The organism is Burkholderia sp. 4M9327F10 (assembly GCF_005503145.1).
Taxonomy (GTDB): Bacteria; Pseudomonadota; Gammaproteobacteria; order Burkholderiales; family Burkholderiaceae; genus Paraburkholderia.
In genome coordinates this window covers 1-101,414 of the sequence record NZ_SCNV01000031.1, presented here as the reverse complement: position 1 = coordinate 101,414, position 101,414 = coordinate 1, and the positions used below count along the sequence as shown (strand labels likewise).

81 protein-coding genes are annotated in these 101,414 nt (G+C 64.5%); 52 read left to right on the top strand and 29 right to left on the bottom strand.

Annotated features, from left to right (window positions below):
• Positions 1–941 precede the first annotated feature (941 nt).
• Positions 942–1,295, bottom strand: a complete 354-nt coding sequence (locus tag FFS45_RS25000) for a DUF4148 domain-containing protein (protein WP_137957304.1) — start codon at positions 1,293–1,295, stop codon at positions 942–944.
• Between the two features lie 394 nt (positions 1,296–1,689).
• Here FFS45_RS25000 and FFS45_RS24995 point away from each other — a divergent pair, with 394 nt between their 5' ends.
• The 5 genes from FFS45_RS24995 (at position 1,690) to FFS45_RS24975 (ending at position 6,935) form a co-directional block, all read left to right on the top strand.
• Positions 1,690–2,367 carry a response regulator transcription factor gene (locus FFS45_RS24995; protein ID WP_137957317.1) on the top strand — a complete coding sequence of 226 codons (678 nt, stop codon included), beginning with the start codon at positions 1,690–1,692 and terminating at the stop codon, positions 2,365–2,367.
• Positions 2,368–2,377: 10 nt separating this feature from the next.
• Positions 2,378–3,778: a HAMP domain-containing sensor histidine kinase gene (locus tag FFS45_RS24990; RefSeq protein ID WP_249362915.1), complete on the top strand. Its 1,401-nt coding sequence runs from the start codon at positions 2,378–2,380 to the stop codon at positions 3,776–3,778.
• Between the two features lie 50 nt (positions 3,779–3,828).
• Positions 3,829–4,539 (top strand): response regulator transcription factor, encoded by a 711-nt coding sequence (locus FFS45_RS24985; RefSeq protein WP_137957303.1) that lies wholly within the window; start codon positions 3,829–3,831, stop codon positions 4,537–4,539.
• Positions 4,540–4,687: 148 nt separating this feature from the next.
• Positions 4,688–5,683 carry a ferritin-like domain-containing protein gene (locus FFS45_RS24980; protein ID WP_137957302.1) on the top strand — a complete coding sequence of 332 codons (996 nt, stop codon included), beginning with the start codon at positions 4,688–4,690 and terminating at the stop codon, positions 5,681–5,683.
• Between the two features lie 73 nt (positions 5,684–5,756).
• Positions 5,757–6,935, top strand: coding sequence for an SGNH/GDSL hydrolase family protein (locus FFS45_RS24975; RefSeq protein WP_137957301.1), 1,179 nt, complete (start codon positions 5,757–5,759; stop codon positions 6,933–6,935).
• A 52-nt stretch (positions 6,936–6,987) separates the two neighbouring features.
• On the opposite strand, the gene FFS45_RS24970 is transcribed toward FFS45_RS24975, so the two are convergent.
• Together FFS45_RS24970 and FFS45_RS24965 are read right to left on the bottom strand one after the other, a co-directional pair.
• Positions 6,988–7,389: a DUF302 domain-containing protein gene (locus tag FFS45_RS24970; RefSeq protein WP_137957300.1), complete on the bottom strand. Its 402-nt coding sequence runs from the start codon at positions 7,387–7,389 to the stop codon at positions 6,988–6,990.
• A gap of 248 nt (positions 7,390–7,637) precedes the next feature.
• A complete protein-coding gene (locus FFS45_RS24965) occupies positions 7,638–7,910 on the bottom strand; it encodes a DUF4148 domain-containing protein (RefSeq protein WP_137957299.1) in 273 nt (90 codons plus the stop codon).
• 417 nt (positions 7,911–8,327) lie between these two features.
• Between FFS45_RS24965 and FFS45_RS24960 the strand changes: the two genes are divergently transcribed.
• Positions 8,328–9,506, top strand: coding sequence for a porin (locus tag FFS45_RS24960; protein WP_137957298.1), 1,179 nt, complete (start codon positions 8,328–8,330; stop codon positions 9,504–9,506).
• A gap of 164 nt (positions 9,507–9,670) precedes the next feature.
• Here the strand turns inward: FFS45_RS24960 and FFS45_RS24955 are convergent, their stop codons facing one another.
• The 6 genes from FFS45_RS24955 to FFS45_RS24930 form a co-directional block, all read right to left on the bottom strand.
• Entirely contained in the window at positions 9,671–11,179 is a 1,509-nt protein-coding gene (locus FFS45_RS24955) for an efflux transporter outer membrane subunit (RefSeq protein WP_137957297.1), read from the bottom strand.
• On the bottom strand, positions 11,172–12,389 hold the full coding sequence (locus FFS45_RS24950) for an efflux RND transporter periplasmic adaptor subunit (protein WP_137957296.1): 1,218 nt from the start codon (positions 12,387–12,389) through the stop codon (positions 11,172–11,174). The genes FFS45_RS24955 and FFS45_RS24950 overlap by 8 nt, the downstream gene beginning before the upstream one ends.
• On the bottom strand, positions 12,379–15,630 hold the full coding sequence (locus tag FFS45_RS24945; RefSeq protein ID WP_137957295.1) for an efflux RND transporter permease subunit: 3,252 nt from the start codon (positions 15,628–15,630) through the stop codon (positions 12,379–12,381). Before FFS45_RS24945 ends, FFS45_RS24950 begins: the two co-directional genes overlap by 11 nt.
• Positions 15,631–15,866: 236 nt before the next feature.
• Positions 15,867–16,541, bottom strand: coding sequence for a response regulator transcription factor (locus tag FFS45_RS24940; protein ID WP_137957294.1), 675 nt, complete (start codon positions 16,539–16,541; stop codon positions 15,867–15,869).
• Positions 16,542–16,569: 28 nt separating this feature from the next.
• Positions 16,570–17,493, bottom strand: coding sequence for a LysR family transcriptional regulator (locus tag FFS45_RS24935; RefSeq protein WP_137957293.1), 924 nt, complete (start codon positions 17,491–17,493; stop codon positions 16,570–16,572).
• A gap of 429 nt (positions 17,494–17,922) precedes the next feature.
• The gene (locus FFS45_RS24930) at positions 17,923–18,297 is read right to left on the bottom strand and encodes a hypothetical protein (RefSeq protein ID WP_137957292.1); all 375 of its coding nucleotides are present in this window, start codon (positions 18,295–18,297) and stop codon (positions 17,923–17,925) included.
• 284 nt (positions 18,298–18,581) lie between these two features.
• On the opposite strand from FFS45_RS24930, the gene galU reads away from it, so the two are divergent.
• On the top strand, positions 18,582–19,475 hold the full coding sequence (galU, locus tag FFS45_RS24925) for a UTP--glucose-1-phosphate uridylyltransferase GalU (RefSeq protein ID WP_137957291.1): 894 nt from the start codon (positions 18,582–18,584) through the stop codon (positions 19,473–19,475).
• 39 nt (positions 19,476–19,514) lie between these two features.
• Here the strand turns inward: galU and FFS45_RS24920 are convergent, their stop codons facing one another.
• The 3 genes from FFS45_RS24920 to FFS45_RS24915 all read right to left on the bottom strand — a co-directional run bounded on the left by FFS45_RS24920 (position 19,515) and on the right by FFS45_RS24915 (position 22,602).
• Positions 19,515–19,967, bottom strand: a complete 453-nt coding sequence (locus FFS45_RS24920) for a GDP-mannose mannosyl hydrolase (protein ID WP_137957315.1) — start codon at positions 19,965–19,967, stop codon at positions 19,515–19,517.
• A 16-nt stretch (positions 19,968–19,983) separates the two neighbouring features.
• Positions 19,984–20,124, bottom strand: coding sequence for a hypothetical protein (locus FFS45_RS41845; RefSeq protein WP_171029742.1), 141 nt, complete (start codon positions 20,122–20,124; stop codon positions 19,984–19,986).
• A 213-nt stretch (positions 20,125–20,337) separates the two neighbouring features.
• On the bottom strand, positions 20,338–22,602 hold the full coding sequence (locus FFS45_RS24915) for a hypothetical protein (RefSeq protein ID WP_249362914.1): 2,265 nt from the start codon (positions 22,600–22,602) through the stop codon (positions 20,338–20,340).
• 1,041 nt (positions 22,603–23,643) lie between these two features.
• Between FFS45_RS24915 and FFS45_RS24910 the strand changes: the two genes are divergently transcribed.
• From FFS45_RS24910 to FFS45_RS24870, 9 genes are all read left to right on the top strand, one after another.
• Positions 23,644–24,642, top strand: coding sequence for a helix-turn-helix domain-containing protein (locus FFS45_RS24910; protein ID WP_137957290.1), 999 nt, complete (start codon positions 23,644–23,646; stop codon positions 24,640–24,642).
• Between the two features lie 77 nt (positions 24,643–24,719).
• Positions 24,720–26,264: a mannose-1-phosphate guanylyltransferase/mannose-6-phosphate isomerase gene (locus tag FFS45_RS24905; protein WP_137957289.1), complete on the top strand. Its 1,545-nt coding sequence runs from the start codon at positions 24,720–24,722 to the stop codon at positions 26,262–26,264.
• Positions 26,265–26,412: 148 nt separating this feature from the next.
• Positions 26,413–27,801: an undecaprenyl-phosphate glucose phosphotransferase gene (locus tag FFS45_RS24900; protein WP_137957288.1), complete on the top strand. Its 1,389-nt coding sequence runs from the start codon at positions 26,413–26,415 to the stop codon at positions 27,799–27,801.
• Between the two features lie 97 nt (positions 27,802–27,898).
• Positions 27,899–28,993, top strand: a complete 1,095-nt coding sequence (locus FFS45_RS24895; protein WP_137957313.1) for a polysaccharide biosynthesis/export family protein — start codon at positions 27,899–27,901, stop codon at positions 28,991–28,993.
• Positions 28,994–29,076: 83 nt separating this feature from the next.
• Positions 29,077–31,308 (top strand): polysaccharide biosynthesis tyrosine autokinase, encoded by a 2,232-nt coding sequence (locus FFS45_RS24890; RefSeq protein WP_137957287.1) that lies wholly within the window; start codon positions 29,077–29,079, stop codon positions 31,306–31,308.
• 90 nt (positions 31,309–31,398) lie between these two features.
• Positions 31,399–32,517 carry a GDP-mannose 4,6-dehydratase gene (gene gmd, locus FFS45_RS24885; protein WP_137957286.1) on the top strand — a complete coding sequence of 373 codons (1,119 nt, stop codon included), beginning with the start codon at positions 31,399–31,401 and terminating at the stop codon, positions 32,515–32,517.
• 31 nt (positions 32,518–32,548) lie between these two features.
• Positions 32,549–33,505 (top strand): GDP-L-fucose synthase, encoded by a 957-nt coding sequence (locus FFS45_RS24880; RefSeq protein WP_137957285.1) that lies wholly within the window; start codon positions 32,549–32,551, stop codon positions 33,503–33,505.
• Between the two features lie 13 nt (positions 33,506–33,518).
• Positions 33,519–34,661: a glycosyltransferase family 4 protein gene (locus FFS45_RS24875; protein WP_137957312.1), complete on the top strand. Its 1,143-nt coding sequence runs from the start codon at positions 33,519–33,521 to the stop codon at positions 34,659–34,661.
• 104 nt (positions 34,662–34,765) lie between these two features.
• Complete coding sequence (locus FFS45_RS24870; RefSeq protein ID WP_137957284.1) at positions 34,766–36,115, top strand: glycosyltransferase WbuB; 1,350 nt, start codon at positions 34,766–34,768, stop codon at positions 36,113–36,115.
• A gap of 138 nt (positions 36,116–36,253) precedes the next feature.
• Here FFS45_RS24870 and FFS45_RS24865 read toward each other — a convergent pair whose 3' ends face one another.
• Positions 36,254–36,775 (bottom strand): hypothetical protein, encoded by a 522-nt coding sequence (locus FFS45_RS24865; protein ID WP_137957283.1) that lies wholly within the window; start codon positions 36,773–36,775, stop codon positions 36,254–36,256.
• 274 nt (positions 36,776–37,049) lie between these two features.
• On the opposite strand from FFS45_RS24865, the gene FFS45_RS24860 reads away from it, so the two are divergent.
• Complete coding sequence (locus FFS45_RS24860) at positions 37,050–37,691, top strand: DapH/DapD/GlmU-related protein (RefSeq protein ID WP_171029741.1); 642 nt, start codon at positions 37,050–37,052, stop codon at positions 37,689–37,691.
• A 298-nt stretch (positions 37,692–37,989) separates the two neighbouring features.
• The gene (locus FFS45_RS24855; protein WP_137957282.1) at positions 37,990–39,738 is read left to right on the top strand and encodes a GMC family oxidoreductase; all 1,749 of its coding nucleotides are present in this window, start codon (positions 37,990–37,992) and stop codon (positions 39,736–39,738) included.
• Between the two features lie 97 nt (positions 39,739–39,835).
• On the opposite strand, the gene FFS45_RS24850 is transcribed toward FFS45_RS24855, so the two are convergent.
• Positions 39,836–41,032: a glycosyltransferase gene (locus tag FFS45_RS24850; RefSeq protein WP_137957281.1), complete on the bottom strand. Its 1,197-nt coding sequence runs from the start codon at positions 41,030–41,032 to the stop codon at positions 39,836–39,838.
• Between the two features lie 8 nt (positions 41,033–41,040).
• Complete coding sequence (locus FFS45_RS24845) at positions 41,041–42,468, bottom strand: hypothetical protein (RefSeq protein ID WP_137957280.1); 1,428 nt, start codon at positions 42,466–42,468, stop codon at positions 41,041–41,043.
• Between the two features lie 603 nt (positions 42,469–43,071).
• Between FFS45_RS24845 and FFS45_RS24840 the strand changes: the two genes are divergently transcribed.
• Positions 43,072–44,238: an acyltransferase gene (locus tag FFS45_RS24840; protein WP_137957279.1), complete on the top strand. Its 1,167-nt coding sequence runs from the start codon at positions 43,072–43,074 to the stop codon at positions 44,236–44,238.
• A gap of 12 nt (positions 44,239–44,250) precedes the next feature.
• Positions 44,251–45,414, top strand: a complete 1,164-nt coding sequence (locus FFS45_RS24835) for an acyltransferase (protein ID WP_137957278.1) — start codon at positions 44,251–44,253, stop codon at positions 45,412–45,414.
• A gap of 73 nt (positions 45,415–45,487) precedes the next feature.
• Here FFS45_RS24835 and FFS45_RS24830 read toward each other — a convergent pair whose 3' ends face one another.
• A complete protein-coding gene (locus FFS45_RS24830; protein ID WP_137957277.1) occupies positions 45,488–46,750 on the bottom strand; it encodes a glycosyltransferase in 1,263 nt (420 codons plus the stop codon).
• 135 nt (positions 46,751–46,885) lie between these two features.
• Here FFS45_RS24830 and FFS45_RS24825 point away from each other — a divergent pair, with 135 nt between their 5' ends.
• The 3 genes from FFS45_RS24825 (at position 46,886) to rfbC (ending at position 49,886) form a co-directional block, all read left to right on the top strand.
• Positions 46,886–48,133: an oligosaccharide flippase family protein gene (locus FFS45_RS24825; RefSeq protein WP_137957276.1), complete on the top strand. Its 1,248-nt coding sequence runs from the start codon at positions 46,886–46,888 to the stop codon at positions 48,131–48,133.
• Entirely contained in the window at positions 48,133–49,206 is a 1,074-nt protein-coding gene (locus FFS45_RS24820; RefSeq protein ID WP_137957310.1) for a glycosyltransferase family 4 protein, read from the top strand. Before FFS45_RS24825 ends, FFS45_RS24820 begins: the two co-directional genes overlap by 1 nt.
• 128 nt (positions 49,207–49,334) lie before the next feature.
• Entirely contained in the window at positions 49,335–49,886 is a 552-nt protein-coding gene (gene rfbC / locus FFS45_RS24815) for a dTDP-4-dehydrorhamnose 3,5-epimerase (RefSeq protein WP_137957309.1), read from the top strand.
• Between the two features lie 31 nt (positions 49,887–49,917).
• On the opposite strand, the gene FFS45_RS24810 is transcribed toward rfbC, so the two are convergent.
• On the bottom strand, positions 49,918–50,814 hold the full coding sequence (locus tag FFS45_RS24810) for a LysR family transcriptional regulator (protein WP_137957275.1): 897 nt from the start codon (positions 50,812–50,814) through the stop codon (positions 49,918–49,920).
• Positions 50,815–50,905: 91 nt separating this feature from the next.
• Between FFS45_RS24810 and FFS45_RS24805 the strand changes: the two genes are divergently transcribed.
• From FFS45_RS24805 to FFS45_RS24790, 4 genes are all read left to right on the top strand, one after another.
• Positions 50,906–51,790, top strand: a complete 885-nt coding sequence (locus FFS45_RS24805; RefSeq protein ID WP_137957274.1) for an alpha/beta hydrolase — start codon at positions 50,906–50,908, stop codon at positions 51,788–51,790.
• A 46-nt stretch (positions 51,791–51,836) separates the two neighbouring features.
• Positions 51,837–53,255 carry a 3-isopropylmalate dehydratase large subunit gene (gene leuC / locus FFS45_RS24800; RefSeq protein ID WP_137957273.1) on the top strand — a complete coding sequence of 473 codons (1,419 nt, stop codon included), beginning with the start codon at positions 51,837–51,839 and terminating at the stop codon, positions 53,253–53,255.
• Complete coding sequence (gene leuD, locus FFS45_RS24795; protein WP_137957272.1) at positions 53,248–53,868, top strand: 3-isopropylmalate dehydratase small subunit; 621 nt, start codon at positions 53,248–53,250, stop codon at positions 53,866–53,868. The genes leuC and leuD overlap by 8 nt, the downstream gene beginning before the upstream one ends.
• A gap of 106 nt (positions 53,869–53,974) precedes the next feature.
• A complete protein-coding gene (locus FFS45_RS24790) occupies positions 53,975–55,333 on the top strand; it encodes a dicarboxylate/amino acid:cation symporter (protein ID WP_137957271.1) in 1,359 nt (452 codons plus the stop codon).
• Here the strand turns inward: FFS45_RS24790 and FFS45_RS24785 are convergent.
• Positions 55,296–56,279: an EamA family transporter gene (locus FFS45_RS24785; RefSeq protein WP_137957270.1), complete on the bottom strand. Its 984-nt coding sequence runs from the start codon at positions 56,277–56,279 to the stop codon at positions 55,296–55,298. The genes FFS45_RS24790 and FFS45_RS24785 overlap by 38 nt on opposite strands.
• 70 nt (positions 56,280–56,349) lie before the next feature.
• On the opposite strand from FFS45_RS24785, the gene FFS45_RS24780 reads away from it, so the two are divergent.
• The 3 genes from FFS45_RS24780 (at position 56,350) to FFS45_RS24770 (ending at position 58,406) form a co-directional block, all read left to right on the top strand.
• Positions 56,350–57,258 carry a LysR substrate-binding domain-containing protein gene (locus FFS45_RS24780; RefSeq protein ID WP_171029740.1) on the top strand — a complete coding sequence of 303 codons (909 nt, stop codon included), beginning with the start codon at positions 56,350–56,352 and terminating at the stop codon, positions 57,256–57,258.
• A 106-nt stretch (positions 57,259–57,364) separates the two neighbouring features.
• The gene (locus tag FFS45_RS24775) at positions 57,365–58,000 is read left to right on the top strand and encodes a GNAT family N-acetyltransferase (protein WP_137957268.1); all 636 of its coding nucleotides are present in this window, start codon (positions 57,365–57,367) and stop codon (positions 57,998–58,000) included.
• A 97-nt stretch (positions 58,001–58,097) separates the two neighbouring features.
• Positions 58,098–58,406 (top strand): hypothetical protein, encoded by a 309-nt coding sequence (locus tag FFS45_RS24770; protein ID WP_249362913.1) that lies wholly within the window; start codon positions 58,098–58,100, stop codon positions 58,404–58,406.
• A gap of 52 nt (positions 58,407–58,458) precedes the next feature.
• Here FFS45_RS24770 and FFS45_RS24765 read toward each other — a convergent pair whose 3' ends face one another.
• Positions 58,459–59,895, bottom strand: coding sequence for a sensor domain-containing diguanylate cyclase (locus FFS45_RS24765; RefSeq protein WP_137957266.1), 1,437 nt, complete (start codon positions 59,893–59,895; stop codon positions 58,459–58,461).
• A 960-nt stretch (positions 59,896–60,855) separates the two neighbouring features.
• On the opposite strand from FFS45_RS24765, the gene FFS45_RS24760 reads away from it, so the two are divergent.
• The 8 genes from FFS45_RS24760 (at position 60,856) to FFS45_RS24725 (ending at position 75,015) form a co-directional block, all read left to right on the top strand.
• Positions 60,856–63,579 carry a sugar ABC transporter gene (locus FFS45_RS24760; RefSeq protein WP_249362916.1) on the top strand — a complete coding sequence of 908 codons (2,724 nt, stop codon included), beginning with the start codon at positions 60,856–60,858 and terminating at the stop codon, positions 63,577–63,579.
• Positions 63,569–67,600, top strand: coding sequence for a tetratricopeptide repeat protein (locus tag FFS45_RS24755; protein ID WP_171029739.1), 4,032 nt, complete (start codon positions 63,569–63,571; stop codon positions 67,598–67,600). Before FFS45_RS24760 ends, FFS45_RS24755 begins: the two co-directional genes overlap by 11 nt.
• Positions 67,601–67,718: 118 nt before the next feature.
• On the top strand, positions 67,719–68,291 hold the full coding sequence (locus FFS45_RS24750; protein WP_137957264.1) for a penicillin-binding protein activator LpoB: 573 nt from the start codon (positions 67,719–67,721) through the stop codon (positions 68,289–68,291).
• Between the two features lie 221 nt (positions 68,292–68,512).
• Complete coding sequence (locus FFS45_RS24745) at positions 68,513–70,003, top strand: PelD GGDEF domain-containing protein (RefSeq protein WP_171029738.1); 1,491 nt, start codon at positions 68,513–68,515, stop codon at positions 70,001–70,003.
• Positions 69,996–71,069, top strand: a complete 1,074-nt coding sequence (locus FFS45_RS24740) for a hypothetical protein (RefSeq protein ID WP_249362912.1) — start codon at positions 69,996–69,998, stop codon at positions 71,067–71,069. Before FFS45_RS24745 ends, FFS45_RS24740 begins: the two co-directional genes overlap by 8 nt.
• On the top strand, positions 71,066–72,694 hold the full coding sequence (gene pelF / locus FFS45_RS24735; protein ID WP_137957263.1) for a GT4 family glycosyltransferase PelF: 1,629 nt from the start codon (positions 71,066–71,068) through the stop codon (positions 72,692–72,694). The genes FFS45_RS24740 and pelF overlap by 4 nt, the downstream gene beginning before the upstream one ends.
• A complete protein-coding gene (pelG, locus tag FFS45_RS24730; RefSeq protein WP_137957262.1) occupies positions 72,694–74,067 on the top strand; it encodes an exopolysaccharide Pel transporter PelG in 1,374 nt (457 codons plus the stop codon). The genes pelF and pelG overlap by 1 nt, the downstream gene beginning before the upstream one ends.
• 9 nt (positions 74,068–74,076) lie before the next feature.
• A complete protein-coding gene (locus FFS45_RS24725) occupies positions 74,077–75,015 on the top strand; it encodes an endo alpha-1,4 polygalactosaminidase (protein ID WP_137957261.1) in 939 nt (312 codons plus the stop codon).
• A 72-nt stretch (positions 75,016–75,087) separates the two neighbouring features.
• Here the strand turns inward: FFS45_RS24725 and FFS45_RS24720 are convergent, their stop codons facing one another.
• The 4 genes from FFS45_RS24720 to FFS45_RS24705 form a co-directional block, all read right to left on the bottom strand.
• Positions 75,088–76,038, bottom strand: coding sequence for a hydroxymethylglutaryl-CoA lyase (locus FFS45_RS24720; protein ID WP_137957260.1), 951 nt, complete (start codon positions 76,036–76,038; stop codon positions 75,088–75,090).
• 25 nt (positions 76,039–76,063) lie between these two features.
• A complete protein-coding gene (locus FFS45_RS24715) occupies positions 76,064–77,254 on the bottom strand; it encodes a CoA transferase (RefSeq protein ID WP_137957259.1) in 1,191 nt (396 codons plus the stop codon).
• 171 nt (positions 77,255–77,425) lie between these two features.
• Complete coding sequence (locus tag FFS45_RS24710; protein ID WP_137957258.1) at positions 77,426–78,334, bottom strand: LysR family transcriptional regulator; 909 nt, start codon at positions 78,332–78,334, stop codon at positions 77,426–77,428.
• A gap of 114 nt (positions 78,335–78,448) precedes the next feature.
• Positions 78,449–79,105, bottom strand: a complete 657-nt coding sequence (locus FFS45_RS24705; RefSeq protein WP_137957257.1) for a LysE/ArgO family amino acid transporter — start codon at positions 79,103–79,105, stop codon at positions 78,449–78,451.
• Positions 79,106–79,203: 98 nt separating this feature from the next.
• Between FFS45_RS24705 and FFS45_RS24700 the strand changes: the two genes are divergently transcribed.
• The gene (locus tag FFS45_RS24700) at positions 79,204–80,097 is read left to right on the top strand and encodes a LysR family transcriptional regulator ArgP (RefSeq protein ID WP_137957256.1); all 894 of its coding nucleotides are present in this window, start codon (positions 79,204–79,206) and stop codon (positions 80,095–80,097) included.
• A 99-nt stretch (positions 80,098–80,196) separates the two neighbouring features.
• On the opposite strand, the gene FFS45_RS24695 is transcribed toward FFS45_RS24700, so the two are convergent.
• A complete protein-coding gene (locus FFS45_RS24695; protein WP_137957255.1) occupies positions 80,197–81,147 on the bottom strand; it encodes a LysR substrate-binding domain-containing protein in 951 nt (316 codons plus the stop codon).
• Between the two features lie 119 nt (positions 81,148–81,266).
• On the opposite strand from FFS45_RS24695, the gene FFS45_RS24690 reads away from it, so the two are divergent.
• Complete coding sequence (locus FFS45_RS24690) at positions 81,267–82,439, top strand: M20 aminoacylase family protein (RefSeq protein WP_137957254.1); 1,173 nt, start codon at positions 81,267–81,269, stop codon at positions 82,437–82,439.
• A 73-nt stretch (positions 82,440–82,512) separates the two neighbouring features.
• Entirely contained in the window at positions 82,513–83,895 is a 1,383-nt protein-coding gene (locus tag FFS45_RS24685) for an MFS transporter (protein WP_137957253.1), read from the top strand.
• Positions 83,896–83,971: 76 nt separating this feature from the next.
• Here FFS45_RS24685 and FFS45_RS24680 read toward each other — a convergent pair whose 3' ends face one another.
• Positions 83,972–85,216: an MFS transporter gene (locus FFS45_RS24680; RefSeq protein WP_137957252.1), complete on the bottom strand. Its 1,245-nt coding sequence runs from the start codon at positions 85,214–85,216 to the stop codon at positions 83,972–83,974.
• On the bottom strand, positions 85,213–86,208 hold the full coding sequence (locus tag FFS45_RS24675; protein ID WP_137957251.1) for a PRC-barrel domain-containing protein: 996 nt from the start codon (positions 86,206–86,208) through the stop codon (positions 85,213–85,215). The genes FFS45_RS24680 and FFS45_RS24675 overlap by 4 nt, the downstream gene beginning before the upstream one ends.
• Positions 86,209–86,788: 580 nt before the next feature.
• Here FFS45_RS24675 and FFS45_RS24670 point away from each other — a divergent pair.
• The gene (locus tag FFS45_RS24670) at positions 86,789–88,171 is read left to right on the top strand and encodes an NCS2 family permease (protein WP_137957250.1); all 1,383 of its coding nucleotides are present in this window, start codon (positions 86,789–86,791) and stop codon (positions 88,169–88,171) included.
• 283 nt (positions 88,172–88,454) lie between these two features.
• Positions 88,455–89,186 carry a thioredoxin family protein gene (locus FFS45_RS24665; protein WP_212745756.1) on the top strand — a complete coding sequence of 244 codons (732 nt, stop codon included), beginning with the start codon at positions 88,455–88,457 and terminating at the stop codon, positions 89,184–89,186.
• Between the two features lie 19 nt (positions 89,187–89,205).
• Here the strand turns inward: FFS45_RS24665 and FFS45_RS24660 are convergent, their stop codons facing one another.
• The gene (locus FFS45_RS24660; RefSeq protein ID WP_137957248.1) at positions 89,206–90,081 is read right to left on the bottom strand and encodes a helix-turn-helix transcriptional regulator; all 876 of its coding nucleotides are present in this window, start codon (positions 90,079–90,081) and stop codon (positions 89,206–89,208) included.
• A gap of 197 nt (positions 90,082–90,278) precedes the next feature.
• Here FFS45_RS24660 and FFS45_RS24655 point away from each other — a divergent pair, with 197 nt between their 5' ends.
• Positions 90,279–91,097, top strand: a complete 819-nt coding sequence (locus FFS45_RS24655) for a carbon-nitrogen hydrolase family protein (RefSeq protein WP_137957247.1) — start codon at positions 90,279–90,281, stop codon at positions 91,095–91,097.
• Between the two features lie 202 nt (positions 91,098–91,299).
• Positions 91,300–92,661 carry an APC family permease gene (locus tag FFS45_RS24650; protein WP_137957246.1) on the top strand — a complete coding sequence of 454 codons (1,362 nt, stop codon included), beginning with the start codon at positions 91,300–91,302 and terminating at the stop codon, positions 92,659–92,661.
• Between the two features lie 86 nt (positions 92,662–92,747).
• On the opposite strand, the gene FFS45_RS24645 is transcribed toward FFS45_RS24650, so the two are convergent.
• The gene (locus tag FFS45_RS24645; RefSeq protein ID WP_137957245.1) at positions 92,748–92,930 is read right to left on the bottom strand and encodes a hypothetical protein; all 183 of its coding nucleotides are present in this window, start codon (positions 92,928–92,930) and stop codon (positions 92,748–92,750) included.
• A 241-nt stretch (positions 92,931–93,171) separates the two neighbouring features.
• Positions 93,172–94,074, bottom strand: coding sequence for an NAD-dependent epimerase/dehydratase family protein (locus FFS45_RS24640; RefSeq protein ID WP_137957244.1), 903 nt, complete (start codon positions 94,072–94,074; stop codon positions 93,172–93,174).
• Between the two features lie 153 nt (positions 94,075–94,227).
• On the opposite strand from FFS45_RS24640, the gene FFS45_RS24635 reads away from it, so the two are divergent.
• The 7 genes from FFS45_RS24635 to hutU all read left to right on the top strand — a co-directional run.
• Complete coding sequence (locus FFS45_RS24635) at positions 94,228–95,115, top strand: LysR family transcriptional regulator (RefSeq protein WP_137957243.1); 888 nt, start codon at positions 94,228–94,230, stop codon at positions 95,113–95,115.
• 382 nt (positions 95,116–95,497) lie between these two features.
• On the top strand, positions 95,498–96,340 hold the full coding sequence (locus FFS45_RS24630; RefSeq protein WP_137957242.1) for a hypothetical protein: 843 nt from the start codon (positions 95,498–95,500) through the stop codon (positions 96,338–96,340).
• A 3-nt stretch (positions 96,341–96,343) separates the two neighbouring features.
• Positions 96,344–96,715 (top strand): hypothetical protein, encoded by a 372-nt coding sequence (locus FFS45_RS24625; protein ID WP_249362911.1) that lies wholly within the window; start codon positions 96,344–96,346, stop codon positions 96,713–96,715.
• Between the two features lie 94 nt (positions 96,716–96,809).
• Complete coding sequence (locus tag FFS45_RS24620) at positions 96,810–97,295, top strand: hypothetical protein (RefSeq protein WP_137957241.1); 486 nt, start codon at positions 96,810–96,812, stop codon at positions 97,293–97,295.
• 331 nt (positions 97,296–97,626) lie between these two features.
• The gene (gene hutH, locus FFS45_RS24615) at positions 97,627–99,150 is read left to right on the top strand and encodes a histidine ammonia-lyase (protein ID WP_171029736.1); all 1,524 of its coding nucleotides are present in this window, start codon (positions 97,627–97,629) and stop codon (positions 99,148–99,150) included.
• Between the two features lie 31 nt (positions 99,151–99,181).
• Positions 99,182–99,877, top strand: coding sequence for a histidine utilization repressor (gene hutC, locus FFS45_RS24610; RefSeq protein WP_137957240.1), 696 nt, complete (start codon positions 99,182–99,184; stop codon positions 99,875–99,877).
• Positions 99,878–99,942: 65 nt separating this feature from the next.
• Positions 99,943–101,414, top strand: a 1,472-nt coding sequence (gene hutU / locus FFS45_RS24605) for a urocanate hydratase (RefSeq protein ID WP_137957239.1), incomplete at its 3' end; no start/stop codon positions are given.

Sequence of the window (101,414 nt, the reverse complement as noted above, 5' to 3'; positions counted from 1 at the left end):
TCTGAACCGCGGACGCGCCCGCCGGAAACTGCCCTTCTACTTTCATGACCACCTTCGTTCCTCCCGGCGTGAACCGCCCATTTCCGTGACTGCAGCGTTCTTGCTACGTCGAAACATTGTTTACTTCAGCCCAATTTGAGCACGCAACATTCTTTTTGGACTCCAGATGGGGCACACCGTACCACTCGACTCGAGCCTTGAGGCCTGCGCCTGAACTCCGATCCCGGGTTTCGACGGCGTCTCGCCGACTGTGTGCAAGGCGCGTGCCCGCATCGGACAGATTCTGAGTGGACCGCGGGGATGAGCGGAAGCAGCCAGTAATCTATCTGCGTAGAAGTACTAATAGACGGTATTTGACACATCCCCTTCGGTTTGGCACAGGCTGCGACGGCCGAAAAGATGCCCGAACGTCACACGTATTTCACAGGCCCGCATTAGTCGCGGCTGTGATTCCTGCGACGGAACGATATCAGTTCAAAATCAGGCGTCAAACTTTTTTTGATGGGGGCATACTGTGTTTAGAGGTGGCACTCTAATCGTGTGAAGTACATGGGAACCCTTTGCTTACAATATTGCAGGGTTCAGCCAAAAAAATCCTTTGTCTTCAACGATATGCGGAATGATGTTGTAAGCTTATCGAGCCTCGCGTTAATACTTATATACGGCGTGATGAAAAGCGGTATTGAGATTCGACGCTGCTTTAGGCGATTCTAAAGCAGGTGAGCGGTTGACTCCACCAGGAAAAAAACGTAGCGCGATGCGGGGGATTCGTGAGGGGCGCGGCGGGCTCGACTTCGGGGGAGAGGTCTGGGCAGAAGCCGGGACAGAGGCAGGGTAGAAGCAGAGGTATAAGCAGGGCAGAGGCAGAGGTAAAAGCCGGGATAAAAGCGGGGCCGACGCGAGACCCCGCCAGTGCAGTCTCGCGTCTCGCGGCCCATCGGCTAGCCCGCCGGATTCGCCGGGGCCGCGCCGGCCGGCGCCGTGGTGTTGCCGGCGTCCTGCGCATGGCTCATCGGCGCGCAGTCGCTGCGATACTCGGCCTGCAGCTTTTTCTCGGCCGCTTCCAGATCAGCGGGGTAGAGGTTGTCGTCGTCGGCGGGGTTGTAGCCCACGGCCTCCAGTTCGCCCAACTCGGTCATCAGTTGACGGTGCGTGACCTCGCCCTTGAGTTGCTTGAACGGATAATCGTTGCACTCCTGCGGCGTGAGATGCGGGGCTGCCATGGCCGATGCGCTGGCTGCGAGCAGCAGGGCCGTCAAGACGGTTCGAGTGGTGGTTTTCGTGGTGAGCTTCATGTCTGCATTTCTCCGGGTAAGGTCACACCGGCGAGAGCCACGACGGGCCGCCGGATGCAGACAGGCTAGGGGATGAGCGCTGGCGGACCGGCCTCGTAAGAATGAAAGTTGTTTCATTCTTACGCTGCGGCCGGCCGGGCCGGGAGCGAGCGTGCCGGCCGCAAACGCCCGCCTGTGGTGAGGCGGGGCGCCAACCTAAATATTTTTTAATGAAACCGATGTTTGACCGTTAAAAGCGAACGGGTAGCCTTTGCACATCGCTGTCCCCACGCCGTGGCGCCGCCCGGTCCCGAACTCAACCCGCAAGCCGAATATGGCATCATGTCCTTCTGCTGATAACCAGTCGCGCACGCCGCTCACCATGGCTGAGTTCGCTGCGGCGCGCGAAATCATCATGTCGCGAGTGCTGACAATCGAAGATGACGAGATCACCGCGAACGAAATTGTCGGTGAGTTGAAAAGCCGCGGCTTCACCGTGGATTGGGTGGCGAACGGCCGCGACGGCATGGCGCGCGCCATCAGCGACGAATACGACGTGATCACGCTCGACCGTATGCTGCCGGGCGTGGACGGCCTGACCATCCTCACCACCATGCGCAGCATCGGCATCCAGACGCCGGTGCTGATGCTCAGCGCGCTCGGCGACGTCGACGAACGCGTGCGTGGGCTGCGCGCAGGCGGCGACGACTACCTGACCAAACCCTTCGATCCCGAGGAAATGACCGCGCGCCTCGAAGTGCTGCTGCGCCGCAGTCAAACCCCGGCCACCCCGTTCGAGACGACGCTGCGCGTCGGCCCGCTCGAACTCGATCTGATCTCGCGCAAGGTCCAGCGCGACGGCGAAGAGATCGTGCTGCTGCCGACCGAATACCGCGTGCTCGAATTCATGATGCGCCATGCCGGTCAGACCATCACCCGCACCATGCTGTTCGAAGCGGTATGGGGCTATCACTTCGATCCGGGCACCAACCTGATCGACGTGCATATGGGCCGCCTGCGCAAGAAGATCGACCCGCCCGGGGTCAAACAGATGATCCAGACCGTGCGGGGCTCGGGCTATATCCTCGCGTGAGCAGACGACCTTGACGGACAATTCTTTCCCCGCGCAATCCGCCCTGGGGCGCCGCTGGCATTCCACCACCTTCCGCCTGATCACGGTCTATGCCCTGATCTTTTCCATTTCGGTCATGTCGCTGCTCGGCTTTATCGGCTGGGCGGTGACGGGCGACATGGAGCGCGAGACCGACGTCGTGATGGAGTGGCAGTTTATCTACTTCGATTCGATGCCGCACACCGATCTGGCCGCCGCGATCCAGCGCCGGCTCGAACATGAACGGATGCATGCGAACTATTACGGCCTGTTCACGGCGGACGGCCAGCATATCTCCGGCGATGTGATGAAACTGCCGCCCGATCTGCCGGTCGACCGGCGCGGCGTGACGCTCGAGCACACCTTGCAGGTGATGAGCGGGCAGCCGGCGCCGGTGGTGCGCGCCATGGCCGAGCGTCGCAAGGACGGCGAGATTCTCGTGCTGGCGCGCGATCTCACCCACATCCTGCGGATTCGCGAGACCATCATCAATGCGTTGATCGGCGGCGGAATTCTCTGCCTCGTGGCCGGCGTGGTCGGCGGCCTTGCGCTCAGCGTGCGGCAGATGCGCCGCCTGAAAGCGATTCGCCGTGTCACCCTGCGCATCGCCCAGGGCGACCTCGGCCAGCGCCTGCCGATCGGCGGACGCGACGAGATCGACATGCTGGCGCATCTCGTCAATCACATGCTCGAAGAAGTGGAGCGGCTGATGAACGAGGTCAAGGGCGCCTGCGACGGCATCGCCCACGACCTGCGCACGCCGCTCGCACATGTGCGGACCTTGCTCGTGCACGTCGCCGAGCGCGCCGAGCGTGTCGACGACGCAGCGCTCGCCGGTCTGGTGGAGCGCGCCCGCACTGAAACCGATGCGCTGCTCGACCGCTTTCGCGCCATGCTGCGGATCTCCGAGATCGGCACGCTGCAGCGGCGCGGCGGCTTTGCCGAGGTCGAGCTGAAGGCGCTCGTCGACGAAGTCGGCGAACTGTACGAGCCGCTCGCCGAAATCCGCTCGCTCGAGTTTGCGGTGGAGTCGGTTGCGGTCGAGGCGATTTACGGCGATCGCGCGCTGCTGTTCGAAGCGTTCAGCAACCTGCTCGACAATGCCTTCAAGTTCACGCAGCCGGGCGGAACCGTGCGGATGTCGCTCAGCCAGACGCCGGCCGGCCCGCTGGTGGAGATTGTCGATAACGGCCCGGGCATTCCGCTCGAAGAACGCGACGCGGTGCTGCAACGCTTCTATCGCGGCGAGCGCACGCGCCATCTCGCAGGCTCGGGGCTGGGGCTTTCCATCGTCTCGGCGGTCATGCGCGTGCATGACTTCACGATGCGCCTCGGCAACGCCGATCCTGGCACGCGGGTGCGCATCGAATGCTGGTCGAGGACGCTCGCATGACCGTTGCGTCTTTTCTTTCTGCTTGCTTGCCTGCTTCGATGGGAGGCTGAATGCGCATCCTGTTCGTCGCCGCGCAGCATCCCGAATCCGCGTGGCTATACAAAGCCTTGCAGGAGAGTGCCCATAGCCTGCAACGCGCCGACGACCTGCGCGACGGTGCGTTTCTCGCCACTCAGGAGCCGTTCGACGCAATCGTCCTCGTGTCGCTCGAAGCGGCCTCGTATGACGGCCTGATCGCGGCGCTGCCGGAATTCGTCGAGGTTGCGACGGGCGCCGCGATCGTCGTGGTGCTCGGCCAGTCGAGCGCCCAGGACCGTACCCGTACGTTGCGGGCCGGCGCGGACGCCTGCTTCGGGCAACCGTATTCGTTCATTGAAATGCACGAGCGCATGCAGGCGCTGCGGCGCAACGCCGTCTCGCGGGCGGCGCACGATCTGCCGCCCGCGGCCGCCGCCGCGAGCACGGCACTGACGCTCGACCCGCTCACGCGCGAACTGGTGGATGGGCAAGGGCGCCTCGTGGTGACGCGCCGCGAGTACCTGCTGCTCGAGTGCCTGATGCGTCAGCTCAATGCGCCGGTGCCGCGCGATCAACTGATTCGCTACGCGTGGCCGGAGAAGGACGATGTTGACCCGTCAAGCGTGAATCTGGTGGTATCGCGGCTGCGGCGCAAGCTCGCGCAGCATCTGCCGCAGGTGCACATCGAGACCGTGAGCCGCTACGGTTATCAGATCAGAACCGGGCCGCGCGAGGCGATCTGAAGGGCGCTTGACGGCGTCCGTTGCACTGCTGCGAAATACAGACAGCATGCGTCTGCGCTTGCACCGGATGCGATGTGCCCGCTTCAGTGCAAGCCCGCTCGAACAATGTCAGAATTCGTCGTCATGCATTCAGCTGGGAGTCTCCAGAATGAGTGATTCGATCTCTGACACCTTTGCAGTGGAGCGGCTGATCCAAGGCTTTGCCGCCCCTGTGTTGCCGCAGCACAGACCGGACCCCGCGACCGTCGACGTCGCGGACCGCAACGCCCGGCAGTGGACCAGCAGCGTGACTGGCCCACTCAAACCGGGCTCCGACGCGCATCGGCGCGAGATGTGCCGGATGTTTCGCGAGACCTTCAATCCTTACCGTCCATCGGTCATCGAATGGCCCGTGCTCGAGCCCGGTGCGCTCGAGCGGATTGTTTCCCTGCCCATCTGGGATATCGCCGTGCAGACCGAGGGCAAGGCACGGCTGCGTATGGCGGCGTATGCCGCCACCATTGACGAGCCAGACGTCCGCAACGCGCTTGCACTCAATGCATGGGAAGAAAACCGCCATAAGGAGGTGCTCTCGCGGATGGTGGCCGCGTACGGCATTTCGCTCGCGAGCGAAGCGCCTTATGTGTATCCCAGAGACGCCGAGTGGGCCTACCTGGTGACAGGTTATAGCGAATGCATCGACAGCTTCTTCGCCTTCGGCCTGTTCGAAGTCGCGCAACGCTCGGGGCTGTTTCCGCCTGAACTGATCGATACCTTCGAGCCGGTCATGCAGGAAGAGTGCCGTCATATCCTGCTGTTTGCAAACTGGGTGGCATGGCATCGCGCCCAACTGTCCTGGTGGCAACGTATCCGCTTCGAACTGAAAGTGGCCGCCGTGTGGGCCTTTCTCGGCTGGGAACGGATGAGCCTTGCACGCACGCTCGACGCTGACGGCAACGAGCACAAGCACGATAACAACTTCACCGTGAGCGGCGCGCAAGCGGTGTCTTCGGTCGATATCGGCGTACGCGAGCTGATGATGCTGTGCCTCGCGCAAAGCGAGCGGCGCTTTGCCGGCTACGATCGCCGTCTGCTGCGCCCCGGGACAATGCCCAGGCTCGTACGATTTGCGCTGCGTTTCATGCGTGCGGACAAGACAAAGTAGCGGCTTCAATTCGATGCAAGGTCCCGCGCTGGAGCCTGGTAAGATCGCATGCTCTTAACTGGACAGAGATCACATGCCGAACCATCAGCATCAATGGCTCACGACACCCATCAGCCGGGAGCTCTTGCGCGGCGCCCTCGAGATCGAACAAACCGGACGGGGGCTGATGCCGCACCGTCTGCCCGCTCGCGCACGCGCTCAATGCACGGACTCTCAACTGGCGATGGTCGAGTCGCAACCCTCGGGCGTGCGGCTCGCGTTCCGCACTCAGGCGACCGACATCGAAGTCGACGTCCTGCCGACCCGCTACGTCTATGCCGGTGCTCCGTCGCGGCCCGCCGGCGTGTATGACCTGCTGATCGACGGCCGCCTCGTTTGCCAGACGAGCGCGGACGGCGGAGACATTGTAACCGTCGACATGGCCGCCGGCACGGCTTCGAAACGCTCGGGCGCGCTCGACACGCTCCGGTTCAGCGGCCTGGGTGGCCACGACAAGAGAGTCGAGATATGGCTGCCGCACAACGAAACTACGGAGCTTGTCGCGCTACGGACCAACGCCCGCGTCGAGCCTGTTGCCGGCGACGGTCGAAAAGTCTGGCTGCATCACGGCAGTTCCATCAGCCACGGGTCCAATGGCGACAGTCCCACCTCGATCTGGCCAGCGCTTGCCGCCGCCCTTGGAGACGTGGAACTGGTCAATCTTGGCTTCGGGGGGAGCGCCTTACTCGACCCGTTCACGGCTCGAACGATGCGGGACGTCCCCGCCGACCTGATCAGCCTCAAGATCGGCATCAACCTGGTCAACACCGATGTGATGCGGCTACGTGCGTTTACTTCGGCGGTGCACGGCTTTCTCGACACCATTCGGGACGGCCACCCGGTCACGCCGCTGCTGGTTATCTCGCCGCTCTATTGTCCGATTCATGAAGACACGCCTGGCCCCGGGGCATTCGATATGAGTGCGCTGGCCGCAGGGAAAATATCGTTTCGGGCGACGGGTGACCCAGCGGAGCGTAAGGCCGGGAAACTGACATTGACCGTCATCCGGGAGGAATTGCGACGGATCGTTCAGCAGCGCGAGGCCGACGATCCCCATCTGCGCTATCTCGACGGCCTTGAACTCTATGGAGAAAGGGATTTCACCGAGTTGCCGCTTCCCGATCAACTGCATCCGGACGGACGTGCGCACCGTCGCATTGGTGAGCGGTTCGCGAGGCTTGCGTTCGGCCACGACGGACTGTTCTCCGTCTAGTGCCCCAAACCATGAGGCTCGCTAACGCTAAGCCAGCGGCCGCTCGCCCGGTTCAGCCGAGCGCCGCGGACTGCACGAGCGCGCCGATACCGTCGATTGCTTTTACCAGCTCTGCAGGCACGTCGTGCCGTGCCTGCAGATAGTCCGTTGCGTTGTACGAGAACCAGACGCGGCCGTCGCTGTCCTGCCACACCAACACCTTGAGCGGCAGATCGAGCGCCAGCGTGGGTGCGGCTTGCATCAGCGGTGTCCCGGCGCGCGGATTGCCGAACACGAGCAATTGCGACGGCAGCATCTCCAGTCCCGCGCGCTGCGCGTCCGCCGCGAAGTTAATGCGGGCGAACAGGATGATCTGCTTTGTTTCGATCAGTGAAGCGAGCCTGTCGGCAGCCCGCTCGACGGAGTGATTCGTCGGCACGGTGACGATGCCGTTATCGGCGGGGTGAGGGGACATGGGTTTCTCCTAAGATTGCCACAGCAAAGGGGAATGCGAGCGCAATGCGCGTCATCGATTGCCTTTCTACAAACGTTCGAGGCGCGATGGCCCGTTCGCGTCTTGAGTTTAGCTGCTGATTGAATAATGCGCTTCGGGGAATCAGGATGTCGGTAAGGTGGGGACGTTTTATCGCGATGTGCTGCGACCAAGGGGAGGCTACAGGGCGCAGCCTCGAAAGCTGCCCCCTTGGCGATCGTTCACGACCCTCAGTGCGAATAGATGGTCGAGTTGAGATAGTTGAGCTCACCGTCCTGCTCGGCATGCACCAGTTCCTGATAAACCTGGGCCCGCGTCTTTCCCGTATTGGCCTGAGCGTCCGGCGGCACCCATTGACCGTCCTGCTGCACGTCCGCGGATGAGTTCTGCGCCATTTGTGTGGCCGCAGCGGGTTGCTGCGGGGCCGGCGGGCTGGATTGTGCGAAGGCAGAAGCGGTAGCCGTAGTGCCCACCAAAGCGATGGCGATCATCAGTGATTTCATGTTAGTTATCCTTAACGTAAGCAGATTGACGGACTTCAGATTGATTGACCGAAGCGCGAGGCAAGAGAGAGGTGGGGAGTCCTTCGCTGCTTGGTTGATGAACAGGATAGTCAACCGGGTGTAGCGAATTGATGGTGTGCACGTGAAAAGAAATTCATCCGCCAGCACACAAGCGTCGCGCCGCTGCCGTGAACGCGCCATCGGCGGCGCGCCGTTGCCGGCACGTCGCCGCAAAGTTATCCGGATCGTGTCATTAACTTAAAAAAGCTTTCATTAAACGAGCAGATTTGATCACGGCTGTGTCACCCGCTGATCATAAATTCCCGGTACCCGCACGCTACGCGGGATGACGGTGCATCGTCGGCCTGCTTATGCGCGGCGATGCACGATCAACGGCTTCTCTCACCGGAATCAGATATGAATAAAGTAATGCTAACGACACTGGTCGCGTTGGCGGGAACGTGCACCACGGCCGCTTATGCGCAGAGCAGCGTGACGTTGTACGGCACGCTCGACACCGGGATCGACTATGTCAGCAACCAGAAGGCGACCGGCGGCGGCCACAACAACTGGATGATGGAAAGCGGCAACCTCAGCACTGACCGCTGGGGCCTGCGTGGCAAGGAAGATCTGGGCGGTGGCCTGAGCGCGGTGTTCGATCTCGAGAACGGCTTTAACGTCGACAACGGCAAGCTCGGCAACGGCGGCGATCTGTTCGGCCGGCAAGCGTGGGTGGGTCTGTCGAGCAACCAGTACGGCACGATGACCTTGGGGCGCCAGTACGACTTCCTGGTCGATTTCGTGGCGCCGCTGTCGGCAACGGGCTCGGGCTTCGGCGGCAACATTGCCGACCATCCGTTCGACAACGACAACCTGAACAACGACTTCCGCATGAACAATGCGGTCAAGTATCGCAGCGCGACGTATGACGGCGTGACGTTCGGCGGCGCATACGCGTTCAGCAACGCAGCGGGCGGTTTCAGCAACAACAATGCATACAGCCTGGGTGCGCAGTGGGCGGGCGGTCCGTTCAACCTGGCGGTGGCGTATTTGCAGGCGAACCAGCCGGGCGGCGTCAACGATCCGAGCAACACGGGCGGTGCGCTGAGCAGCAGCGACAATGACGCCACGCTGACCGGTGCGCGCCAGCGTATCTTTGGTGCGGCAGGCCGTTATGTGTTTGGTCCGGCCACGGTTGGCCTCGTCTTCACGCGCACGATGCTCGACGATCCGCACCAGATCCAGCAGGGCGGTTCATATGCAACGCTGAACGGCGAATTCCTGACCTTCAACAACTATGAACTGAACGCACGCTACGCGCTTACGCCGGCTTTCTCGCTGGGCGGTTCGTATACGTACACGGATGGCCATTTCAGCACGGCGGGCAGCGCCATTTCGCCGAAGTGGAACCAGTTCATGCTGCAGGCTGACTATGCACTGTCGCATCGCACGGACGTGTACCTGGAAGGCGTGTATCAGCATGTGACGGGTGCTGACGGCGTGGCGGTGCTGGGTAATGCTTCGGTGTATTCGCTGGCGGCTTCGGCCAGCAATAGTCAGACGGTGGTGGCGGTGGGGCTGCGTCACAAGTTCTAAGTGCATACGTTGCGCAACCAGTGCAAGCGCAGGGCTGAATGAAAGACGTCGCCGGAGCGATCCGGCGACGTCTTTTTGTTCGACCAGGCATAGTCAGAGCGATGCGCGGAGTGGGACGCCGAATTGCAGGGTGCCTGCGAGGCGCCCCGCAATTCACACAAACGCTAACCCGCATCCGCCAGCTTGCTCTCCCCCACCGGTTGCGCCCGCACCTGAACAGGCACAGCAGGCGCTGCCGCCGCCACCGCAGGCTGATCACCTGACCACCCCCCACCCAGCGCCTCGATCAACCCCACCGAAGCCAGCAAGCGCCGCGTATTCACGTTCAACGCAAGAATCTGCGTATTCAGCTCCGTGGTCTGCGCCGTCACTACATCCAGATAGCTGACCACTCCATCACGATAGCGCGACATCGAAAGATCCAGGGTGCGTTGCGCGTCGGTGAGCGCTTCGTTTTCCTGAGTCGCCTCATCGCCCAGATGATGCAACTGGGCCAGGTTGTCCTCGACCTGCTGGAACGCCAGCAGCACCGTCGCCTTATACTTCGCGCCGTTTTCCGCCAGCTTGGCGCGCGCCTCCTGCGTGATCGCCTCGCGACGGCCGCCGTCGAACAGCGTCATCACGAGACTCGGACCGATTGACCAGATCTCATTGGGCGCCATGATCCATGGCGACAGCGTATCGCTCTGGAAGCCGCCATCGAGTCCCAGCGAGACGTCCGGGAAGAACGCCGCCTTGGCGACGCCGATCTTCGCGTTTGCCTCAGCCACGCGCCGCTCCGCCGCGGCGATGTCGGGGCGCCGCTGCAGCAGTTCGGACGGCAGCCCGGTTGGAACGGACGGCAGATACGCGAGACCAATCGACGGCGCCAAACCGAACGACGAGGCCGGCACGCCCGTGAGCGAAGCGATTGCATGCTCATACAACGCGCGGCGCGCCTTGACGTCCTCGGCCGCCGCGCGCGCCGAAGCGAGCTGCGTCTGGGCGCGCGACACATCGAGATCCGAGGCGATGCCGCCGGCGTGACGGCTCATCGTCAGCTTCAAGGCGCGCTCGTACGTGCTGATGGTGTCGGCGAGAAGCTGCTGTTGCTCGTCGAGCCCTCGCAGGTTGAAGTACGCGTCGGCCAGACTCGCCTGCAGGCTAAGACGCACCGACGCGAGATCCGCCGCGCTCGCCTCGGCAGCAGCGCGGCCTGCGCTGACCTCATTGCGTACCTTGCCCCAGAGATCGAGGTCGTAGCTGATTCCCACGTCCACGGTGTTCGAGCCGTAGACGTTGGGTTGATTCGAGCCGCGCAAGGGACGGTTGTCGGATTGCCGGTTGCTGGATACGTCGGCTTCAGCGCCGATGGTCGGGAACAGCCCCGAGCGCGCCTGGGCGAGATACGCGTTGGCTTCGTCATGACGCGCAACCGCAGCGGCGACATCGGGGTTGGCCGCGGCCACCTGCACTTCGAGCCTGTCGAGCACCGGATCACGATACACCTTCCACCAGCCGTCGCGCGGCACCTGATCGGCAGGCCTGGCCAGTTGCCACGCACCGCTTTCCTTGAACGCCGTCGGAATCGCGGTGGGCGGCACCTGATAGGTCGGCGCGAACGAGCAGCCGCTAAACAGGGCGGCAACCGCCAGCGCCACGCAAACGGTGCGCTTGAACTTGAGCTCAACCATGAGCGCGCTCCGCCTCTCGATGATCGGCAAGCGAGGTGGCCGGCGCATTCGCGGCATGCGGGGTGGCGAGCCGCACCGCGTCGCCGTTTGCGATCGAGTCGGGCGGGTTGTCGATCACCCGGTCGCTGGCCTCGAGTCCCGAGCCGATCTCGACCTGGGTGCCCAGATCGGTGGCGATGGTGACGGGCTTGAGAACGGCGTGATCGTCCTTGCCGACCACCGCCACTTGCAGGCCGCTCTGGCGGAAGATCAGCGAGCTGGCCGGAATCAGCAGCGAGTGCGGATTGGTCGGCATTGAGAAGTGCACTTCGGTGTACTCGCCGGGAATCAGCAGGCCGTTCTGATTGTCGACCTCCAGTTGCACGAGCAGGGTGCCCGAAGACGGCGTGATCGAATCGTCGGTGTCGACAAGCTTCGCGTCGAACTTCATCCCGGGACGCTCCGGCACGGTCAGCGTCGCCGTCATGCCGGGCTTGATGGCCGCGGCGTCGCTTTGCGGCACGCTGACGTAGACGCGCAACTGGCGCGCGTCCGACACCGTGAAGAGTTCATGACCGTCACCGCCGCCCGCGTCGATCAGCGCGCCGATATCGGTCTTGCGCGCGGTCACGATGCCGTCGAACGGCGCAGTGATCCGCTTGAACGATTCGAGCGCTTCGAGGCGGTTCACGTTCGCCTGGGCGGCTGCCACGGTGGCCTCTTTGGCGGCGAGGTCGCTGGTCTTTTCATCGGTGTCCTGTTGCGAGACGGAGTCCTGCTTGAGCATCTCGGTCCAGCGTTTTGCGGTGGACGCCGCGAGCTTTTCGTTCGCCTGCGCATTCTGCAGATCGGCCTTGGCCTGCAGCAGCTGCTGATCGAGATCGGGCGTGTCGATCAGGCCGAGCAGCTGGCCGGCTTTCACATGCGTGCCGATATCGGCGTACCACGCGTGCAGATAGCCGGGCACGCGTGCATAGATCGGCGCGTTGACGAAGGCCGACAGGTGTCCCGGCAGGATCAGCGCTTGCGTCGCGCCCTGGCGGCTCGGCGTGTAAGCGACCACGGTCGGCACGGCCTGTGCGGCGGACCATGCGGTCATTTCCTGCTTGGCGTGCACGCGGGTGAAGATGCCGGTTGTCACGACCCCCGCGGCGGCGAGCAGCACGACGATACCGACCAGCTTCAGATGGCGCAGCCGCTTCGGCGAATTGATCTCGATCTCAGTGGACATGAAGGACTCCGGTTTCGGAAGTAGGGTGATCTTTGTCTTTGGCAGGGGGGTGCTTCGCCGCATCGCGACGGTGCACGAGGCTGAACACAACCGGTACGAACAGCAGGGTGGCGAAGGTCGCGCAGATCAGGCCGCCAATGACCGCGCGGCCGAGCGGTGCGTTCTGTTCTCCGCCGTCACCGAGACCGAGCGCCATCGGCGCCATGCCGATGATCATCGCCAGTGCGGTCATCAGCACCGGACGAAAGCGCGTGAAGCCGGCCTCCATCGCCGCGACAAGCGCATTGCCGGTGACCGCGAGCCGTTCGCGGGCGAAGCTCACCACCAGAATACTGTTGGCGGTGGCCACGCCCATGCAGAGAATCGCGCCAGTCAGCGCCGGCACCGAGAGCGGCGTATGGGTGGTGAACAGCATCCAGACGATCCCGGCGAGCGCCGCGGGCAAGGCGGTGACAATCACGAACGCGTCGGACCACGAGTGGAAGTTGACAACGATCAGCATGTAGATCAGCACGATGGCGCCGACCAGACCCAGCGAGAGTCCGAGGAATGCGCTGTTCATCGTTTCCACCTGACCGCGCAAGGTGACGATGGAACCCTTCGGCACGTCTTTGGCCGTTGCGTGCAGGATGTGCTGGATATCCGAGGCCACCGCGCCGAGGTCGCGCCCCTGGGTGGTCGCAAACACGTCGTAGAGCGGTTCGATGTTGTAGTGCGAGACGACCGCATCGCCCACGCCGCGCTCGATCGTCGCGATTCCGCCGAGAATCTGCGACTGGCCGTTCTTGCCGGTGACCGGCAGGTTGTTCAGCGCCGAGAGCGATTCCATCCGGTATTGCGGCGTCTGCGCGACGATGGGGTACGACACGCCGTTATGGGGATTGAGCCAGTAAGTCGGCGACACCTGACTCGTGCCGGACAGGCTCGCCACCACCGAATTGGTGACGTCCTGTTCGGTGATGCCCAGTTCGTCCGCCCGCGAGCGATCCACCGAGACAGTGAACTGCGGATAGGTCGAGGCCTGCTGGATGCGCGTATCGGCAATGCCCGGAATCAGGCGCATGCGGCGCATCACTTCATTGGCGTAGCGATGGTTGGCGTCCTGGTTCGGGCCGGCCACCTGCAGGTCGATCGGCGCAGGCGAGCCGAAGTTCAGAATCTGGCTGACGATATCGGCGGGCAGGAAAGAGAAGGTCGTGCCGGGGAATTCGCGCGGCAGCAGCTTGCGCAACGTCTTGACGTAGCCGGCGGTGGGCGCATGATTTTCGTTTAGCGAAATCATGATGTCGCCGTCTTCCGGACCGGTCGTGCCGCTATTGTTGTAGGTCAGGTTGATACCGCTGTTGGGCAGGCCGATATTGTCGATGATGCTGCCCAGTTGATCGGGCGGCACGACTTTGCGCACGGCGTTCTCGATATGGTCGAATTCGGCGGCGGTGTCTTCGATGCGCGTGCCGATCGGCGCACGGACATGAATGGCGATTTCGCCCGAGTCGATGTTCGGAAAGAAATTGCGGCCAAGCCACGGCGCGAGCAGGAACGAGGCTCCCACCACGATCAGAAAGCCGGTCACAAAGCGTTTGCGGTTCGTCAGCGCGAGACCGAGCACGATGCGATAGACGCCGCGCACGCGTTCGAAGCGATGCTCGAAGCCGCGCTGAAACCGTACCAGCGGATTGCGCGAAGGCGGCGCGTGGTGATGGCTGTCGTGCGGCTCCATCATGGCAGCCAGCTCGCCGGAGGCATGGCCGCCTGAGGCGTGCGGGCGCAGCAGGTACTGCGCGAGCATCGGCACGAAGGTGCGCGACAGCACGAACGAGGCGACCATCGCGAAGATCACCGCCTCGGCCATCGGCACGAACAGGAAGCGGGCGATGCCGTTGAGCAGCAGCATCGGCACGAACACAATACAGATACACAGCAGCGAGACGAAGGCCGGTCCGACGATCTGTGCGGCGCCGTCCATGATCGCGCTTCTCACGTCCTTGCCTTGCTCGAGGTGCCAGTTGATGTTTTCGATCGTGACCGTGGCGTCGTCCACCAGAATCCCGACCGCCAGCGCGAGGCCGCCGAGCGTCATCACGTTGAGCGTTTCGCCCATCGCCGAGAGGCCGGCAATCGCCGCCAGCACGGCAAGCGGAATCGACGCCGCGATGATCAGCGTCGAGCGCCAGCTACCGAGGAACAGCAGGATCATCAGCGAGGTCAGCGCCGCGGCGATGATGCCTTCGCGGGCCACGCCGCTGACGGCGCCTTTCACGAAGGTCGACTGGTCGCCCATCGTGACGAGCTTGAGCCCCGGCGGCAGCGTCTCCTCGATGCGCGGCAGTTGCGCCTTCACACCCGCGATGATGTCGAGCGTCGAGGCCGAGCCGTTCTTCAGGATGCTCATCAGCACCGCGCGGTGACCGTCCACGCGCACGATATTGGTCTGCGGCGGATAGCCGTCGCGCACGTGAGCGACGTCGCGAATATAGATGGTTGCGCCGTCCACCGTCTTGATCGGCAGGTTGTTCAGCTCCTGCAGCGCGAGCGGGCTGTTGTTCAGCTTGATGTTGTATTCGAAGCGGCCGATTTTTTCGGTGCCGGCCGGAATGATCTGATTCTGTTGCGCGAGTGCGTCAGCCACGTCCTGCGCGGAGAGCTTCTTCGCCTGCAGCGCTTGCGGGTCGAGGTCGATCTGCACTTCGCGGGTCTTGCCGCCGTACGCGGTTGGAATCGCCACACCCGGCACGCTCAGCAATTGCGGGCGAATGAAGTTGGTCGCGTAGTCGGCGAGCTTCTGCTCGTCGAGCGTATTGCTGGTGAGCGCGAGTTGCAGCACCGGCACGGTCGAAGCGTTGTAGTTCAGGATCTGCGGCGGCGTCGTGCCGGGCGGCATCTGCTTCAACACGGTTTGCGAAACCGACGTCACCTGGGCCGTGGCGGTGCGAATATCGACAGTCGGCTGGAAGAAGATCTTGACGATGCCGTAGCCGCGAAACGATTGCGACTCGATGTGCTGTACGTCGTTGACGGTAGTGCCCAGCGTGCGCTCATAGTAAGTGACGATGCGCCCGGCCATGTCGTCCGGTTGCAGGCCCGCATAGTTCCACACCACGCTGATGACAGGAATGCGGATGTCGGGAAAGATATCGGTCGGCGTGCGCAGTGCGGATAGCGGGCCAATCAACAGGATCAGCAACGCAAGCACGATAAACGTGTAGGGCCGCGTTAGGGCTAGCCGGACAATTTTTAACATCGAAAGCTGCTCCGTTCGTGCGTCAATCGCTAGGGCAAGTCCGGATGGTGGATCGCCTGATGCCGGTATTCTGGAGAGCAGGCCCTAACAGGCAGCCTCTAAAAGAATGAAACAAGTTTTAGCTGGACGACATAACGAACGAGGCGCGGCTTTAGCGCCTGAAGCGCCGCGTCCTGCATGCAGAACGGGCGCTTGAACGCGGGGGAGGAAGCGGCGCCGGCGGGTGCGCCGGTGCGTCAACCGAACAGGTAGCCGGAGCCGCGGATCGTGCGGATCAGCGGGCGCTCGCCCGGCACGTCGACCTTCTTGCGCAAACGGCCCACGTGCACGTCGATCAGGTTGGTGCCCGGATCGAAGCGGCAACCCCATACGGCCTCGAAAATCATCGTGCGGGTCAGCACCTGGCCGGCGTGGCGCATCATGAATTCGAGCACGCGGAATTCGGTGGGCTGCAATTCGAGCTCACGCTTGCCGTGGGTGACGCGGCGGCGCACGAGGTCCAGTTCCAGCGCGCCGGTGCGCAGGAAGGTCTCGGCTTTGGCGTTGCGCGGACGGCGGCGCAACAGCACCTCGACCCGCGCGAACATCTCGTCTGCCGAGAACGGCTTGGTGAGATAGTCGTCGCCGCCGGCACGCAGCCCCTGAATGCGGTGGTCCACGTCGGACATCGCGCTCATCACCAGCACCGGGGTTTCCATGCCGACGCCGCGCATGGTGGCGACTATCGTCAGGCCGTCGAGATCGGGCAGCATGCGGTCGAGCGTCACGACGTCGTATTCGCCTGCCATCACCTTGGCCATGCCTTCACGGCCGGTGCGCGCCACGTCGACCGAGAAGCCGCTTGACGTAAGCGTGCGCACGATGTCGTCCGCGATCAGTTCATCGTCTTCGATCGTGAGTATCTTCGGCATAGTTCGCGATTGATATTCTTGCGGTCCATCAGGCTACGACGCGCAACGCAACAGGTTTGTCGGGGGCGCGGTACTGGCTCACCGCGAAGTCGATAAAACTGCGCACCTTCATCGACAGATAGTTGCGGCCGGAGTAGAGGATGGACACATGACGCGGGCCACCGTTCACTTCGTACTGTTCGAGCACGGGCACGAGCGTGCCGTGCGCCAGGTCGTCGCTGACGAGCGGCAGCGGCAGCAGGGCGATGCCCATATGGTTGAGCGCGGCGACGCGCACCATTGCGCTGCTGGTAGCCGTCAGCGCGCTGCCTGTGTTGACGCGGTAGACACCGTCGGCGTCGGCGAATTCCCAGGTGCGCGAGCTGCCGTCCGAAACGGTCAGCAGTCCGTGCCGGTTCAACGCGGCGGGGTCGCGCGGCGTGCCGTGGCGTGCCAGATAGGAAGGCGAAGCCACCGTGACTTCCTCGATGCTGGTGAGCGTGCGGCTCACGAGCGTGGAGCTGGCAAGACGCCGGTCGTCGGAGAAGCACACGTCGAAGCCGCCTTCGACCATGTCGATATGCATGTCGTAGGTGGTGACATCGAAGTCGACACGCGGATGCAGCGTGCGATACGAGGCCAGCAGGGTGCCGAGACCGGAGGTGGCGAAAGTCATCGGCGTGGCGATACGCAGCGTGCCGCGCGGGTCGCGCGTGGTCTGCACGAGGTTCGACTCCATTTCGTCGAGCTTCTCGATGATGGTGCGGCAGCCGTCCAGATACTCCTTGCCCACCTCGGTGAGCGACAGGCTGCGTGTGGTGCGGTTGAGCAGGCGCATGTTCAGATGTGCTTCGAGCATGCTGACACTGCGCGTGACGGCGGCGGCCGACATGCCCAGTTGTCTCGCGGCCAGATTGAAGCTGGCGAGATCGACTACACGTGTGAAGACACGCATCGCTTGTAGCTGGTTCATGTTCTGACACTAGGAAAGGACGATGCGTGCATCATGGACGCTTGCGGATAACACGGCACTGCCAGCTTGATTAAGTCTTTTTTAATTTTATGCAATGTTCATGAACCGCGTGGGGCATCGAGCGCGGATCCGGCGCGCTGCGCAGGCCGTCATGCAAAAACGACAGGCAAAAACGACAGGCAAAAAAAGAGCGCGGCCGAAGCCGCGCTGCTAAGGAGATCTTGAAAAAGACCGCAGTTACGCGGACAACCCAGTATAGAGCGCTACCCGCAGGCGGTGAGTACGAACTTTGAAAGACATTGCTGCATGAAATTGAATAAACCGGTGCGACGATATGGCTCTGCCTCGAACGCGCAAGAGTCTATTGCCAAACACAGCGTGAATCGAGCGGGGACAGGGGGGCCTTAAAACGTCGCGACTGCATGCCACTCAATTCATCAATGCGTGCACTTCTTCCGCTTGCAGAACATCGAGATGTTGCGACAGCGCTTCGTGGAGTTTCGCGAGACTGGATGTGGGCAGCGCAAAACCGGCCCAGCCGAGACCGGTGTGACGCATGAACAGGACAGCGCCGTCATAGAGCGGATGTTTTTCGGTGTGCCAGCAGGGGTCCATCTCGATCACGTACTGATGGGTGCGCGACGGTTCTTTCGGTACTTCGGGACGCATGGCGGCGCGGATCAGGCTCAGGCGCTCGATCACCGCGTCGACTTCGTCCGCGCCGAGCAGTACGGTGTTTTGACCGACCGCAACCCGGACAGCGTGGTCACCGTACTCGTTCACCATCTCGATGGTCATCGTCATGTCGCGACTCCTCATACATAGTTCGATGGGGAAATTATGGAGCGCGGCAGCGCTGCAAAGTTTGAAAGAGGGCAATCGTTTGATGAAACTTTGTTTAAGGAGCGGCCGCGCGCAGGTGGCGCAACGTCGGCACTGAGGGGGAAGCGCAATCAAGGGCGGTAAAGGGCGAACTGTTGGCAGGTGGCTCCGGTGTCCGGAGAATAGGCTTGAACCCACATAGCAGGAAATCCGCCTTCAGCTTGCATGCAGTTGAGACGATTCGTTACTAAAGGGAGCGAAGAAAAATGCGCAACGTTCATAAGGCGGTGTTTCCGGTAGGCGGACTAGGCACACGCTTCCTCCCCGCCACCAAGGCGAGTCCGAAAGAGATGCTGCCGGTGGTCGACAAGCCGCTGATCCAGTATGCAGTCGAAGAGGCGATCGCCGCGGGCATGACCGAAATGATCTTCGTCACCGGCCGCGGCAAGCGGGCTATCGAAGATCACTTCGACAAGTCGTACGAGATCGAAGCCGAACTGATGGCGCGCGGCAAGCAGACGCTGCTCGATCTGGTGCGCGGCATCAAGCCGAGCCACGTCGACTGCTTCTATGTGCGTCAATCGGAACCACGCGGTCTGGGGCACGCCGTGCTGTGCGCGGAAAAGCTGATCGGCGACGAGCCGTTTGCCGTGATGCTGGCCGACGATCTGATCGACGGCCGCCCGCCCGTGCTGACGCAGATGATCGGCGTGTTCGATCATTACCACTGCTCGGTGATCGGCGTGGAAGAGATCGAACCGCAGGACACGCGTTCGTATGGCGTGATCGAAGGCAAGGCGTGGGACGAGCGCATCTTCCGCATGTCCGGCGTGGTGGAAAAACCGGAACCCGTTTTTGCACCCTCGAATCTCGGTGTCGTGGGGCGCTATGTGCTCACGCCGGGCATCTTCGACCATTTGCGCAAAACCCGGCCAGGGGCGGGCGGCGAGATTCAGCTTACCGATGCGATCCAGTCGCTGCTTGCGGACGAACAGGTGCTTGCCTATCGTTATCGCGGCAAGCGCTTCGATTGCGGCAGCAAGATCGGCTATCTGAAAGCGACCGTGGAATTCGCGCTCAGGCATCCGGAGGTGAAAACCAGCTTCGAAGCGTATCTGAACGCGAAGCTGGCGGCGGACCACCCGGAGGTGGCGCTGTGAGGCGAGAGTGCGGCGGGTGCTGTGGAGTGTAGAGACCGCTCAGCGAAAATATGCTTTGGTGTTTTCATGCACGTCGGGGCAAGCCAGCAGCTCCGACGGCGCCATCCACGCATAGTCGCTATGCTGTTCGAACCGCCCGATCGGCGCAGTATCGCGCAGCAGCAGCATATAGCCGAGCACCACATAATGGGTTGAGATATCGGCTGCGCCGGCAAAATTGTCGTCGTAGTGGTGTTCGAATACACCACGAAAACAGGCGCTATTCTGCGACACGTTCTCCAGCCCGAGTTCCTCGCATACGATGCGGCTAAACGCGCCGTTCAGCGATTCGTCCTTGCGGATCCGTCCACCCGGCACGAACCAGGTGCCACGCGCCGGCCGGTTGACGCGCCGCCCCAGCAGCACGCGGCCACGCGTGTCGACGACGATCAGGTCGATCGAGATGAGCGGCGTAAGGCGGACGACGTCGAGAAATTCAGGTCGCGCAAGCATGGTCTCGTTCATCTCCTCATTCGTCTCTTTCCACCCGCGCGATGCGGGCCGATATGCCCCAGAGCAGCAGGGCGAGCGCGGCCACCACGAGCAACAGCACGACGAGCGAGCTCAGCATGGCGCCAAGCAAGAGCCAGTACCACGGCAAGTCATGCATGACGTCTCCGCAAGCTGGACCGTACGAGACTGCAAGTAGAAGGAAAGGGCCGCTACCGCGGGTGAAACAGGCGCGCGCAACCGCTTCGCGGCGCTTGCCGGTGCTCGTCAGCGCGGTCAATGCCGCGGTGCTTTCAGTCTAGCGTTTCGCGGCGGCGTGTCCGTGCGCCATACCCTGGCCAATTGCGCCGAACTCTCTGCGCCGCAGGACAACTCACTGGGCGACGTAGCCCGCCGGAGTCGTGACGTTGGCTTTCGCCACGCTTGCGTTGGCCGAGATGACATAGATCGGCGCTTCGGTGAGGGTGAGCGCGGCCATGCCGTTGCTATAAGGAAGGCTCGACGGATTGCCCATCATGTCGATGACGCTCACCTGGCCCGAGGTGCCGGGCGCGTCGACCTGCAGGCGGTACGGTATCTGGTAGGTCGAACTGAAACCCTTGCTCGCGTTCCAGACGGCATTGTTGTGGGTCCACAGCGCGGTGATCACCGCACCGCCATTCAGTTGCTGGAACGCATAGACGTACACGCCCGCCGGTACGCCATTCACCGGTCCGAGCGTGTTGGTGCCGTCGATGATGCGCGTCAGCGCGGCGGTGGCCATGGCCGCGGGCTTCGGACTGATCGCCGAAGGGCCGAAACCGCCTTGCGGGTCGCTCAGATCGAAGAACAGGCCGTAGCCGATCTGCCCCGGAAAATCCGTCGCATAGAACAGATAGGTCACGTCGGCGCCTTCGCCGAGCAGGATCAGGTGTGTGCGGGCCACCAGCGCGCCTTGCGCATACAACACATTGGGCGTGGGCGAATTCGGACCGTATTTCGAGCCGATGTCGTAGCTGATGCCCGTTTCGGTGACGAACAGGCGCGCGCCTGGCTTGAGGGTGCCTGCAATCTGCTGGCGCAGCGCGCGCATGCTGGCCGGCAGCGACTGCGCCGCCTTCGCCGGGTCGCTGTCGCCAGCCTGCCGCTCCGGTGGATGCGAAGGCGAGGTGCCGACATCGTAATAGCCGTGGATCGACACGCCGTCGAGATAACGGGCAATGCCGAGTGGCGCGAGCCGTTGCAGCCATTGCGTGTTGGTGGCGACCGAGGCGTTGGTGGTGCCCATGATCACCGCGTCGGGATCGGTTGCGTGGATCGCTTCCCAGGTGGCCTGGTAGAGCGCGACCAGATTGGCGTCGGTGTCGCGCCAGGGCAGGCCGCTGTTGTAATCGGGCTCCCATGTCACCTGATAGTAATTGCGTGACTGGTGCGGAAACCGTTGTGCGCGCACCTGGTTCGATTCCTGTCCGACCCGGTTCATGAAGCTCTGATAGGCCGGCAGCGAGACCGGCAGATAACTATGAGTGGCCGCGTGGGTGGGGCTTGCCCACGCCGGGATGCCGTCGAGCTGGATCAGGCGCATCAGGTCGCCGGCCCGGAACACCGGCGCGAGCGGATATGCGCTGGCGTTGAAGGTGTTCGGCCCGTTCGGCTCCATCATGTACCAGTTGCGATTGTCATTGACCCAGCGCAGCCCGAGGTCGGGATAGAGCGGCCGGTAGCCGTCGCCCGAGCAGCAGTGCTGGCCGGGTGCCACGAAGGCCGCGCCCTGGCCGCCGAAGCGGTGCAGGTCCTCGCGGGGGTAGGAGGGGGGCGCCAGCACGCTCGCGAGATCCGGCAGCACGCCGAAGGTCGCGATGCCCGCCGGCCGCGTGCCGCGCGTCGGCAAACCGGCGCCGCTCGCACTGAGGCTCGCAGATACTGCAAAGTAACCGGCCAGCGTCGAAACGCAATTCAGCGACACGACTTGCGGGCCGCTCGCCACCTCGAACTGGCCGGCGGCGCGCACGTTGCTCCATGCGTCGAGAATCTGCCAGTCGAGCGTGTCGCCATGATTCGCGCGGGTGGTGAAATTCACCATAAAAGGATGGCCGTTGGTAAACATGCGGGTACCGTCGCTGCCGGGCGTATCGGCCTCGATCGTTGGGCCGTCGGGCGTGGCATTGACGGGTTCGGAAGGCGCACTGCAGGTCAGCGCATTGCCGTGAGGCGTGGCGGTGAGCGACGGTGTGCTGGGCGCCGTTGCGATTCCGCTGTCGTACCAGCAGCGCTTTTCCGTGCCGGGGGAGGGATCGCCGAACACGCCGTTGTCGCAAGCCGTGCCGCCGCTAAAGGTCAGGATCACGTATTGCGTATCGCTGCCGTATTTGACCTGATGCGTGCCTGTAAAGGCGCATACGCCATGCTCGGCGGCGCAGGCGGTCCAGGTGATCGCGGCATGCGAGGTTGCCGCCCCCGGCATCGCGGTAGCCGGAGCCGGGTTCGACTGTGCCGACGCAGCGGTGGCGCTGGCGGCGCTCACCGCGTCGTTGCGCGGGCTGCAGGCCGCCAGCACGAACGCGACCAGCCATTGCAGCACGGCCGGCGCGCTTCGCGCACCCCGGCCAGGGCGCACGGATCGTGCGGCATCAGACTCCGAGGCCGGCGGGTGTCTCATGATGTGTGGACGAGTGACTGAAGACAGCGTCAGGCCCCAGCATAGTGGATATGCTCCTGGCATGCCACGACAAAGGCCAGGCCGTGAAAGCAGCAAGTCTCGCATGTCGTGCGCACTCGCTGCCTGACGCGCAACCATGCTGACACCGGATGCAATGCTGCGATCGTACGATCTTTGCACAGTAAGAGATACACATATGCTCAGACATAATTAATATGAAGTGCGAACTATCGTACAGAAATGTCAACTGATGTCCGATAGTGCCAGGCTTGCTCCGCCACGCATACATATCTCCGCACGCATGCGCGGCGCCGCGGAAATGCACAAAAGCGGATAAATCAGACGGATTGAGTTAACGTGCCGTTTCAGAACTGAAACATTTTCGCCAGCCGCGGGCTTTTTCCGGGCTTTGTATGGTTTTGAAACAACTTTGTTCATCGGCTGTAAATGGGCTATTTCAGACGATTCGTTAAAATAACCAATCGCGGATATCTTTACGGGTGCCGCGAAAACCGGCCCGCGGCCCGCCGTCTGATTTCACGTTTGAAACATTTTTGCCAGCCCGGGACGCCGCCGGAACCGTCCGGTGCCCGCAATCCCGCATCACATCAAGGATGGTACGGGGCATGCTTGTTGCGACGCGTCATAAAGCTCTACACAGGCCATCGTACGAGGATTCCCCCAAGGACTCCTGCCACACGCAGCGCAACATCTCCGCTTGCCGGGGATTTCGCCTGCCGTACCGGCTTCGCTCGTCCAGTAGACCGTGGATTCGTCCGATCTTCAGTGCGCCTTTGAAATAAAAGGCGCTAGTGGATTTCAAACGGATCAAAGTCGCGATTAGCCAAGCTGTTGTACGTTCGCAGCAAATTTCCAATTTGCGAATTTATATATAGCGACGCAATCCGCCAACATCGCGCGCATTTCGGTCACTGCCATCAATGGCGATTTTCGGCGTGGATATGATGCAGTGCAATGCTATTAAAAGCTTAGAAAACCACAAGATTCGGCCCGCAACGCATGACATGATAGGGGAAGATCATGCCGCATATGTCCGTTGATACTGCGAGAGTCACCTGGCTGCACACGCCTAGTGTGAATGTGCGATGTGCGGCACGCCGCATCGGCATCCTGCTGTTTGACCGGTTCGGTCTGCTCGGAGCAGGCATCGTGGCCGAGATGTTCCATACCGCCAACGAAATCGCCACTGCGCATAGCGGCGACGACCCCCCTTACGAAGTGCAATTCCTCTCGATGGAAGGTGGCAGCGTAGCCAGTTCGTCGTCGGCGCGCATGTGGAGCGACGGCGTCGATGCGCGCTACAGCATCGGCTTTGACGTGCTGTTCGTGGCCGGCGGCTACGGCGCCGGCGCGGCAGCCCGCGACGAGCGCCTGCTGGGTTGGCTGCGCTCGGTGCGCGCCCGCACCCGCACGATCGAGCCGATTGCCGAAGGCCGCATGGTGCTCGCGGCGGCAGGGCTCGCCGAGCATGACGATTTGCGTCATGCGAGCCCCTATCTGTCGAATGTTGCGAGCGACAGCGCGCTGGCCGAAGCCAACGATCGCCAGGACGCAAGCAAGAGCGCACTGATGTTCATCAAGCGCGATCTCGGTCTCGATGTGGCCCGCAATGTGGCGGACCGCGTGATGCCAGGCATGGGCGCGTCATTGATGCCGCGGCTTGCCGAGGGCGGCACCATGAGCGTCGGCGAGAAGATCCGTGCGGCGGCCCGCTGGATGGAGGCGAACTGCGACCGGCCGGTGTCGGTGGCGGACGCAGCGCATGTGGCGGCGATGAGCGAGCGCAATTTCCTGCGCCGTTTCAAGCATGAGATGCACGTCACGCCGTCGGATTATCTGCTGCAGGTGCGCCTGCGCATTGCCTGCAACTTCCTCACGGAAACCGAGTTGCCCGTGGACAAGATTGCACGGCGCAGCGGCACCGGCAACGGCGACCGTCTGGCGAAGATCTTCCGCAAACGCATGGCGCTTTCGCCGACCGAATACCGCGCACGCAGCCGTACCGTCACTCAGGACTAGGTACGGCGGGCGCGAACTTCGCGTGATGCGACCCTGCAGGGACAGGAACATCCTATTTAGTAATAGGAGTACTAAAAATGGTAAACGCGTACCGGGATGACGCTGGTCAGGACGGCGGCACCGGCGACGGCGCCGGGCGGCTCGCAGCAAGCGAGCCGCCGGCAAGTTGTCTGAGCATTGCCCCAGTGATCCTGGCCGGCGGTTCGGGAACCCGGCTTTGGCCGTTGTCGCGCGAGCACTATCCCAAGCAGTTGATCGACGTGATAGGAACGCATTCGCTGCTGCAGGACACGGTGCGGCGCCTGGAAGGTTTTCCGGCGCTGTGGACGGTGCGGCCCACGCCGATCATCGTGTGCGGCGACGAACACCGCTTCGTGACGGCCGAGCAGCTGCGCGAAAGCGGCGTCGCGGCGCATCTCGTGGTGGAGCCGGCACGGCGCGATACCGCGCCCGCGTTGACGCTCGCCGCCGCGCTGGCGGCAGCCGATGGCGAGGACGCGATTCTGGTGGCGATGCCGGCAGACCACGCAATGCTCGACACATGTGCCTTCCAGCAAGCGGTTGCGCAGGCGGCGCTGCATGCGCAACGCGGTGCGATCGCGACGCTCGGTGTGCCGCCGACGCGGCCCGACACCGCTTTCGGCTATATCCGCCTGGGTGCCGAGATCGAACCGGGGACGCACCGCATTGACCGTTTCGTCGAAAAGCCGGCTCTCGAACTCGCCGCGCAGTATGTGGCGTCGGGTGCGTACTGGTGGAATAGCGGCATCTTCGTGGTGCGTGCGTCGGTATGGCTCGCGCTCGTGCAGCGTCTGCAGCCTGCCATGGCGGAGGCCTGTCTCGCCGCGTTTGCCAACGGCCACGCCGACGGTCCGTTCTTCCGGCCGCAAACCGAGGCCTTTACGAAGGCTCCATCCGATTCGATCGACTACGCGGTGATGGAACGCCTCGGCACGGCGGGCCCCGCAGGCGAGCCGTTCGAAGGCGTGGTCGTGCCGCTGGTGGCCGGCTGGTCCGATCTGGGCTCATGGGATGCCGTGTGGGATGCGCTCGACAAGGACGCCGCCGGCAACGTGGCGCGCGGCCGGGTGCTGTTCGAAGGAGCGACCGACTCGTATGCCCATTCCGAAGGGCGCCTCGTGGCGTGCGTGGGCACCAGCAATATCGTGGTCGTGGAAACTGCCGACGCCGTGCTGGTGGCCGACCGTTCGCACGTGCAGGACGTCAAGGGGCTGGTGGCGCGCATCAAGGCCCAGCATTCGCCCGAGGCGGACGAGCACCGCAAGGTGCACCGCCCGTGGGGTTTCTACGATTCGATCGATCACGGCGACCGCTTCCAGGTGAAGCGCATCGTGGTCGATCCGGGTTCGCGGCTGTCGTTGCAGTTGCATCACCATCGTGCCGAGCACTGGGTAGTCGTGCGCGGTACGGCCATGGTCACGCGCGGCGACGAGCACTTTTTGCTGAGTGAGAACGAGTCGACCTATATCCCGCTAGGGGTGAAGCACCGGCTCGAGAACCCCGGCAAGGTGCCGCTCGAAATCATCGAAGTGCAGTCCGGAGCGTATCTCGGCGAAGACGACATCGTGCGCTTCGACGATACCTACGGCCGCTGCAATTGAGTCCGGCTTATCCGGCAAACACAGTGGCGGTAGCAGGAGCAGTGGGTACAGGCGGTTCGAACAGGTAGTCGGCACGGCAGTTGGCAAAAAGCAGTCTGCAAAAAGTGGTGGGAACAACCGTTTCAATGCCGTTGGTGGGGAGAGAAAAATGATCAAGCCTGAAGCATTGGCAGCGCGCCTTGTGGACGTCGTGCTCGTCGTTTCGGGCGCGGCTATCGCGTCCCATATACGCTTCGACGAAATCGGGCAAAGCAGCTTCTATTACGCCTTCGTCGCGTTCGCGGCGGCGTTCGCACTCGCGCTTTTTCCTGCCTTCGGCGTTTATCAGTCCTGGCGCGGCCGCTCGAAGATGGGGCTGGTGGGGCAGGTGTCGCTTGCCTGGCTGACCGTGCAGACCTGTGCGCTGGTCCTGATGTTCACCCTGCACCGCAGCGACTTCGTCTCGCGTCTATGGTTTGCCTACTGGACCGGCACGACCGGTGCGCTGTTGATCTTCTCTCGCGTGGCCGTGCATCGCGTGCTCGCGCGGGTGCGCCATGCCGGCATGAATCTGCGCCAGGTGGCCGTGGTGGGACGCGGCGCGCACGCGGCGGCGCTGGTGCGCAAGATTGACGGCTGCACGGCCGCGGGCTTTCGCACCGCGGCGGTACTCGATGTCTCGCACGACACACCGAAGCTTAGCGCCGCGATTCCCTCGGTGCCGTCTTTCGACGAACTGCACGCCTTCGCCGACTATATCCGCGCCCAGGACGTGCACGAATTGTGGCTGGCCCTGCCGCTCTCCGAAGAGCACACGATTCACGAATGCGTGAAGGAACTGCGCGACGATCTCGTCAATATCCGCTTCATGCCCGACCTGCGCAGCGTGGCGATGTTCGAGAGCACGATGATCGATCTGCTCGGCGTGCCGGCCATCAACCTGGTGGCGTCACCGCTGTCGCAGACCTCGCAGTTGCAAAAGGAAATGTTCGACCGCCTGTTTGCAGCCGTCGCGCTGATTTCGCTCGCGCCGCTGCTGCTGGCGATCGCGATTGCAGTCAAGCTGTCCTCGCGCGGCCCGGTGCTGTTCAGGCAGAAGCGCAAGGGTGCGGACGGCCGCGTATTCACGATCTACAAATTCCGCTCGATGCGCCTGCATACCGAGACGCCCGGCACGCTTGCCCAGGCGACACGGCATGACGCGCGCATTACCCGGCTCGGCGCGTTCCTGCGCCGCACGAGTCTGGACGAGCTTCCCCAGTTCTTCAACGTGCTGCGCGGCGATATGTCGGTCGTCGGGCCGCGCCCGCACGCGCTCGAGCACGACGATCTGTACCAGAAGGTGGTGGCGGGCTATATCCAGCGCTACCGGATCAAACCGGGCATTACCGGCTGGGCGCAGATCAACGGCTTTCGCGGCGAGACCGACAAGATCGAGAAAATGGAGCGGCGTGTGGAGCATGACCTGTACTACCTGGGCAACTGGTCTTTTGCGTTGGACATGCGCATCATCGCAGCAACAATCGTCAAGGGCCTGGTGCATAACAACGCTTATTGACGCAGTGAGGGAGACTAAAATGTGTCGAATAAAGATCGTATCAAACGGGGCCGCCCTGGCGCATACGGCAGTTCAGCATGCGCGCGTGTTCGGCATCATGGCCGCCTTTGCGGTGCTGGCGGCGTGCTCGGCTGTGCCCGGTCAACGCATGGTGCAACCGCCAAGCCTGCCGGTTAGCAATACTGACGATGGCAAGGCCACCGGCGCAGAACAGATTCCCATCACCGATATCACGCTCGCGACCGTCCAGCAGGAGCAGCAGGCGATAGTGACGGGCGACGGCAACGATCTGGGGCCGCTGTTCGGCAATCCCGGACCGTACAAGATCGGCCCCGGCGACGTGTTGCAGATTACCGTGTGGGACCACCCGGAGCTGGCGGCGGCACTGGGCCAGCCGGTCGCGCCTTCGCGCCCCGCGGACGCGGCGCTGGGCTTCCTGGTCGATCATGAAGGCAACCTGCAGTTTCCGTACGTCGGCACGCTGCACGTGGCCGGCGACAGTGCCGAGCAGGTGCAGCGCAAGATCACAGCCGATCTCGGCAAGGTCATGGTGAAGCCGCAGGTCACGGTGCGCGTCGCCTCGTATCGCGCCTCGCAGATCTACATTGACGGCGAAGTGCGCGCGCCCGGCTCGCAATCCATCAACGACATACCGATGACCTTGACCGAGGCGATCAACCGGGCAGGCGGCTTTGCACCGAGCGCCGATCAGGGTCATGTGGTGATCGTGCGCGACGACAAGACCTATTACGTCAATGTCGCGCAGATGCTGCACAACAACCAGAACCCCTCGAAGATCGTGCTGCAGAACGGCGATCTGCTGCGTATCGAGGCGCGTGAAGACTACGGCGTCTATGTGATGGGCGAAGTCAACAAACCGGCGACGGTGCTGCCGATGAAAAACGGCCGGCTCTCGCTCGGCGAGGCGATCTCGCAGGCGGGCAGCCTGAACAACACCACGGCCGACGCGAAGGAGCTCTACGTGATTCGCGGCGGTCCGGGCCTCAAGCCGCAGGTCTGGCATCTCGACGCCACTTCGCCGGTCTCGATGCTGCTTGCGAACCAGTTCGAGCTGCAGCCGAAAGATGTGGTCTATGTGGACGCGGGCGGCCTGGTGCGCTTTAACCGCGTGCTGAATCTGTTGTTGCCGTTGGTCAACGCAGGGCTGACCGCGGCAATCGTCACGAAGTAAGCCGATGCCGGGGACGTTGGGGAATAACGGACCCGGCGCCGTGCGCCGATTGAACGCAATTGATGTGCGGGATTAAAGACACCATGGCTACTAATTTCGAAAACCGATATATCGATGTCCCGAGCGGCGACGAGCTACGCCTCTCGGACTATCTGGCGGTCATCTCGCAGCATTGGCGGATGATTCTTGTGGTGACGCTGTCGGCTTTGCTGATCGGCACCCTGGTGGCGTTCGTGCAAACCCCGGTGTACCGCGCCGACGCGATGATCCAGGTGGAAGACACCGCCAACGACGGCAACGGCAACGCGAACGGCAACAAGGACGCCCTGCAGACGATGGCGTCGATCTTTGACACCAAGGCCGTGACTTCCGCGCAGATCGAGCTGATCCGCTCGCGCCTCGTGCTCGACGAGACGGTGCGCAAGCTTCATCTGGACATTAGCGCGGCGCCGCGCCGGTTTCCGGTGATCGGCCCGTTTCTCGCGCGCCTGCGTGGCGGCGACGGACTTGCCTCACCGCTGTTCGGCATGCCGCAGTACGCATGGGGTGGCGAGCAGATCGGCGTGTCGCTGTTCGATACGCCCAGGGAACTGTACGGCAAGCCCTTCGTGCTGACCGTGCAGCCTGACGAGTCCTACGTGGTGACTGATGAAAAGGGCAGCGAGGTGCTGCGCGCCCGTGCCGGGCAACTGGCAGTGGGCACCACCTCGCATGGTCCGGTGCGCCTGCAGATCGATCAGTTGACGGCGCGTCCGGGCACGCAGTTTGACCTGAAGCGCGCTTCGACGCTCGATACGGTGAACCGGCTGCAAAAGGAACTCAACGTCGTGGAGACGAGCGTGCAGTCGGGCATCATCGCGGTGACGCTCGAAGGCGGCAATAGCGAGCTGACGGCGGCGGTGGTCAACAGCATTGCCCGCCAGTACGTGCAGCAGGACATCGACCGCAAGTCGGCCGAGGCCGAGCATACGCTGGCCTTTCTCGACCAGCAGTTGCCGCAGTTGCGCACTGAGCTCGATCAGGCCGAGCAGCGCTACAACACCTTCCGCAACAAGCAGGGCACGGTCGACCTGAGCGAGGAAAGCCGCCTGTTGCTGCAGCAGATCGTCGAGAACAAGACCAAGCTGGTCGACCTGCAACAACAACGCGCCGAACTGGCGACGCGCTTTACCGCAGCCCACCCGGCGGTCGCCGCACTCGACGCGCAGATTGCCCAGTTGCAGGCGGTGCAGGGCGGCCTCACGCATAACGTCTCGACCCTGCCGGACACCGAGCAGACCGCGCTGCGGATGTTGCGCGACGTGCGTGTCGATACCGAGCTGTATACGAACCTGCTCAACAGCGCGCAGCAGTTGCGCATCATCAAGGCGGGCCAGGTGGGTAGCGTGCGCGTGGTCGATTACGCCGAACCGGCCGACGATCCGGTGCGCCCGCAACGCGCGCTGCTGATCCTGATCAGCACCGGGCTGGGCCTCCTGCTCGGCATTCTCGCAGCGTTCACGCGCAAGACGCTCTATGGCGGCGTGCAGAACACCACGGAAATCGAAGCGCTGCTGGGCGTGCCGGTGTGCGCGGTGGTGCCGCGCAGCAACCTGCAGGTCCGCGTGCAGCGCAATGTCGGCCTGCGCCGCGCGGGCGTGCACGTGCTGGCTGCCCAGGCGCCGGACGACGTCGCCGTGGAAGGCGTGCGCAGCCTGCGCACCACGCTGCAATACGCGCTGGTGTCGGCGCGCAACAACGTGGTGATGCTGACCGGCTCGCGGCCCGATGCGGGCAAGTCCTTCATGTCGGTCAACCTGTCGGCGCTGGTGGCCTCGGCGCACAAACGCGTGCTGCTGATCGACGGCGACATGCGGCGCGGCGACATCCACAAGCACTTCGGCCTGCCGCATACGCCAGGGCTTGCCGACGTGCTGAACGGCGCGGATCTGCAGGAGTGCGTGCTGCGCGACGTGCTGCCCGGTCTGGATGTGCTGACCAAAGGCGGCTTGCCGGGCAATCCGTCCGAGCTGCTGATGAGCGACCGCTTCCGCACGCTGCTCGAACACTTCTCGCGCGTCTACGACCTGGTGATTGTCGATACGCCGCCGGTACTGGCGGTGACCGACGCCGCGCTGATCGGCAAGCATGCTGGCACCACGCTGATGGTGGTGCGGCACGGCCGTCATCCGGCCATGGAGATCTCCGAAGCGCTCAAGCGCCTCGTCAATGCAGGCGTCAACCTGCATGGCGTGCTGCTTACCGACGTGCCGCCGCCGAAGCTGAACCTGGGCGGCTACACCGGCTATTACGGGTATGAGAGCCGCGCGGATTGAGCGCGGTAAGGCAAGACCGTTTTCTACGCGCGTGCGGTGGACCGCCGCACGCGTGGCACTGTAGTCAAACGCTTTGACGAGGGGAACACAATGGATCGCAAGGTTGCTTTGATAACCGGCGTAACAGGGCAGGACGGCTCGTACCTGGCCGACTTGCTGCTTGCCAAGGGCTACGATGTACACGGCATTAAACGGCGCACGTCGCTGTTCAATACCGACCGGATCGATCATCTGTGCTGCGATCCGCACGTGGCCGACCGGCACTTCTTTCTGCATCACGGCGATCTGACCGATTCGTCGAGCATCGTACGCATCATTCAGCGCGTGCAGCCGGACGAAATCTACAACCTGGCGGCGCAAAGCCATGTGGCGGTGTCGTTCGAGGAACCGGAATACACCGCGAATGCGGACGGTCTCGGCACGCTGCGGATTCTCGAAGCCATGCGCATCCTGGGGCTGGAGAAGAAGACCCGTTTCTATCAGGCGTCCACCTCCGAGCTGTATGGGCTCGTGCAGGAAGTGCCGCAGAAGGAAACCACGCCGTTCTATCCGCGCAGCCCGTATGCGGTCGCCAAGCTGTACGCCTACTGGATCACGGTCAACTACCGCGAAGCGTACGGCATGTACGCCTGCAACGGCATTCTCTTCAACCACGAATCGCCGGTGCGCGGCGAGACCTTCGTCACGCGCAAGATCACCCGCGCCATTGCGCGTATTGCGGTAGGACTGCAGGACGACATGTACCTCGGCAATCTGTCCGCGCTGCGCGACTGGGGCCATGCGCGCGATTACGTCGAAATGCAGTGGATGATGTTGCAGCAGGACGAGCCGGAAGACTTCGTGATCGCCACCGGCCAGCAGTTTAGCGTGCGTGAGTTTGTTCAGGCGGCCGCCGCCGAACTGGGCGTGACGGTGCGCTTCGAAGGCGAGGGCGTCGATGAAGTGGGCGTGGTCGACAAGGTGGAAGGCAAGGAAACGCGGCTCTCGCGCGGCGACGTGATCGTGCGCGTCGATCCGCGCTACTTCCGGCCCACCGAAGTGCAGACCCTGCTGGGCGACCCGTCCAAGGCGCACGCCAAACTGGGCTGGCAGCCGAGCACGCCGTTCCAGGCGCTGGTCAAGGAAATGGTGCGGGCCGACTACCAGATTGCGCGCCGCGATGCGCTTGTCACACTGGCCGGCTTCAAGGCGCTCGAGCATCACGAATAGCGTTACGCACATTACTTAAAGGGGAATGGCTATGGACAGGAGCGCGCGCATCTTCGTCGCGGGCCATCGGGGCATGGTGGGCTCGGCACTGGTCCGCCGTCTGCAGGCGGACGGTTATACGGACATCCTGACGAGGACGCATGCCGAATTGGACCTGCTCGACCAGGCAGCGGTGCGGCGCTTTTTCGCCAGCGAGCATGTGGATGTGGTCCTGCTGGCGGCGGCGCGGGTGGGCGGGATTCTCGCCAACGCCTCGCAGCCGGCGGATTTCATCTACCAGAACCTGGCGATCGAGACCAACGTCATTCATGCGGCTTGGCAGGCCGGTGTGACCCGCCTCGTGTTTTTCGGTTCATCGTGCATCTACCCGAAGGCCTGCGCGCAGCCGATCGAGGAGGAGTACCTGCTGAGTTCGGCGCTCGAAGCGACCAACGAACCCTACGCGATCGCCAAGATTGCCGGCCTCAAGCTATGCGAGGCCTATAACCGCCAGTACGGTACGAGGTTCGTCGCGTTGATGCCGACCAACCTGTATGGCCCGAACGACAACTACGACCTGCGCAACAGCCACGTGCTGCCGGCGCTGATTCGCAAGGCGCATGAGGCGAAGCTGCACGGCGACGGTGTGCTGACCGTGTGGGGCACCGGCACGCCGCGCCGTGAATTCCTGCATGTCGACGATCTGGCGGACGCGACCGTCTTCGTGCTTGAGCGCGAGGTGGCCGACGGTCTGTTGAACGTGGGTGTGGGCGACGACCTGTCGATCCGCGAAGTGGCCGAGCGGGTCGCCGAGACGGTGGGCTTCGATGGCCAGATCGAGTTCGACACCTCGAAGCCGGACGGCACGCCACGCAAGCTGCTCGATGTGTCGCGTCTCGCACGGATGGGCTGGCGAGCGCACATCGGCTTGCGTGAAGGCATCGAGGCGACCTATCGCGACTTCGTGGCGCGCTTTGGCGCCGCCACGCTTTCCGAAGGGACGGTGTGAGATGGCTAATGGCATCAATGGCACCGTCACGATCTTTCATAACGTGGTCTGGTCGCGCCACAAGGCCGTGGTGTTTTCGGCGCTGCATGCGATCTCGGCGGCCAGCCCGATCAAATATTCGATCGTGCAGATCTCGGAGACCGAGCATTTCCGGCTCGGCTTTTCCGAGGTCGACTATTCGTACCACCGCTATCCGATGCGCACGCTCTTTCACGGCTGCTACGAGGACGTGCCCACCTGGCGCATGATGTACCGCCTGACCATGGAGGTGCTGCGTACGCGCGCCGATCTGGTGGTGCTGCCCGGCTACCATCGTCCGGAATACTGGGCCATGCTGTTCGCCTGCATTGCGACCGGCAAGCGCCGCGCGGTGTTCTGCGATTCAACCGGCCGCGACCGGCCACGCCGTCTGCTGACGTCGATTCCGAAACGCGTGTTTTTCTCGCTGTGCGACGGCTATTTTGGTTTCGGCGAGCGCAGCCGCGAGTATCTGATGTCGCTCGGCGCGAAGCGCGAACGCATCTTCGTGCCGTGCCAGGCGGCGGCGCTGCCCTGGTCGTTCGTGCCGGAGCGCGCGCTCGACGAGCGTCTGCAGGCCCGGCGCGCCCGCGACCCGGTGTTCCTGTTCGTCGGCCGCCTCTCGCAGGAGAAGGGCGTCGATGCGCTGCTCGATGCATTTGCGGCGATCCGCCAGCGGATTCCTGAGGCGAAGCTGCGCATCGTGGGCACGGGTCCGCAGGGCGACCAGTTGCAGAACCATGTGAACGAGAGCGGCCTCGGCGACGCCGTGTGCTTTGTCGGCAGTCTGCAGGACGAAGGACTGTCGCGCGAATACTTCGGCGCCTCGTGTCTGGTGCTGCCGAGCTTCAGCGAGCCGTGGGGTCTGGTCGTCAACGAGGCGTTGAATCACGGCTGTCCGGCGGTGGTGAGCGACAACTGCGGCTGCGTGCCCGAACTGGTGATCGACGGCGTAACCGGCTACGCGTTCCGATCGGGCGACGGCGCGTCCTTGCATCGCACGATGTTGAAGGCGCTCGAGGCGTTTGCCGATACCGGGCAGACCGCACGCGCCTGCATGGAGGTGATCCGCCGCTTCGATCCGCCGAATGCCGCTTCGAATATCGCACGGGGCTGCGCTGTGATGCTCGCCGCGTAGCGTGATGATGGAATGCTTGATCGCTTGATGCCGGGCTGGTTTGGCTGGACAGAATGACGTGCTGGCGCGGGCGCGGATTGCGCGCTGCGCCGAACGGGAGGGGTATGAGAATATTAATTGTTGGGCTTAACTACGCGCCCGAACTCACGGGGGTCGGCAAGTACAGCGCCGAGATGGCAGAAGCGCTGGTCGCCGACGGGCACGAAGTGCGGGTGGTGTGCGGACCGCCCTATTACCCGCAGTGGCGCATTGCAGCGGGCTTCAGCGCGTGGCGCTACCGGCGCGATCTGCGCAACGGCGTGCATGTGCAGCGGGTGCCCTTGTGGGTGCCGGCGAAGCCCACCGGCGTGTCGCGTCTGCTGCATCTGGCGAGCTTTGCGCTCGCCTCGCTGCCGGCGCTGGCGGCTCAGCTCGCCTGGCGCCCCGAGGTGGTGATGAGCATCGCACCGAGCCTGATGAGCGCACCCGGTGCATGGCTCGTCGCGCGCCTCACGGGTGCGCGTTCGTGGCTGCATATTCAGGACTACGAGGTGGATGCGGCGTTCGATCTCGGCCTTGTCCAGGGCAGCCGCGCCCGGCGCATGGCGCTTGCCGTCGAGCGCTGGCTGCTGGGCCGCTTCGACGTGGTGTCGAGCCTCTCGGCGAAGATGGTCGAGCGCGCCATCGCCAAGGGTGTCGATCCGCTGAAGGCCTACTGCCTGCCGAACTGGGTCGATACGCGCGCCATCGTGCCGCTCGCGCATGCCCGCTACTACCGCCGGCTGCTTGGTCTCGACAAACGGGCCGTACCGCAGACCGTGGTGCTGTACGCGGGCAATATGGGTTCGAAGCAGGGTCTGGAGATTCTCGCCGCCGCTGCGGCCGAGCTTGCCGGGCGGCCCGACATCAGTTTTGTTTTCTGCGGCAACGGGCCGGCGCGTGCAATGCTCGAAGCGCGCTGTGCCGGCTTGCCGAACTGCAGCTTCATGGCTTTGCAGCCGGCCCGCCAACTGAACCAGTTGCTCAACCTTGCCGACATTCACGTGCTGCCGCAGCGCGGCGGCGCTGCCGATCTGGTGATGCCCTCCAAGCTCAACGGCATGCTGGCGAGCGGACGGGCCATCGTGGCGATGGCGTGTGCCGGCACCGAACTGTATGACGTGGTGGCGCCGCGCGGTGTCGTTGTGCCGCCGGAGAACGTCGGCGCGCTGGTGGAGGCGATCGTCACGCTGGCGGCCGATCCGTTGCGGCGCGCGGTGCTCGGCGCAGCGGGGCGCGAATATGCCGAACGCAGCTTGTCGAGCGCGAGCGTGCTCGACGCCCTGAGTCGCAAGCTGCGTGAGCTGTGCAGCGATGAGCCCGCCGCAGCGCCAGGCGGCGATACCGGTGGCGCTGGCGGCGTCAGTGGCACATCAGGCGCCTTGGCTCACGAGAAGCTGGTGGGGGCTCCGCTTGAGCCGACCCAGGTGGACTGAGTGCAATGCAGTGGCGAGGATGGAGTTGCCGGCCTTGTCTGAAGGCGGCCACGGTTATGGATTTTGCAGGAACGCCGGTGGCCGGCGCGATAGTCCGCGATAGTCCTTCAGGGCGGCCTGCACGGCTCGCGCGGCGGCCTACCAGGGCATCTTGTAGATGTCGTGGCGCCCGGCGCCGCTTGCGGTGCCATTGCCGTAAAGCTGCAGCGCCGCATTGTCGGGCGTCTGCGTTTGCGTGAGCGCCGCCGTGCCGGCGGTGTTGCCGCGCGCAGCCGCACCGGGTCTGGCGGCGTTGGCGGCCGCGCCGATTGCCGGGCCGCCGGGCTGCGGCGTGCCTGGATTGGTCAGCATGTGCTCGACCGGCGTCGCGCCGCGGCCCTGAGGATTGGCCCCAGTTGCCGGGTCGTTTTGATCGAAGCGGCTATCGGCGCTCTGGGCGCGGTACACCTCGCCATATGCAGCCGGTCCGCCGAGCAGCGGCGAATCGTCGGTGCCGGGTGTGAGCGCGCCGCCCTTGCCGATGCGGTTGGCCGCGGCGGCCGCGCCTTGCGCTTCGGCTGCGGGCGCATCGCCGTAGGTGGCAAGCGCCTGGGCATGGGTTGCGCCGCAAGCGAACAGCAGGGAGAAGGAGAGCGCGATGCGCAGGGCAGGAGCATTCATGAGCGGTATCCGGACGGGTCGGGAGGCGGTGCACTCAATCGCGCCGCGTCATCCTAATGGTAGTGTCAACCGCGCTACGTCCCCTGTCCGATGCCAGTCCAAAGCCGACAAAGCCTGTGCACATCAAGCCAATCGTTGCTAGCAAAAACGAAACCTCGTAAGGACTGTGCACAATTTCTTACACGATGCTACAGGGCGGAAAAGCGCCTCGCAGCGACGGTGGATGACCATCCACGCAGAAGGCAGCAGGATGCAAGTGGAGCGCAATATTCACATGAAACGCGACCAGATCGATGCGGCGCTGGAATGGCAGGCGGATGCCGATGATGCCGCCCGTGCAGCCACCGATGCCACTGTGGGGACTCCGGCCACGCCGCGCGTGATCGACCTGAGCCTTGCGGGCAAGGGTAACTATGTGCGGCGCGTGAGCCGCCTGACCGAGGCCGCGTGGTTCGTGATCGAGGCCTGCGTGATCAACAACAAGCTGGTGCCGTTCTCGGCGCTGCGCGTGGCGCTGTTGCGCCTGTTCGGCGCGAAGATCGGACCGAACTGCCGTTTCGTGCACCCGCTGCGCGTGAAGGCGCCGTGGAATCTCGAAGTGGGTGCGAACTGCTGGTTCGGCGTCGATGCGTGGATATACAACCAGGCGCCGGTTCGCATCGGTGCGAACGTGTGCATTTCGCAGGGCGCGCTGCTCACTGCCGGCTCTCACGACTACGCCACCAACATGGATTTGCGCGTGGCGCCCATCGTGATCGAAGACGGCGTGTGGATTTCCTCGAAATGTGTGGTGCAGATGGGTGTGACAATCGGCCGTTCCACGCTCGTGACGCCGCTTTCCGTGGTGCATCGCTCGCTTGCGGCCGAGGGCATCTACGGCGGCAATCCGGCTCGCTTTATCAGGAAGCGCTTCTGACAACAACGCGTGCCGTAATGCGTGATAACGAACACCACGATTCGCGGCATGCGTGAAATATAGATGGCAGTACTTGAATTACCCGGACCGGTTCGGCCCGGGCGACAGCAGACCGCCGCAAGCGGCATGTCGAAAAGCAGTGCGGATGGGTCCGAACATGTACCACTGGATGCCGTCGCGGGCCAGGCGCCGGCGTTGCAAGTACATGAACCGGGACGACCCCGGCAGTGCTTGCGAACCCAGGGTGGCCGGCGTGGAGTGCCGGTAAGGCGGCTGCACAAGAATCACGGGAGCGGGGATGTTCATCGACAGCCGGGGTGTGGAAGAGCGGTCGGTCATCGGGACCACCGTTTGCATTATCGGTGCGGGCGTAGCCGGTATTACGTTCGCGCTCGAAATGGACAAGCTGGGCATCGACACGTGCCTGCTGGAGAGCGGCGGCTACAAGGCCGATGACGAAACGCGCGACCTGTATCGCGGCGAGAATGTCGGCGTTCCGTATACGTTTGCGGATGGCAGCCGCAGCCGCTTTCTCGGCGGCAGCAGCAATTGCTGGGGCGGCTGGTGCCGGCCGCTCGATCCCTGGGACTTCGAGAAACGCGCCTGGGTGCAGGATAGCGGCTGGCCGTTTGGCCTCGAAGAACTCAAGCCGTACTACGAACGCACTCACGGCCTGCTGATGCTCGGGCCGCAAAACTTCGATCCGGCGTACTGGGAGGCGGCGATCGGCCGTACCGACGTGCGCCGCCACCCGCTGCCGAGCGGCAATGTGCGCGACACCATTTCACAGTTCAGCCCGCCCGTGCGGTTCGGCAAGCAGTATCGCGGTGAATTGCAGAAATCGCGCCACGTGCGCGTGTTTCTCAACGGCAACGCGCTCGATATCGAAACCGACGCCGAAGCCCAGAACGTCACGCGCATCCAGGTGGGCACGCTGAGCGGGCGGCGCTTCGCGGTGAGCGCGAAAGTGTTCGTGCTGGCCACGGGCGGCATCGAAAACGCGCGTCTGCTGCTGGCCGCCAACAAGGTGCAGGCAGCGGGTCTCGGCAACGGCCACGACCTCGTGGGCCGCTATTTCATGGATCATCCACGCATCATGTCGGGCAGCATCCGCTTCAATCCGGCATGGGCGCGCAACAAGCTATACGACATCAAGTACCACTACCAGAACGATGCGGTGAAGGCGCACGGCCAGCATATTTCGTCGCAGTTCGCGCTGACCCAGGAGGTGCTCGAACGCGAGAAACTCCTGAATGCGCGCGTATGGTTCTATTCGATGTTCTACGGTGAGAACACCGCGGGCGCCGAGGCGCTGATCCGCTGCAAGCAGGCCTTGCTGAAAAAAGACCAGCCGGGCTGGAGCTTGCGCCGCGACCTGGTGACGATGGCCATGCATCCGGTCGAGGCGGGCTGCTTCGGCGCCGCCCGCCTGTTCCAGCCGCGCGCGCTGATCACCGACGTGAAGTTTCAGACCATTGTCGAGGCCGAGCCCAATCGCGATAGCCGCGTGACGTTGTCGACCCAGCGCGACCGGCTCGGCATGAATCGCGTCAAGGTGGACTGGCAGTTGACCGAACTGGTCAAGCGAACCTTCGATCGCACCAATGCGCTGCTTGCCCAGGAGATGCAACTCGGCGGCGTGGCAAGCGTGTCGCTCGATGCGCCGCTCGAAGGACGGCCGTGGCCCACGCAACTGGAAGGCACCTGGCATCACATGGGCACCACGCGCATGCACGATTCGCCGCGCCAGGGCGTGGTGGACCGCGATTGCAAGGTACATGGGATCGCTAATCTGTATGTGGCCGGCAGTTCGGTATTCCCGACGGTCGGCGCGAACTTCCCGACTATCACGATCGTGGCCTTGACCTTGCGGCTTGCCGAGCATGTCGCAGCCGCGCTGAAGGGGCGCGACGGCGCACTGCACGCCGGCGTGGCGGCGCTGGTTCCGGCGCCCGCGGCCAGCGGTGAACCGGTTGGCGAGAAACTGCCGTTTGCGGCCGAGGTGCGGCCGATGGGCGAGAACCTGCTGTTCCTTGCCAAGAAGTGAAGCGGCCCACGGGCGGTGGCAGCGCCACAGCGGCGATGCTATCGCGCCTCGCGTGCGGCGGAGTCCCGCTCGCTCGGCAGCGTGTCGCTTCGATTGATTAACCCTGCTCGAGCGCGAGCGAGCGCGCCTGCGGGTCCTGGCTGCGGCGCCCCTGCTGCAGGACGCGGAGCAGATCGGCCGACATCGCCTCCACCGTGAAATGCTGTTCGAAGCAGCGCAGGGCTTGCACGCGCATTGCGGCCGCCGCGGCGGAATCGAGTTGCAGCCAGCGCGTGAGATTGGCGAGCGTGCCTTCGACGCTATCCGGCGCGATGAAACCCGCCCCTTGCGCCTCGACCTCGCGGCAGATATTCACCTTGTCGGAGATCAGCGCGGGCAGACCGCAGGCGAGCGCCTCGGCCACCGCAATGCCGAAGTTCTCCTGATGCGACGGCAGCACGAAGGCGTCGCTGGCGTAGAAGGCCCCCCATTTTTCGTCGCCTTGCAGCATGCCGGTCCACGTGACGCGCTGGGCGATGCCCAGTTCGTTCGCAAGCGACTTGAGGGCCGGGGTCCACTCGCTATTGTCGGGGCCGGCCATCACCAGGTGCATGGAGGTATCGGACTCGCAGAGCGTGGCGAATGCCTTCAGCAGCAGGTCGCAGCCTTTCTTCGGATGGATGCGGCCGAGAAACAGCAGCAGCCTGCGATCGCGCAAGGCGGGTTGCGCCGCATGGAAAGCGGCGCGCAGATGGGTGGCATCGGCGGGCGGCCGGTTGGTGCCGAACGCGACTACCTCTTCTTTGGCACGGTAGAGTCTGAACGACTGGCGTGCGAGTATGCGCTCTTCCTCGGCAGTAAACAGCACCCGCGTGGCATCGCGCAGCACCCGGTATTCGGCCCATGGCCAATAGAGGCATTTCTTCAGATGCTTGAGCGGATAGGTACGCTTGAACCACGGGTCGAGCATGCCGTGCGGAAAGACGTAGTAGGGCACGCCGCTGTGCCGCAGCGCTTTCCATGTCGCATAACTGGGGTATTGCCACAGGCCGTTGACGATCACGGCGTCGAATTCCGCGGCATGGCGCTGCAACCACGGCACGAGGTTCGGCGTGTAGCCATAGAAACCCTTCGCGGGTCCAAGCGCATGCACGGGCAGCGGGAACGTGTCGAGCCAGGGCGCGGCCGGATCGTCGACGCTCGCGACTTCGACCTGATGGCTGAGCGCGGCGATGCCAAGGCCGCTTTGCCGCACGGCCTCGATGGGGCCGCCCGTGCGCGGATCGAGGCTCGGCAGCACGTGCAGGATCTTCATGGGCGCGCTCACTGGGACGTTCCTGGCTGAGCTTTGCCGCGCAGGCCGGGTGGCAGCGGGGCGAGGCCGGGCCGTCCTTCGAGATTGCCGCTCGGCCATTGCGGCGCGGGCGTCATGGTCGGCACGCGGTATGGCCGGCCGACGTGGCGGGCCGCGCGCACCCGCATGGTCTGCGCGATGCGGCTATAGGTGGCCACCAGCATGCCCAGTGCGACGCCGAACACGAGCCCCGAGAAACGCGGCCCCAGCGGGTTGCCGCCAATCGAGGTGGCCGGCAGGGCGGCAACCAGCAGGATCGCGCGGCCCAGCACGGGCAGATACAGCAGGTTCGGCATGCGCCGCCGCCATTCGCGATGCGCGAGCGTGCCTTTATAGAGCGCGTAGAGGATGGCGAGCGGCATGCCGATGCCGAACAGCAGGCCGCCGGCAAACAACTGGTAGACCCAGAAGTTGTGGCCCGCCACCCACTCGCGGATCGCGAAGAAATCCTTCGCGCTCATCTGCCCCTGGAGGTCGGGCAGGAAGCTCGGCGAATAGCGGTACATGTGCCCATATCCTTCACCGGCGAGCAGCGCGACCGGCGAGGAGCTCACCTGGTCGTACTGGTCCTTCATTTCGGCGAGGCGCGTGATGGTAGTCGGATCGACACCCGCCTCAGTCTCTTTGGAGGCGAAGATGCGCTGGGTCCAGTGCGCCGACACGGCGGGGAAAAGCGCAGCGACGCCGGCCACCGTCACGCACACCAGCAGACCGATCACAATCGAGCGGGTGGCCGCGCGAATCAGGTGCCGCAGCGAGGTTGCGCTTAGCCACGTGGCGAGCAGGAACAGCAGGGCCGTGCCGATCAGCAGCGAGCGCGTCACGCTCAGCAGTTCAATCACGAGGGTGGCGAGAAACAGTGCGAGAGCGAAGCGGGTATAGCGCTTGGCGACGACGAATTCGTGCAATAGCAGGGCCTGCAGGCCGAGGAAAGTAACCGAGACGATGCGAAAGCGCACCTTGTCGAGACCGCCGCCGGTGGCGACGCCGTACATGAAGCTGAATGCCAGCGAGATCACCATGGCCCATAGCAGCGCCTTTTCGATCTGGGCGAGCCGCGCGTCGCTCCACGGATGGCAGGCCACGGCGTAGCCGAGCAGGAACAGCAGGAACGGCAGCAGTACGCGTAGGTAGTTGCCGACCTGATTGCCTTGCAGGGCCTGCGTAAAGACGCTGCCGAGTATCGTCAGCAGCAGTGCGAAGGTGACCACCTTGCGCATATGCGAGCGTTGCTCGAAGCGCGGGGCGATCAGCAGCAGAAAAAAGCCCGCGCCCACCGAGGGCACCACCAGCAGGATCTGGGCGAGATGGCTGGCAGTATCTTCGGAGGCCTTGAAATCGAGTGCGAGAGGCATCAGGAACAGCCAGATCCAGACGCCGGTGAACTTGTTGCGCACGGTTTGGTTCTCCTTGTGCAGCGAGGTCCTCTTCACTAGCAATGTACGAGCCCGCGGCGCCGCGGTCGGTGGGGCAGGCCACGCAAATCACGCATGCCGTGTGGCGTGCGGCATGCGGAGCGAGCGGCGCAAGCGACACAAGCGGGCAGCGGTATGAGGGAGGCGGGCGCGCAGGGCGCGGCGTGAAAGCGGCGAGCGGCAGTGCGCCGGACGCTGTGCGGACCCGGCTTGCGGCAGCAGGCTGCGGCAGCAGGCTGCGGCAACAGCAGGGCGCGGCGGGACGTAAGCCGTGTGCAAACGGGTTGTCGCATGGTCGTTTCCATGGCCCCGGATTCCCCCAATCATGGCTTCGAATATAGCAGCGCGTTAGCGAGCGTCCGACAGCCTGCGGGCGCGGCGGCGTCTGGCGGCTAGTCTTCGGCGTGAATCGACTGCCGCGCGGAGGGCGCACTGCGGCGCGGCGTTGGAGTTCCCCAACAGTGGCTGCGCATGGCCGCGAACGCCGTGATGTTGGCGGATGGAACCGGACCCGTCACAAGAAGATAGGAGGACAACGGGCGGAAATCGGTTTGAACACGTCAATTCCGTAGCGGGGGAATAATCATGCGCTGGTTTGGTACAGACGATTCGAAGGGGCCCCAACGATCGATCGAACTCGATTTCATTCGGGGCATCGCTATCATCGCCGTGATGGGCTTTCATTTCCACACGGTGCATACAGGCAGCGCGCTGGTTGCCGTCATTGAATACCCGCTGAAAAGCTTCGGCAAGGAAGGCGTCAACCTGTTTTTCACACTGAGCGGCTTTCTCGTGGGCGGGCTGTTGCTCAAACAGTATGCCAAGGCGGGACACATCGATGCCCGACGCTTCATCATCCGGCGGATCTTCAAGATCTGGCCTGCCTACTACGTGCTGATCCTGTTCCACGTATTCGCCGGCCGTCATCCCACCAGCACGTTCCTGGTGCAGAACCTGACTCACATGCAGAACTATCTGGGCACCTCGATTACGCAGACCTGGAGCCTCGCGGTCGAGGAACACTTTTATCTGTTTCTGCCAGCGCTGCTGTCGGTCGTGGTGATGCTCAAGCTGCGTGCGAACACGATCCTGGCGCTGCTGCTGGCGATCTGCGCGATCGTGCTGGCGGCGCGCTGCGTGGTGGTGGCGAAGGGCGATCTCGATGCGGCGTTCTTCTACACGCAATATCGCATCGACAGTCTGCTGTTTGGGGTGATCCTCGCCGCCGTGTACTGGATGAAGCCCGAGCTGTACCGGCGTCTTGCGTCTCACAAGAAGACGCTGATCGCCATGGTGGTGGCGCTGGTTGCATGGCTCGTGCTGGCGATCAAGGATGTTCCGCTCGATGAAAGCATTGGCTACACGATCCAGGCAATCGGCTTTTGCGCGCTGATCGTGTTGACCATCGAGTATTCGCACAAATTGCGCGAGACCCGCGTGTTTCGTGCGGTGGCGTGGATCGGCGTGTACTCGTACGGAATCTATCTGTGGCACTCGCTCGCGCTCGCCCCCGGCGACATGCTGATCCGCAAGTTCGCGGCCCTGCACGTGCCCGCGCTTGCCGCGTGGGCGCCGGTGCTGATCGCGCAGTTTGTGATTGCCATCGTGATCGGCTACGTGACGACGCGTGCCGTGGAGTTCCCGTTCCTGCGCCTGCGCGATGCGATCTTCCCGGCCCGCCGCAAGGGTCCGAAAGGCGAGGGCATGCCGGAGGAACTGGAAGTGCCGGCGGTCGGCGGCCATGTCTTGTAAGGAGATGAGCTGATGGGGAGCCAACGGCGTCTTGCGGTGCTCGATGCGGGACGTGCGCTTGCGATCCTCGGCGTCATTGCCGTTCACCTGTCGCCGTGGTTCGGCCACTTGCCGGCGTGGGTCGCCACAATCTCGCGCTTCGGTCAGTACGGCGTGCAGGCTTTCTTTGTCATCAGCGCGATTACCATCTGCACCACGCTCGAAGAGGATGCACGCCGCTATTCGAGCCGCGATACCTACCGGCGCTTTTACGTGAAGCGCTTTTTCCGCATCGCGCCGCTGTATTTCGTGGCGCTCGCCGCTTACGCGCTGATCGACGACGGCGCGCTCCTGATGCATTCGCGCATGCTGCTGCCGCATGGCGCCGTTGACGTGCTCGCCAATCTGCTGTTTGTCCACGAGTGGGTGCCGGGCGCGATCAACAGTGTCGTGCCGGGCGGCTGGTCGATCGGCGTCGAGATGTTTTTCTATCTGCTGGCGCCGGCCCTGTTCGCCGGATGCCACACAGTTCGCGGGCTGCTGGTCGCGAGCCTGCTGGTCGCGTTCATCTGCGCGGCCTTCTGGTATGCGGGACCGTGCATGCATGCACCTGCCTGTCTGGTGCAGAACAACGCGTTCTATTATTTCTGGCCGCCTGCACAGTTGCCGTGTTTCGTCGTGGGCATCTGGGTGTGGCGTCTGGCGCGTGCCGTGATTGCGGGCGAGGAGCGGCTCGGGCCGCTTGCCCTGTGCGGCACTGTGACGTTCGGCGCGGTGTGCGCCGTCTTGCTGTATCTGTGCGGTGTCGGCGCCGGCCTGAGCCACGGGTTTGCACCGCTGCTCGCCGCATGCGTGTCGGCCGCGCTGCTGCTTCTGATGGCCGGCCTGCCCAAAGCAGTCCTGAGTTTTCCCGTTCTCGCCGCGCTGGGCCAGAATAGTTACGGCGTTTATATCTGGAACTTTGCTGGCATCGTCGTCATGCGAGCGGTGCTAAAGCTAGGCGTGTTCCGGGACGCGGCGCTCACGTACCCACTGCCTGGTTATCTTGCGGCGCTCGCGCTGGTGACGCTCTGCGCGTATCTCGGCGCCCGCGCAACGGCGCGCCATATCGAGGAACCGATGTCGCGGCTCGCGCGCGAACGCTGGCTGAGGCCGGCCGGCGGCACGGTGCGCCGCGCTCAGGGACCGGTGGGATGAGTGGAGTCTGCTGGGGGCGGGGGCGCGATTCGAGTCGCTGAGCTGGAAGCGTTGCTTTGGCGATCAGGTTCGCTCAGGTCGTCGCGGCGCCGGGTTGGCATTCGCTCGCAGTCCATAGCTTCGGGCTTTCGAGCAGCGCCGACTGCAAGGTCTGCTTGAACTGCGCGAGCGTATTGCGTTCGAGCAGATGCGCGCCGTTCGCCGCGGACGGGCGTTGCCAGTCCTGCTCCAGTAGCGTGTCGAGCGCCTGATTGATCGCATCGGGTGTGAGCTCGTCGATCACCGGGCCGAGCTCGCCGTCGCGGCAAAACCAGCCGATCAGGCCATCGGCCGTCGCAATCAGCGGCTTGCCGAAGCGGTAGGCTTGCACCAGCACGCCGCTCATTCCGTAGTGCCCTTTGTAGCCAAGCCAGATGATGTCGCAGGCGGAGAACAGCGCCTGTTCGGTGTCGGTGTCGATAAAGCGGTCCATCACCACCGGCGCCGGCGTCAGTTGCGTCAGCGCCCGCAGCAAGGGCGAGCGCACATCCATATCCTGGGCGCCGGCGATGACCAGCGTCGGGGCATCGTCGCGAGCGGCCAGCGCATCGACCAGTTCGAAAATACCTTTGCGCTCGCTGATCGCGCCGTAGACCAGCACAAACTGGCCGTAAGCGGCGAGGCCGAGCTGCTCGCGGGCCGCCCACGGGTCGAGCGGCGCCGCTTCAGGGCAGGGATCGGCCAGATACCGGACGGGCGCGGCGCCCGGTCCGGCGCCGGAGGCAGGAGACTGGGCACACCAGTCGGCCAGCGTCGGGTCGATGGTCAGCAAGGTCTTCAGGCCGCTCGTGCGGATCGCGCGCCGGAACAACTGCCCTTTGACCGTATTGACGAACGGACGGCGCGGTGCACGCACGCCGGCTTCGTGATGATGGAACGTCGCACGCATCGTAATGCCAAGCCAGGGTGTGCTGCCGAACGGTGAGCCGAGCACAGGCAAGGCATAGAAGAAGTAATCGACATACGGCACGACTACCTGCACCACGTGGTACTCGCGGCTGATGGTGCGGTAGATGTGCTGGAAATGGCGAAAGAAGCGCACATAGCTGAGCGAGCCGAGGCCGGGGCGGCCGGCGTCGGCAGGCGGGTCGACGAAGCTGATCTGCAGGTCGGCCGTGGCGTCCGTGCCGTTGCCGGCGGCAAGGCGTTGCGCGAGCGGGTGGGTGGCGTTGGCCGAGGCGGTGACGATCACGCATTGATAGCCCGCGCCGACACAGGCTTGCGCGGCCCACTCGGCATAGCGCCAGCGGTGGCCGGAGAAGTCGGGTTCGATAACGAGGACAGTGTCTTTTGTCATACCCCAAAGGTAACGAAAAACATTGCTCCGGGGCCTGCACGGGGCCGATATCGGCTAGGAGATGGCGGTCCCCGCATAAACAGCCGCGTTACCGTGTCAGGCATGGATTGCGCATGCAAAAAGGGGAGGGCATCCGTGAGATCGATCAGGGTTCCGCTTGTCTCGATGAGGCCTGCATTCGACGGCAGCGCGGCGACCTGGGTATTGATCCAGCAGGTTGTCGTGCGCGGTCTGGTGGCCTTGAAGTTTCTCGCCATCGGCCGCATGCTCGGCCCCGCGGCAATCGGCAGCGTAAGCGTCGCCTTGCTGGCGGTGGCGATTGCCGAGGCGCTTAGCGATACCGGCCTTGCCCAGGCCGTGGTGCAGGCCAAGGTCATGCCGAACCGTACGGAGCTTGGCGCGGTGTGGACCACGTTGACCGCACGCGGCACGCTGATTGCTCTCTTGCTGATCGCGCTCGCGCCATTGATGAACGCGCAGTTCCACCTGGGCGGCTCGCTGTTGCTGCTGCAACTGGCCGCCGCGCTGCCGCTGATCCGCGGCATTGCGTCCCCCGCTTACTACATGGTGCAACGCGAGCGGCGCTTCCAGCAACTGGCCGGCGTCGAAACGTCTTCGGCGTTTGCCGATTGCGCCGTCGGCCTCGCCTGCGCGTGGGGTGGCGCCGGTGCTTTCGCGGTGCTGATCGGCATGATCGCGGGCGAAACGCTCAAGACGGTCCTGACCTGGACCACCATGGGCCCGCGGCCGCCGGTGCGGCTCGCATGGCACGGCATCGGCCATTACGTGAACTTTAGCCGCTGGATCTGGGCCGGCAGTGTCGTCAACCTGCTGCTCAACCAGTTCGACAAGGTGCTGGTCGCCAAACTGCTCGGCCCGGTGGCGCTGGGCGCCTATCAGATGTCGTCGAAGCTCGCGCAGATGCTGCTTGCGGACGCGGCAATCGCGCTCGGCCAGTATCTGTTCCCGACCTTCTCCGCGCATCACCGGCGCGAAGACGGCTCGGCAGCCAAGCTGTTTGCCCGTTACATGACGGTCATCGTGATCGGCCTCGTGGCGGTGGTGCTGGTGCTGCGCTGGACCGCCGCGCCGCTCTTCATGCTGGTGCTCGGGCCGGCATGGATGTCGGCCGTGCCGCTCTTCAGGATTTTCGTCATCAACATGGCGATCGGGGCGGTGATCGCCATGCTGGTCGCGTATCTGCGCGCGGTCGGCGCACCGAAGGCGGCTACCGAGGCGTCGGTGCTGCAGGTCATCGCGCTGGTCCTGATCGTGCCGCCGGCCACCCATCTGTGGGGCGTCACCGGCGTAGCGTGGGCGATGACAGCGGGCCTGAGCGCAAGCGCGGGCTGGATGCTCTACCGGATCCTGAAGAGGGCGTGATGCGGATTCTCCATCTGGTTCTCGCGCCGCGGCTTTCGGGCGCCGAAGTGCTCGCGAAAGACCTCGCCATTCACCAGCAGACGCATGGGGATACGGTGGGCGTGACTTCGTTGCTGCCGCAACATGACGACTTCATCGCGCTGCGCGGCGAACTGGACGCGCAGCAGGTGGCCTGCCTGTTTCCCGCCGCCGCGCATGGCAGCCTGGGCAAGCTGTGGCACCTGTACCAGGCGATCCGCCGCTTCAGGCCCGACGTGCTGCTTGCACACGCAACCATTCCGGCATTCTATGCACGCGCCTTGCCACTGCGTGTGCCGGTGATCTATGTGATGCATTCGGCGGCCAACGATTTCGAGCGCTCGCTGTTTCGCCGCGTCGAACGGCTGTTGTCGAGCCGGGCGCGGGCGGTGGTGGGCGTGTCGGAGGCCAACGTCAACGACTATGTCGCCGCCATCGGCCGTCATCCGTTGATGCAGGTGATTCCGAACGGCGTCGATACGCGCCGCTTCGTCTGCACCACGGAGGTCGACGCGACGCGCGCAGGCAAGCCGTTGCAGATTGTGCAGATAGGCCGCTATAACGCGGTCAAGAATCAGTTGCAGACGGTAAGTGCGTTTGCCGAGGCGCTGCAAACGGTTCCCGAAGCGCGGCTGCTGCTGGTTGGGGTGGTGGAAGATCCCGCTTACTTCGCAGCGGTCGAGGCGCGCGTGCGCGAGCTCGGACTCGGCACGCGGGTGGTGGTGGACGGCCCGCGCGGCGACGTCTCGCGCCTCTTGACCGAGTCGAGCGTGTTTGCCATGCCCTCGCGCTCGGAAGGGCACAGTATTGCGTTTCTCGAAGCGCTCGCGACGGGGATTCCGGTTGTCGCCAGCACGATCGACGCGTTCACGTTCGCACGGGACTTTCCCGGCGTGCAACTGCTCGACACCGCCGACACCGGCGCCTATGCGCAGGCGCTCGTCGCGGCGCTGCGCCAGCCGCGCGTGGCGCGCCCGCTGGCCGGTTTGACGCTCAACGACACGGCTGAGCAGTACCTGGCGATTACGCGCCGCGTGGCGGGTGCGCCGGCATGAACACACGCTATTCACAACCGATGCGGCAGGGTGCGGCGCATGGCGCGAGAAGCGCGGGCGAACGGACTGCGAGCCGCAGTGCGGGTCCGCGCCGTGGCAAGGCGCCGCCTGCTTACGGCTCGGGCGGCATCAGCATGAAGGTGACACGCACGGCGCTCCCGGAAGTGAAGATTGTCGAATCGGCGTTGTTCTACGACGAATCGGGCAGCGCTTTCGAAACCTTCAATGCCGACGATTTTGCGCGCCATGTCGCGAGAGGCGTCGAGTTCGTGCAGGACGATCATTCGCACTCGCGGCGCGGCGTGTTGCGCGGCCTGCACTATCAGATCAGACATCCGCAGGGCAAGCTCGTGCGGGTGGTGGCCGGCGACGTGTTCGATGTCGCCGTGGACATTCGTCTGAGCTCGCACAACTTCGGCAAGTGGATCGGCGTGCATCTGAGCGCGGACAACCGCCGGCAAATGTGGGTGCCGCCGGGTTTCGCGCACGGCTTCGTGGTGATGTCGGAGACGGCCGAGTGCCTGTGCCGGGTCACCGACTACTGGTATCCCGAACACGAACGCAGCATTCTGTGGAGCGATCCGGATATCGGCATCGACTGGCCGATCGAGTTCGCACCTATCCTGGCCGCGAGAGACGAGGCCGGCAAGCGTCTGTATGAGGCGGAGCATTACGCCTAGACGTTCTGTCAGTGCTTCGTGCGCGCTGCGCTCAAAGCCCGGCCGCCCGCAGCCGTGTGCCGACGAACTCGATAAACGTGCGCAGTTTCGCCGACAGCCGGTGCCGCTCCAGATACACCGCATAGATGTCCGCATTCGGCAGCGCCCAGTCCGCCAGCAGCGGCACCAGTTTGCCGCTCTTCAGATATTCACCGATCTCCCACTGCGAACGCACCACGATGCCGCGCCCGTCCAGCGCCCAGTTGAGCACCGTGTTGCCGTCATTGCTGCTTAGCGGGCCGTTCACTTTCACCGTCTCGTCCTTCTTGCCGCGCGAGAAATGCCACGTGCCGTAGGCGGACTCGTTCTCGCGCAACACGAGGCAGTCGTGCTGGGTCAGATCGTGCGGGGTGAGCGGCACGCGGCGCCGCTTCAGATAAGCAGGAGACGCACACACGAGACGCCGGTTCTTCAGCAGGAGCCGCGCGTTGATGCGTGCATCGGGCACGTCGCCAAAGCGGATGCCCACGTCGAACCCCTGGTCTTGCAGGCTGGCCGGGCGGTCCGTCAGCTGCAACTGGATCTCCATACCCGGATAGCGCGCAACGAAGGCCGAGATTGCCGGGGCGATATGTGCGCGTCCAAAACCGAACGACGCATTCACGCGCAGCAGCCCGGCCGGTTCGGCGCGGCTGCTGGTGACGAGCTGTTCGAGCTCGGCGAGATCCGAGAGGATCCGCGAACCGTTTCCCAGGTACAGATCGCCCTCGCTGGTCAGGCTCACGCGCCGCGTGGTCCGGTTCAGGAGCCGCACGCCGAGGCGCCGCTCGATCTGTGCGAGCCGCTTGCTGACCGATGGCGTGGTAACGCCGAGTTCGCGGGCGGCGGCCGTCAGGCTTTGCTGGCGCGCCACCAGCGCGAAAAAACCAAGATCGGAAAGACTGTCCATTGTTGCCTCAAAGTTAAGGATAGATTGCTTTAGTCGACACCATATCGCACCAGGCAGCAATTAAACTTACCTCAAACCACGGGAGATTGCTGTGTTTGAAGACTTCACCGATGTGAGCACCGTTACCGTAAGCGACGGTGTCAGGATCCACGCGCGGCGTGGCGGCACGGGGCCGGCCCTGCTGCTGTTGCACGGCCACCCGCAGACCCACGCCATCTGGCACAAGGTTGCACCGGCGCTGGCCGAACACTTCACGGTAGTGGCGGCGGATCTGCGCGGCTATGGCGACAGCGGCAAACCGGCCGGTCTCGCCGATCACAGCAACTACTCGAAGCGCCGCATGGCGCAGGACCAGGTGGAGTTGATGCGCTCGCTGGGCTTCGCGCAATTCGCGGTGCTGGCGCACGACCGCGGCGCCCGGGTAGCGGCCCGCATGGCGCTCGACCATCCCGCCGCGGTGACACGTCTGGTGACGCTCGACGTCGCACCGACCCTCGCCATGTACGAGCACACCTCGTTCGAGTTTGCGCGCGCCTACTGGCACTGGTTCTTTCTGGTGCGGCCCGCGCCGTTTCCGGAGACGCTGATTCGCACCGACCCGGATCTGTATCTGAAGCAGACCATCGGCGCACGCAGCGCCGGCCTGAAGCCGTTTACAGAAGCGGCCTACGCCGAGTATCTGCGCTGCCTGAGCGACCCGGCGACTGCGCACGGCATCTGCGAGGACTACCGCGCGAGCATCTCGATCGATCTCGAGCACGACCGCGCCGATCGTGCTGCGGGCCGCACGATGGCCTGCGATCTGCTGGCGCTGTGGGGCGCCGACGGCGTGATCGAAAAATGCTTCGACGCGCTGGCCGAATGGCGCCCGTGGGCGCCGGGCGTGAGCGGCGGCGCCTTGCCATGCGGTCATTACATTGCTGAGGAAGCGCCGGAGCTGCTGCTCGCGCGGGTCTTGCCGTTTCTGCGCGGCTAGGCCCGGCGCTTACCGTTCGATCACGTCTCTGTCCGGGTAGTCCATCATGTCAAACCGAACGCTGTACCAGAAGCTGGTTGATTCGCACACCGTATCATCAATCGATGAACAGAACGTGCTGCTCTATGTCGACCTGCATCTGATGAACGAGTACACCAGTCCGCAGGCGTTTGCCGCGCTGGAGGCGAAACAGCGCCCTGTGCGCCGGCCACGCCAGCAGCTTGCGGTGGTGAGCCATATCATCCCGACCCACGCGGAGACGCCGCGCGTGATTCGCGATGCCGCTTCACTGCTGCAGGCCGACAACCTCGCGCGAAATTGCCGGCGCGCCGGTATCCGCCTGCTCGCGGCCAACGATCCGCTGCAGGGCATCGAGCATATCGTCGCGCCGGAGCTTGGGCTGATCCGCCCCGGCATGGTGGTGCTGTGCGGCGACAGCCATACCACCACCTACGGTGCGCTTGGCGCGCTGGGATTCGGCATCGGCACTTCGGAAGTCGAGCACGTGCTCGCTACGCAGACGCTGGTCTACCGCCTCGCGAAGACCATGCGCATTGTGATTGACGGGGACTTGCCGTTCGGCACCGCGTCGAAGGATCTGATCCTGTGGGTGATCAGCCGTATCGGTGCGCAGGGCGCGCGCGGCTATGCGGTGGAATTTTCCGGTTCGACGATTGCCACGCTCTCGGCCGAAGCGCGCATGACGATCTGCAACATGACGGTCGAGGCCGGCGCCCGCGCCGCCTTGATTGCGCCGGATGCCACTACGTTTGACTACGTGCGCCGCCATGCCGGTTCGCTCGACGATGCGGCATGGGGCACGGCACTTGCCGACTGGCGTGAGCTGGTGTCCGACCGGGACGCTGCGTTCGACGCTGAATACCGCTTCGAGGCGCGGGAGATTGCACCCTTCGTCACGTGGGGCACGAGTCCCGACCAGGCTATCGCGGTGGACGCCGCCGTCCCGGACGAGGCAGCGCAGGCGACTCCCGAGGCCGCCGCGGCGCTGCGCCGCGCGCTCGACTACATGGGCCTCGCGTCCGACCGCCCGCTTGCGGGCACGCCGGTCGGCCGGGTCTTTATCGGCTCGTGCACCAATGGCCGTATCGAAGACTTGCGGATCGTCGCGGCGCTCGCCCGCGGACGCCGCGTTGCCCCCCAGGTGCGGGCAATGGTGGTGCCCGGCTCGGGCAGCGTGCGCCGTCAGGCGGAAGCGGAGGGACTGGCGGCCATTCTCACCGAGGCGGGTTTCGAGTGGCGCGAGCCTGGTTGCTCGATGTGCCTCGCAATGAATGACGACGTGCTCGCGGACGGCGAGCGCTGCGCCTCGACCACCAACCGCAATTTCGAGGGCCGCCAGGGGCGCGGCGGGCGCACTCACCTGATGAGTCCCGCGATGGCCGCCGCTGCCGCATTGACCGGCCGCATCACCGATGTCCGCACTCTGGAGCCGCACCATGACTAAGCTCACTTTTATCGAGGGCAGCGCCGCGCCGCTGCCGCTCGACAATCTCGACACCGACCAGATCATGCCCAAGCAGTTCCTGCGCATTATCGACAAGGCTGGTCTGAGCGACGGTTTGCTGTACGACCTGCGCTTCGACGCCGGCGGTGTGCCGCGCGCGGACTGCGTGCTCAACCAGGCGCGCTATCGCGGCGTGCGCATCCTGATCGGCGGCGCCAACTTCGGCTGCGGATCGAGCCGCGAGCATGCGGTGTGGGGGCTGCAGCAATACGGTTTTGCAGCCGTGATCGCACCGAGCTTTGCGGAGATTTTTTACTCGAACGCGATGAACAACCGCTTGCTGCTGGTCCAGCTCGAGCGTGCCGAGGTCAACCAGTTGCTGGCCTTGAGCGCGGCGCCTGAGGGTGGGGCGGCCGTACTGCAAATCGATATCGGGCAGCAGAAGGTATTTACTCCCACAGGGCAGGTGTTTTCGTTCCCGCTCGGTGCGCGCCACAAACGCATGGTGATCGACGGCATGGACACCGTGGACCTGACGCTCGCCGCGCTGCCTGAGATCGAAGCGTTCGAGCGTGCGCATTTCACTCGCAGGCCGTGGGCCGCAGTGATGTAACGCGCACTCGCAGCCCACAGCACCCCGGATATCGACCCGCCCCGCCGCACCGTTCTCACACGGCGCCGCGGAGCAGGGCACCGCTTTGCCCAAAAAAGGAGGAGACATGCAGCGCAAACCGTTCTACCGGATTCTTTATGTGCAGGTTCTGCTGGCAATTGCAGCCGGCATCCTGCTCGGTCATTTTGCACCCGCCGGCGCTATCGCCATGAAGCCGCTCGGCGATACCTTCATCAGGTTGATCCGCATGATTATTGGCCCGGTGATTTTCTGCACCGTGGTCACGGGTATTGCCAGCATGCGCGACATGAGAAAAGTCGGCCGCGTGGGCGGCAAGGCGTTGTTGTATTTCGAAGCGGTGTCGACGCTCGCGCTCCTGGTCGGTCTGCTGGCGGCGCATCTGCTTGGCCCCGGCAAGGGCTTCAACGTCGACCCCGCCACGCTCGACGGCAGCACGGTGTCCGGCTACGTGAGCCAGGCGGCGCACGGCGAGGGCGTAGCGGGCTTCGTGCTGCACATTGTTCCGGAGACCTTCGTCGGTGCTTTCGTGCAAGGCGATATCCTGCCGGTGCTGCTGATCGCCATGCTGTTCGGCGCGGCGCTCTCGCTGCTGGGCGATGCGGGCAAACCGGTTGCCGAGCTCATCGAGGCGCTCTCCAAGACGTTCTTTCGTATCGTCCAGTTGATCACGCGGCTCGCGCCACTCGGCGCATTCGGCGCGATGGCGTTCACGATCGGCCGCTACGGCATCGGCTCGCTCTTGCCCATGCTCAAGCTGATCGGCGTGTTTTACCTGAGCGCCTTTGCGTTTGTGGCCGTGGTGCTCGGCGTGATCGCCCGCCTGTGCGGTTTCAGCATCTGGCGCTTGCTTGGCTTTATCAAGGACGAACTGCTGATCGTGCTCGGCACGTCGACCTCGGAGGCGGCGTTGCCGCAACTGATGGAGAAGCTCGAGCGTCTTGGCTGCCCGCGTGCGATCGTCGGGCTGGTGGTGCCCACGGGCTACTCGTTCAATCTGGACGGCACCAATCTGTACATGACGCTGGCCGTGCTGTTTCTCGCCCAGGCGACCAACACCCACCTGAGCGTCACCCAGGAGGCGACCTTGCTCGCGGTCACGATGCTGACCTCGAAGGGGTCGACGGGCGTCACGGGGGCGGGCTTTATCACGCTGGCGGCAAGTCTTTCGGTCGTGCCCACGGTTCCGGTGACGGCGATGGTGCTGATCCTCGGCATCGACCGCTTCATGTCGGAATGCCGGGCCTTGACCAATATCATCGGCAATGGCGTCGCGGCCATCGTCGTGGCGGCCTGGGAGAAGGAGCTGGATCGCGATCGCCTGCGTGCCGCGCTGGGCGGGCGCCGCTTGCGCGCCGGGGCGGGGAATGCCGCGGCCGCACCCACCGTGCCCGTAGCCGACGCGGCCTTCAAGGCGCCGCCAGCACCACCCCCAAACTGGCGCTGACGACCAGCAGCATGCCGGCGAGCTGCGGCACGGTGAGCGGCTGACGCAGCACGACGAAACCGGCCAGCGCGCCGATTGCCGGTTCGATACTCATCAGGATGCCGAACGACGAGGCGCGCATATGACGCAGCGCGATCATCTCCAGCGCATACGGCAGGAGCGGCACCAGCACCGCGAGGCCGGCGGTGGCGCCGAGTTGCGCAAGCGGGATGTGGCCGCCGCTTTCGACAAGACCGAACGGTGTCGCCACCACGGCGGCGGCGAGCAGCGACACCGATAGCCCCTCCAGACCCGCAAACAGCGCGCCGGTCTTCTTCATCAGCACGATATAGCTGCCCCATCCCAACGCAGCGCCGAACGCCAGCACCACGCCGGGCGGGTTGCCGACCCAGCCGGCGCGATCGTGCGCGAGCAACAGTACTCCCGCGATGGCGAGGACCGGCCAGACGAGCGCACGCAGACGCCGCACGCCGAAGGTGGCGACCGTGAGCGGGCCGAGGAAATCGATGGCGACCGCGAGACCCAGCGGAATGCGCTGGAGCGCCGCGAAGAAGCACAGGGTCATGCCGGCCATCGCCACGCCCAGCGTGCCGGCGGCGAGCCAGCGCGAGCGCGCATAGCTGCGCAGGGGCGGGCGGACGATCAGGGCCAGCACGGCCGCGGCCCAGCAGAGGCGCAGCCATGTCGTGCTGAACGAGCCGTAGGCCGTCATGGCGGGTGCGGAGAGGGCGGCGCCGAACTGCACGCTCGACATCGACAGCATGGCGAGCAACGCCGCGAGGCCGGCTGCGCGCCGCGACGCGCCGGCCGGGTGTGCAGCGGGCGGGGAGGCTGCTGCGGCCGCGGCGCCGTGCGTATCGCCGGCGCCCCCGGCGTCATGCGTATCGCCGGCGCCCCCGGCGCCATGCACCCCGCGAGCAGGGGCGAGCGTGTTGTTGTCCTGCATGACGGTCTCTTCGAATGGAGTCTGCCCATCATAACCATGCTCGCGGCATTAAGATAAGCTGATATTTCTTATGCCGACATCAAGGGCGTTGATAATGCGTGATCTCGATAGCAGCTTGCTGCGCGCCTTCGTCACGGTCGTGGAGACCGGCGCCGTCAGTGCCGCGGCCATGCGGCTCGCACGCACCCAGGCGGCCGTCAGCATGCAGTTGCGACGGCTTGAGGAAGAGGTCGGGCAACGCCTGCTGGAGCGCTCGCCGCGCGGCGTGCGTCTGACCGATGCGGGCCACCGGCTGCTGCCGTATGCCCACACGATCCTCGGTGCGGGAGCCGATGCGCGCCGGGCGCTGAGCGCGGAGCAGGTGGCGGGCACCGTCCGTCTTGGCCTGCTCGAAGATATTGCGGTGGGGCGTTTGCCGCATGCATTGCGGCGCTTCTCGTCGGCGTATCCGCAAGTGGCGCTGGAGATTGTCGTCGATGGCAGCGAGGCCTTGTCGCAGCGGCTCGGCGAGGGCAGTCTCGATGTGGTCGTGGGCGATCCGGCGTTGATCGAAGCCACCCCGCTCTTTGCATGGACCCAGCCGCTTTTCTGGGTCGGGGCGCGTGGCTTTAGCCGCTCGCCCGACGAACCTCTGGCGATTGTCGCGTTCGGCGCCGGTTGCCTGTGGCAACAGCAGGTCCTGACCTTGCTCAGGCGTGCCGGTTTTGCGTGGCGCGTCGTATGCACCAGCACCAGCTTGCCGGCCGTACAGTCGGCGGTGGAGGCGGGGCTGGGTGTGGCCGTGCTGCTCGAAGGCAATATCCGTCCTGACGCGATGCGCGTGCTGGGCGCAAACGATGGCTTGCCCGAGCCGCCCACCGCGGACTTCGGCTTGTTCGCGCGCAGCGTCGCCAGTAACCAGGCCACCGCCGTGCAAGCCTTGCAAACGTTCCTGTGCGAGGAGTTGCAGCTCGGCGAGACCGTGCCGCAACTGGCTTGAGGCTCAACGCGCTCGGCGCGTGCCACGCAGTTTTTACGAGATTTTTTCTTGCGGGCGCTCCCCGGCCAAACCTACACTTCAACTAACCTGATGAATGTGGATGGCCATGGTGAATCGACGCGCAGCCCAGCAACAGCCTGTCCGGATCGACTACGTGCGGCACGGCCTCGGCCGCATCGAACTGCGGCGCTTCGATCCGGCGCGCGATTCGTTCGATGCGCTCACAACCATGTTGCACCGTGCGTTCGAGCGGCTGGGCGCAATGGGTCTGAACTGCACCTGCGTCGATCAGAGCGCCGCCATTACCCGTTCGCGGGCCATGAGCGGCGATTGCTATATAGCGGTGTGCGACGGCCGCATGGTCGGCACCATGACGCTCTATGCGCCGGATCGCGACTCGCCCTGCGAACTGTACCGCCATGGCGAGGTCGCGAGCCTGCGTCAGTTCGGCGTCGAGCCGGCCTGGCAGGCGCGCGGCATCGGCACGCTGCTGCTCGCCTTCGCGGACCATTGGGCCGCCACGCGCGGCTATGCGGAACTTGCCCTCGATACTCCGCAGCCCGCCGCGCATCTGATTGCCTTCTATCGCGGCCACGGCTTTCGCATCGTCGACTTCCAGCGCTTTGACGGCAAACGCTACGACAGCGCCATTCTCTCCAAACCCGCCGTGGCCGCGCGCAGTCTCGCCAGCTGGTCGCAGCGGCTCGAACTGCCACGCCGGCATATCGCCTGCGCGGCCTGACTATTCACACGCATCCATGCGCGACCCCCTGAACAAACCAGCAGAAGGACCGAAGAAGCAGATGGTGCCCCCAAGACCAGGAATGATGTTGCGAGGCATGCTCAAGGTTGTGCTGGTCGCAATTGTCGCCAGCCAGATTCTGACCAGCGCATTCACATTGTTAGCACACCAGATCGATCCGGCGCTCTCGCCGCAGATCGTCTCGGTGTTCGGCTTCGTGACCTGCGGCCTGGTATCGATGTGGCTGCAAGCCGACGCGCGCCGCGCGTTCGGCTTCGCCCGGCAGAAGGGTTTTGTTGCCGCTGCGCGCGACGGCCAGCAAGGGCCGCAGATTGCCGCCGATTGCCCGCGCCGCTGGCTGGTCGTGCTGCACAGCGAACTGAATCCTGGCGCGGCGGCGAGCTAGCCGGAAACGAACAACGGGGCGCTGGACTGCCGCTTAACCCGGGGGGGCGGCGCTAATGGGCGTGCACGGAAGCCGGGGATGCCGGCGCATCGTCCGTACGCGCCAACGGCGCCGTGTGCCATGCTGTGACGCGATTGCGGCCCGCTTCCTTGGCGCGGTACAGGGCCGCGTCGGCGTGCGCGAGGAGTTCGGCAGCCGGGATCGGCTCAGCGGGGGTGGAGGTCGCCGCGCCGATCGATACGCTCACACATACGTTCACACCGCCCACCTCGTTGCAAGGCGCGGCGACTTCGAGCCGGGCGACTGCTGTATGCAACATGTCCGCAAGGCGCGTAGCCATTTCGCGGTCGCAATCCGGCAGCACCACCACGAACTCCTCTCCCCCGAAGCGGGCGACAAAATCGCCGCTGCGCCTCAGACCCGCCTGCAATGCACCCGCCACGGCCACCAGGCATTCGTCGCCGTGCAAATGGCCAAACGTGTCGTTAAAGCGTTTGAAGTGATCGATGTCGACCATCAGGATCGATAGCGCGCGTTGCGCCGCGTTGGCCTGGCCGAGTGCCAACGGGTAGCGTTCCTCGAAGTAGCGCCGGTTGAAGATGCTGGTCAGGCCGTCGCGCGACGCGTGTTCGGCAAGCCGCGCATTGGCCGCGTGCAGTTCGCGGTACAGATGGCTGATCTCCCAGATCAGCACGCCGAGCACGGTGCTCGACGCCAGCACGGATTCGAGCCGCGCGACGTACCAGCCCACGCTGTAGCGCGAGTTCGCCACCAGCGTCACGAGTACGTCGCCGAGACCGGCAAACAGCGCCACGCCGAGCCACAGTTCGAGCAGGGTTCGCAGCCGCGTGGTGATCACCAGATAGAGCAGCGCGACTGCGCTCAGCACCGCGACGCTGATGCCCGGGGGACTGTGCTGCAGGCGCTGGTACGACTGGGCGTCGACAAGCTGGGGTAGCGCTGCCGCGCCGCGAATGGCCAGCATGCAAACCAGCAGCGACAGGCACGCTGGGCCGCCCATCAGCGCAAGGCCCGCGAGACGGAGTCGCGCGCGTGGCAGCGGATTGGGGAAACGGCGCCGCACGTATAGCGCGACGAGGATCAGAATGGGCGAGCCGCCATGCCAGAAAGCCCAGATCCAGACTGCGCTTTGCGGCCCCGCCCCGAGCAGTCCGCCCGGCGAGAACACGCCGGGGAACACCATCAACTGGATCGCCACCGCCACCGAGGTGTACGCATAGGCGCCGGCTAGCGCCGCGAGAAACGCGCCGCGGGTAATCATGAACTGCGTCCACAGCAGATAGGCGGTGAGGCCTTCAGTGATAAACACGGCCATCGCGAACAACGGCAGGAAGGCAGCCACTCTGGGCGCAGCGACACCGGCTACCGGCAAGATGGCCAGTATCACGCAGAGAATGAGACCGGACACGCCATAGGCCGCAATGCGATGGTGGCGGCTGACCGCCAGACTCATGATGCTGCTCTTCATGCGCTGCCTGGCCTGAAGGGTGGATGGAGTGATGAAAGGCTATGGGGATGCCTGGCGAAACAGGCGCAACGAACCCACCGCGCATTCTATCGGCAGGTCTGCGGTTTGGGCGCGGCTTGCAGGCCGCAAGGGCGGAATTTGCCGCCATGTGTTGGGCGTTTGCTGCACGCGCACTTCGTCAATTTGAATGGCCCGGAATGGGCCACGAAATTCGCACGTATGGCGCACGAAATGCGCACGAATGGCGCTTTCGATATTCGGACACAAAAGGATAATTAACGTCCCGCGAAGTTTCATGCGATAACGTTTGCGCGGATTTCTTAAATGCGAATAAAAAGAACGACCGTTCGAAGCTGAGTGCGTGGATTGAAATGTTAAAGATAGTCAAATCAATCTTTAGTATCTGGGATCGCTTCGTTTCCGGAAAACGTTTGCGTCAGCCCGCTCCCCTTGATTTATCTCATAATTGACTGCCAGCCTTTTGATCTGACTAAGGTTGAGTGATAACTTTGTCGCAAAAATAATGATTCCGGGATTGGCGGAACGCGTTAGAATGCGCGCCGATTCACTGTGTTGGCCATGCCTCCTGTATCGCGCTCAATCCTGTTGGCCACTGCGTGAATCTGACCATTTGTTTTTCCCGTATCTGGGAAGCTGACCGGTAAATATCGGCAGCGTTTGAAGTCGAATCGGTAGATTTGGCCGGATTGGCAAGGCCGTGTATCACCGGTTGCCAATAAAACATCCAAAGAGTTCATAAGAAATCAGATGAGAGTGAGGATTGCGCCGATATTCGGCGTGCGAGTGGGGCTCCAGGGGGTGGGGCTACTCGTCAAGCGAATCGCAAGGCGCGCGATTATCGAGCGGTGGGTCTGTTTTAAACGCCCACGCCGTTTGAATGCGTCATCGGACTGCACGCTGTGGAAAAGTGCAGCGCTTTGCCGCACGCTGTTTTGGGCAGTGCTCGCCGTCCTTGGCGCCGGCGCGGCGCCGTGGCAAGACGCCCACGCAGCCGATGCGCCCGCGAACGCTGCCGGCCATGCTCCGCAGCCGAACCTCGCGTTCTTCTACGCCGCCAATCCGCCGGTCGATCAGTTGCAGGCGTTCGATGCCGTGGTGCTCGATCCCGCGCGCGGTTTCGACCCGGCGGCGCATCCGCTGGCGCACACGGTCTGGATAGCCCGCATGCGTCCCGCCGATACCGGCGCGACAACCGGGCAGGTCGTGCAGTCTGTCGAGCCGCTGTGGGCGCGCGGCTATCGGGGTGTCCTGCTCGACACGCCGGCCGAGATTGCTGCCGCGGAAGCGATCCACGCGGCGCATCCGGAGGCGCGTCTGGTGGTGGCCGGGCCAAATGCGCTGCAGGCCGCCGCGCCGCACGCGAAAACGCTCTATGCGGTGGTGGGTGACTCGCTGGTGCGCGGCCTCAACGACACCGGCACCTTGCCGGTCGACGTACCGGAGGCAGCGCGCGCGAGCCGGCTGGCCGCGGCGCGCAGCTTCACGCAGCAGACCGGCGTGCCGGTCGTCTCGCTCGAATATTGCCCGCGCACCGACCGCGACTGTGCCCGCAGCACGGCGGCGCAGGTGCTTGCCAGCGGGGCTGAACCTGGGGCTGCGCCCGCGGTTATTCCTTACGTGACAAGCGTCGCCCGCGATATCGTCGGCGTGGGGGCGATCGAGGTGCTGCCGCGCAAGATCCTCGTCGTGCAGGACCGCGACACCCGGGAGCCGCTCGATCTGAGCGTCGGCGTGCGCGATCTCGCCACGCCGCTCAACTACCTCGGCTACGACGTCGAGTACGCCGATTTTTCCAAACCCTTGCCGGCCAGCATCACGCCGGACCGCTATGCCGGCGTGGTCGCCTGGCTGCAGGGCAACGCCTTGCCCGACCCGCAGACATGGCAGCGCTGGATCGCTGCACGCATCGTCGACCATGTGCCGGTGGTGTTCCTCGGCCAGTTCGGTTTCGATCCCACCGGCGCGATCGGCGATGCGCTCGATCTGCAGGCCGTGCCGGGCACGATGGTCGCGCCGGTGAACGTGATCGCGCGCGACCCGATGGTCGGCTTCGAGATCGATCCGCGGCCCGATCCGCGTGACCTGCTCGGCGTGCGTGCCGGGGTGAAAAGCCACTCGCTGCTGCGCCTGTCGGCCAACGGCGCGCTGATCGACCCGGTCGCGCTGACGCCTTGGGGCGGCTATGCGCTGAACCCGTACACCTCGGTGTCGCTCGATAGCATCGGCCAGGAGCGTTGGGCCATCGAACCGCTCAAGTTCCTCGCCGCCGCGCTGCGTCTGCCGGGCATGCCGTCGCCGAGCGTCACCACTGAAAACGGCCGGCGCCTGCTGATGACCCATGTCGACGGCGACGGCTTCGCCTCGCGCGCCGAATTTCCCGGTCCCGACTATTCGGGCGAAGCGCTGTACGAGCAGATTTTCACCCGCTACAAGATTCCGATGACGCTCTCGGTGATCGAAGGGGAGGTGGGGGCGGCCGGGCTGTATCCGAAGATCTCGCCGCGTCTCGAGGAGATTGCCCGCAAGATGTTTGCGCTGCCGTATGTGGAGATCGGCACGCATACCTACTCGCATCCGTTCCAGTGGGAAAACGTGAACAGCAACGGCGCCAGGGTGGACCGCGGCGGCGGCGATGCGGCGTTCTCGCTGAACATTCCGGGCTACAGCTTCAATATCGACCGCGAAGTGAGCGGGTCGATCGACTACATCAACTCGCGCCTCGCGCCGCCCGGCAAGAAGACCGTCGTGCTGCAATGGTCCGGCGACTGCCAGCCGCCGGGCATCGTGGTACGTAAGGTGTACGAAGCAGGCGTCTACAACTTCAACGGCGGCGACACTGTCATCACGAAGTCCGCGCCGAGCTGGACCAATATCGCGCCGATCGGGGTGGACAAGGGACCGGGCGCCTATCAGGTGTACGCGCCGAACCAGGATGAAAACGTTTATACGAACGACTGGCAAGGGCCGTTCTACGGCTTCACGCGCGTGCTCGAAACCTTCGACATGACCGACCGGCCGCGCCGCTTCAAGCCGATCGATATCTACTACCACATGTATAGCGGCACCAAGGTGGCCTCGCTGCGCGCGCTCGACCAGATTTTCTCGGCCGTGCTCACGCAGCCGGTGCTGCCGGTGCATGTGACCGACTATATCCGCAAGGTGCTCGACTGGCGTTCGTTTGCGGTGGCGCGTCAGGTGGGCAGCCGCGACGGCTGGGTGGTGCGCGGCAACGGCGAAGTGCGCGAGCTGCATTGGCCGGGCGCGAATGCGCCGCTGCTCGACGGGGCCTCGGGCGTGACCGGTTTCGCTGCGGGACCGGACGGGACCTATATCCATATCGATGGCGGGGAGGCGCGCTTTGCACTCGGCGCCAACGGCGCAAGCGGTGCGGGCGGCGCCAACGGAGCGCGTGCGCTGCCGTACATCGCCGAGGCCAATGGTTTCGTGCGCAACTTCCGCTCCACTGCCAATGGCATGAGCTTCGAGTTCGGCGGCTACTACCAGCCGTTCGTCACGCTGGCCAACGCACAAACCTGTAGCGCGAATGTCGGCGGCAAGCCGGTGGCCGTGCGGCGCGACGGTGCGCTGCTGCGTTTCGACACCGCGGGCGTCGCCGCCCAGCAGGTCGAGTATCAACGCGTCGAGATCGCCTGTGGACACTAGCCGCCCGCGCATTGCTTCCCCTTGGCTGGTACTGCTGCTCGCAGCGGTGGTGGTGCCGACGTTTTACGCCACCTACCCGCACGGCGGCCTGCGCGAGCGGATGACCGCGGCAGCTGAGCCGAGCGACCTGAGCGCGGCTTATCTGGAAGCCTGGCTGCGCGTGCAGCCCGAAAACGCCGAACTGCTCACCACGCTCGGCGCGCAGTACGCGCAGTTGGGCCGCGACGACGACGCCGAGCGCATCGCCCAGCGCATGGACGACCAGCATAGCGACGAACTGCATCGCGCCGCGACCCTGTTGCGCCTGACGGTGGCCGAGCGGGAGGCGTTCGCGATTCCGGCCGGCGATCCGCGCCGCGCGGCCGCGCTCGCGGCGCTGCGCGCGCAGCTTGCGGCGGTGGCCGGTCTCGCCTGGGACAACACCGAGCTGGAGATTCTCGCCGCGCGTGCTGCCGCTGTCGGCGCGCCGGAGCTGGCTGTGCAACTGTATGCGCGCCTCGCGGCGCAAGATCCGCAGGATCGTCAGCGCTGGAATGCCGAGGTGGCGAAGTACGGGCTGTGGGTCGGCCAGTACCGCCGCGCCGCCGCCGCCTGGTTTCAGCAGCAGGCGGACGCAAAGACGCGCGACGAGCAGCGCCGCTGTTTCATTGCGGGCATTCGCGCGCTGCAGTCGGGCAACCTGCTGGTCGAGGCGCTGCAGGCAGCCGACGAACATGTCGGCACGCTCGCCAACGACCGCGATACGCTGATCGTGCTGCTCAATCTCGCGCGTGCCGCGCAACGGCCCGAGCGGGTCGACCAGTATGCGAAGGCACTGATGAAATACACCAGTGCGCAGCCGCACGAGCCGCGTGGGCTACAGGGACTACGGAGACCGTTCGGCGGCTTCGCGCTGGCGTCGCTGGTGTTGCGGGCAGGGCGGAAGCCAGGACACCCGCCCGGGGCTTATACGTATATGGATGGTCCGCAAGGCGGCAGCGGCATGTTGCAGCCCATGCGGGAGCGGGTGTTGCGCGTAGCGCTGAGCGTCGCTGCGAACGGCAATCCGGCTGGCTCGGACGAATCGGGCCGATCGGGCGAGTCGAACGAGTCGAACGAGCCGGGCGCCGCCGCGGCATCGGCATCGGCATCGGCAACCGCTGCCGCCCCGGCCGGCGTCGATGTCGCGAGCCTCGTCTATCAGGCGTTTCTCGAATCGAGCGACCTCGACAACGCGCAGAAGGTCGCCGCCGCGCAGGTCGCCAAAGACCCGCACTCGGCCCTCTGGCTCAAGCGTCTCGCCCAGGTGGCCGAATGGAACCGCGCGGCGCCGCTCGCGCTGCAATCCTGGCTGGGTTACGCGCAGGCGTCGAACGATCCGCTCGGCTGGAGCAACGTGCTGCGTCTCGCGCCGATGCTCAACGACGACTCGGCCTATCTCGCCGCGCTCGTGCATGCGTCGAACGCAGCGCCCGGCGACCTGAAGCTGGTGGACTCGGTGATTGCCACTTACGAGCGCCTCGGCCGGCCAGACGACGGACTGGCCTTCCTGCAGGCGCATACGCGCGATGCGGGCAGTCACGCGATCGACGAACGCATGGCGATTCTCGCCGAGCGCGCGGGCCACGACGACGAGGCGCTTGCCATCTGGCGCAAGCTGCAGGCGAGCGAGCCGGGCAACACGTCGTATGCATTGCACGCAGCGAGCATTCTGTATCGCCAGGGCAAGTATGCCGACGCGCTCGCTGTGCTGGAGCAGGCGCGTGCCGGCGCACGTGACGACGACGTGCTGTTCTGGCGCAACGATGCCCAGCTTGCACGCCTGCTGCAACAGGACAAGGTGGCGAACGACGCGTACAAACATCTGCTTGCGAGCGGCGAGGAAACCTCCGAAGACCTGAGCGCGATGACGTACTTCTACGACGCGTATCCGCTCGACGCCGGCCGCACCGCGCAACTGCAGTACGAGCGCGACAACACGCCGCGTGCGCTGCAGTCCGCGATCTATTACTACACCGACGCGCAGGCAATGGACCGCGTCGCCGCCTTGCTCGATAGCCTGACGCCGGAGCAGCGCGCGGCGGCCGAACAGTCGCCGGACTTTCTCGGCGTACGCGCCGAGTATTACCGGCAGACCGGCCGGCCGCTCGACGCCCTGCACGATCTGGAGCGCGCCGTGGATCTTCCCGGCGCCACACCCGAGGTGCGCGCGGCGCTGATCTGGACGCTGGTCGATTACGGCAGCGACGCCGATCTGCGCAAGGTGCTCGCACGCTGGCGCGACGACGCGGCCCAGAACAGCCTGCTGTGGGGGCCGTTTGCCGCGGCGGAGTTGCGCAGGAACCGGCCGGTCGCGGCGCTGCAGTATCTGCGCCTGCAGTCGGCGCTGATGTCGCGTGACCCGCTGTGGCTGCTGACGCTGGCCGACGCGCAGGAGATGGCCGGGCGGCCCGATCTCGCCTGGTCGCTGCGCCGCAAGGTGTGGCGTCAGATCGAACTCGACGAGCAGGCCGTGCAGCACGGCGGCAGCGGCGCCCAGGCGGCGCTCAAACGGCGTGCCTCGCAGGATGCCGAAGCGCGCGAACAGGTGAGAGGCCGGCGTGTCTCGCTGGCGGCAATCTTTGCCGACGCCGATGTATCCAGAGGACTGCTTGACGATCTGCTGAAGCACGACGCCGGCCGCAACGACAATACCGCGCTGCGCCGCACGCTGCTCGGCGATGCACCGGGCCTGCCGCCCGCGCCGCCGGCCGCGGCCGTCAAGGCGCTGGACGATGGGCGCCTCAAGTCGGCGGTGGCGAAGGACGTCGCCGTGGCCTGGGCCTTGTCGCACGAGGCGAATCCGCTTGCCAAACGCTGGCTCGCCGAGCAGTACGGCAACCGCCTCGCGCAACCGGCCGACTCGCAGCTCGCAATTGCGCTGGCCGAGGGCGATACGGCGGCCATGGAACGCCTGGTCGACAAGGAGGGCGCGCGCCTGCCGCTGTACGGCCGCATCGACGCCACCATCGCGCTCGACCGTCCGGGCCAGGCGGAGCAACTCGCCTTCAACGGTCTCGACGGTGCGCCGGAAGACAGCGAGCTGCATACGCGTCTCACCGAGACGGCGCTCGGCTGGCCGCAGTCGCTCGGCACGACGGTGGAGAACTACGTCGAACACCCGCTCGATTACGTGGAGCAGACGCTCAACGGCAGCATGAAGGTGGCGGACCGCTACATGATCGGCGTGATCGGCACGCAACGCTATCAATGGTCGGTCGATCAGACGCAACTGGTGAATGTGCCCGGTGTGGACCGCGCGCTGGATTTCTTTGTCCGCCGCCAGACGCTCGATACCGCGTTGCAGGTGACCGGCGGCCGGCGCGAAGGGCTCGACAGTTTTTATACGTTCAATTTCGCGGGCGAACTCGGCCGCAACTCGAACCTCACGCTGACGGGCAGCGCCGGCCGCGACCAGAGCGCGACCGAGTCCCAGGCGCTGCTGATAGGCGGCATGAAGGACAACCTGACAGGCGGCTTCAACTGGCGCATGACGACGCGTATCTACGCGTCGGGCACGCTCGAGGCGGACCGCTTCTATAGTCAGGCACGCGACTACCTGGGCAGCGGCGTGCTGTCCTCGGGCGAAATTGGCTACAAGATCCGCACCGGCTATCCGGACTTCACCGTGCGCCTCGCCGGGGCGCGTGGCGAGTATGGCGCAAGCGGCGCGGCCGACGCGCTGATCTCGCGTCTCTCGCCACTGAGCGCAGGGCCGGCCAGCGCCGCTACCTTCATGCCGCTGACCTATGCGCAGTACGGCCTGTTCTTCGGCTTCGGTAACGACTTGCTCGATCAGTACACGCATCGCTGGCGGCCGTTCCTCGATGTGGGCATCGTGCACAACTCGGTGCAGGGGTGGGGGCCGCAGGTCAGCCTGGGGGTGGCCGGCAGCGTATTCGGTGGCGATCATGCGGCGCTGTATCTGGAGCATGAAAGTGTGTCGCAGGTTGGCTCGGCCCCGGTCACCGTGATCGGCGCGCGTTATAGCTGGTTCTACTGATAGAGCGAAGCGGCTGCGCTTGTACAGCTCGCGGCATGCGGCAAGACCGTGTGGAGGCTTGCAGTGCTTGCGGCAGGGCAGCCGGAATATAAATCGACGTTATCTGAGGAGTGCTTCAATGAACGGATTCAAGAGCGGATTCAAGAGCAGTCAGCGTCTGACCTCGTGGTCTTCGTGGTGTGTTGCGGCGCTGGCCGCCTCCATGCTGCTTGCGGGCTGCGGGACGCTCAGGCAAACCGCCGCGCCGACACTGGGCGCGGGCGATCCGGTTGCGGTCGCAACCATCGCCAACTACACGGAAACGCCGTCGGCCGGCAGCAGCGCGGCCTCGATCGCGGCCAGCGTGCTGCGCACCAACGGGCTGAAGGACGTGCGCTTCGCGCCTGCGGATGCCGGCTCCAACGCGCTCTTCGACACCGCACAGCGCGAGGGTGCCGAGCAGAAACTCGAGTGGGCGCAGTCGCAGCAGGTCAAGTATGTCCTGACCGGCGCGGTGGAAGAGTGGCGCTACAAGACCGGCGTCGACGGAGAACCGGTGGTCGGACTCACGCTGGAGCTGATCGACGTGCAGTCGGGCCAGGTGGTCTGGAGTGCGACGGGCGCGCGCAGCGGCTGGAGCCGTTCGAGCCTGTCGAGTGTGGCGACTTCGCTGATCGGCAGTGTGCTCGCGCCGCTTGCGCCGCGTCACTGAGCGCGTCTTGAATCAAGTCGAGCCATTGGGTTGCGCCTTTGGGTTATGCCTTTGGGTTATGCCTCTGGGTTATGCCTCTGGGTTACGCCTCTGGGTTACGCCTCTGGGTTACGCCTCTGGGTTACGCCACTGAGCCGCCACTACGAATCGCTGCATTGTTGAATGCCATACCCGCCGCGTGCCGTTGACCGGCACTACGCCAAGTCATCAAGGAGAGGGCCGTGAATACCGCTGCCATGCCACCTGCTTCCGCCGCCGCGAAGACGCGCACCTCCAATCCCTTCGGCAACCTGGGGCGGGTGCGCCGTTTCGTGATGCCGGCCGTGACGCGGCCGTTCGCCATTGTCGAGACGGTTGTGTTCATTGTGGCCGTGGTCGGCGTGAGCTGGCTGGCGGACCATCGTGATCCCCTGCTGCTGCATGCGGGCTTTCCGTGGTTGTGGTTTGCGCCGTTGATCGTGGCGCTACGCTACGGCACCTTGCCGGGCCTGCTGGCAGGCGCGCTGCTGCTCGGCGCATGGAAGCTGCTCTATCCGGCCACCGATCCCTGGCCGGTGATGGTGTTTGTCGGCGGCCTGGTGCAGACCGTGATTGCCGGCCACTTCGGCGATACCTGGGGCCATCGCGCGGCCCGCGCCTCGACCATCAACGACTACCTGAACGACCGGCTGGTGGCGATCACCAACAGCCACTACCTGATGCGCCTGTCGCACGAGCGGCTCGAGAAGGATCTGCTGTCGAAGCCCACCACGCTGCGCGATTCGATTACCGAACTGCGCCGCCTGTCCGTGACGGCGCAGGAGGCGGAGCAGGGCGCTGCGGCCCCGGGCGCGGCCCGGACCGCTAACGCGGCCCACGCTGAAGCGGGCGGGCACGCCGCAACCGCACAACCCCCTGCAAGCGCCGCGCCGCTGCGTGCTTTGCCGGGCGCACATGGCCTGCTCGAATTCGTCGCCCAGGTGTGTCAGATCGAAGTCGCGGCACTGTACCCGGTACGCGACGGCCGGCTCGGCACCGACGCCGCCGCGCGGGTAGGCGACGACTTCGAATGGGCGCCGGATGACGAACTGGTCACGCATGCCATCCACACAATGAGCGTTGCGCATCTGAAAACCGAGGATATTCCGGCCGCGCAATCGCAATACCTGGTGTGCGCGCCGCTGGTCAGCGCCGACGGCCAGTTGCTGGCGATGCTCGTCATCAAGCGCATGCCGTTCCTCTCGCTGAACTTCGACAACCTGCAACTGCTGCTGGTGCTGCTCGGCTACTACGCCGATGGCGTGGAGCACGCGAGCCTCGTGTCGGGGATTCTCGCGGCTGTGCCAGGTTGTCCATACGATTTTGCGCTCGATCTTGGCCGCCTCACGCGCCTGCAGCGCGACGCCGGTATCGCCTCGTCGATGGTGGCGCTGGCGTTTCCGCGTGACGAAGCCGGCGACTCGCTGTTCGAGCATGTGATTCGTCGCCGCCGCGCGCTTGACCTGATGTGGCCGGTGCAAACCGCCTCGCAATCGGTGCTGGTGAACCTGATGCCGGCCACCGACACCACCGGCATCGACGGTTATCTGGCGCGTATCGAATCGAGCCTCTCGGCCCAGTTCAACCTGGATCTGGAGGGGGCCCGCGTTGGCGTGCATACGCTGCACCTGGGCGCCATGGAGCCGGGCCCGGCGCTGCAGCGCCTTCTGAAGCGCAGCGGCCTCGATGTCTAAGCCCATGTCCGCGCCCGCCAACGCACTGCGGTTCGCTGCGCAGTTTGCTGTGCATTTTGCTGTGCATTTTGCCGCGCGTTTCGCCGCACCGTTTGCCAGCTATCTGCTCGTGGAGTATCTGGCGTACCTCGCTTTCGCGCATGCGCCGGCGGGCGTCGATCCGCTGCTGGCCGGTTTTGCGGCGCAGGCGCTGGTAGCGTTCGTGCAGGCCTTGCTGCTGCGGCAGATGCTGCCTTTGCGCTACCGTGAGCCGCGCCTGTGGACGCTGCTGCTGCTATGGGTGTTGTGCACCTTCGTGCCGCTGGGCGGCGGCCTGGTGCTGCTCGTGAGCTGCGCCTGGGCCGCGTGGTTTCCGGGGACGCGGGACAGCGACCTGCTTGCCGACGTGCCGCGCCCCGAGTTCGTCACCTATCTGGTGTCGCGCGTTTCGCACGGCGGCGGCGCCCGTTTGCAGGCACGCTTGATCAATACCCAGGTGTCGTCCACCGACCGCCTGAGCGCGCTCGTTGCCATCCAGAGCATGCCCACCCGCACTACCGGCAGCCTGCTGCGCGAACTGCTGGCCGACCCGATCGAGGACGTGCGCCTGATTGCGTATGGCACGCTCGACCAGGCCGAGAACGAGATCATGCAAAAGATCTTCGCTACCGGCAAGGCGCTCGAACAGGCTCAGGATGACAACGAGCGCCATGCCATCAACCGGCGCCTCGCCGAACTGTACTTCGAACTGGTCTATCAGAACCTCGTGCAGGGCGCGGTGTACCGCCATACGCTCGAACAGGCCGACCGCTACGCTCGCGCGGCGCTCGCCACCGACGGGAAGGATGCGGCACTGTGGCTGATCCGCGGGCGTCTCGCGCTGGCCGAAGGCCGGCCCAACGAAGCGGGGCAGTATATGGAACGTGCCCTTGAACTGGGCTTTCCGCGCGAACGGCTGATTCCGTGGCTTGCCGAAGTGGCCTTCCTGCGCGGCGACTACGGCCAGACCGGTCACTTGCTCGCAACACTTGGCAACGCCGCTGCGCTGCCGACGCTCAAACCCACTGTGACTTACTGGTCGTCATGAAAGAGTCCCTGATGCGGCGCGCCGCCGATGCCGATGTCTGCCTGCTGCTGGAAGGCACCTTCCCGTTCGTGCGCGGCGGGGTGTCGAGCTGGGTCAATGAAATGCTGCGAGCCTATCCTGAGACGCGCTTTGCGATCGTCTTCATCGGCAGCCGCGAGGAGGACTATAACGGCGCGGCCTACGAATTGCCCGACAACGTCGTCCATCTGGAGACTCACTACCTTTACGAAGCGGCATCGGCCGACGCGCATCGGCCGCGGGAGATCGAGGGCGACGCGGCGGCATTTGCCAGATCGGCCGAGCTGCACGCGGCGCTGCGCGACACGCGCGGCGCCGACGTGGGCGCGCTGATGGCCGGGATGGTGCCCACGCTCGGCGAGCACGGCACACTCAACGAGACGCAGTTTCTGACGAGCCGCCAGTCGTGGGAGTTCATTGTCGAGCAGTACGAGAAGTACTGTACCGACCCGTCGTTCACCGACTACTTCTGGACCGTGCGGATCATGCACAAGCCGCTGTGGCAGCTGGCGAATGTCGCCGAGAAGCTGATTCCGGCGCGCGTCTATCACACGGTGTCGACGGGTTATGCGGGCTTTCTGGGCGCGCTGCTGCACTATCGCACGGGGCGCCCGCTGCTGATTTCCGAGCACGGCATCTATACGAAAGAGCGCAAGATCGACCTCTTGCAGAGCCAGTGGATTCGCGACAACCGGGGCGCGTTCGAGCGCGACATCTCGCGTATCAGCTATTTCCGCGAACTGTGGGTGCGCTTTTTCGAGGCGATCGGCAAGCTTGCCTATGACGCCGCGGACGAGATCGTGGCCTTGTATGAAGCGAACCGCCTGCGCCAGGTCGCCGACGGCGCCGCCGCCGAGCGCACTCGCAGCATTCCGAACGGCGTGGACGTCGACGGTCTCGCGCCGCTCGTCGAACAACGCGTGGCGGGTCCGCACCGGGTGGTAGCGCTGATTGGCCGGGTGGTGCCGATCAAGGACATCAAGACCTTCATCCGCGCCATGTTCGTGGCCTCGCGCAGCATGCCCGATATCGAAGGCTGGATCATCGGACCGGAAGAGGAAGACCCGGCTTATGCGCTCGAATGCCGCGCGCTGGTGGAGAGTCTGGGCCTCGCGGACAACGTGAAATTCCTCGGCTTTCAGCGCATCGACGCGGTGCTGCCGAAAATCGACGTGATCGCGCTGACCTCGATCAGCGAGGCCTTGCCGCTCGTGGTGCTGGAGGGCTTTGCGGCCGGCATCCCGTCCATTACCACGGACGTGGGCTCGTGCCGCCAGTTGATCGAGGGCTTCAGCGAGGAAGACCGCGCGCTGGGCCGCGCCGGCGCGGTCGTGCAGATCGCGAATGCGGCAGCCTTCGCGCAAGCCGTAGTCGCGCTGCTCAACGACGACGCCCGCTGGCTCGCGGCGCAAGCCGCCGGCCTCGCACGGGTGCGCCGCTACTACACCAAGGCGCAGATGACCGGCAGCTACCGCACCCTCTACGACCAGCTCGCCGCCGTGCCGGACGCGAAGCGCGGGGCGCGCAATCCTGCCTCGGGCGGCTGTCCGGTGCACCACGGCGCGTCGGCGGATGCGCGCGCCGCTCAAACCGGGGAGACACGCTAATGGCCGGGATTGGTTTCGAACTGCGCAAGATCCTCAGACATGAGACCTTGTTCGGTGTGGCGCGCGCTTATGCGTATGCCGGCCTGATCAGCTCGGGACCGCTGATCCTGTCTATCTTCGGCATCCTGATTATCGGCGTGATGAGCCTCGCCTTCGTGATACCGAAGTATGCAATCGTCCAGTTTCAGGTCTCGGTGACGTATCTGATCTCGCTGAGCCTCGTGCTGACCGGACCGCTGCAACTGTCGTTCACGCGCTTCATCTCCGACCGTCTGTTTGAAAAGCGCGACGATCTGGTGCTGTCGAACTACAACGGTGTCGTGCTGGTCTGCACGGTCGCGGCCGGGCTGCTGAGTTTTGTGGCGATGCTGCTGTGGTTTCCGGGTACGCCGCTCGCGTACCGCGTGCTGATGGTGGCGGGCTTCGTGGTGGTCAGCAACATCTGGATCGGAGTGATCTTTCTCTCCAGCGTCAAGCAGTACCGGCAGATCCTGTTTGTGTTCCTGATCGGCTACGGCTGTACGGTGGCGTTCGCCTTGCTGCTGAACCGGCATGGCATTGTCGGACTGCTGGGCGGCTTCGTCGCGGGGCATCTCGTGCTGCTGGGCGGACTCTCGGGGCTGATTTACCGTAACTACCGCAGCGGGCGGCTGATTTCCTTCGAGGTGTTCGACAGGCGCTTCGCCTATCCGACGCTGGCGCTGGTGGGCCTCTTTTTCAATCTGGGCGTGTGGCTCGACAAGCTGATGTTCTGGTACGCACCCGGCACCGGCTCCCCCGTCATCGGGCGGCTGCATGCGTCGGTGATCTACGATATCCCGGTGTTTATCGCCTATGTGTGCGTGATGCCCGGCATGGCGACGTTTCTGGTGCGCATCGAAGCGGATTTCGTCGAGTATTACGACGCGTTCTACGACGCCGTGCGCAGCGGCGCCACGCTGCGCCACATCCAGGATATGCGCGACATGATGGTGGGCAGCGTGCGCTCGGGTCTCTATGAAATCATCAAGATTCAGGCGATCGTGCTGCTGCTGATCGTCGCGTTTGGGCAAAACGTCCTGCATGCGCTGCATATTTCGACGCTCTACATGCCGCTCCTGACGGTCGACGTGATTGCCGCCAGCCTGCAGGTGGTGCTGCTGGGCCTGCTGAACGTGTTCTTCTATCTGGACGCGCGCCGCACCGTGCTGAAGCTGTGCATCGCCTTCGTGGCGCTCAACGGGTCGCTGACGTGGATCACGCTGCAGATGAGTCCCAACGCCTACGGTTACGGCTTTGCGCTGGCGCTGCTGATTCTGGTGGTCGGCGCGGTGCTGACGCTGGACCGCAAGTTCGCCCGGCTCGAATACGAAACCTACATGCTGCATAACTGATAGCGCGAGATGCGAATGTTCATGGTGCGCACGCTGTGCCGCTTCGCCGCCTGGGTGGCCTGTCTCGGCACGGCCGCCGGTCTCGGGCCACTGGCCGGGGCTCAGACCACCGCCGGCCCGGCGAGCAATGCCGCGCGTGCGGCCAATGTCCCCGTGCTGCCCTCGGTGGCGTTTTTCTATGGGGCGCCGGTGCCGCTCGATGCACTGTCCGGCTTCGACGCGGTGGTGGTCGAGCCGGACAGCGGCTTCGATCCTGCGGCGCAACAGGGGGGGCATACCGCGTGGTTTGCGTATGTCAGCGTCGGCGAGGTGAGCCCGCAGCGGCCGTATTACGCGGCGCTGCCGAAGGAGTGGCTGGTCGGCCATAACGCCGCGTGGGCGTCGAAGGTGGTCGATCAGGACGCGCCCGGCTGGCCGGCGTTTTACGTCAGGCAGGTGATCGCGCCGCTGTGGCGCAAGGGTTATCGCGGCTTCTTTCTGGATACGCTCGACTCGTACCAGCTGGCCGCCAAAACCGATGCCGCGCGGCAGCGCCAGCAGGCAGGACTGGTCGCGGTGGTCCGCGCCATCAAGGCGCGTTATCCGCGAGCACTGCTGATGTTCAACCGCGGCTTCGAGATCCTGCCGCAGGTACACGATCTCGTGTATGCGGTCGCCTTCGAATCGCTCTATAGCGGCTGGGACCAGGCCAGGCAACGCTACACCCAGGTGCCGCCCGCCGATCGCAGCTGGCTGCTCGGACAGGCGAAGACCATTCGCGAGCAGTACGCGCTGCCGGTGATCGCGATCGACTACTGTGCTCCCGGCGATGAGCAATGCAAGCGCGAGACGGTGCAGAACATCTGCAAGGACGGCCTCGTGCCGTATGTGGCGGACGGGGCCTTGCAGACGGTTGGAGTGGGGCGCGAGGGTATCTGCGCCGATGAGGCCGGCGGCGCGCAGCCCTGAAGAAAGGCCCACCCGTCTCACGGGCCCATGCTCACACCGCCCGCACACGTGGCGCTTGCGCAGCCCGCCGCTTCAGCCCGCCGACGGACGCTGTTCCTCAAGCTCAGGCGCGGGATGCAGGTCGAGCCGCCGGCCGGCCTTGAGCAGCTGGCTCGGCACGTCGTGGCCGATCAACCCCGGCAGATGCGCTGCGGCTTCCAGCGCCTGGCCCAGATCGACACCGGTGTCGTAGCCGTTCAGCTCGAGCATATGCACGAGTTCTTCGGTGCAGACATTCCCGGTCGCCCCCGGTGCGTAAGGACAGCCACCGAGGCCGCCGAGCGACGCATCAAAGCGGTCGATCCCGGCTTCCAGCGCGGCCAGCGTATTGGCGAGCGCCATGCCGCGCGTATTGTGAAAGTGCAGCGTGGTTTCGAGTTGCGCAAAATCCTGGCGGGTGCGTTGCGCCAGTTGCCGCACCTGGTTGGGGTACGCCATGCCGGTCGTGTCGCACAGCGTCACGCCGTGCACGCCGAGCGCGGCGAAGCGTGACACCCAGCCGAGCACCTCGTCTTCGGCGACATCGCCTTCCATCGGACAACCGAATGCGGTCGACAGCGACACGTTGATGGCCACACGTGTCTTGCTTACCACTTCGATCACATCGCGCAGTTGTGCGAACGATTGCTCGCGGCTCATGCGCAGGTTGGCGCGGTTATGGCTCTCGCTCACCGACATGACCAGATTGACTTCATCGACGTCGCACGACAGCGCACGCTCGGCGCCGCGCACGTTCGGCACCAGCACCGTATAGCCGACGCCGGGGTGGCGCGTAATGCGCTGCATCACCGCTTCGGCGTCGCGCAGCGCCGGAATGGCGCGCGGCGAGGTGAACGAGGTGACTTCGATCTTGGCAAAGCCGCACGCGCTCAGGCGGTCGATCAGGGCGATCTTGTCGTCGGTTTCAATAAAGCGGGCTTCGTTCTGGAAGCCGTCGCGGGTGGCGACTTCCTGTATGTACAGGCGGGGGCGGGTAGCGCTCATGGTGGGTCTCCGTACAGGTGGTGCGTCAGATCACGCCGCGCTCGCGCAAGGCGCTGCGTTGGGCCGCGTCGACGCCGAGCGAGGCGAGTACTTCGTCGGTGTGTTCGCCGAGCGCCGGGGCGCGCGAGCGGATCGTGCCGGGTGTGGCGTCGAGCTTCGGCAGCACGCCAGGGAGCTGCACCGGCGTGCCGTCGGCGAGCGTGCTGTCGACGATCATGTCGCGGGCGCGGTAGTGCGGATCGGCGGCGATATCGGCGATGTCGTAGATCTTGCCGGCCGGAATGCGCGCTTCGTTGAGCCGCGCCAGCACCTCGTCGAGCGGGCGCTGCGCGGTCCATGCGCCGATCGCGGCATCGAGCCGCTCGACCTGCGCCACCCGGCCGTCGTTTTGCGCGAGCGCCGGGTCGGCCGCGAGGTCGGGACGCTCGATCACCTCCATCAGGCGGCGGAAGATACTGTCGCCATTGCCGGCGATCAGCGCGTATTTGCCGTCCTGGCAACGGTAGGCATTGGAAGGGGCGATGCCCGGCAGGCTGCTGCCCGCCGCTTGCCGCACCGCGCCGAACACGGAGTGCTCGGGCAGCAGGCTCTCCATCATGTTGAAGACCGACTCGTACAGCGCCACGTCGACCATCTGCCCCGCGCCGCCTTGCTGGTCGCGATGGCGCAGCGCCAGCAGGATGCCGATCACGCCATGCAGCGCGGCCAGCGAATCGCCGATCGAGATGCCCACGCGCACCGGCGTGCGGCCCGGTTCGCCGCTTAGATGACGCAAGCCGCCCATCGCCTCGCCGATCACGCCGAAGCCGGGCAGATCGCGATAGGGCCCGCTCTGGCCGTAACCGGAGACGCGCAGCATCACGAGCCTGGGGTTCAGTTCATGCAGGGTGTCCCAGCCGAGGCCCCAGCCTTCGAGGGCGCCGGGCCGGAAATTCTCGATCACCACGTCGGCCTCGGTGGCGAGGCGCCGGGCGATGGCCTGGCCTTCGGGGTCGCGCAGGTCGAGCGTCACCGAGCGCTTGTTGCGAGATTGCGCGGCCCACCACACCGAGGTGCCGTCGTGCAGCATGCGCCATTTGCGCAGCGGGTCGCCGGTGCCCGGCGGTTCGATCTTGATGACGTCGGCGCCGAATTCGGACAGCATGCGGCTCGCAAACGGGCCGGCAATCAGTTGTCCGAGTTCGAGGACGCGGATTCCGTCGAGCGGTCCAGTCATGCTTCGTCTCCATCCTGTGTGTTGCATTGAGAAGGATGGTGCGCGCGAACGGCTGCGCTGGGAATGTCGGAATGGTCACGAACCCTTTCCCCGAGGGAAAGGCGCAGGGCGGGGCGGCTATTGCAGGGTTATGGCGGCTTATTGAGCGGCTATTGATCGGCCATTGCGGGACTATTGCGCCTCGGGCGTGCCGGTCATGAACTCGAACAGCCTGGCGGCTTCCGGTGTCAGCGCGTCGGCCTGTTTGGCCGCGATCCACAGCGTGCGTTCGGCCCAGGCATCGGTCAGTTGCACCGCGCGCAGGCCGGCCTCGAGGATTTCCGGCCGCACGGCCGCGGCGGGGAGGATGCCGATGCCCAGACCCGCTTCGATCATCCGGCTGATGCCGTCGAAGCTGCTCACCTGGACCCTGAGCCGCAGCGGCCGCTCGGCGGCGAGCGCCGCGTCCATCAGGCGCAGCAGCAGCGAACTGCCGCTATTCAGGCCGACATAGTCGTAGTCGAGCGTGTCGGCAAACGCAATCTGTGTGAGGCCGGCCAGTGCATGGCCCGCCGGGACCAGCAGAACCAGCTGGTCGCGCCGGTACAGGCGCTTGTCGACCAGCGGCGCCGGCACGTTGTCGGCAAAGATGCCGAGGTCGGTGCGGCCGGCGCCCAGGGCTTCGATCACTTCGCTGCTCAGGCGCTCTTCGAGCGTGATCCTGATGCTTGGGTTGACGGCCAGAAAGCGCTGCAGATCCGTGGGCAGGAACTGCACGACCGCCGAGGTGTTGGCCCAGACCCGCACATGGCCGCGCACGCCGACCGCGAAATCGCTCATTTCGCTCGCCATCCGGTTGACCTGATCGAGCACCTGCAGCGCGTGGTTCAACAGCCCGTGGCCGGCGGGTGTCAGTTCGACGCCGCGCGGGTGGCGCACCAGCAGGGCGCAATCGGTGGCGCGTTCGAGGTCGGCGATGCGTTTGCTGATCGCCGAAAGCGTCATGTGGCAGCGCTCGGCGGCGCGGGTCAGGCTGCCGGTTTCGGCAACCGCGAGGAAGACGCGCAGTGAATGCAGATCGAAGTGCGTCGGATTGACCATGAGGGCGGCAGCCTGCAACGAAAACGGGGCGGAAAGCCCGATTCTACGGCTTCCCGCCCCGTTTGTTGTGCCGCTGGGTGTGTCGCCCGCGGCGCGGCGGATTCGCTATCCCATCTAGCGCAGCTGCGTGACGGCCAGCAGCAGGATCATGCTGCCGATCGCACCATCCAGCACGCGCCAGGCCATGGCGCGGCGAAACAGCGGGGCGAGCATACGGGCGCCATAGCCGAGGCCGACGAACCACACTGCGCTGACCGCCATGGCGCCGAGTGCGAAGGCGACCCGGCCGTCTGCGGCCTCGCGGGCGCCGGCCGTGCCGATCAGCAGAAACGTGTCGAGATAGACGTGCGGGTTGAGCCAGGTGAAGGCGAGCGTCATCAGGACAATCGGCATCGCGCCGCGTGCTGCGGGCGTGGGCGCTGGCGCTGGCGTGGCGCCAGCCGGGGCCGGCTGGCCGGGCGTCTCGACTTCCATGACGGCGTGGCCGGGCTGCACCGCGCGGCGCAGCGCGCTGAGGCCGAACCACGCGAGATAGGCGAGTCCCACATACAGCATGGTATGCACGAACACCGGATAGCGTTCGACCAGCACCGAGGCGCCGCCGACGCCCGCGGCGATCAGAATGAAGTCCGACAGCATGCACAGCAGCACGATCTTGCCGACGTGCGAGCGCATGATGCCTTGCCGCAGCACGAAGGCGTTTTGCGCCCCGATGGTGACGATCAGCGACGCGCACAGCGCCGCTCCGTGGGAGAAAGCGAGCCAGTCCATAAGCAATCCGGTAGACGGGTGAGACGAATTGGCGCTAGTCTGCGGGTTCGTGCCTCGTAAGAGAAGCTAATTTAGTTAATGCCGATTAAGGAACGCTAATGCTCGACTATGCCTTGCTCGATGCGCTGGCCGCAGTGGTGCGCCACGGTTCGTTCGACCGTGCGGCGAGCGCACTGAACGTGACGCCCTCGGCGGTCTCGCAGCGCGTGAAGCTGCTCGAGGAGCGGGTGGGCAGCGTGCTGGTCAAACGCGGGCAGCCGTGCGTGGCGACCACGTCCGGCGCACTGCTGTGCCGGCATACGGAACGCGTGCAACTGCTCGAGTCCGAGCTGACGGGGCGCTTGCCGGCGATGCCGGGGGCACTGGTTGAAGCGTGGCCGACCTTGCGGGTTGCGGTCAACGACGACAGCGTGGGCACCTGGTTTATCGATGCGGTGGCCGGGTTTTGCGTGGAGCGCGAGATGCTGCTCGATCTCGTGATCGACGATCAGGACCACACCGCGCAGCGGATTCGCGACGGCAGCGTGCAGGGCGCGGTCACGACGCAGGCCGAACCGGTGCAGGGTTGCCGCTCGGTGCGGCTTGGCCGGATGCGCTATCTGGCGGTATGCGCGCCGGCTTTCTTCGAGCGTTATTTTGCCGACGGCGTGACACGCGAGTCGTTGCGGCGTGCGCCCTGCGTCGACTTCAATCCGAAGGACCAGTTGCAGAAGCGCTTCATGCGCCGGATTACGCGGGCGGAAGTCGATCCGCCGCTGCACTGGATTCCACACGTCGCGGGCTTCCTGCGAGCCTGTGCGAACGGGATGGGGTGGGGCCTGTGCCCGGAGCGGATGATCGCGGCGCAACTGGCAAACGGCGAACTGGTGGACATGGCGCCGGGCAAGCCGATCGATGTGGACCTGTACTGGCAGAGCTGGCGCCTCTCGATTGGTTGGCTGGACGATTTCGGCACGGCGCTGCGCAAGCGGGCGGCGGAGTTTCTGGATTGAGCGATGGCTGCATGGCGGACGAAGCCGGCGCGAGACCGCGCGGCTGTCATGGCTTCAATGCGGCGCCGGCATCGCGCCGCCGGGCCAGGCGCCGCGTGGCTACAGCAGCAGCTCGATCGAATGAAACAGCCTGCGCTGCTCGGCGTCCTTCGAGTGTGCGCCTTCATCGATCACTTCGCGCAGGCAGTCGAGAAAACACGCGGCAGCCGGACTCGTCGGCGCGCCGCGCCGTGACGTAATGCTGACCATGGTCTCGTCCACCGTTTCGCGCAGCGGCAACGCCCACAGATTTTCCTTCGTACTGCAGACCTCGACCAGCGGCCAGGGAAAGATACTGAGCATGTCCGTATGCGCCAGCAACCCAAGCACGATTGCCAGCGAATGCGCGAGGTGTATCGTATGCGGCACTTTCATGCCGCGTTGTCCGAACACGTTGTCTGAAATCGACTCGCGGCTCGCCGGGTCCCAGTTCAGCACCCATTCGGCGTCTTCGAGTTCGAGCAGGGTGCGGCATCCGGCCTTCGGATGATCGCGTCTTGCCACCACGGCCGAATGCGTCGAAAACAGCGGCACGTTGTGAAATTCCGATTGCGGCGAAGCAGGGGGCGGGCGTCCGATCGAAAAGTCCAGGCTGCCGTCGCGCAAGCGCGGCTGCACGACCGCCAGCAGCCCCTCGAAGAACTCCAGTTGCACCTCCGGCATACGCTGGCGGAAACGCTGCACCGTCGGCGGCAGGAAGGTCAGTGCGATCCACGGCGTGACGCCAATCGACAGTTTCCCCGCCGCGGCTCCGCGCAATGCCTCGATTTCCGCCTCGGCCCGCTGCAGTTGCCCGAGCACGAGCCGCGCATGTACGACCAGCGCGCGGCCGAACTCGGTGAACGCCACGCCGCTCGCGCTGCGAATCACCAGTGGCGCCCGCAGATCGGCTTCCAGCTCGCGTACCGCCTTGGTCACGGCGGCCGGCGACAGCCCCAGGGTGCGCGCTGCTGCCCGGATACTGCCGGTATCGGCAATTGCCGCCAAGGTGTTGAGTTGATGGAGTTTCATCTGATCGAAGCGAGAGGAGGGTGGCAACCACGGGTTGCCGCCGCGACGATTCTACGCCTGCCCGTCAAAAATCGGCCTCGTTATCCTGAGTTCACGCATTCATTGACGGAGACAGCATCGTGAACACCATGGCCATTCCGGCGGGCATCGCCGATCTCGAAGAAGAAATGATCGCCCTGCGCCGCCGTATCCACGCGCACCCTGAGCTTGCGTATGAAGAATTCGCCACTGCCGATCTGGTGGCCGAGCGTCTGCAGGAGTGGGGCTATACAGTGCGCCGCGGGCTGGGGCAAACCGGCGTGGTGGGCCAGTTGAAAGTCGGCCACGGCACGAAGCGGCTCGGCTTGCGCGCCGACATGGACGCCTTGCCGATCCACGAACAGACCGGCCTGCCGTATGCCAGCAAGATTCCCGGCAAGATGCACGCGTGCGGCCACGACGGCCACACCGCGATGCTGCTCGCCGCGGCCAAGCACCTTGCCCGCTCAAAGTCGTTCGACGGCACCCTGAACCTGGTTTTCCAGCCGGCTGAAGAGGGCCAGGCAGGCGCCCGAAAAATGCTCGAAGACGGCCTGTTCGAGGCATTCCCGTGCGATGCGGTGTTCGCCATGCACAACATGCCCGGCTATCCGACCGGCAAATTCGGCTTCCGGCCGGGCTCGTTCATGGCCTCGTCGGATACGGTGATCGTCAAGGTAACGGGCCGCGGCGGCCACGGTGCAATGCCGCACAAGGCGGTCGATCCGGTCGTCGTCTGCGCGCAGATCGTGCTCGCGCTGCAGAGCATCGTCTCGCGCAATATCGCGCCGCTCGACATGGCGATCATCACGGTCGGCGCGATCCATGCCGGCGAAGCGCCGAACGTCATTCCCGAAACGGCCGAGATGCGCCTCTCGGTGCGCGCGCTGCGCCCCGAGGTTCGCGACTATCTGCAAACGCGCATCACCGAGGTGGTGGAAGCGCAGGCCGCCGTCTACGGCGCGCGGGCCGAGGTCGATTATCAGCGGCGTTATCCGGTGCTCGTCAACGACGCCGCCATGACCGGCTTCGCGCAGCAGGTCGCACGCGACTGGCTCGGCGAAACCGGTCTGATTCCGGATATGCAGCCGCTCACGGGCAGCGAAGACTTTGCGTTCCTGCTCGAACAGTGTGCGGGCAGCTATCTGATCATCGGCAATGGCGACGGCGAGGGCGGCTGCATGGTGCACAACCCGGGCTACGACTTCAACGACGACTGCCTCGCGAGCGGCGCGGCGTATTGGGTGCGGCTTACCGAGGCGTTTCTCGTGTGAGTGAGCGCAGTGGGTCGCGCAGTGAGTCGCGCAGTGAGTCGCGTCGCAGCAGGACATCTGGGAGGAGACACATATGGACTATTCCGCTACACCCCATCCTTCAGCGGGTGCACAGGAACTGGCCGCAAGCGGCCTGTCGCGCGACGCTGCGGCCGTGCCGCTGCCGCGAAGCCGGGCGGGCCACGCCAAAGCGATTGCTGCGATCACGCTCGGCAACGGCCTCGAGTTCTTCGATTTCACGATCTACAGCTTTTTCGCCACCATCATCGGCAAGCTGTATTTCCCGGTTGAAGGGCAGCTTGCGCAGCTGATGCTGGCGGTGGGCACGTTTGGGGTGGGCTTCATCATGCGGCCGGTGGGCGGCGTGGTGCTCGGCGCCTATGCGGACCGCGCCGGCCGCAAGGCGGCGATGAGTCTCACGCTGTGGCTGATGACGCTCGGCTCGGCGATCATCGCCTTTGCACCTGCTTATGCGGCGATTGGCCTGGCCGCGCCGCTGCTGGTGATTCTCGCGCGCCTGATTCAGGGCTTTGCGCTGGGCGGCGAGATCGGCGCGTCCACTTCGCTGCTGATGGAATACGGCAGCGACAAGACGCGCGGTTTCTACGGCAGCTGGCAGTTCGTGAGCCAGGGCCTGAATACCGTGTGCGGCTCGCTGCTCGGCGTCGCGCTGGCGGCGTGGCTGTCCACCGCGGCGCTCGAAAGCTGGGGCTGGCGCGTGCCGTTTGTGATCGGCATGGCGATGGGACCGATCGGCGTTTATATTCGCCGTCACCTCAACGAGACCTTGCCTCTCGCGGCGGATAGCGCGGACGGAGCACACGCTGCGGTCTCCGCAGCGCATGCCCAGCCGGTGCGCGAAATCTTTCGCTCGCACCTGGGCGTCATCGCGACTGGCGTCGTAACGACGATCGGCGGCACGGCGGCGAACTACATCGTGCTGTTTTACCTGTCGACATACGCGATCCGCATTCTCCATCTGCCGATGTCGCTCGCGCTCTGGGCCTCATGGACCGCAGCCTTCGTCACCGTGATCCTGTCGCCGTTCGCGGGTGCCTTGTCCGACCGCGTGGGCCGCAAGCGCGTGCTGTGGATCTCGCGGGTCCTGCTGATCGCGGCCGTCTATCCGGCCTTCATGCTGATCAATGCTTCGCCGACGGTGCCCATGTTGCTGGCGGTTGTCGCCGTGCTTGCCGTACTGGTGGCGTTCACCGCCGTGCCGAACATCGTGATGTTGCCGGAGATGTTTCCGCGCGAAATCCGGGCGACCGGGATGTCGATTGTCTACTGCCTCGGCGTGTCGATTTTCGGCGGCTTCGCGCAGTTCTTCGCGACCTGGCTGATCCAGCTGACGGGCAATACGCTGGCGCCCGCGTGGTATCTGATCGGCTGCGGGCTGGTGTCGTTGCTGCCGCTGCCGTTTATCCGCGAAACGGCAGGCCGGCCGATTGACTGAGGCGCAGGGCAACAAGAAGAAAGGCCAGTGCCGTTCACACGGTACTGGCCTTTTCTTCGTCCACTCATCGCCTCATCTACCGCGCCTCCGGCACCCCCTCCGCTTGCCGCACGGTTTCGCTGTCCCGCGTCTCGGGCATGGCCGCCCACACGAGCAGCACGGCCAGCGCCCCCGCCGCCGCGAGGCCGAAGAAGCTGATCGTATTGCTGAAGTGATCGGCAATGAAACCCGCGGCCGCCGTACTCAAGGTCGCGCCGATCCCGGCCGCGAGGCCGAACAGGCCGATACACAGGTTATAGCGCCCCTTGCCGCCGGCCACGTCCGCGGCAATCAGCGGCAGCATCACACCGAACACCGCGGCGCTGATGCCATCGAGCATCTGCACCGGCACCAGCAGGTAAGGGCTGCTGACTCCGGCGAACAGCAAGGCGCGAATCGGCAGGGCGGAGAAGCCGAACAGCAGGATCGGCCGGCGCCCCCAGCGCTGTGCCGAGCGGCCCACCCACGGCGACATCATCGCGACAATCGCTTGCGGCACGATGATGCAGGCGGCAATCACGAGCTGCACGTTGTCTCCCATGCCCGCGGTCACTTCACCGGCGGCGAGGTTGAGCATGGCCGCGTTGGAGAGGTGGAACAGCACGATACAGGCCGCGAACACCAGCATGCGCTTGTCGCGCAGCAGTTCGCGCAGGCTCTCGCGCTTTTCCCCCGCATCCGGTTCGGGCGCGGCCTGGGGCAGCGGGTTCACGGTGCCGGTGTGCTGCACCATGCTGAGCGCAATCAGCGCCGGCATGGCGAGCGCGGCGGTCAGCCAGAACACGGCACGCGACGAGAAATACTCGCCGAACAGGCCCATCAGGCCGGCTGCGACCGCACTGCCGATCGATGCCCAGCGCGCATTGCGCCCGAGCCGGTCGCCGAGGTTCTGGCGCCCGACCAGCGCGAACGAGATCGCCGCCATGGCCGGCACCAGCATGCAACTGGCGAAGCCGTGGAAGACTTCGGCGGCGATCACCGGCAGCACGGTCGGGCTGCTGGCGAGCAGCACCGCGGAGAGGATGATCGCGAAGATTGCCCATGCGGCGGCGCCTTTCTTGTTGCGCATTGCATCGACGGCGGCGCCGGCCGGCACCTGGCTCACCATCGCGCTGATCGTGCCGACCGACAGCGCCATGCCGATCTCGCCCTGGGTCCACTTGTGCGACGCGAGATACGACGCGATGAACGGACCGAACCCCGTCTGCACGTTGGCGACGAAGAAGTTCATCCAGTCCAGCGCGCGCAGACTTCTCGCGGTAACCATCTGGCGGCCTGTCATCGGGCCGCCCGTGCGGTCGAAGCCGCCGCGGAGGATGTCGAGGTGCCCTGCGCAGGGACAGGTACAGGCGCAGGCGCGGGCGGCGCCGGCGAGACGGCGCGGATCGGTTCACCCGAGGCATACGGCGGCGACGCGGCGATCGCCGCATCGCTCAGGTCCATCAGCGCCGCGAGCGTCTTGTCGCGGACCGCGAAACGCAGCGCCGACCAGTTGGCGGCAATTGTGCGGCGATCGGCGCTGACCATGCCGCTGACGTCGAGCACGACCGCTTGCGGCTGCGCATTGCCGTCGATCAGCACGTCGACCACCCGGCCGACTTTCCCGCCGTTGGGCCGCTCCACCGTGGCGTCGAGCAGCGGCAGGCGCGTCGCGGTCGCGGTGCCGGCCGCAGCCGCGGCCGCCTTGGCGCGGTCGGGCGCAGGCGCCTGGCCGGGCGCGAGGTTCAGCGTGATCGGTGCGGTCTTGGCGCTCGGCGTGAAGCGGAACGCGCTCCATGGGAAATTGACCTTGCGGTCGCCAACCCCGAGGAAGCCCTGCAGGTTGACGATCATCTCGATCGGCCTGCCGTTCGCGTCGGTCACCAGATCGACGGCGCGGCCCACGACCTTGCCGTCGGGCTTCTGCACTTCGCTGTCGAGCAGCCCATGCGCCTGGTTGCGATCGATCAGCCGCGTCACGATGAGCGGCGCAGGGGTGGGCGGCGGCGGCGCGGGCGTGGCCACCGGCGGCGGAGGCGTCTCTTTCTTCGGCGGCGGTGTGGCGGGGCGTTTAGGCTTTGCCGGCGTCTCGGGCTTGGCCGCTTCCGTTTGCACCGTGGTCTCGGGCGGCCCGGCCACGAGGGCGTTGCTGGCGGGTTCGACGAACTCCGGTACGGCCTCGGTGATCGGCGCCTGCTGCGGTCCCCGCAGCAGACTGCAACCCGACAGGGCGATAGCCGCAAGGACGAGAAGGATCGGATAACGGCAAGCTGGACGTGGAAAACCGCCACTCATCAAGAAGGACTCCATGGGCGAGAGCGCACGGTGCAAGGGATGGGCCGCACCGGCCGCTGCTGCAATTGAAACGGTGTATGCGTCAGAGTTTAACCCGCAGCGCGGGGCGCTCCGGCTCGGGGCCGCGTGAAAGTGAAGGACGGGGCAGGTGACACTACGAGCGACACCACAAACGACACCGCAAGCCACAGGACAAACGGCATGCATGCGACAAACGCATGACAGACCGTAGGTGTAAACACGCGGGCCGAACCCGCATGCCGCCGTGCCTTAAACGATATAAGCACCGTGACATGACCGGCATGCCATTCATGCGATGGGAGACATATTTGTATTCGCCTACATTTCGGGACAGCAAATGACGAACGGTGCTAACGCGGGTGACAGCCCGCTACGTAGGGGCCCGATTGTAAGGGATGTCGGGAATCCTCGGACGAAAGCAGCCGGCCTGAGACACAGACTTGCGGTTTCGGCGAACGTTCAAATCTTGCCCCACCACATTACATAAACGCAACGAGACGAACCTGATGACGGCCGGTGCCCCGGTCGTTTCAGCATGCTGATAAAGGAGGCACTCACCATGATGGAACCCCACGCCCAGCCGATTTCCGAAGTCGGCGTCGACGCTTTCGACTCCAAGGGCTTTCTCGACCGCTACTTTGAAATCTCCTCGCGCGGCAGCTCGCAGCGTCAGGAGATCATTGCCGGCGTCACCACGTTTCTGGCGATGGTCTATTCCGTCTTTGTCGTCCCAGGGATGTTCGGCAAGGCCGGTTTCGACACCAGCGCCGTATTTGTGGCCGTGTGCCTCACCACCGCCTTCGGCTCGCTGCTGATGGGCATCTGGGCCAAGCTGCCGATCGCGATCGGCTGCGCCATCTCGCTTACGGCGTTCACGGCCTTTGGCCTCGTGCTCGGCAAGGGCCTGCATCCGACGGTCGCGCTCGGCGCCGTGTTCCTGATGGGGATCGTTTTCACCGGCATTTCGGTGACGGGCGTGCGCTCGTGGATCCTGCGCAACCTGCCGAGCGGCGTCGCGCACGGCACGGGGATCGGCATTGGCCTGTTCCTGCTGCTGATCGCGGCCAATGACGTGGGCCTCGTGATCAAGAACCCGGGCGCCGGGCTGCCGGTTTCGCTCGGCCATATCACCGCGCTGCCGGCGCTGATGTCGGTGATCGGGCTGGCGGCGATCTTCGGTCTGGTGCGCCGCCGCGTGCCGGGCTCGATCCTGATCGTGATCGTCGCGATTTCGGCGATCGGCCTGCTGATCGATCCGGCTGTGACGTTCCACGGCGTGTTTGCATTGCCGTCGCTGAGCGCGCCGGGCCATACGTCGCTGATCGGCGCGATGGACATCAAGGGTGCGCTCTCGCTCGCGGTGCTGCCTAGCGTGCTGGCGCTGGTGATGACGGCCGTGTTCGACGCCACCGGCACGATCCGCGCTGTTGCCGGCCAGGCCGGACAACTCGATGCCGACGGCCGCATCATCAACGGCGGCCGCGCGCTGACCGCGGACTCGCTGAGCTCGATTTTCTCGGGCCTGCTCGGCGGCGCGCCGGCGGCTGCCTATATCGAATCGACGGTCGGCGTTGCTGCGGGTGCGAAGACGGGGATGGCGGCAGCGGTGGTCGGCCTGCTGTTCCTCGTGGTGATGTTCTTCTCGCCGCTCGCGGGTCTGGTGCCCTCGTATGCGACGGCGCCGGCGCTGATGTACGTCGGCCTGCTGATGCTCTCGAGCGTGAGCAAGCTCCATATGGACGACATGGTCGACGCAATGTCGGGTCTGGTCTGCGCCGTGTTCATTGTGCTGACCGCCAACATCGTCACGGGCATCATGCTGGGTTTTAGCACGCTGGTGATCGGCCGCATCGTGAGCGGCGAGTATCGCAAGCTGAATGTTGGGACGGTGGCGATTGCTGTTGTGCTGGCTGCGTTCTACCTCGGTGGCTGGGCAATCTGAGTGGCGTGCTTGCCGAAGTAGCTTTTCGTGCCAGATGTGACGCGCGAGTGGGGCAGGGTCTGGTTGGCTCTGCTCGCGTGTGCAGCGAATTGTTTCTCCACCCTTCACGCGGCGTGTCGCAGTGCTTTGAACTGCGGTGTACCGCGTGTCTTTTTTTGCCTCTGCAGCATTCCTCGCGTCGCGCTTTCTTGACATTCCTCCTTGCCCGGCTAAACATCTGCAGATGATGCAGGACGCCGGGTTCGAACGCTTTTTCGCCTGACCACCGAGGAAGGAGATGCAGATGGAACCGCATAGCACTGTCTCAAGAGAGGAGTGGCTGGTTGCGCGCCGCGCGCTGCTGGCCGAGGAAAAGGCCTTCACGCGGGCGCACGACGAACTCAACCGCAAGCGTCTCGCGCTGCCGTGGGTCAAGCTCGACAAGACCTATAGCTTCGATACGCCGCAAGGCCGCAAGACGCTCGCCGAACTGTTCGACGGGCGCAGCCAGTTGATCGTCTATCACTTCATGCTGGGCCCGGACTGGAAAGAGGGCTGCCCCGGCTGCTCGTTCCTGTCGGATAGCGTGGATGGCGTGCTGCCGCATCTTGAACATCACGATGTCTCGTACATGGCGGTTTCACGTGCGCCGCTCGAAAAGATCGAAGCGTTCAAAAAGCGCATGGGTTGGCGGTTCCGCTGGGTGTCGTCGCAGGGCAGCGATTTCAATTTCGACTATCACGTGTCGTTTACGCCCGAAGAAATCGCCAAAGGCAGGGGCTTCTATAACTTCGAGGAGCAGGACATCTCCGGCGACGAAGCGCCTGGCCACAGTGTTTTTTACAAGGACGAGGCGGGCGATATTTTTCACACCTATTCCAGCTATGCGCGCGGCGGCGAGCCGTTTATCGGCACCTACACGCATCTGGATATCGCGCCGAAGGGCCGCAACGAAGCGAAGAACCTCGGCGACTGGGTCAAGCATCACGACCGTTACGAAGACGCGCCGGGTGGCTGTCCGGCGTGCGGGTCATGAGCGACGCCTGCGTGCGGCGCTACGGCGCCCGATGCCCCGCCTCGTAGAACAGCGCAAACAGTTCCGACTGGGAATTGATGTTGAGCTTCGTATAAATGTGCTTTTTATGGGCGCGTACGGTTTCGAACGAGATGGACAGCTTCTCGGCAATCGCTCGTGTCGAGAAGCCGCTTAACGTCTGCATGGCCACTTCCACTTCGCGCGCCGTGAGCGGGGCACGGCCGCCGGCCTGGGACACTTGCGCGAAGCGCGCTGCATAAGTCGGGGGCGCGTTAGCTTCCAGGGCCTGACTGCTGCTTTGCTCAGTGAGGAGTCCACACTCATTCACTTCACTCTCCGGCGCAGCGCTCGCCGCTGCCGGCAGGCCGAACGTCTCATGCGGCAGCCGCTGCCGCATCAAGGCCAGCACCCAGGGCGCGCACAGCCCGAGCACGGCAAGATCGCGCTCGCTATAGCGGTGCGTCGCACCCAGTGAAAACGCCAGCGTATGGCGTGCATCGATGCGGTAGTTGAAGTGCACCTCGTCGCCGACGATGTTCTTCCTGAAATAGCGCTGATAGTAGGAGGTCATCGTGAAGTTGTCCGGCGCAACGTCGGCCAGCGTGACGAAGCCCGATGCTGGCCGCTCGCAGGCATCGATGTAGAACGGATCGAGCTGATACAGCGCCTCGAGATAGTCCTGGAACATTGCATCGACCGTGCCGTCGGGCGTGGGCGATTCAGCGCACACGAGCGGTGCTTCGGTGGGCGCGAAACGCAGCGCTACCCAGTTGTCGAAGGCGACGTAGCGTTCAAGCGCTCGCGTGAGGCGGGTCCAGAATTGCGTGCTGTCGAGCGCTTCGATGACGGCGCCTATTTCGCGGTGAAAGGCGAGGTCGCGCCAATCGAGTTCCATGCCTGCTCCGTTGAGGGTACCCCAGCCGGGTGATTCCCCGATAAATATGTCTGGTGATAATAGCCCGAAGCGCAACGCTTGCGGCCTGAAACAAAAAGGGCCGCGACTGCGCAGCGGGCAGGCAACCATGCCAGGCAAATTGCATAGGGCCGGAGTCAGTGCCAAGGCACTCACGCTGGCCGACACAGGAGACAGACATGCAGCTCGAACTGGCGCAGATTCCCGTTGTGGATGGCGCGACCGATACCAATGTGCAACGCGTGCTGGAGGTGATCGGCAAGCGCGCGCCCGGCACCGATCTGATCGTGTTTCCCGAGACCACGTTATCGGGCTTCCCGAGCCGCGATACGGTGGCCGATGTGGCCCAGCCGCTCGACGGCGCCGCCTTGACGCGCGTGCGCGACGCCGCTCGCGAGGCGGGCGTGGCGGTTGCGGTGGGTCTCGCGGAGCGCGACGGCAAGCGCTTCTACAACACGACGGTGCTGATCGACGAGCAGGGTGAACTGGCGCTGCGCTATCGCAAGACGCATTTGTGGGCGTCCGATGTCGGCGTGTTCGAACCGGGTGACCGCTACGAAGTGTGTAGCTTCAAAGGGATGATCGTCGGCCTGCTGATCTGTTACGACATTGAATTTCCCGAGACCGCGCGCGCGGTTGCATCACTCGGCGCGGACCTGCTCGTTGTCACCAACGGCAACATGGATCCGTTCGGCCCGGTGCATCGCCGCGCCATCGTGGCGCGCGCCATGGAAAACCAGATGTTCGCCGCGCTCGTCAATCGCACGGGCAGCGGCGACGACAACCTGACCTTCTCCGGCGAGTCGGCGCTGATCGATCCATTCGGCGAAGTGGTATGCGAAGCGGGTAAGGGCGCGACCGTCCTGCAGGCGACGCTCGACGCGGCGCGGCTGGAAGGCGCGCGCGAACACTATCGCTATCTGCATGACGCACGCATTGCGCTCGATCTCAAGACGCTCGACGACGAAAACGGCCAGCGTGCCCGCTTGATCCGGTAGCCCAGCGCGCTGGGGTGCGCCCGCCCCGGTGTCGCCTGAGCGGACATCGTCACACCAGAAGTTGCCGCACCCAACCTGTTTCACCAACCGGGTGATGCGGCTCGTCCGTATCACATACAACTACTCGCAGCACCGCCCATTCGCCCGGCCACGCTGGCCAGCGGGTTTCGGCAACCGTGTTGCATGGGACTGGAGACATGACATGACGACCCTATCACCCGCCGAACGCGCGGGCACGCAAACCACGCACCTCAAACGCACGCTCGGCCTGCCGTCGGTGTTGCTGTTCGGCCTCGCCTATATGGCGCCGTTGATCGTGTACGGCACCTACGGCGTGCTCGCCGGCGCGAGTGACGATACCGCAGCGCTGGCTTACCTGATCGCCTTGATTGCCATCGTGTTTACCGCCTTGAGTTACGGCAAGCTCGCGCGGCTGTTCCCGGTTGCCGGTTCCGCTTATACCTACACGCGCAAGACATTCAGCCCGCATCTGGGCTTCATGATCGGCTGGGCGACGCTGCTCGATTACTTCTTCCTGCCCATGGTGATCTGGCTGATCGGTGCGGCTTATCTGAGCGCAGCGTTTCCGCATGTGCCCAACTGGCTTTGGATTGTCGCCTTCATCGTGCTGACGAGCGTGCTGAACATCCTCGGCATTGAACTGGCGAACCGCTTCAACATTGTGCTGATGGTCGTGCAACTGGCGATCGTCGCGCTGTTCGTCGTGCTGTGCTGCCACTATGTGACCGCGGCGATGGGGCCGGGCGGCCTGATTTCCGCCGAGCCGTTCTTCAAACCGCACGTGCCGTTTTCGGCGACCATGGCGGGCGCGGCGATCGCGGCTTACTCGTATCTCGGCTTTGACGCGGTCTCGACGCTGACCGAAGAAACCATCGAGCCTGAGAAGACCATGCCGCGTGCGATCGTGCTGATTGCGCTGATCGGCGGGGCGATCTTCGTGATTGCCGCTTATACGGTGCAGCTTGCGCATCCGGGCGCGGTATTCAAGGACCCGGATTCCGCCGCCTTCGAAGTGGCGCGCAAGGTGGGTGGGGATATCTTCGTGACCGTGTTTCTGGCGGGCCTGATTCTCGCGCAGTTTGCCTCGGGCATCTCGGCGCAGGCGAGCGTCGGACGCCTGCTGTATGCGATGGGCCGCGATGAAGTGCTGCCGCGGCGGATCTTCGGGTTCGTGCATCCGAAGTTCAAGACGCCGGCCATCAACATTGCCATCGCCGGGGCGGTAGGGCTGATCGCATTGAAGCTCGACGTGGCGACTTCCACCTCGTTCATCAACTTCGGCGCGTTCTTGGCGTTCACCGCGGTCAACCTGTGTGTGATGCGGCAGTATTTCCTTGCACGAAGCAGTGCGCAAACCATGGGCGTGATCGGCGGCCTGCTGTTCCCGCTGCTGGGGGCGCTTGCCGATCTGTGGCTGCTGGTGAGTCTGGAGAAGACGGCGCTGGTGCTGGGCGCGATCTGGTTCGTGCTGGGGCTCGCGTATCTCGCCTGGCTCACGAGGGGTTTCCGCCGTGCGCCGCCGGAGGTGGCGGCGGCGTTGTAGGCGGGTGGGGCGCCCGGCGTGCACGATGACTTTCTGCCGGTGCCGGCGGCCTTGCTTTGATGCGGGGCTGCTGTTTTATATCACGGCTACAGAGACATTTCGAAGGCTGGCTTGAGGAACAGTTCGATCGCCATGACGATCAGTCCCATCGCCGCGGCGGCGAGCGTCAGCGTGCCGTATTCGTCGTAGCGCGCATCATAGAGGCACGCCACGACGAACAGGATCGCGAGGAAGTTGGTCAGCCAATCGAAATTTAGCGCGAGGCTCATCGAGGAATCCGGGCTCTAGGGGCGGCTCGCTTTGTCGAAGCGGCTCACTGATTGCGCGCGATTTTAGCGGCTTGAGCTTACGGATTCGCAACATCCCCGCTTACAGGGATTACGCCCTGGAGGGCGCCCTTGGGCGCCCGGAAGAAGTGCCCTTGGGGTGCGCCCTGGAGGGCGCCCATAGGGCGCCCGGAAGAAGTACTCTTGGGGTGCGCCCTGGAGGGCGCCCCTCGGCGAATTTCCCCTACGCGCTCATCATCTCGCCTTCAATCCACTCGAGCACCGAAGTACGCTGCGGTTGCCAGCCCAGCAGTCGCCGCGCCCGTTCCCCGCGCACCCGGCTATTCGAGCCTAGCCCGTAGTTCGCCATTTCATAACCCCACTCCCGTTCGGCGTCCTTGAGCGGCCAGTCTTGCGCCGGGCCCAGTTTCATCGCACGGGCAATTGCGGCGGTCATGTCGCGGAACGACGCCTCGCCGCTCTCGACAAAATAGAACGTGCCGGCCGGCGTCTTCTCCAGCGCGAGGCGATACAGCTCGACCACGTCGTCGATATGCACGTTCGACCAGATGTTGCCGCCGCTGCCCACGTGCCGCACGATGCCGCTTTTCTGCGCCTGACGCACGAGACGCGGCAATTGCACGCTGGCGCTGCCGGCCACCTTGCCGTGCCCATAGATCAGCGTATTGCATAGCACTGCTGAGCGAATGCCTTGCTGGGCCGCTTCGAGCACCAGCCGGTCGATGCCGACGCGCGCTGCCTTATCGGCGGTCGGCTCGGGCAGCGCATCTTCGCGATAGATCGCGGCCGCGCCCAGTTCGCCGCCCGACGCATCGCCGACGATGCTCGAGCCGCTCGTATGCAGAAACGGCTTGCCGGAGCCGGCGAGGCCTTCGATCAGCGCTTCCACGGCAGCACGATGGTCGCTGCTGGCGGCGTTGATGACAGCATCGGCGGCGCGCGCTTCGGCGATCAGCAGCGCGCGGTCGTCGAGTGTGCCGGTGACGGGTTCGATGCCGAGGCGCTGCAATTGCGCCGCGTGTTCAGGGTTGCGGATCAGGCCGCGCACGGCATGGCCGGCGTTGACGAGGCCCGCGGCGATCGAGCCGCCGATAAAACCGCTGGCGCCGGTGATGAAGATCTTCAAGACGTTCTCCTGAGTGCTGGGATAGCTGCGATAGATGGAGTCACCGCAATCGTCGTAATCGTCAGATTGGCGATGGCATGGACGCAGTATCCGCCGTCTTGATTCTGGCAAAAAGCGTGTTAGTCTCAAATCAATCTTGACCTGAAATCAACAATGAAGACTTCCACCGACGAACTTCTCGTCTTCGTGACGGTGATCGACAGCGGCTCGATCACGGCCGCCGCCGAAAAGCTGCAGCAGACCGTCTCCGGCGTGAGCCGCGCCCTGACGCGGCTGGAGAAGAAGCTGGACACAGCCCTGCTGCGCCGTACCACGAGGCGGCTGCAGCTCACGGAAGAGGGCGTGATGTACCTTGGCCGCGCACGGGCGATTCTCGATGCGATGGAGGAGGCCGAGCAATCGGTCGCAAAACGGCGCGCGCGACCGTCCGGCCGCTTGCGGGTGGATGCGGCGTCGCCCTTCATGCTTCATTGCATCGCGCCGCATATGCGGGAGTTTGCCGCCGCCTATCCGGAGATCCAGCTCGAGTTGACCAGCAATGAACGGATCGTCGACCTGCTCGAACAGAAGGTGGACATTGCGATTCGCATCGGCGCGCTGCAGGATTCGACGCTGCATGCGCGTGCGCTTGGCAGCAGCAAGCTGCGGATCGTGGCGAGTCCGGGGTATCTGGCCGAGCGCGGCGAGCCGGATTCGGTGGAGGCGTTGCGTGCGCATCGTCTGCTTGGGTTTACTGCGCCGGAGCATTTGAACCGCTGGCCGTTGCGCGATGGGGGGCGCGCGTCGCTGAAGATCGCGCCGGCCATGACGGCGTCGAGCGGAGAGACGATCCGCCAGTTGGCGTTAAGCGATGGCGGCATTGCGTGCCTAGCCGATTTCATGACCCTCGCGGACGTGGCCGGCGGGCGGCTCAAGCCGATCCTTGAAGACCTGCTTGAGGATGAGCGGCAGCCGGTCAGTGCGGTGTTTTATCAGAGTGCTGCGCTGGCCGGGCGCGTGCAGGCGTTTCTGGATTTTATTGGGACGCGGTTGCGGTTTTAGGAGGGCGAACCGGTTCGTCTGGAGCCAGTTTCTTGGCTGTCGGCTTTTCGCTTTGCGGAAGCCGGCAACCGGACTTTCTCCTGTCGGTTCATGTAAGTCCCGGCGTAGCGAGACAGGAATTTTCTGTGCAGAAAGGGAGGCGGTGAATATCCCGAAAACATGGACGCCCTGCAGTCTGCTAGGTTTATGCCGCCGCTAATGATTCAGCGTGGCAACGCGTTGAAGCCCTTGGTTGCACCAGGAATCGCCTGTCACAACCAGCAAGGTAGATTTGCCCATGTCGCAATGGAATACGCTCTCGGTCCCACTGGGACGCAGTTGGCAATGTACGTTGGTGTTGGCCGATCAATATCGCACTCGGGCGGGAGACACATTGCGGTTTATGCGGGACGATGCAGAAATCCGGCAGCTTGAGGAGGATCGCCGGGATTTTGACCGCTATTTCCGGCCACGTGATGATCCAGGAACCGTAACTGGAGGAGCAGGGATACGCGAAATTCGGTCGTTTCTGAGCAATACGTTGAATGTAGCCCACTGGAATCTGCCGACCGACAACACGACGGTCGAGCGCATGCTCAGGCAGGCTGTGAAACATGGTCGACTGGTGCCTGTTGTCAATCGCGAATGCGGATCCTTAGTTCGTGTGTCCCGCCCAACGCCCTCGCCGTTGCGGTGGCCGTCGAGTGGAGGTGGATATGGCGGGGGTAGTAAGCAATTGACCGCCTTCGCAAACGCCGGTCCCCGTCCGTTCGTGTTCAGCGGAGAACCTGTGCTTTCCGGGCCGTATGACCCAGCTACGCGGGAGGCCCAGATCAGCGCCGCGCGAGGCGCGATGACTGTAAGTGATGGTGGCAGCGATCTGTTCGGCGTGCTTGAAAGGATTGCGGGTGCCGCGCTCGGCATTGATTCTGGCGCCGATGAAGCTGCCGGGGGGAACGACGAGGCATTTACGCTACTCGCTGACGAACAGCCGTTCGAGTACGGTAAGGATCTAGTCAGTGCCGAAAGCGAGGAGATTGCCGGTATGCCGTTCAACGGCACGCCCGGATCGTGGATATCGAGCATGCCCGGGACGATGCCGCAGATGCGCCAATATGGCGCTAACGGAACCCCACTGACCGACTTCGACCTTGAGTCCCACCACGGAAACCCCAACCCGCACGCGCACAATTGGGTCGGGCATAACCGTGACGCGGGCGCGCCCGTTTCAATACTCCCCTGGTAGAAAATGACCCAAACAACCCTTGCAACCTGGAATCATTTCCACGACTGGTACCTCGACACCATACGCATCGGGCCGAATCAGGAGCCTCGTACACTGGCGCTGGGCCTGTATCTTGAAAGCGCCCGCACGACTGTGACGTTTGAAGGGGTAACGTGCTTTAGTGTCGAGGGTCTTGGGCTGCTTAACATTGTGTACAGCCTGCGGATTATCGATGCGTCCGACAAGAATTACGACATGGCGATTGCCGCCCTGAACAAGGGAGAGCGACTTTCGAAACGCAAGGCGTCTCAGGTCGCGTTCATGTATTCCAGCTTGGGCGCGGAACTGGCTATCGAATTCGATTCGCTTTCTGTTGCGCACACTAATGGCGAATAAGTCAGGCACGCCAGCTTCACGACGAAATAAGCGGGGAAGGTCTCGGCTATCATGAAATTATGGAACGCGCACAAGATATGTTCGGAGCCGGCCAATGACCAGCACTAGGGAATTGATTGACACTCGCCTTTCCGTGCTTGTTGGACTCGACGTGAGCAGCCTTAATCACGCTGCAGACATGCTCACACTTCAATTCGGTCCCTTGCGGGAAACCGTGACCCGCAAAGACACGATGAAGCGCGTGGGTGAGTGGGCTTTACATGTTCAATGCCGTTGGCAAATTAAGCAGCTTGGCGCGGTCGTGGCAACGCAGGACGATCTTTACGGCCCTGACGAAAAGGCTCGCCTTGCGACGCAGCGGCTTGAAGATTTGCTCGTGAGCTCGCGCTTAACAACCGTGGAAAGCCTGGCGGGAAGCGAATCCGGGGCTCTCTGTATTTCGTTGTCTGCGGGCCTGCAACTCGTTATTACGCCGGAAGGGATGCCCAATAACGAGGATTGGCGATTTTTCGCACCGGGTGCCGATGCCAACCACTTCGTGATCGAAGGCGGTGCAGTCGATCCCTATTCGCTTATCTGACACGGCAAACCTCTAGCCGGAACAGGTGCCGGGGACCGGCACCGTACCGGCAACCCCTCCGCCCACCCGCATCTCTTTTTGTCCGCTTGCCTCCCAATCCCCCTCACGTGTATATACAAGTCATCGCGTAGATGACGGCGCTAGCGTGCACCCGCCTCTGGCGCAGGGGCCAGCATCGATTCGCCAACCACCAGCGAAAACCATGCCAGCCAACCATTAGGGCCTAATGGAAACCCCTAACCCCGGGATATTAAAAATAAGTTGTATATACAAGCTGGCGACGCTAGACTTCTCTCAAATTGTATAGACAGGACCCTTCCAGGACTCTCCCATGATGATTCTCAAGCCCGGCCACCTGACCCTCCCGCAACTGCGCCAGATCGCCCGTGAACAGGTCACGCTGCAACTCGATCCCGCCAGCTTTGCCGCTATCGACGCCTGCGCAAAGGCCGTTGCCGACATCGCCGCGAAGGGGGAGCCGGCTTACGGCATCAACACCGGGTTCGGGCGTCTCGCCAGCACGCATATCCCGCACGACCAGCTCGAACTCCTGCAACGCAATCTGGTGCTCTCGCACGCCGTCGGCGTGGGCGAGCCGATGTCGCGTCCGGTCGTGCGTCTGTTGATGGCGCTCAAGCTGTCGAGCCTCGGCCGCGGTCATTCGGGCATCCGCCGTGAAGTGATGGACGCGCTGATCACGCTGTTCAACGCCGACGTGCTGCCGGTCATTCCAGTCAAGGGTTCGGTGGGCGCTTCGGGCGACCTCGCACCGCTCGCGCATATGTCGGCCACGCTGCTCGGCGTGGGCGAAGTGATCGCCAAGGGCGAGCGCATGGCCGCCACCGAAGGCCTGCGCCTCGCCGGCCTGAAGCCGCTCACGCTGCAGGCGAAGGAAGGTCTGGCGCTGCTCAACGGCACCCAGGCATCGACCGCGCTGGCGCTCTACAACATGTTCGCCATTGAAGACCTGTACCGCACCGCGCTGGTGGCGGGCGCGCTGTCGGTGGACGCGGCGGCCGGTTCGGTTGCGCCGTTCGACCATCGCATTCACGAACTGCGCGGTCATCAAGGCCAGGTGGATGCGGCGGCGGCATACCGGTCGCTGCTCGAAGGCTCGGGCATCAATCTGTCGCACCGCGATTGCGGCAAGGTGCAGGACCCGTACAGCCTGCGCTGCCAGCCGCAGGTGATGGGCGCGTGTCTGGACCAGATGCGCCACGCCGCCGACGTGCTGCTGGTCGAAGCCAATGCCGTATCGGACAACCCGCTGATTTTCCCGGACACCGGCGAAGTGCTGTCGGGCGGTAACTTCCACGCCGAGCCGGTGGCGTTTGCCGCCGACAATCTCGCACTGGCCGCCGCCGAAATCGGCGCGCTCGCCGAGCGTCGCATCGCACTGCTGATCGATTCGACGCTTTCCGGCCTGCCGCCGTTCCTCGTCCGCGATGGCGGCGTGAACTCGGGCTTCATGATCGCGCATGTCACCGCGGCGGCGCTCGCCTCGGAGAACAAGACGCTTGCGCATCCGGCTTCGGTCGATTCGCTGCCGACCTCGGCCAACCAGGAAGACCACGTGTCGATGGCGACGTTTGCCGCGCGCAAGCTCGGCGACATCGCGGAGAACACCGCCAACATCCTGTCGATCGAACTGCTCGCCGCCGCGCAGGGCGTCGATCTGCGCGCGCCGCATCAGACCAGCCCGCGCCTGCAGCATGTGATGAACACGGTGCGCCATGAAGTCGCGCACTACGAGCTCGATCACTACTTCGCGCCGGATATTGCCGCTGTCACGCGTCTCGTGCAGAACGGCACAATCGCTTCGCATAGCCCGTTCGCGTTCCCGTCGGAACAGTGACCGGGCGCACGGCATCGAGAGCAGATCCAGCATGAACGCACCGGCCTATCAGGGGATCAAGGACTTCATCCTCGCCCGCATTCACGCGGGCGAATGGGGTGAGGGCGACCAGGTTCCTTCGGAAAACGAGCTCGCCCGCGAGTTCAACGTGGCGCGCATGACGGTCAACCGCGCGCTGCGTGAACTCACCTCCGAGCAGGTGCTCACGCGGGTGCAGGGTTCCGGCACCTTCGTCGCGCGGCCGAAGTATGAATCGACGCTGGTGGCGATCCGCAGCATCTCGGATGAGATCGTGGCGCGCGGTCATCGCTACCAGGCGAAGGTGCTGCATATCGGCGCGGCGATTGCCGACGAGGCGCTCGCCGACGAAATGCAGATGAGCGCCGGCAGCCCCGTGTTTCATTCGCGCGTGCTGCATTTCGAGAACGACGAGCCGGTGCAGCTCGAAGAACGCTGGGTCAATCCGGCAGTCGCTCCGGAATATGCCTTGCAGGACTTCACCAACACCACGCCTAACCAGTATCTGGTGCGCGTCGCGCCGCTGCAGCGCGTCGAGTACCGCATCGAGGCGTCTGCGGCAGATGCCGACACGCGGCAACTGCTGACCATGGACGAGCTCGAACCATGCCTTGTGCTGCACCGGCGCACGTGGTCGCAAAGCCTCGTGGCATCGGTGGCCAATCTGTGGCACCCCGGCAGCCGTTATCGCTTCACTGGACATTTCTGATTTCGCAATTCCGATCCGCGTCTTTTACCTGATTCCCGAGTACTTTCCAGCCTCCGAGAGCCACCATGAACAACCCCAAGCATATCGACCCGCGTCTCGACCCGACCCGTACGATCCGCGCCCCGCGCGGTGTCGAGAAGACCTGCAAGAGCTGGCTCACGGAAGCCGCTTACCGGATGATCCAGAACAACCTGGACGCGGAAGTCGCCGAGCATCCGCATGCGCTGGTGGTGTACGGCGGCATTGGCCGCGCCGCGCGTAACTGGGATTGCTTCGACCAGATTCTCGCCTCGCTGAAGGATCTCAACGACGACGAAACCCTGCTGGTCCAGTCGGGCAAGCCGGTCGGCGTGTTCAGGACGCATGCCGACGCACCGCGCGTGCTGCTGGCGAATTCGAACCTCGTGCCGCACTGGGCGACGTGGGAGCACTTCCACGAACTCGACCGCAAGGGCCTGATGATGTACGGCCAGATGACGGCGGGCAGCTGGATCTACATCGGCAGCCAGGGGATCGTGCAGGGCACCTACGAGACTTTCTTCTCGGTGGCGAACCAGCATTTCAACGGCGACCCGAAGGGCCGCTGGATTCTGACCGGCGGTCTCGGCGGCATGGGCGGCGCGCAGCCGCTCGCCGCGACCATGGCGGGCTTCTCGATGATCGCGGTCGAATGCGATGAGACGCGCATCGATTTCCGTTTGAAGACGCGCTACGTGGACCGCAAGGCGAAGACGCTCGATGAGGCGCTTGCCATCGTGGCGGACGCGAAGAAGGCCGGCAAGCCGGTCTCGGTCGGCCTGCTCGGCAATGCGGCGGACGTGTTCGCCGAGTGCGTCGCGCGTGGCATCACGCCGGACTGCGTGACCGATCAGACCAGCGCGCACGATCCGATCCACGGTTATCTGCCGCAAGGCTGGAGCGTGGAAGACTGGCGCGAGCGCCAGAAAACCGCGCCGGACAGCATCACCCAGCCGGCCAAGCAGTCGATGGCGCGCCAGGTGCAGGCCATGTTGACGCTGCAGGAGCGCGGCGCCGCCACGCTCGACTACGGCAACAATATTCGTCAGATGGCGCTGGAAATGGGCGTCCAGAATGCCTTCGACTTCCCGGGCTTCGTGCCGGCGTATATCCGGCCGCTGTTCTGCGAAGGCAAGGGGCCGTTCCGCTGGGTCGCGCTGTCGGGCGATCCTGAGGACATCTACAAGACCGATGCGAAGGTCAAGGAACTGATCCCCGACGATACGCACCTGCACAACTGGCTCGACATGGCGCGCGAGCGCATTGCGTTCCAGGGGCTGCCGGCGCGGATCTGCTGGGTCGGCGTGAAGGATCGCTATCGTCTGGGTCAGGCGTTCAACGAGATGGTGAAGAACGGTGAGCTGAAGGCACCTATCGTGATCGGCCGCGATCACCTCGATACCGGTTCGGTGGCAAGCCCGAACCGCGAAACCGAATCGATGAAGGACGGCTCGGATGCGGTCAGCGACTGGCCGCTGCTCAACGCGCTGCTGAACACGGCGGGCGGGGCGACCTGGGT

Coding starts and splice junctions, on each gene's coding strand:
- pelG (WP_137957262.1), top strand. CDS start 72,694: ATGGCCGGGATTGGTTTCGAACTGCGCAAGATCCTCAGACATGAGACC.
- FFS45_RS24635 (WP_137957243.1), top strand. CDS start 94,228: ATGAAGACTTCCACCGACGAACTTCTCGTCTTCGTGACGGTGATCGAC.
- FFS45_RS24645 (WP_137957245.1), bottom strand. CDS start 92,930: ATGAGCCTCGCGCTAAATTTCGATTGGCTGACCAACTTCCTCGCGATC.
- FFS45_RS24680 (WP_137957252.1), bottom strand. CDS start 85,216: ATGACAGGCCGCCAGATGGTTACCGCGAGAAGTCTGCGCGCGCTGGAC.
- FFS45_RS24780 (WP_171029740.1), top strand. CDS start 56,350: ATGCCGACATCAAGGGCGTTGATAATGCGTGATCTCGATAGCAGCTTG.
- FFS45_RS24650 (WP_137957246.1), top strand. CDS start 91,300: ATGACGACCCTATCACCCGCCGAACGCGCGGGCACGCAAACCACGCAC.
- FFS45_RS24685 (WP_137957253.1), top strand. CDS start 82,513: ATGGACTATTCCGCTACACCCCATCCTTCAGCGGGTGCACAGGAACTG.
- leuC (WP_137957273.1), top strand. CDS start 51,837: ATGTCAAACCGAACGCTGTACCAGAAGCTGGTTGATTCGCACACCGTA.
- FFS45_RS24720 (WP_137957260.1), bottom strand. CDS start 76,038: ATGAGCGCTACCCGCCCCCGCCTGTACATACAGGAAGTCGCCACCCGC.
- FFS45_RS24820 (WP_137957310.1), top strand. CDS start 48,133: ATGCGGATTCTCCATCTGGTTCTCGCGCCGCGGCTTTCGGGCGCCGAA.
- FFS45_RS24920 (WP_137957315.1), bottom strand. CDS start 19,967: ATGCTTGCGCGACCTGAATTTCTCGACGTCGTCCGCCTTACGCCGCTC.
- FFS45_RS24620 (WP_137957241.1), top strand. CDS start 96,810: ATGACCAGCACTAGGGAATTGATTGACACTCGCCTTTCCGTGCTTGTT.
- FFS45_RS24715 (WP_137957259.1), bottom strand. CDS start 77,254: ATGACTGGACCGCTCGACGGAATCCGCGTCCTCGAACTCGGACAACTG.
- FFS45_RS24740 (WP_249362912.1), top strand. CDS start 69,996: ATGTCTAAGCCCATGTCCGCGCCCGCCAACGCACTGCGGTTCGCTGCG.
- FFS45_RS24880 (WP_137957285.1), top strand. CDS start 32,549: ATGGACAGGAGCGCGCGCATCTTCGTCGCGGGCCATCGGGGCATGGTG.
- FFS45_RS41845 (WP_171029742.1), bottom strand. CDS start 20,124: ATGCATGACTTGCCGTGGTACTGGCTCTTGCTTGGCGCCATGCTGAGC.
- FFS45_RS24630 (WP_137957242.1), top strand. CDS start 95,498: ATGCGGGACGATGCAGAAATCCGGCAGCTTGAGGAGGATCGCCGGGAT.
- FFS45_RS24840 (WP_137957279.1), top strand. CDS start 43,072: ATGCGCTGGTTTGGTACAGACGATTCGAAGGGGCCCCAACGATCGATC.
- FFS45_RS24890 (WP_137957287.1), top strand. CDS start 29,077: ATGGCTACTAATTTCGAAAACCGATATATCGATGTCCCGAGCGGCGAC.
- FFS45_RS24770 (WP_249362913.1), top strand. CDS start 58,098: ATGCTCAAGGTTGTGCTGGTCGCAATTGTCGCCAGCCAGATTCTGACC.
- FFS45_RS24710 (WP_137957258.1), bottom strand. CDS start 78,334: ATGGTCAATCCGACGCACTTCGATCTGCATTCACTGCGCGTCTTCCTC.
- hutC (WP_137957240.1), top strand. CDS start 99,182: ATGAACGCACCGGCCTATCAGGGGATCAAGGACTTCATCCTCGCCCGC.
- FFS45_RS24935 (WP_137957293.1), bottom strand. CDS start 17,493: ATGAACCAGCTACAAGCGATGCGTGTCTTCACACGTGTAGTCGATCTC.
- FFS45_RS24955 (WP_137957297.1), bottom strand. CDS start 11,179: ATGGTTGAGCTCAAGTTCAAGCGCACCGTTTGCGTGGCGCTGGCGGTT.
- FFS45_RS24700 (WP_137957256.1), top strand. CDS start 79,204: ATGCTCGACTATGCCTTGCTCGATGCGCTGGCCGCAGTGGTGCGCCAC.
- FFS45_RS24785 (WP_137957270.1), bottom strand. CDS start 56,279: ATGCAGGACAACAACACGCTCGCCCCTGCTCGCGGGGTGCATGGCGCC.
- FFS45_RS24910 (WP_137957290.1), top strand. CDS start 23,644: ATGCCGCATATGTCCGTTGATACTGCGAGAGTCACCTGGCTGCACACG.
- FFS45_RS24985 (WP_137957303.1), top strand. CDS start 3,829: ATGCGCATCCTGTTCGTCGCCGCGCAGCATCCCGAATCCGCGTGGCTA.
- FFS45_RS24950 (WP_137957296.1), bottom strand. CDS start 12,389: ATGTCCACTGAGATCGAGATCAATTCGCCGAAGCGGCTGCGCCATCTG.
- pelF (WP_137957263.1), top strand. CDS start 71,066: ATGAAAGAGTCCCTGATGCGGCGCGCCGCCGATGCCGATGTCTGCCTG.
- FFS45_RS24695 (WP_137957255.1), bottom strand. CDS start 81,147: ATGAAACTCCATCAACTCAACACCTTGGCGGCAATTGCCGATACCGGC.
- FFS45_RS24860 (WP_171029741.1), top strand. CDS start 37,050: ATGAAACGCGACCAGATCGATGCGGCGCTGGAATGGCAGGCGGATGCC.
- FFS45_RS24945 (WP_137957295.1), bottom strand. CDS start 15,630: ATGTTAAAAATTGTCCGGCTAGCCCTAACGCGGCCCTACACGTTTATC.
- FFS45_RS24970 (WP_137957300.1), bottom strand. CDS start 7,389: ATGTCCCCTCACCCCGCCGATAACGGCATCGTCACCGTGCCGACGAAT.
- FFS45_RS24980 (WP_137957302.1), top strand. CDS start 4,688: ATGAGTGATTCGATCTCTGACACCTTTGCAGTGGAGCGGCTGATCCAA.
- FFS45_RS24900 (WP_137957288.1), top strand. CDS start 26,413: ATGATCAAGCCTGAAGCATTGGCAGCGCGCCTTGTGGACGTCGTGCTC.
- FFS45_RS24830 (WP_137957277.1), bottom strand. CDS start 46,750: ATGACAAAAGACACTGTCCTCGTTATCGAACCCGACTTCTCCGGCCAC.
- FFS45_RS24895 (WP_137957313.1), top strand. CDS start 27,899: ATGGCCGCCTTTGCGGTGCTGGCGGCGTGCTCGGCTGTGCCCGGTCAA.
- FFS45_RS24810 (WP_137957275.1), bottom strand. CDS start 50,814: ATGGACAGTCTTTCCGATCTTGGTTTTTTCGCGCTGGTGGCGCGCCAG.
- FFS45_RS24850 (WP_137957281.1), bottom strand. CDS start 41,032: ATGAAGATCCTGCACGTGCTGCCGAGCCTCGATCCGCGCACGGGCGGC.
- FFS45_RS24660 (WP_137957248.1), bottom strand. CDS start 90,081: ATGGAACTCGATTGGCGCGACCTCGCCTTTCACCGCGAAATAGGCGCC.
- FFS45_RS24665 (WP_212745756.1), top strand. CDS start 88,455: ATGGAACCGCATAGCACTGTCTCAAGAGAGGAGTGGCTGGTTGCGCGC.
- FFS45_RS24655 (WP_137957247.1), top strand. CDS start 90,279: ATGCAGCTCGAACTGGCGCAGATTCCCGTTGTGGATGGCGCGACCGAT.
- FFS45_RS24705 (WP_137957257.1), bottom strand. CDS start 79,105: ATGGACTGGCTCGCTTTCTCCCACGGAGCGGCGCTGTGCGCGTCGCTG.
- FFS45_RS24940 (WP_137957294.1), bottom strand. CDS start 16,541: ATGCCGAAGATACTCACGATCGAAGACGATGAACTGATCGCGGACGAC.
- FFS45_RS24960 (WP_137957298.1), top strand. CDS start 8,328: ATGAATAAAGTAATGCTAACGACACTGGTCGCGTTGGCGGGAACGTGC.
- gmd (WP_137957286.1), top strand. CDS start 31,399: ATGGATCGCAAGGTTGCTTTGATAACCGGCGTAACAGGGCAGGACGGC.
- FFS45_RS24865 (WP_137957283.1), bottom strand. CDS start 36,775: ATGAATGCTCCTGCCCTGCGCATCGCGCTCTCCTTCTCCCTGCTGTTC.
- hutH (WP_171029736.1), top strand. CDS start 97,627: ATGATGATTCTCAAGCCCGGCCACCTGACCCTCCCGCAACTGCGCCAG.
- FFS45_RS24765 (WP_137957266.1), bottom strand. CDS start 59,895: ATGAAGAGCAGCATCATGAGTCTGGCGGTCAGCCGCCACCATCGCATT.
- FFS45_RS24775 (WP_137957268.1), top strand. CDS start 57,365: ATGGTGAATCGACGCGCAGCCCAGCAACAGCCTGTCCGGATCGACTAC.
- FFS45_RS25000 (WP_137957304.1), bottom strand. CDS start 1,295: ATGAAGCTCACCACGAAAACCACCACTCGAACCGTCTTGACGGCCCTG.
- FFS45_RS24870 (WP_137957284.1), top strand. CDS start 34,766: ATGAGAATATTAATTGTTGGGCTTAACTACGCGCCCGAACTCACGGGG.
- FFS45_RS24855 (WP_137957282.1), top strand. CDS start 37,990: ATGTTCATCGACAGCCGGGGTGTGGAAGAGCGGTCGGTCATCGGGACC.
- FFS45_RS24625 (WP_249362911.1), top strand. CDS start 96,344: ATGACCCAAACAACCCTTGCAACCTGGAATCATTTCCACGACTGGTAC.
- galU (WP_137957291.1), top strand. CDS start 18,582: ATGCGCAACGTTCATAAGGCGGTGTTTCCGGTAGGCGGACTAGGCACA.
- FFS45_RS24835 (WP_137957278.1), top strand. CDS start 44,251: ATGGGGAGCCAACGGCGTCTTGCGGTGCTCGATGCGGGACGTGCGCTT.
- FFS45_RS24915 (WP_249362914.1), bottom strand. CDS start 22,602: ATGAGACACCCGCCGGCCTCGGAGTCTGATGCCGCACGATCCGTGCGC.
- FFS45_RS24995 (WP_137957317.1), top strand. CDS start 1,690: ATGTCGCGAGTGCTGACAATCGAAGATGACGAGATCACCGCGAACGAA.
- FFS45_RS24930 (WP_137957292.1), bottom strand. CDS start 18,297: ATGACGATGACCATCGAGATGGTGAACGAGTACGGTGACCACGCTGTC.
- FFS45_RS24675 (WP_137957251.1), bottom strand. CDS start 86,208: ATGAGTGGCGGTTTTCCACGTCCAGCTTGCCGTTATCCGATCCTTCTC.
- FFS45_RS24750 (WP_137957264.1), top strand. CDS start 67,719: ATGAACGGATTCAAGAGCGGATTCAAGAGCAGTCAGCGTCTGACCTCG.
- FFS45_RS24670 (WP_137957250.1), top strand. CDS start 86,789: ATGATGGAACCCCACGCCCAGCCGATTTCCGAAGTCGGCGTCGACGCT.
- FFS45_RS24790 (WP_137957271.1), top strand. CDS start 53,975: ATGCAGCGCAAACCGTTCTACCGGATTCTTTATGTGCAGGTTCTGCTG.
- FFS45_RS24725 (WP_137957261.1), top strand. CDS start 74,077: ATGCGAATGTTCATGGTGCGCACGCTGTGCCGCTTCGCCGCCTGGGTG.
- FFS45_RS24965 (WP_137957299.1), bottom strand. CDS start 7,910: ATGAAATCACTGATGATCGCCATCGCTTTGGTGGGCACTACGGCTACC.
- FFS45_RS24975 (WP_137957301.1), top strand. CDS start 5,757: ATGCCGAACCATCAGCATCAATGGCTCACGACACCCATCAGCCGGGAG.
- FFS45_RS24905 (WP_137957289.1), top strand. CDS start 24,720: ATGGTAAACGCGTACCGGGATGACGCTGGTCAGGACGGCGGCACCGGC.
- leuD (WP_137957272.1), top strand. CDS start 53,248: ATGACTAAGCTCACTTTTATCGAGGGCAGCGCCGCGCCGCTGCCGCTC.